This is a genomic window from Microbacterium sp. NPDC058269 (assembly GCF_042881445.1).
Lineage (GTDB): Bacteria > Actinomycetota > Actinomycetes > Actinomycetales > Microbacteriaceae > Microbacterium.
In genome coordinates this window covers 620196-733740 of sequence record NZ_JBHVXT010000002.1, presented here as the reverse complement: position 1 = coordinate 733740, position 113545 = coordinate 620196, and the positions used below count along the sequence as shown (strand labels likewise).

At 67.4% G+C, this 113545-nt stretch carries 111 protein-coding genes and 3 tRNA genes (1 of these 114 running past the window's edge); 38 read left to right on the top strand and 76 right to left on the bottom strand.

The window, feature by feature from the left end; all coding sequences use genetic code 11:
- The 10 genes in view from ACFVWL_RS11925 to csrA are tightly spaced (at most 49 nt apart) and all read left to right on the top strand, a layout consistent with a single transcriptional unit that may run on beyond the window.
- Positions 1-568 carry the 3' portion of a flagellar motor protein MotB gene (locus tag ACFVWL_RS11925; RefSeq protein ID WP_387182758.1) on the top strand. 242 nt of this gene lie to the left of the window's left edge, so only the last 568 of its 810 coding nucleotides appear in the window; the start codon falls outside the window, past its left edge; the stop codon is at positions 566-568.
- A 49-nt stretch (positions 569-617) separates the two neighbouring features.
- Entirely contained in the window at positions 618-1550 is a 933-nt protein-coding gene (locus ACFVWL_RS11920) for a flagellar motor switch protein FliM (protein ID WP_387182755.1), read from the top strand.
- On the top strand, positions 1547-2206 hold the full coding sequence (fliN, locus tag ACFVWL_RS11915) for a flagellar motor switch protein FliN (RefSeq protein WP_387182752.1): 660 nt from the start codon (positions 1547-1549) through the stop codon (positions 2204-2206). Before ACFVWL_RS11920 ends, fliN begins: the two co-directional genes overlap by 4 nt.
- 32 nt (positions 2207-2238) lie before the next feature.
- Positions 2239-2700 carry a FliO/MopB family protein gene (locus ACFVWL_RS11910; protein ID WP_387182749.1) on the top strand — a complete coding sequence of 154 codons (462 nt, stop codon included), beginning with the start codon at positions 2239-2241 and terminating at the stop codon, positions 2698-2700.
- Positions 2697-3512, top strand: a complete 816-nt coding sequence (gene fliP, locus ACFVWL_RS11905; RefSeq protein WP_387182746.1) for a flagellar type III secretion system pore protein FliP — start codon at positions 2697-2699, stop codon at positions 3510-3512. The genes ACFVWL_RS11910 and fliP overlap by 4 nt, the downstream gene beginning before the upstream one ends.
- Complete coding sequence (gene fliQ / locus ACFVWL_RS11900; RefSeq protein WP_017828226.1) at positions 3509-3781, top strand: flagellar biosynthesis protein FliQ; 273 nt, start codon at positions 3509-3511, stop codon at positions 3779-3781. The genes fliP and fliQ overlap by 4 nt, the downstream gene beginning before the upstream one ends.
- A gap of 4 nt (positions 3782-3785) precedes the next feature.
- A complete protein-coding gene (locus ACFVWL_RS11895; RefSeq protein WP_387182744.1) occupies positions 3786-4547 on the top strand; it encodes a flagellar biosynthetic protein FliR in 762 nt (253 codons plus the stop codon).
- The gene (locus ACFVWL_RS11890; RefSeq protein ID WP_387182741.1) at positions 4544-5635 is read left to right on the top strand and encodes a flagellar biosynthesis protein FlhB; all 1092 of its coding nucleotides are present in this window, start codon (positions 4544-4546) and stop codon (positions 5633-5635) included. The genes ACFVWL_RS11895 and ACFVWL_RS11890 overlap by 4 nt, the downstream gene beginning before the upstream one ends.
- Positions 5632-7695, top strand: a complete 2064-nt coding sequence (locus tag ACFVWL_RS11885; RefSeq protein ID WP_387182739.1) for a flagellar biosynthesis protein FlhA — start codon at positions 5632-5634, stop codon at positions 7693-7695. The genes ACFVWL_RS11890 and ACFVWL_RS11885 overlap by 4 nt, the downstream gene beginning before the upstream one ends.
- 4 nt (positions 7696-7699) lie before the next feature.
- On the top strand, positions 7700-7951 hold the full coding sequence (gene csrA / locus ACFVWL_RS11880; protein WP_387182737.1) for a carbon storage regulator CsrA: 252 nt from the start codon (positions 7700-7702) through the stop codon (positions 7949-7951).
- Between the two features lie 36 nt (positions 7952-7987).
- Here csrA and ACFVWL_RS11875 read toward each other — a convergent pair whose 3' ends face one another.
- From ACFVWL_RS11875 to coaA, 8 genes are all read right to left on the bottom strand, one after another.
- Entirely contained in the window at positions 7988-9124 is a 1137-nt protein-coding gene (locus tag ACFVWL_RS11875) for a hypothetical protein (RefSeq protein WP_387182734.1), read from the bottom strand.
- Complete coding sequence (locus ACFVWL_RS11870; protein WP_387182732.1) at positions 9121-10719, bottom strand: sensor histidine kinase; 1599 nt, start codon at positions 10717-10719, stop codon at positions 9121-9123. Before ACFVWL_RS11870 ends, ACFVWL_RS11875 begins: the two co-directional genes overlap by 4 nt.
- A gap of 212 nt (positions 10720-10931) precedes the next feature.
- Complete coding sequence (locus ACFVWL_RS11865) at positions 10932-11759, bottom strand: response regulator transcription factor (protein WP_387182729.1); 828 nt, start codon at positions 11757-11759, stop codon at positions 10932-10934.
- Entirely contained in the window at positions 11756-12238 is a 483-nt protein-coding gene (gene tsaE / locus ACFVWL_RS11860; RefSeq protein ID WP_387182726.1) for a tRNA (adenosine(37)-N6)-threonylcarbamoyltransferase complex ATPase subunit type 1 TsaE, read from the bottom strand. The genes ACFVWL_RS11865 and tsaE overlap by 4 nt, the downstream gene beginning before the upstream one ends.
- A complete protein-coding gene (gene alr, locus ACFVWL_RS11855) occupies positions 12235-13341 on the bottom strand; it encodes an alanine racemase (RefSeq protein ID WP_387182724.1) in 1107 nt (368 codons plus the stop codon). Before alr ends, tsaE begins: the two co-directional genes overlap by 4 nt.
- Positions 13338-13697, bottom strand: coding sequence for a holo-ACP synthase (locus ACFVWL_RS11850; protein ID WP_387182721.1), 360 nt, complete (start codon positions 13695-13697; stop codon positions 13338-13340). Before ACFVWL_RS11850 ends, alr begins: the two co-directional genes overlap by 4 nt.
- A gap of 94 nt (positions 13698-13791) precedes the next feature.
- Positions 13792-15639: a glutamine--fructose-6-phosphate transaminase (isomerizing) gene (gene glmS / locus ACFVWL_RS11845; protein WP_387182718.1), complete on the bottom strand. Its 1848-nt coding sequence runs from the start codon at positions 15637-15639 to the stop codon at positions 13792-13794.
- Positions 15640-15714: 75 nt separating this feature from the next.
- Entirely contained in the window at positions 15715-16668 is a 954-nt protein-coding gene (gene coaA, locus ACFVWL_RS11840) for a type I pantothenate kinase (RefSeq protein WP_267417525.1), read from the bottom strand.
- 36 nt (positions 16669-16704) lie between these two features.
- Here coaA and ACFVWL_RS11835 point away from each other — a divergent pair, with 36 nt between their 5' ends.
- Positions 16705-17649, top strand: coding sequence for a Ppx/GppA phosphatase family protein (locus ACFVWL_RS11835; protein ID WP_387182715.1), 945 nt, complete (start codon positions 16705-16707; stop codon positions 17647-17649).
- Positions 17650-17840: 191 nt separating this feature from the next.
- Positions 17841-18758 (top strand): helix-turn-helix domain-containing protein, encoded by a 918-nt coding sequence (locus tag ACFVWL_RS11830; RefSeq protein WP_387182712.1) that lies wholly within the window; start codon positions 17841-17843, stop codon positions 18756-18758.
- 34 nt (positions 18759-18792) lie between these two features.
- On the opposite strand, the gene glmM is transcribed toward ACFVWL_RS11830, so the two are convergent.
- The 9 genes from glmM to ACFVWL_RS11785 all read right to left on the bottom strand — a co-directional run bounded on the left by glmM (position 18793) and on the right by ACFVWL_RS11785 (position 26284).
- Positions 18793-20151 carry a phosphoglucosamine mutase gene (glmM, locus tag ACFVWL_RS11825; protein WP_387182709.1) on the bottom strand — a complete coding sequence of 453 codons (1359 nt, stop codon included), beginning with the start codon at positions 20149-20151 and terminating at the stop codon, positions 18793-18795.
- Between the two features lie 14 nt (positions 20152-20165).
- The gene (gene rpsI / locus ACFVWL_RS11820) at positions 20166-20651 is read right to left on the bottom strand and encodes a 30S ribosomal protein S9 (protein ID WP_017828210.1); all 486 of its coding nucleotides are present in this window, start codon (positions 20649-20651) and stop codon (positions 20166-20168) included.
- A gap of 27 nt (positions 20652-20678) precedes the next feature.
- Positions 20679-21125, bottom strand: a complete 447-nt coding sequence (gene rplM, locus ACFVWL_RS11815) for a 50S ribosomal protein L13 (protein WP_047520838.1) — start codon at positions 21123-21125, stop codon at positions 20679-20681.
- Between the two features lie 184 nt (positions 21126-21309).
- Positions 21310-21978, bottom strand: a complete 669-nt coding sequence (locus ACFVWL_RS11810; RefSeq protein WP_387182705.1) for an endonuclease/exonuclease/phosphatase family protein — start codon at positions 21976-21978, stop codon at positions 21310-21312.
- Between the two features lie 12 nt (positions 21979-21990).
- Positions 21991-22914, bottom strand: a complete 924-nt coding sequence (locus ACFVWL_RS11805; RefSeq protein WP_387182702.1) for a hypothetical protein — start codon at positions 22912-22914, stop codon at positions 21991-21993.
- A gap of 1 nt (position 22915) precedes the next feature.
- Positions 22916-23764 carry a tRNA pseudouridine(38-40) synthase TruA gene (truA, locus tag ACFVWL_RS11800; protein WP_387182701.1) on the bottom strand — a complete coding sequence of 283 codons (849 nt, stop codon included), beginning with the start codon at positions 23762-23764 and terminating at the stop codon, positions 22916-22918.
- 43 nt (positions 23765-23807) lie between these two features.
- On the bottom strand, positions 23808-24275 hold the full coding sequence (gene rraA / locus ACFVWL_RS11795; protein WP_387182698.1) for a ribonuclease E activity regulator RraA: 468 nt from the start codon (positions 24273-24275) through the stop codon (positions 23808-23810).
- Positions 24276-24277: 2 nt separating this feature from the next.
- Positions 24278-25819, bottom strand: a complete 1542-nt coding sequence (locus ACFVWL_RS11790) for an APC family permease (RefSeq protein WP_387182695.1) — start codon at positions 25817-25819, stop codon at positions 24278-24280.
- A 99-nt stretch (positions 25820-25918) separates the two neighbouring features.
- The gene (locus ACFVWL_RS11785; RefSeq protein ID WP_387182692.1) at positions 25919-26284 is read right to left on the bottom strand and encodes a winged helix-turn-helix transcriptional regulator; all 366 of its coding nucleotides are present in this window, start codon (positions 26282-26284) and stop codon (positions 25919-25921) included.
- A gap of 93 nt (positions 26285-26377) precedes the next feature.
- Here ACFVWL_RS11785 and ACFVWL_RS11780 point away from each other — a divergent pair, with 93 nt between their 5' ends.
- Positions 26378-27226: an SDR family oxidoreductase gene (locus tag ACFVWL_RS11780; RefSeq protein ID WP_387182689.1), complete on the top strand. Its 849-nt coding sequence runs from the start codon at positions 26378-26380 to the stop codon at positions 27224-27226.
- A 66-nt stretch (positions 27227-27292) separates the two neighbouring features.
- Here the strand turns inward: ACFVWL_RS11780 and ACFVWL_RS11775 are convergent, their stop codons facing one another.
- The 5 genes from ACFVWL_RS11775 to ACFVWL_RS11755 form a co-directional block, all read right to left on the bottom strand.
- The gene (locus ACFVWL_RS11775; RefSeq protein ID WP_387182687.1) at positions 27293-27676 is read right to left on the bottom strand and encodes a hypothetical protein; all 384 of its coding nucleotides are present in this window, start codon (positions 27674-27676) and stop codon (positions 27293-27295) included.
- Positions 27676-28296 (bottom strand): Asp23/Gls24 family envelope stress response protein, encoded by a 621-nt coding sequence (locus tag ACFVWL_RS11770; RefSeq protein ID WP_387182685.1) that lies wholly within the window; start codon positions 28294-28296, stop codon positions 27676-27678. The genes ACFVWL_RS11775 and ACFVWL_RS11770 overlap by 1 nt, the downstream gene beginning before the upstream one ends.
- On the bottom strand, positions 28293-28859 hold the full coding sequence (locus ACFVWL_RS11765) for an RNA polymerase sigma factor (protein WP_387182683.1): 567 nt from the start codon (positions 28857-28859) through the stop codon (positions 28293-28295). Before ACFVWL_RS11765 ends, ACFVWL_RS11770 begins: the two co-directional genes overlap by 4 nt.
- Before the next feature lie 122 nt (positions 28860-28981).
- Positions 28982-29155 carry a CsbD family protein gene (locus tag ACFVWL_RS11760; protein WP_028502239.1) on the bottom strand — a complete coding sequence of 58 codons (174 nt, stop codon included), beginning with the start codon at positions 29153-29155 and terminating at the stop codon, positions 28982-28984.
- Positions 29156-29213: 58 nt separating this feature from the next.
- On the bottom strand, positions 29214-29651 hold the full coding sequence (locus ACFVWL_RS11755) for an Asp23/Gls24 family envelope stress response protein (protein ID WP_387182679.1): 438 nt from the start codon (positions 29649-29651) through the stop codon (positions 29214-29216).
- 178 nt (positions 29652-29829) lie between these two features.
- On the opposite strand from ACFVWL_RS11755, the gene ACFVWL_RS11750 reads away from it, so the two are divergent.
- From ACFVWL_RS11750 to ACFVWL_RS11730, 5 genes are all read left to right on the top strand, one after another.
- Complete coding sequence (locus ACFVWL_RS11750; RefSeq protein WP_387182676.1) at positions 29830-30441, top strand: TetR/AcrR family transcriptional regulator; 612 nt, start codon at positions 29830-29832, stop codon at positions 30439-30441.
- Complete coding sequence (locus ACFVWL_RS11745) at positions 30442-32124, top strand: MDR family MFS transporter (protein ID WP_387182675.1); 1683 nt, start codon at positions 30442-30444, stop codon at positions 32122-32124. It abuts the gene before it with no gap.
- 107 nt (positions 32125-32231) lie between these two features.
- Complete coding sequence (locus tag ACFVWL_RS11740) at positions 32232-32531, top strand: hypothetical protein (RefSeq protein ID WP_387182672.1); 300 nt, start codon at positions 32232-32234, stop codon at positions 32529-32531.
- 105 nt (positions 32532-32636) lie between these two features.
- On the top strand, positions 32637-33464 hold the full coding sequence (locus ACFVWL_RS11735) for a CPBP family intramembrane glutamic endopeptidase (protein ID WP_387182669.1): 828 nt from the start codon (positions 32637-32639) through the stop codon (positions 33462-33464).
- Between the two features lie 178 nt (positions 33465-33642).
- Complete coding sequence (locus ACFVWL_RS11730) at positions 33643-34353, top strand: META domain-containing protein (protein ID WP_387182666.1); 711 nt, start codon at positions 33643-33645, stop codon at positions 34351-34353.
- 71 nt (positions 34354-34424) lie between these two features.
- Here ACFVWL_RS11730 and ACFVWL_RS11725 read toward each other — a convergent pair.
- From ACFVWL_RS11725 to ACFVWL_RS11675, 11 genes are all read right to left on the bottom strand, one after another.
- A tRNA-Met gene (locus ACFVWL_RS11725) sits at positions 34425-34498 on the bottom strand.
- A gap of 35 nt (positions 34499-34533) precedes the next feature.
- Positions 34534-34605, bottom strand: a tRNA-Thr gene (locus tag ACFVWL_RS11720).
- Positions 34606-34673: 68 nt separating this feature from the next.
- A complete protein-coding gene (locus ACFVWL_RS11715) occupies positions 34674-35951 on the bottom strand; it encodes a peptidoglycan DD-metalloendopeptidase family protein (RefSeq protein ID WP_387182663.1) in 1278 nt (425 codons plus the stop codon).
- Positions 35952-36072: 121 nt separating this feature from the next.
- Entirely contained in the window at positions 36073-36867 is a 795-nt protein-coding gene (locus tag ACFVWL_RS11710; protein ID WP_387182660.1) for an inositol monophosphatase family protein, read from the bottom strand.
- Positions 36864-37883: a hypothetical protein gene (locus ACFVWL_RS11705; protein ID WP_387182657.1), complete on the bottom strand. Its 1020-nt coding sequence runs from the start codon at positions 37881-37883 to the stop codon at positions 36864-36866. Before ACFVWL_RS11705 ends, ACFVWL_RS11710 begins: the two co-directional genes overlap by 4 nt.
- A gap of 118 nt (positions 37884-38001) precedes the next feature.
- Entirely contained in the window at positions 38002-38802 is an 801-nt protein-coding gene (locus tag ACFVWL_RS11700) for an enoyl-CoA hydratase/isomerase family protein (protein WP_387182654.1), read from the bottom strand.
- A 46-nt stretch (positions 38803-38848) separates the two neighbouring features.
- Entirely contained in the window at positions 38849-39340 is a 492-nt protein-coding gene (locus tag ACFVWL_RS11695) for an FBP domain-containing protein (protein WP_387182651.1), read from the bottom strand.
- A gap of 9 nt (positions 39341-39349) precedes the next feature.
- Complete coding sequence (locus ACFVWL_RS11690; RefSeq protein ID WP_387182649.1) at positions 39350-40246, bottom strand: bile acid:sodium symporter family protein; 897 nt, start codon at positions 40244-40246, stop codon at positions 39350-39352.
- Positions 40247-40324: 78 nt separating this feature from the next.
- Positions 40325-40954 (bottom strand): hypothetical protein, encoded by a 630-nt coding sequence (locus tag ACFVWL_RS11685; protein ID WP_387182647.1) that lies wholly within the window; start codon positions 40952-40954, stop codon positions 40325-40327.
- Positions 40955-41092: 138 nt separating this feature from the next.
- Positions 41093-41177: transfer RNA gene (locus ACFVWL_RS11680), tRNA-Tyr, on the bottom strand.
- An 86-nt stretch (positions 41178-41263) separates the two neighbouring features.
- The gene (locus ACFVWL_RS11675; protein WP_387182644.1) at positions 41264-42193 is read right to left on the bottom strand and encodes a PfkB family carbohydrate kinase; all 930 of its coding nucleotides are present in this window, start codon (positions 42191-42193) and stop codon (positions 41264-41266) included.
- 87 nt (positions 42194-42280) lie between these two features.
- Between ACFVWL_RS11675 and ACFVWL_RS11670 the strand changes: the two genes are divergently transcribed.
- Positions 42281-42871 (top strand): hypothetical protein, encoded by a 591-nt coding sequence (locus ACFVWL_RS11670; protein ID WP_387182642.1) that lies wholly within the window; start codon positions 42281-42283, stop codon positions 42869-42871.
- Positions 42872-43078: 207 nt separating this feature from the next.
- Here the strand turns inward: ACFVWL_RS11670 and rpoC are convergent, their stop codons facing one another.
- From rpoC to ACFVWL_RS11640, 6 genes are all read right to left on the bottom strand, one after another.
- Positions 43079-46954 (bottom strand): DNA-directed RNA polymerase subunit beta', encoded by a 3876-nt coding sequence (gene rpoC, locus ACFVWL_RS11665; protein WP_387182639.1) that lies wholly within the window; start codon positions 46952-46954, stop codon positions 43079-43081.
- Between the two features lie 80 nt (positions 46955-47034).
- Positions 47035-50538 carry a DNA-directed RNA polymerase subunit beta gene (locus ACFVWL_RS11660; protein ID WP_387182637.1) on the bottom strand — a complete coding sequence of 1168 codons (3504 nt, stop codon included), beginning with the start codon at positions 50536-50538 and terminating at the stop codon, positions 47035-47037.
- A gap of 243 nt (positions 50539-50781) precedes the next feature.
- Positions 50782-52488: an ABC transporter ATP-binding protein gene (locus ACFVWL_RS11655; RefSeq protein ID WP_387182634.1), complete on the bottom strand. Its 1707-nt coding sequence runs from the start codon at positions 52486-52488 to the stop codon at positions 50782-50784.
- Positions 52485-53450, bottom strand: a complete 966-nt coding sequence (locus ACFVWL_RS11650; RefSeq protein ID WP_387182632.1) for an ABC transporter permease — start codon at positions 53448-53450, stop codon at positions 52485-52487. Before ACFVWL_RS11650 ends, ACFVWL_RS11655 begins: the two co-directional genes overlap by 4 nt.
- A 34-nt stretch (positions 53451-53484) precedes the next feature.
- Complete coding sequence (locus tag ACFVWL_RS11645) at positions 53485-54489, bottom strand: ABC transporter permease (protein WP_017828176.1); 1005 nt, start codon at positions 54487-54489, stop codon at positions 53485-53487.
- Positions 54490-54576: 87 nt separating this feature from the next.
- Entirely contained in the window at positions 54577-56250 is a 1674-nt protein-coding gene (locus ACFVWL_RS11640; RefSeq protein ID WP_387182629.1) for an ABC transporter substrate-binding protein, read from the bottom strand.
- Between the two features lie 163 nt (positions 56251-56413).
- On the opposite strand from ACFVWL_RS11640, the gene ACFVWL_RS11635 reads away from it, so the two are divergent.
- Complete coding sequence (locus ACFVWL_RS11635; RefSeq protein ID WP_387182627.1) at positions 56414-57334, top strand: sugar kinase; 921 nt, start codon at positions 56414-56416, stop codon at positions 57332-57334.
- Positions 57335-57374: 40 nt separating this feature from the next.
- Here ACFVWL_RS11635 and ACFVWL_RS11630 read toward each other — a convergent pair whose 3' ends face one another.
- Genes ACFVWL_RS11630 through ACFVWL_RS11610 form a run of 5 tightly spaced genes read right to left on the bottom strand, consistent with a single transcriptional unit; the run spans position 57375 to position 62900 of the window.
- On the bottom strand, positions 57375-58241 hold the full coding sequence (locus ACFVWL_RS11630; protein ID WP_387182624.1) for a MurR/RpiR family transcriptional regulator: 867 nt from the start codon (positions 58239-58241) through the stop codon (positions 57375-57377).
- Positions 58242-58255: 14 nt separating this feature from the next.
- Positions 58256-59794: a glycoside hydrolase family 3 N-terminal domain-containing protein gene (locus tag ACFVWL_RS11625; RefSeq protein WP_387182621.1), complete on the bottom strand. Its 1539-nt coding sequence runs from the start codon at positions 59792-59794 to the stop codon at positions 58256-58258.
- A complete protein-coding gene (locus tag ACFVWL_RS11620) occupies positions 59791-60624 on the bottom strand; it encodes a carbohydrate ABC transporter permease (protein WP_017828171.1) in 834 nt (277 codons plus the stop codon). Before ACFVWL_RS11620 ends, ACFVWL_RS11625 begins: the two co-directional genes overlap by 4 nt.
- Positions 60621-61595 (bottom strand): carbohydrate ABC transporter permease, encoded by a 975-nt coding sequence (locus tag ACFVWL_RS11615; RefSeq protein ID WP_105671722.1) that lies wholly within the window; start codon positions 61593-61595, stop codon positions 60621-60623. Before ACFVWL_RS11615 ends, ACFVWL_RS11620 begins: the two co-directional genes overlap by 4 nt.
- A 15-nt stretch (positions 61596-61610) precedes the next feature.
- On the bottom strand, positions 61611-62900 hold the full coding sequence (locus ACFVWL_RS11610) for a sugar ABC transporter substrate-binding protein (protein ID WP_387182617.1): 1290 nt from the start codon (positions 62898-62900) through the stop codon (positions 61611-61613).
- 150 nt (positions 62901-63050) lie between these two features.
- Here ACFVWL_RS11610 and ACFVWL_RS11605 point away from each other — a divergent pair, with 150 nt between their 5' ends.
- The 4 genes from ACFVWL_RS11605 (at position 63051) to ACFVWL_RS11590 (ending at position 66451) form a co-directional block, all read left to right on the top strand.
- A complete protein-coding gene (locus ACFVWL_RS11605) occupies positions 63051-64337 on the top strand; it encodes an LCP family protein (protein ID WP_387182614.1) in 1287 nt (428 codons plus the stop codon).
- 30 nt (positions 64338-64367) lie between these two features.
- The gene (locus ACFVWL_RS11600) at positions 64368-65228 is read left to right on the top strand and encodes a spermidine synthase (RefSeq protein ID WP_387182612.1); all 861 of its coding nucleotides are present in this window, start codon (positions 64368-64370) and stop codon (positions 65226-65228) included.
- A gap of 160 nt (positions 65229-65388) precedes the next feature.
- A complete protein-coding gene (locus ACFVWL_RS11595) occupies positions 65389-65916 on the top strand; it encodes a hypothetical protein (RefSeq protein ID WP_387182609.1) in 528 nt (175 codons plus the stop codon).
- A gap of 46 nt (positions 65917-65962) precedes the next feature.
- Positions 65963-66451, top strand: coding sequence for a SprT-like domain-containing protein (locus ACFVWL_RS11590; protein ID WP_387182606.1), 489 nt, complete (start codon positions 65963-65965; stop codon positions 66449-66451).
- Positions 66452-66458: 7 nt separating this feature from the next.
- Here the strand turns inward: ACFVWL_RS11590 and ACFVWL_RS11585 are convergent, their stop codons facing one another.
- From ACFVWL_RS11585 to ACFVWL_RS11535, 11 genes are all read right to left on the bottom strand, one after another.
- Positions 66459-66872 carry a DUF3054 domain-containing protein gene (locus ACFVWL_RS11585; RefSeq protein ID WP_387182603.1) on the bottom strand — a complete coding sequence of 138 codons (414 nt, stop codon included), beginning with the start codon at positions 66870-66872 and terminating at the stop codon, positions 66459-66461.
- 136 nt (positions 66873-67008) lie between these two features.
- Positions 67009-67668 carry a 2-phosphosulfolactate phosphatase gene (locus tag ACFVWL_RS11580; protein ID WP_387182600.1) on the bottom strand — a complete coding sequence of 220 codons (660 nt, stop codon included), beginning with the start codon at positions 67666-67668 and terminating at the stop codon, positions 67009-67011.
- An 18-nt stretch (positions 67669-67686) separates the two neighbouring features.
- Positions 67687-69147 carry an FtsX-like permease family protein gene (locus tag ACFVWL_RS11575; RefSeq protein WP_387182597.1) on the bottom strand — a complete coding sequence of 487 codons (1461 nt, stop codon included), beginning with the start codon at positions 69145-69147 and terminating at the stop codon, positions 67687-67689.
- Positions 69144-69905, bottom strand: coding sequence for an ABC transporter ATP-binding protein (locus tag ACFVWL_RS11570; protein ID WP_387182594.1), 762 nt, complete (start codon positions 69903-69905; stop codon positions 69144-69146). Before ACFVWL_RS11570 ends, ACFVWL_RS11575 begins: the two co-directional genes overlap by 4 nt.
- Before the next feature lie 88 nt (positions 69906-69993).
- Positions 69994-70629, bottom strand: a complete 636-nt coding sequence (locus tag ACFVWL_RS11565; RefSeq protein ID WP_387182591.1) for a response regulator — start codon at positions 70627-70629, stop codon at positions 69994-69996.
- Positions 70626-71798 carry a sensor histidine kinase gene (locus ACFVWL_RS11560; protein ID WP_387182588.1) on the bottom strand — a complete coding sequence of 391 codons (1173 nt, stop codon included), beginning with the start codon at positions 71796-71798 and terminating at the stop codon, positions 70626-70628. Before ACFVWL_RS11560 ends, ACFVWL_RS11565 begins: the two co-directional genes overlap by 4 nt.
- Before the next feature lie 61 nt (positions 71799-71859).
- Positions 71860-72651 carry a class I SAM-dependent methyltransferase gene (locus ACFVWL_RS11555; RefSeq protein WP_387182585.1) on the bottom strand — a complete coding sequence of 264 codons (792 nt, stop codon included), beginning with the start codon at positions 72649-72651 and terminating at the stop codon, positions 71860-71862.
- Between the two features lie 26 nt (positions 72652-72677).
- A complete protein-coding gene (locus tag ACFVWL_RS11550) occupies positions 72678-73832 on the bottom strand; it encodes an AMP-binding protein (protein WP_387182583.1) in 1155 nt (384 codons plus the stop codon).
- 13 nt (positions 73833-73845) lie between these two features.
- A complete protein-coding gene (locus ACFVWL_RS11545; RefSeq protein ID WP_387182580.1) occupies positions 73846-74766 on the bottom strand; it encodes a 1,4-dihydroxy-2-naphthoyl-CoA synthase in 921 nt (306 codons plus the stop codon).
- Positions 74767-74850: 84 nt separating this feature from the next.
- Positions 74851-75846 (bottom strand): permease prefix domain 1-containing protein, encoded by a 996-nt coding sequence (locus tag ACFVWL_RS11540; RefSeq protein WP_387182578.1) that lies wholly within the window; start codon positions 75844-75846, stop codon positions 74851-74853.
- Position 75847: 1 nt separating this feature from the next.
- Positions 75848-76180 (bottom strand): PadR family transcriptional regulator, encoded by a 333-nt coding sequence (locus tag ACFVWL_RS11535; RefSeq protein WP_387182575.1) that lies wholly within the window; start codon positions 76178-76180, stop codon positions 75848-75850.
- Between the two features lie 94 nt (positions 76181-76274).
- On the opposite strand from ACFVWL_RS11535, the gene ACFVWL_RS11530 reads away from it, so the two are divergent.
- Positions 76275-77294 (top strand): GNAT family N-acetyltransferase, encoded by a 1020-nt coding sequence (locus tag ACFVWL_RS11530; RefSeq protein ID WP_387182572.1) that lies wholly within the window; start codon positions 76275-76277, stop codon positions 77292-77294.
- A gap of 40 nt (positions 77295-77334) precedes the next feature.
- Complete coding sequence (locus ACFVWL_RS11525; RefSeq protein WP_387182570.1) at positions 77335-78318, top strand: o-succinylbenzoate synthase; 984 nt, start codon at positions 77335-77337, stop codon at positions 78316-78318.
- A 32-nt stretch (positions 78319-78350) separates the two neighbouring features.
- On the opposite strand, the gene ACFVWL_RS11520 is transcribed toward ACFVWL_RS11525, so the two are convergent.
- The 3 genes from ACFVWL_RS11520 to ACFVWL_RS11510 form a co-directional block, all read right to left on the bottom strand.
- Entirely contained in the window at positions 78351-79601 is a 1251-nt protein-coding gene (locus tag ACFVWL_RS11520; RefSeq protein ID WP_387182568.1) for an MFS transporter, read from the bottom strand.
- Positions 79598-80290, bottom strand: coding sequence for a helix-turn-helix domain-containing protein (locus tag ACFVWL_RS11515; RefSeq protein ID WP_387182565.1), 693 nt, complete (start codon positions 80288-80290; stop codon positions 79598-79600). Before ACFVWL_RS11515 ends, ACFVWL_RS11520 begins: the two co-directional genes overlap by 4 nt.
- A gap of 114 nt (positions 80291-80404) precedes the next feature.
- A complete protein-coding gene (locus tag ACFVWL_RS11510; RefSeq protein WP_387182563.1) occupies positions 80405-81025 on the bottom strand; it encodes a helix-turn-helix domain-containing protein in 621 nt (206 codons plus the stop codon).
- 78 nt (positions 81026-81103) lie between these two features.
- Here ACFVWL_RS11510 and ACFVWL_RS11505 point away from each other — a divergent pair, with 78 nt between their 5' ends.
- Positions 81104-82546, top strand: coding sequence for an MFS transporter (locus tag ACFVWL_RS11505; RefSeq protein WP_387182560.1), 1443 nt, complete (start codon positions 81104-81106; stop codon positions 82544-82546).
- Here ACFVWL_RS11505 and ACFVWL_RS11500 read toward each other — a convergent pair.
- On the bottom strand, positions 82533-83156 hold the full coding sequence (locus tag ACFVWL_RS11500; protein WP_387182557.1) for a TetR/AcrR family transcriptional regulator: 624 nt from the start codon (positions 83154-83156) through the stop codon (positions 82533-82535). The two genes, ACFVWL_RS11505 and ACFVWL_RS11500, sit on opposite strands and share 14 nt — an antisense overlap.
- A 131-nt stretch (positions 83157-83287) precedes the next feature.
- Here ACFVWL_RS11500 and ACFVWL_RS11495 point away from each other — a divergent pair, with 131 nt between their 5' ends.
- From ACFVWL_RS11495 to ACFVWL_RS11485, 3 genes are all read left to right on the top strand, one after another.
- Positions 83288-86089, top strand: coding sequence for an efflux RND transporter permease subunit (locus ACFVWL_RS11495; RefSeq protein WP_387182556.1), 2802 nt, complete (start codon positions 83288-83290; stop codon positions 86087-86089).
- Positions 86086-88050, top strand: coding sequence for a YhgE/Pip family protein (locus tag ACFVWL_RS11490; protein ID WP_387182553.1), 1965 nt, complete (start codon positions 86086-86088; stop codon positions 88048-88050). The genes ACFVWL_RS11495 and ACFVWL_RS11490 overlap by 4 nt, the downstream gene beginning before the upstream one ends.
- 123 nt (positions 88051-88173) lie before the next feature.
- Positions 88174-88764: a 2'-5' RNA ligase family protein gene (locus ACFVWL_RS11485; protein ID WP_387182551.1), complete on the top strand. Its 591-nt coding sequence runs from the start codon at positions 88174-88176 to the stop codon at positions 88762-88764.
- Positions 88765-88891: 127 nt separating this feature from the next.
- On the opposite strand, the gene ccsB is transcribed toward ACFVWL_RS11485, so the two are convergent.
- From ccsB to ACFVWL_RS11440, 9 genes are all read right to left on the bottom strand, one after another.
- Positions 88892-89866 carry a c-type cytochrome biogenesis protein CcsB gene (gene ccsB, locus ACFVWL_RS11480; RefSeq protein WP_387182548.1) on the bottom strand — a complete coding sequence of 325 codons (975 nt, stop codon included), beginning with the start codon at positions 89864-89866 and terminating at the stop codon, positions 88892-88894.
- A gap of 4 nt (positions 89867-89870) precedes the next feature.
- Positions 89871-91685, bottom strand: coding sequence for a cytochrome c biogenesis protein ResB (locus tag ACFVWL_RS11475; RefSeq protein WP_387182546.1), 1815 nt, complete (start codon positions 91683-91685; stop codon positions 89871-89873).
- A 70-nt stretch (positions 91686-91755) separates the two neighbouring features.
- Positions 91756-92541 (bottom strand): cytochrome c biogenesis CcdA family protein, encoded by a 786-nt coding sequence (locus tag ACFVWL_RS11470; protein WP_387182544.1) that lies wholly within the window; start codon positions 92539-92541, stop codon positions 91756-91758.
- A gap of 16 nt (positions 92542-92557) precedes the next feature.
- The gene (locus tag ACFVWL_RS11465) at positions 92558-93208 is read right to left on the bottom strand and encodes a TlpA family protein disulfide reductase (RefSeq protein ID WP_387182541.1); all 651 of its coding nucleotides are present in this window, start codon (positions 93206-93208) and stop codon (positions 92558-92560) included.
- A gap of 63 nt (positions 93209-93271) precedes the next feature.
- Entirely contained in the window at positions 93272-93619 is a 348-nt protein-coding gene (locus ACFVWL_RS11460) for a MerR family transcriptional regulator (protein WP_387183612.1), read from the bottom strand.
- 240 nt (positions 93620-93859) lie between these two features.
- Positions 93860-94888, bottom strand: a complete 1029-nt coding sequence (locus ACFVWL_RS11455; RefSeq protein WP_387182539.1) for an RES family NAD+ phosphorylase — start codon at positions 94886-94888, stop codon at positions 93860-93862.
- Entirely contained in the window at positions 94881-95828 is a 948-nt protein-coding gene (locus ACFVWL_RS11450; protein ID WP_387182537.1) for a sce7725 family protein, read from the bottom strand. The genes ACFVWL_RS11455 and ACFVWL_RS11450 overlap by 8 nt, the downstream gene beginning before the upstream one ends.
- Before the next feature lie 3 nt (positions 95829-95831).
- Positions 95832-96719 (bottom strand): sce7726 family protein, encoded by an 888-nt coding sequence (locus ACFVWL_RS11445; protein WP_387182535.1) that lies wholly within the window; start codon positions 96717-96719, stop codon positions 95832-95834.
- A 201-nt stretch (positions 96720-96920) separates the two neighbouring features.
- Positions 96921-98498 carry a zinc-ribbon domain-containing protein gene (locus ACFVWL_RS11440; protein ID WP_387183609.1) on the bottom strand — a complete coding sequence of 526 codons (1578 nt, stop codon included), beginning with the start codon at positions 98496-98498 and terminating at the stop codon, positions 96921-96923.
- Between ACFVWL_RS11440 and ACFVWL_RS11435 the strand changes: the two genes are divergently transcribed.
- Positions 98478-99035, top strand: coding sequence for a hypothetical protein (locus tag ACFVWL_RS11435; RefSeq protein ID WP_387183646.1), 558 nt, complete (start codon positions 98478-98480; stop codon positions 99033-99035). The genes ACFVWL_RS11440 and ACFVWL_RS11435 overlap by 21 nt on opposite strands.
- A 178-nt stretch (positions 99036-99213) precedes the next feature.
- Here the strand turns inward: ACFVWL_RS11435 and ACFVWL_RS11430 are convergent, their stop codons facing one another.
- Genes ACFVWL_RS11430 through ACFVWL_RS11420 form a run of 3 tightly spaced genes read right to left on the bottom strand, consistent with a single transcriptional unit; the run spans position 99214 to position 103040 of the window.
- On the bottom strand, positions 99214-100275 hold the full coding sequence (locus ACFVWL_RS11430) for a TniB family NTP-binding protein (protein WP_387182532.1): 1062 nt from the start codon (positions 100273-100275) through the stop codon (positions 99214-99216).
- A gap of 34 nt (positions 100276-100309) precedes the next feature.
- On the bottom strand, positions 100310-102289 hold the full coding sequence (locus ACFVWL_RS11425) for a Mu transposase C-terminal domain-containing protein (RefSeq protein ID WP_387182530.1): 1980 nt from the start codon (positions 102287-102289) through the stop codon (positions 100310-100312).
- Between the two features lie 25 nt (positions 102290-102314).
- Positions 102315-103040, bottom strand: a complete 726-nt coding sequence (locus ACFVWL_RS11420) for a TnsA-like heteromeric transposase endonuclease subunit (RefSeq protein WP_387182527.1) — start codon at positions 103038-103040, stop codon at positions 102315-102317.
- 120 nt (positions 103041-103160) lie between these two features.
- On the opposite strand from ACFVWL_RS11420, the gene ACFVWL_RS11415 reads away from it, so the two are divergent.
- The 4 genes from ACFVWL_RS11415 (at position 103161) to ACFVWL_RS11400 (ending at position 106905) form a co-directional block, all read left to right on the top strand.
- Positions 103161-103511: a hypothetical protein gene (locus ACFVWL_RS11415; protein ID WP_387182525.1), complete on the top strand. Its 351-nt coding sequence runs from the start codon at positions 103161-103163 to the stop codon at positions 103509-103511.
- A gap of 264 nt (positions 103512-103775) precedes the next feature.
- Complete coding sequence (locus ACFVWL_RS11410) at positions 103776-104594, top strand: hypothetical protein (protein ID WP_387182522.1); 819 nt, start codon at positions 103776-103778, stop codon at positions 104592-104594.
- Between the two features lie 89 nt (positions 104595-104683).
- Positions 104684-105868, top strand: coding sequence for an AAA family ATPase (locus ACFVWL_RS11405; RefSeq protein ID WP_387182520.1), 1185 nt, complete (start codon positions 104684-104686; stop codon positions 105866-105868).
- A 761-nt stretch (positions 105869-106629) separates the two neighbouring features.
- On the top strand, positions 106630-106905 hold the full coding sequence (locus tag ACFVWL_RS11400; RefSeq protein WP_387182517.1) for a hypothetical protein: 276 nt from the start codon (positions 106630-106632) through the stop codon (positions 106903-106905).
- An 8-nt stretch (positions 106906-106913) separates the two neighbouring features.
- On the opposite strand, the gene ACFVWL_RS11395 is transcribed toward ACFVWL_RS11400, so the two are convergent.
- Positions 106914-107048 (bottom strand): hypothetical protein, encoded by a 135-nt coding sequence (locus tag ACFVWL_RS11395; RefSeq protein ID WP_387182514.1) that lies wholly within the window; start codon positions 107046-107048, stop codon positions 106914-106916.
- Between the two features lie 412 nt (positions 107049-107460).
- Here ACFVWL_RS11395 and ACFVWL_RS11390 point away from each other — a divergent pair, with 412 nt between their 5' ends.
- The 3 genes from ACFVWL_RS11390 to ACFVWL_RS11380 all read left to right on the top strand — a co-directional run bounded on the left by ACFVWL_RS11390 (position 107461) and on the right by ACFVWL_RS11380 (position 109726).
- The gene (locus tag ACFVWL_RS11390) at positions 107461-107853 is read left to right on the top strand and encodes a hypothetical protein (RefSeq protein ID WP_387182511.1); all 393 of its coding nucleotides are present in this window, start codon (positions 107461-107463) and stop codon (positions 107851-107853) included.
- 280 nt (positions 107854-108133) lie between these two features.
- Positions 108134-108805 carry a hypothetical protein gene (locus ACFVWL_RS11385; protein ID WP_387182509.1) on the top strand — a complete coding sequence of 224 codons (672 nt, stop codon included), beginning with the start codon at positions 108134-108136 and terminating at the stop codon, positions 108803-108805.
- A gap of 369 nt (positions 108806-109174) precedes the next feature.
- Positions 109175-109726 (top strand): hypothetical protein, encoded by a 552-nt coding sequence (locus tag ACFVWL_RS11380; RefSeq protein WP_387182505.1) that lies wholly within the window; start codon positions 109175-109177, stop codon positions 109724-109726.
- Between the two features lie 111 nt (positions 109727-109837).
- On the opposite strand, the gene ACFVWL_RS11375 is transcribed toward ACFVWL_RS11380, so the two are convergent.
- The 4 genes from ACFVWL_RS11375 to ACFVWL_RS11360 form a co-directional block, all read right to left on the bottom strand.
- Positions 109838-110413 (bottom strand): hypothetical protein, encoded by a 576-nt coding sequence (locus ACFVWL_RS11375; protein WP_387182502.1) that lies wholly within the window; start codon positions 110411-110413, stop codon positions 109838-109840.
- Positions 110414-110453: 40 nt separating this feature from the next.
- The gene (locus tag ACFVWL_RS11370) at positions 110454-112175 is read right to left on the bottom strand and encodes a DUF4209 domain-containing protein (protein ID WP_387182500.1); all 1722 of its coding nucleotides are present in this window, start codon (positions 112173-112175) and stop codon (positions 110454-110456) included.
- A 232-nt stretch (positions 112176-112407) separates the two neighbouring features.
- Positions 112408-112602 carry an antitoxin VbhA family protein gene (locus ACFVWL_RS11365; protein WP_387182497.1) on the bottom strand — a complete coding sequence of 65 codons (195 nt, stop codon included), beginning with the start codon at positions 112600-112602 and terminating at the stop codon, positions 112408-112410.
- Positions 112595-113410: a metallophosphoesterase gene (locus ACFVWL_RS11360; protein WP_387182495.1), complete on the bottom strand. Its 816-nt coding sequence runs from the start codon at positions 113408-113410 to the stop codon at positions 112595-112597. Before ACFVWL_RS11360 ends, ACFVWL_RS11365 begins: the two co-directional genes overlap by 8 nt.
- Positions 113411-113545 lie beyond the last annotated feature (135 nt).

Genomic DNA, 113545 nt, shown 5'->3' with positions numbered 1-113545 from the left:
GGTCGACGAGAAGGGCGAGGACTTCGCCGACATCGACCTCGCCGCCGCGCAGACCGAGTTCGACGAGCTGTCGGCTCTGCGTGAGCGCCTGCGTCAGGTGCTCGCCGAGAACGGGCTCGAAGCCGACGTCACCTTCACGATCGACGAGCGCGGCCTCACGATCGGCCTCGTGAGCGCCGAGACCTTCTTCGACACGAACAGCACGACCCTCAGCGCGAAAGCTCTCCTCGTCCTCGACGCGCTCGGCTCGGTGCTGGTCACCGCCACCAACGAGATCTCGGTCGAAGGTCACGCCGACGTCCGCGGATCGGTCGCACCGTACCCCACCAACTGGGAGCTGTCCGCCGGTCGCTCGACCCAGGTGCTGCGGCATCTCGTCGAGGCCTCGGGGCTTCCTCCGGCGCACCTGAAGTCGGTCGGCTTCGGCGACACTCGCCCGGTCGCAGCGGGTGACGCTCCCGAGGCGCTGGCCCAGAACAGACGGGTCGACATCGTCGTCCTCTCCGATGCGAACGAGGAGGTGCGCGCGCTCATCCCCCAGGCACAGGCGGGAAAGCCGTCCTCCTGACCCACCCCCTCACCTAACGCACGCCGATCACCGCCCGATAGTCCGGTTCGTGGTGATCGAGGACAGCGTGCGCTCCGAAGTGCGCGCAGGGACGGCGACGAAGACCGCCGAAGTCGAGGTGTACGACTTCGGCCGTTCGGCGACTCTCTCGCGTGAGCACACCCGCGCCCTGGAGCTGGCGTTCGAGACGTTCTCCCGCCAGTGGTCCGCGCAGCTCTCCGCCAAGATCCACGTGCGCGCCACCATCGCGGTCGAGCACGTCGGGATGATGACGTACGGCGAATACGCCCAGTCGCTGCCGACCACGACCACGATGATCGTGTGCGCGCTCCCCGACTCCGAAGAGCGCCTCATCGTGCAGCTGCCGACCTCGGCCGCGACCGCCTGGATCGTGCAGATGGTGGGCGGACGGGCATCCGCCGCCTCCGAGGACCGCACCTTCACTCCGATCGAGCAGGCCCTGATCCGCTCGCTCATCGTCGACGCGATCGACCACCTCACCGGAGCACTCGACGGTCTGCTCCCGACCGGGGTCTCGTTCAGCGGCATCCAGTACAGCTCGCAGTTCGCCCAGGTCGCGGCATCCGGCGAGCCCGTCATCGTCGCACGTTTCTCTATGCGCCTCGCCGGGCGCACCGTGCCGACGAGCGTGATGCTGCCGGCCTCCGTGCTCGCCGGCTTCACCGTGCGTCCCTCCGACGACGAGCGCTCCGCCGCCCCGGCCCTCATCCGCCGTCAGGTCGAGGTGGCACCGGTCGAGCTCGCCCTGCGACTCGCACCGCGGGCCGTGCTGCCGCGTGAGGTGCTGGATCTGTCCGTCGGCGACGTCATCGCGTTCCCGCATTCCGCCGATCGTCCGATGGTCCTCGCCGTCGGCGATCAGACCGTCGCCACGGCGGCCGTGGGCAGCGCAGGGGCACGGCTGGCCTGCGTCGTCACCACCACCATCCCCGATCCCGCTTTCGCCGAGGAGCCCGCGTGACCAGCACCACCACCTACGAGTCCGCCGTCGCCGCTGCCTTCGCCGCGTCGCTGCCGACCGCCTCTCCTCTCGTCGCGCGCCCCTCGCAGGTCTCCGGCGACACCGGCGACGCCCTGATCGTGCAGTTCGTCGGCGAGGCGAGCGCGCAGCTGGCCGTTCAGCTGTTCGAACCCGACACCCTGGTCGACGGCCTCGGGGGCACCCCGCTCGCCGATCGGCTGCGCGATGCACTCGAGACCTCGACAAGCGCACTGGGCTCCGGTGCTCTCGGGGAGGCGACGATCGGCGACGCCTCCGCGCTCTTCGCCGACCCGGCGGTGCAGCTGTTCGATCTGCAGGACGACGCCGACCACACGATCGGCCGCCTCGCCGTCGTCGTCACCCGTGCACCCGCCGGCGCGTCGCACTCCTCGCGCCGGCTGCACCGGATCGCGGGCGTCGAGATGGAGCTCACGGTCGAGATCGGACGCACCAGGATGGCGGTGCGCGACGTGCTCGATCTGGAACCCGGACGCATCGTCGAACTCGACCGCTCCGCCGGCGCTCCCGCCGACATCAAGCTCAACGGACGTATCATCGCGCACGGCGAGGTCGTCGTCGTCGACCAGGACTATGCGGTGCGCATCACCCGCATCCTCGAGAACGTCGAGGCCTGACCCTGGACGACCTCCTGCTCGGCCTCCGGGTCGTGCTCTCGCTCGCCGCAGTGCTCGGGGTGCTGTGGTACCTGCAGCGTCGTGTCGCGCGCACGCAGGCGCGTCGACGCGACAGCGAGGCGATCACGGTGCTCGGACGCCAGGGGGTCGGACCGAAGGCGCAGATCGTGGTGATCCAGACAGAGGATGCCCGGTATGTGCTCGGCGTCACCGAGCACGGTGTGAACGTCGTCGACCGCCTGCCGGTCAAGCCTCTGGATCAGCCCGACGAGACACGTCGTCCGACGTGGTCGGCGACCTCCGAGGCGGCGTCGGACGCCGAGGAGTTCGACCGCATCCTCGCGGCGACCGCCCTGACCGAATCGACGTCCGCCTCCCCCGCGACGGCGGCACCCCAGCGCCGGGTGCGGCACCGGAACGACCCGCTGCGCGGATCCATCCTCTCCCCCGAAACCTGGCGGCAGACCGCCGAGGCCATCCGGCGCACGCGATGAGCGTCCCCGGTGGGGTCGTCGACGGGCGAGCGCTGCGACGAATCGCGCTGATCCTCGCCGCTGCGCTCGCGCTGGTCGTCATCATCACCCTCCTCACGGGCACGGCCGCCCATGCACAGGTGACCCCGGACGACCCGGGCGAGGGCATCACGATCGACATCAACGGCGTCGACGGCGGCCCCTCCGGCTCGATCCTGACCCTGCTGGGCATCACGCTGCTCTCGGTCGCCCCGGCACTCCTTCTGATGATGTCGTCGTTCACGAAGATCTTCGTGGTGCTGGCGATGACGAGGAACGCCCTTTCGCTGCCGACCATCCCTCCGAACCAGGTGCTGGCCGGTCTGTCGCTCTTCCTGTCGCTGTTCATCATGTGGCCGGTGCTGACCGAGATCAACACGGTGGCGGTACAGCCCTACATCGACGGCACGCTCACCTTCACGCAGGCCATCGACGTCGGCCAGCTGCCGCTTCAGGAGTGGATGCTCCGCTTCACCCGCGAGGAGGACCTCGCCCTGATGACGCGCATGGCGGGTCAACCCAACCCCGAAGACCCCTCGAGTGTCCCGATGTACACACTCATCCCCGCGTTCATGATCTCCGAGCTGCGGGCTGCGTTCATCATCGGCTTCGTGATCTTCATCCCGTTCCTGGTGATCGACCTCGTCGTGGCCGCGGCGCTCATGTCGATGGGCATGATGATGCTCCCGCCCGTGATGATCTCCTTGCCGTTCAAGATCCTGCTGTTCATCCTCGTGGACGGGTGGGGGCTCATCATCCGGGCACTCCTGGAGAGTTACGGAGGGGTCGGATGAGTCCCGAGGCCGTCATCGACATCGGCACGCAAGGGCTGATCATCGCGGCGAAGCTGGCGGCGCCCGTGCTGGTCACCGCTCTCGTGGTGGGTTTCGCCATCTCCCTGCTGCAATCCATCACCCAGGTGCAGGAGGTGACGCTGTCGTTCGTGCCGAAGATCGTCGCGGTCGGCATCGCCCTGCTCATCGCCGGCAACTGGATGATCGCGGAGATGATCGCGTTCACGAACGAGATGTTCGCCCGCATCCCCTCGCTGCTGAGCGGATGACGGCGTGTACATCCCGATCGACTTCGCCTGGCTGGAGGCCACGATGCTCGCCGCCGTGCGCATCACCGCCTTCATCATGATCGCCCCGCCTTTCTCCTACGGGGCGATTCCGGCGCGGGTGAAGGCGATGCTCGCGATCGGACTCTCCCTCGCGGTGGGTTCCGCCGTCGCTCCCGGTTACGAGAACCTCGACACCGGTCCCTTCTTCGGAGCCCTGGTTCTGCAGCTGGTCACCGGCGCCCTGCTCGGCTTCCTGGTGCTGCTGTGCTTCTCGGCCCTGCAGGCCGCGGGCAGCCTGATCGACGTGTTCGGCGGTTTCCAGCTCGCGCAGGCGTTCGACCCGCACTCGCTCGTGAACGGCGCCCAGTTCACCCGGCTCTTCCACCTGACCGCGCTGACCCTGCTGTTCGCCTCGGGCGGGTATCAGCTGATCCTCGCCGGGCTCGCGCGCAGCTTCGACGCCGTGCCCGTCGACGGCATGTTCCAGGCGGCGGGCCCGGCCGAGCTCCTCGTCGACGGAGTCTCCCAGATGGTGCTCGCGGCCGTGCAGATCGCGGGACCGCTCGTGCTCGTGCTCTTCCTCGCCGACGTCGGACTGGGACTCATCACCCGAGTCGCCCCGGCTCTGAACGCGTTCGCGATGGGCTTCCCGGTGAAGATCCTGCTGACACTGCTGCTCGCCGGCGCGGTGTACGCCGTGCTCCCCGGCATCGTCGATTCCCTCGCCGCACAGGCCCTGCGCATGATGCAGGGGGTGCACGAGTGAGCGGTACGGACACCGGAGAACGCAGCGAGAAGGCGACAGACAAGCACCTCAGCGAAGCACGCAAGAAGGGGCGCCTGTCGCGCAGCCAGGACCTCACCGCGTGGCTGGGCATCGGCGCCGCCGCCGTCACCATGCCCGCCGCCATCGCCCTCGGGGCATCGGCCGGAACCGAGCAGATGCTCACGCTCACCTCCCTCGTCGATGCCCCGACGCCGGAGGCGGCACTCGCCGCCCTTGGTCGTGGCCTCGCCTCCGTGCTCCCGACGATCACCGTGATGCTGGCGGCGGTCGCGATCATCACCCTGATCGGCGCGGTCATCCAGGGCGGCGTGCATCTGAAACCGCTCACCGGACGCTTCGAGCAGTTCAACCTCGTCACCGGGATCCGACGGGTGTTCGGGATGCAGGCCCTCTGGGAGGGCGCCAAGGCCCTGATGAAGACCGCCGCCATCGGCATCGCCCTGTGGTTCGTGATCGCGAGCCTGATGCCCGTGCTGACCGCGAGCGGCGCGCACTCGATCTCCCGCCTGCTCGGCACCGCGAGCGAAGGCACCACCGCCCTGCTGCAGACCGCGATCGGGGTCGGCCTCGCCCTCGCCGCGATCGACATGTTCGTGGTGATGCGGCGCAACCGCAAGCACACGCGCATGACCAAGCGCGAGATCCGCGACGAGAGCAAGAGCTCCGAAGGCGACCCGCTCATCCGTCAGCAGCGACGCTCACGTCAGCTCGCCGTCAGCCGCAACCGCATGATCGCGGCCGTCGCCGGCTCGGACGTCGTCGTGGTCAACCCGACCCACATCGCGATCGCCCTGCGGTACGAGCCCGGCCGCGCCGCCCCCAAGGTCGTCGCGAAGGGCAGCGGTGTGATCGCCGAGCGCATCCGCGACGAGGCCGTGCGCGCCGGTGTCCCGCTGGTGCGCGAGATCACCCTCGCCCGGGCCCTGCACGCCGCCTGCGAGCTCGGCCAGGAGATCCCCGAAGACCTGTACAACGCCGTGGCACGCGTGCTCGTGTTCGTCGACTCGCTGCGACGACGCGGGGCCGCCCGTGGCATCCATTCCCTTCCCTACCGGAGGACCGCATGAGACAGCTGCTTCCCAAGCTCGGGGTGCCGATCGGCGTCGTGGGCATCATCATGCTCCTCGTCGTGCCGGTGCCGCCGTTCCTGCTCGACATCCTCATCATCCTGAACATCATGTTCGCGCTGGTGATCCTGCTCACGTCGATGTTCGTGAAGAAGCCGCTCGATTTCTCGGTGTTCCCATCGCTGCTGCTGGTGGCCACCCTGTTCCGGCTGGGACTGAACGTCGCCTCGACCCGCCTGGTGCTCGGCGAGGCGTATGCGGGGCAGGTGATCGAGGCGTTCGGAGCGATCGCCGTCGGCGGCTCTCTCATCATCGGCGCCGTGGTGTTCCTGATCCTCGTCGTCATCCAGTTCGTCGTGGTCACCAAGGGCGCCGAACGCGTCGCCGAGGTCGGGGCACGATTCACCCTCGACGCGATGCCCGGCAAGCAGATGGCGATCGACGCCGATCTCAACGCCGGACTCATCACCGACGCCGAGGCCCGCGAACGCCGGGCCGAAGTGGCCGCCGAGGCCGATTTCTACGGCGCGATGGACGGTGCGTCCAAGTTCGTGAAGGGCGACGCGATCGCCGGGCTCGTCATCATCATCATCAACATCGTCGGCGGCATCGCGATCGGCATCGTGCAGCACGGCATGACGATCGATGAATCCGTGAGCACGTACAGCCTCCTCACGATCGGCGACGGGCTCGTCACGCAGATCCCCGCCCTGCTGATGGCCGTCTCCACCGGCATGATCGTCACCCGCTCCACGGCGGAGGCGGAGATGGGCACCGCAGCATCGGCCCAGCTCGGTCAGTCCCGCAACGCGCTGATCATCGCCGGATGCGCCGCGATCATCATGTCGCTCATCCCGCACATGCCCATGCTGCCGTTCGTCGCGATCGGAGCCCTGCTTCTGCTCATCGCGCAGCGCATCAAAGCCACCCAGAAGCGCGAGGAGGCCGCCGCCGCCGCGCAGAGCCCCTCCACCCTCCCTGCCGACCAGCCGGAGGAGCTCATCGAGAAGATGCGCGTGCATCCGCTCGAGATCCTGCTCGCCCCCGACATCGTCGACCTCGTCACCGGAGGACCAGACGACCTGCTCGCGCGCGTCAAGGCCCTCCGCCGTCGGATCGCCCTCGACCTCGGCCTCATCGCTCCGCCGGTGCGCACCCGCGACAGCATCGAGCTGCCGCAGTCGACCTACGTCATCCGCATCGCCGGGGTCGAGACCGGCCGCGGTACGGCACCGATGGGATCGGTGCTCGCTCTCGGTCAGGGGCTGGACAGCCTTCCCGGCACGGCGACCCTGGACCCGGTCTTCGGGCTCGAGGGCAAGTGGATCCCCATGGAGATGCGTCACAGTGCGGAGTTCGCCGGCGCTACCGTGATCGACCGTGCGAGCGTCATCATCACGCATCTGTCCAGCGTCATCCACGCCCACGCCGCACGCCTGTTGAGCCGCGAGGACGTGCGCCAGCTCACCGACGCGCTCAAGCAGGCGTCCCCCGCCGCGGTCGAGGAGCTCACGCCCGCCCTGCTGTCCCTGGCCGAGGTGCAGCGTGTGCTGCAGGGACTCCTCGCAGAACGGGTGCCGATCAACGATCTCAGCCGCATCTACGAGGCGCTCGCACTGCGCGCCAGAGCCTCCACCGACCCCGAGGGCCTGATCGAGGCCGCACGAGCCGCTCTGGGCCCGGCGATCGCCGCCCGGTTCGCCGATGCCGGCACGCTGCGCGTGGTGATGATCAACCCGCTGCTCGAGCAGGCGATGCTCGAGAGCCTGCGTCCGGGCGACGAGGGCAGTCAGATCGTGTTCGACCCGCAGCGCATGGAGTCCGTGGTCGATTCCGTGAAGCAGGCCGTCTCCTCGGTGCGGGAGGGCGGCGAGCCGGTGCTGGTGTGCGCCCCGTCGCTGCGGCCCGCCGTGCGACGCCTCGTCTCGGCGCAGACGGATGGCCTGCCCGTGCTCTCGTATACCGAGGCGACCGCCGCTGCCCTCACGATCGAGACGGTCGGCGTGGTGCGCGACATCCCCGCGCCGTCGGTCGGCGTCGTCCCGGCAGCACTAGGCTGAACGAATGCTGGTTTTGACGAGGCGGATCGGTGAGAGCGTGCGCATCGACGGCGACATCGAGATCACGCTGCTCGAGATCAAAGGCGACAGCGTGCGGATCGGTGTGAAGGCGCCGCGCGAGACGCGCATCCAGCGGACCGAGATCATCGAAGCGGTCGTCGCCGAGAACGTGTCGGCCGCTGCCGAGACCGATGCCACGGCCGAAGAAGCGATCGCCGCCGCGCTCGCCCGTGGCCGCGAGTCCCGCCCCGCCTAGCCGCAGGCCCACCCGACCGGCATCCCACGCCCGGCATCAGACCGGCATCAGGTCCGTCGCCGTGGCGCGCTTCCACTGGTCACCGCCGGCAGCCCGCGCCCTGTCCGCCGCCCTGCCCGCCACGGCGACGAGCGCGTCGTAGTCGTAGCCCACGACGGACACGGTCGCCCAGCCGATACTGGCGGACGAGCGGATCCCGGTCACCGCGGTCTCTCTGTCGATGACCGAGATACGTGTGAGGATCGCCCGCAGGTGGTGACGAACCGACTCGTCGCTGCCGCGGATGACGACGATCGCGCGGCCGTCGGCGACCCGGTCGGCGTCTGCCGATGCCGGCAGTACCTCCTGGATGTCGTGGTGGAAGCGATCGACGATGAGCGCGAACGCAGAACCCGTCGACGCCTCTCGAAGGTCGGCGGGGTCGTCCAGGCGGATGTCGAGGATCGACCACGGCAGATCGTTCTGCTCCTCGGCCTTGCGGAGTCGGCGGCGAGCCCGCTCGGCGATGTCGTCGGCATCGTTCTTCTTCTGCTCGGACCGCACCATCAGCACGAGGGTGAACGCCGCGCAGGTGCTCACCACCACGGTTCCGACGGCGTTCATGCCGCGCAGTGCGCTCAGTTGGGCTTCGGTGCCCGCGCCGCCGGAGACGAGGGCAGACACGGCGCTCACGACCGCGACCACCACGAAGCCGCAGGACGCGAGCGCAAGCGGAAGCACGATGTCCCTGACGGCCGGCCTGTCGCGCAGCAGCTCGTATGCCACCATGCCCGCGAAGACGGCACTGCCGAGGAAGACGAGCTGGAACGCGGGCAGATACCCGTCGCTACCCGCCGTCACCATCAGGAGGATGGGCGCGATCAGGACGAAGACGGCGACCGGCCACCAGCGCGCCCTCCGCCCGAGGTGCATCCGCAGACCGATCCAGACCAGAGGCTCGAAGCACAGCAGCAACGCGGACGCCGCCCCGCGCAGCATCGGCTCCTCGGTCTGCTGGCCGGCGAGCCAGAGGTAGGCCCCGAGCATGCCCAACCCGAAGGCGGCTCCCCAGGTCACGGTCGCCCTGCTCGGGCGGGCCAGTGTGCCGAGTCCGATGACCATGACCGTGAGCACGGTGACGACGGCCACCATGCTCGTCGTGATGTCGACGTTGACGGGAACGAGCGGGTTCACGTCGGTTCCTCCTCCGGGGAACGCGGCGGAAAGCGGAGTGTCACACGGGTGCCGACCCCGAGCTCGCTGGAGACGTGGATGCTACCCTCGTGCGCCGCGACGATCTCGCGCACGATCCCCATGCCCAGCCCCGTTCCGCTGATGCCGGCGCGCACCGCACTCTCCGTGCGGAAATAGGGCTCGAAGATGCGCGACAGATCCTCCGGGGCCATCCCGAAGCCGTCGTCGACGATCGTGACCTCGGCCTGACCGGTGGCAGCCGTGTCGACGGCGACGTCGATGCGCCCGCCGGCAGGGGTGTACTTGGCGGCGTTGCTGAGGAGGTTGTCGAGCACCTGCCGCAGCCGGAAGGGGTCGCCGGAGATCACGAGGTTCGCTGCCCCGCCGATCCCGATCTCCTGTCTGTTGCCGGAGATGACCGGGGCGTACGAGGCAGCCGCCGCTTCGACGACCTCGCGCAGGTCGACAGGGGCGAACGGCTCCTGCGCGGCCCGGCTCGTCTGCTGCAGGATGCTCGCGACCAGGTCCTGCATGCGCTCGCCCGCGTGCGCGATGATGTCGAGTTGCGCCGGCACACGCCCGGGGAGGTCGTCGCGCTCTCGCAGCAGCTCGACGTGGCCGATGATCGCGGTGAGGGGGTTGCGCAGCTCATGCGAGACGACGGCGTTGAAGGTGCGCCGCTCCTCGTCTACCTCGAGCAGTGCCGTCACGTCGTCGATCACGACCAAGGTGATGTCCTCGCCCTCCCCCACGCTCGCCATCGTCTGGGTGCTCACCTCGAGGGCGCGCCACTGTCCCGTGCCGTCGAACAGCCACATCCTCTCGGCGTCCAACCGCTCGCCGGCGGCGGCCCTGGCGAGCGAGGTGCGCGACAGAGGAAGGGCCGTTCCGCGACGGGCGTCGTACTCGACGGAGGCCGAGGGCAGAGCGGCGCCGAAGCGATCGCGGCCGTAGAGCGCACGGTAGGCGTCGTTCATCTGGAGGATGCGACCACCCGTCGTGACCACCACGAGGGCGACGCTCAGCGCGTCGACGATCTGGGTGACGCGCCGCTGGTTCGCCTCGGCCCGCTCGGCGGCGCGATTGACCTGCTCGGACCGGCGCTGCAGCAGTCGACGCGCCGCCCGGGAGCGCTGCGCGCCGATGCGGACAGTCACCCCGAGGAAGCCCAGCGTGATCACGAGAGTGAGCAGCCGCAGCAGGATGTCGGCGGGCGTGCCGCTCTGATCGGCGAACAGCACGAGGGTGGCGCTGATGAAGGCGATGCCACCGAGCACCCATGGCATCGTGAAGTAGCTGGCCAGCCAGACGACGGGAAAGACCCAGAGGAAACCGAGCCGGAGGTCGGGAGCGTTGGTCGTGAGCCCCACCGCGAGCGCGTCCAGGAGCGGCACGACGGTCGCCGCGGTGCGCGGAAGGCGGTGCCACGGCACGGCCAGGGTGAGGAGCGTGGTGACGATGACCAGACCGGCACCGGCGACGACGAGAGGGTTCGCGAACGTCTCCGGTTTGAACGCGGTGATCATCACGACGATCGCCACGATGCTGCCGGTGAAGACGAGTTGCCAGCGCCAGATAGACACAGTGCGGACCATCAGCGCTCACCCTCCCCGTCGAACCTCAGCTTTGCCGCAAGATTACTCAAAGATCGGTGCAGCCCGCTCTTCAGGCGACCTCGCACCCCTAGCATTCTGAGTGGGGGCCGACACTGCGACTGGGGAACAACGCAGACGCTGGGGCCACGCGAGTGGGGATTCGCAGGCAGCCGGGACCGTGGCTGGGGAACCACGGTCCCGCCCCTCGGCTTTCACGGACCATCGGTCGGCGTGAGTCGATAGCCGACGCCGCGCACCGTCTCGATGTACCGCGGCTGCGTCGTGCTGTCGCCGAGCTTTCGTCGCAGGTTCGCGATGTGCGTTTCTATCGCCCGTTTGTCCGGCTCGCTCACGTAGTCGTTCGACCCCTCGGGGGCCCCGCGCAAGCCGCGGGCGAGATCGGCCTTGCCGCACACGCGGAGCCCGGCCTCGAGCAGCATCGCGAGCAGATCGAACTCGGTCGGGGTGAGGTCGATGCGCCGCTGTCCGATCAGGACCATCCGCGTGTCGAGGTCGAGGCTGAGATCCCGATGCACGCGGCCGCGCCAGGTCAGGACCGTCGCTCCATCCATCGCCTGCTCGGTGTCGCCCACCGGCCGCCCGGAGTCCGTGAGCCTGGCACCGGTGACACGGGGATCAGGGAGGCGGGGATCAGGAAGACGCGGACGACGCAGAAGCGCCTCGATGCGGGCGCGGAGCTCACGGGGACGGAACGGCTTCACCAAGTATTCGTCCGCGCCCGAGGTGAGCCCCAGAACCACGTCCGATTCGTCGGAGAGCGCCGAGAGCATGATGATGAAGGTGTCGCTGATCCGTCGGATGCGTCGAGCGACCTCGAACCCGTCGATGCCGGGGAGGTTGATGTCGAGGGTCGTGATCACCGGGTGGTGCTGTTCGACGGCCGCGAGCCCGTCCAAGCCGGATCCCGTGAGGATCGTCTCGAAGCCGGCGGCGAGGAACACCTCGTCCAGGAGGGAGCGCACGTCGGGGTCATCCTCGATGATCACGGCGACGAGGGCGCGACCGGGCGCCGAGGTCATACGATGCGCTCGCGCACGATCGTCACGATCCGCGGTGCGTCGGCATCGAGCTCGGACGGGTCCACATCCGACGATCCGACGGGCCGCTCCACCTCGATGTCCCACCACGAGTCCGCCAGTTCCTCCGCCATGCCCCGACCCCACTCGACCACGACCACGGAACGCTCCAGGTCGAGATCCAGGTCGTCGAGCTCCGCGGCCGAACCGAGCCGGTAAGCATCGACGTGCACGAGCGGCGCCCCGCCGACCAGCGAAGGATGCGTGCGGGCGATCACGAAGGTCGGGCTCTGCACGGGCCCACGCACGCCCAGCCCTTCGGCGAGTCCGCGGGTGAACGTGGTCTTCCCCGCTCCGAGAGGTCCGGTCAGGACGAGCAGGTCGCCGGCCTCCAGCTGCTCGCCGATACGCAGGCCCAGTTGCTCCATCTCCTCGGCGGTCGCGATCTCCCGCCGACCGAGGAACGCGGGATCCACGCTCACGAGGCGCTCCGGGGTACGCGGGGACCGATACGGGTGACGATCTCGTAGTTGATGGTGTCTGCGGCGACCGCCCAGTCCGCGGCGGACGGCACACCGAGGGTGGGGTCGCCGAACAGAACCACCTCGTCACCGATCGACACCGGGGTGTCCCCGACGTCGACGACGAACTGATCCATCGCGATCCGTCCGACGTTCACGAACCGGCGCCCGCCGATCGAGACCGGGAGCTTCCCCGAGGCGTTCCGCGGCACCCCGTCGGCGTATCCGAGAGGAACGAGGACCAGCGTCGTGTCGCGGTCCGTCCGGTGGTCGTAGCCGTAGGAGACCCCTGTCCCGGCCGGCACTCTTCGGACCGCGGCGATCGCCCCGCGCAGGGTCATCGCCGGTCGCAGACCGAGTTCGGCAGAGCTGCGGTCATCGAACGGCGAGAGGCCGAAGAGCCCCACGCCGATACGCACCGCGTCGAGGCGCATCTCGGGCAGGTCGATGGCCGCAGCGGTGGCGGCGATGTGCCGGATCTCAGGGTGGATACCGAAGGACGCCGCCGCCGCGACCCCCTCTTCGAACCTCGCGAGCGCGGCCCTGTCGTCTTCCACGGAGGTGTTGGAGAGGTGGCTGAACAGCCCGACGATGCGCAGGCGTCCGATGCGCTCGAGGCGCGCAGCCTCGGCGAGCACGCGCCCCCAGTCGTCCGGCGCGATGCCATTGCGTGACAGCCCGGTCTCGAACTTGAGGTGCACCCCGACCGGGCGATCGACGGCAGCCGCGGCACCGGCCGCCTCGAGCTGGTCGAACGACGAGATCCCGACCTCGATGTCCTGCGCCGCGGCGTGCTCGAACCGCTCCCCCGGTGCGTGCAGCCACGCCATGATCGGCGCGTGCACACCCTGCCTGCGCAGTTCGAGCGCTTCGGGGATCTCGGCGACGCCGATGCGGGTGGCACCGGCGGCGAGCGCCGCGACGGCAGCGGTCGCCGCACCGTGTCCGTAGGCGTTGGCCTTGACGATCGCGATCACCTCGACGCCGGTGAGGCGTCGGAAGTGCCGAACGTTGTCGGCGATCGCGTCGAGGTCGATGGTCGCTTCACGGAAGGGGACGGTCACAGCGGTGCTCCTTCGGCGACGACGAACGCTGCGGCGAGACCGGCGTCATGGGTGAGGGTCAGATGCAGGGTGAGGATGCCCCGCTCTTCGACGACGGCGGCCGTCGAGCCGGAGAGCACGAAGTGCGGGCGGCCCGAGGGCTCGGAGGCGATCTCGATCTCGCTCCAGTGCACACCGTCGGAACCGCCGAGCGCCTTGATCAGCGCCTCCTTGGCGGCGTAGCGAGCCGCGAGGGAAGGAAGGCGGAGGGTGCGCTCCGACGGAGCGAACAGTCGTTCGCGCAATCGTGGCGTGCGTTCCATCGTCCGCTCGAATCGCGGGATGTCCACGAGGTCGATGCCGGTGCCGATGATCACCCGTTCAGCCTATCGACCATGCTTCCGGTTGAGATCGCCCAAATGGCTCCGTTTCCGGTGGAAACGAAGCCATTCGGGGAGCGCGAAGTCGGCGTTACTCGACCGTGACGGACTTCGCGAGGTTGCGCGGCTGGTCGACGTCGAGCCCCTTCGCCGTCGCGAGGGCCATCGCGAAGATCTGCAGCGGCACGACCGCGAGCAGCGGCTCGAACATCGCTCCGGCGAGCGGGATGTGGATGACCTCGTCGGCGAACGGCAGCACGGCGGCGTCGCCCTCCTCGGCGATCACGATCACCCGGGCCCCGCGCGCGCGGATCTCCTGGATGTTCGAGACGACCTTGGAGTGCACGAGTGCCGAGTGGCGCGGCGACGGAACCAGCACGAACACCGGCTGGCCCGGCTCGATCAGCGCGATGGGGCCGTGCTTGAGCTCACCGGCGGCGAAGCCCTCGGCGTGGATGTAGGAGATCTCCTTGAGCTTGAGCGCACCCTCGAGCGCGATCGGGTAGCCGACGTGGCGACCCAGGAAGAGCACCGAGCGCGTGTCGGCCATCCAGCCGGCGAGCTGGGTGACGTGCTCCTGCTCGCTCTCGAGCACCTTGGCGATCTTCTCCGGGAGCGCGGCGAGCTCCGCGACGTCGACCGACGCGTCGGCGACCGCGCCACGCACACGGCCCATGTGCAGGCCGAGCAGCAGCAGAGCGGTGATCTGCGCCGAGAACGCCTTGGTCGAGGCCACGGCGACCTCGGGTCCGGCATGGGTGTAGACGACGGCATCCGACTCACGGGGGATCGTGGCGCCCTGCGTGTTGCAGACCGACAGCGTGCGTGCGCCGCGCTCGCGGGCGTACTTCACGGCCATCAGCGTGTCCATGGTCTCGCCGGACTGGCTGATCGAGACGACGAGGGTGTCGGCGCCGATCACCGGGTCGCGGTAGCGGAACTCGTGCGCGAGCTCGACGTCGACGGCCACGCGTGCCCACTGCTCGATCGCGTACTTGCCGACGAGCGCCGCATACGACGCGGTGCCGCAGGCGGTGATGATGACCCGGTTGATGCCCACGAAGAGCTCATCCAGTCCGTCGAGCTCGGGGATGACGACCTGACCGTCGTGGATGCGTCCCCGGATGGTGTTCGCGACGGCCTCGGGCTGCTCCGCGACCTCCTTGGCCATGAAGCTCGACCATCCGCCCTTCTCGGCGGCGGCGGCATCCCACGACACGTCGAACGGCTCGGGCTCGACGGGCGTGCCGGCGAAGTCCATGACGGTGACGGCGTCCGGGGTGATGGAGACGATCTGGTCCTGGCCGATCGCGAGCGCCTTGCGCGTGTGCTCGACGAATGCGGCGACGTCGGAGCCGAGGAAGTTCTCTCCCTCGCCGAGTCCGATCACGAGCGGGGAGTTGCGACGGGCGCCGACCACGAGTCCGGGGTGGTCCTGGTGCATCGCCAGCAGGGTGAACGCGCCCTCGAGACGGTTCACGATGCTGCGGAAGGCGAGCTGAAGGTCACCGCCGTTGCCGGCGTACTCCCGTCCGAGCAGGGCTGCGGCGACCTCGGTGTCGGTCTCGCTGCGGAACACGACGCCGTCGGCGAGGAGCTCGTCGCGCAGTGCGGCGAAGTTCTCGATGATGCCGTTGTGGATGACGGCGAGCTTGTCGTCGTCGGCGAGGTGCGGGTGCGCGTTGCCGTCGGTCGGTCCGCCGTGCGTCGCCCAACGGGTGTGCCCGATGCCGGTCGATCCGTCGGGGAGCGGCGCGTCGGCGAGCGAGTCGCGCAGCATGGCGAGCTTTCCCGCCTTCTTGCGCATGCCGAGCGAGCCGTCGCCATCGATGACGGCGACACCCGCGGAGTCGTATCCGCGGTACTCCAGGCGGGCGAGGCCTGCGAGAAGGATGTCCTGGCTGGGGCGCGGGCCCACGTATCCGACGATTCCACACATGCGATCAAGAGTAAGACGAGTTTTTTGCGAGTCGTCCGTACATTCCTACGGGCGCGCGGCAGTCCCTCCCCGCCGTCACAGTTTGCGCAGCAGCACCGTCTCGACGTCGTGGTCGGCGCCCTTGCGCAGCACCAGTCGTGCGCGGTGTCGCGTGGGCATCACGTTCTCGACGAGGTTGGGCATGTTGATCTCGTTCCAGTAGCCCAGGGCCGTGGTGATCGCCTCCTCGTCGGTGAGGTGCGCGAACACGTTGAAGTACGACGACGGGTTGCTGAACGCGGCTTGGCGGAGCGCGAGGAAGCGATCGACGTACCACTTCTCGATGTGCGAGGTGTCGGCGTCGACGAAGATCGAGAAGTCGAACAGATCGCTCACGGCGACGTCGTTCGGAGCCGGCGGGGGCTGCAGCACGTTCAATCCCTCGACGATGACGACGTCAGGGCGTCGCACCACGACGTTCGCGTCCGGCACGATGTCGTAGCGCATGTGGGAGTAGAACGGAGCGCGCACCTCGGTGGCGCCGCTCTTGACCTCGGTGAGGAACTCGATCAGCGCGCGACGGTCGTATGACTCGGGGAAGCCCTTACGGTCCATGATGCCGCGGCGCTCGAGCTCGGCGTTGGGGTACAGGAAGCCGTCCGTGGTGACCAGCTCCACCCGAGGCGTTCCCGGCCACCGGCTCATGAGCTCGCGCAGCAGACGGGCGATGGTCGACTTCCCCACCGCCACGGAACCGGCGACGCCCACGACGAACGGCGTCGTGGTGTCATCCTCCTGGAGGAACGACGAGGTGGCGGCACCCAGCCGCTTCGTCGAGGTGGCGTAGAGGCTGAGCAGGCGACTCAACGGCAGATACACCTCGCGCACCTCGGTGAGCGAGAGGCGGTCCCCGATACCGCGCAGCTCGACGACCTCGGTCTCGGTGAGCGGCTGGTCGAGCCCGGCGGCCAGCCGCGCCCATTCCGCGCGTCCGATCTCCCGATAGGGCGACAGCGGCAGCGTGGGGTCGGCGGTGGTCACGGAGTACATCGTATCGGCGTGGTCGGGGGCGAGTAGTCTCTTCCCGTGCGCCTGGGAGTCCTCGACATCGGATCCAACACCGTCCACATGCTGGCGGCCGACGTCCGCCCCGGTGGACGGCCGCTCGCGACGACGAGCGACAGGACGGTGCTGCGCCTCATGCGCTACCTCGCCCCCGACGGCTCGATCTCGGAGGAAGGCGTCGTGGCGCTCGAGGCCGCGGTCGTCCGGGCGCGGCGCGTAGCGGAGAGCGAGCGCGTCGACGCGCTGCTGGCCACGGCGACGAGCGCCGTGCGCGATGCGCGCAACGGGGCCGAGGTCATCGCCCGCGTCGAAGCGGCCCTCGGCCAGCCCCTGCAGGTGCTCGACGGCGAGACCGAGGCGGAGTTGACCTTCCTCGCGGTGCGACGCTGGTTCGGCTGGTCGGCCGGACAGATCCTGCTCCTCGACATCGGCGGCGGTTCGCTCGAGATCGCTGCGGGCGCGGAGGAGCTGCCCGACGCCGCGGCATCCGTCCCCCTCGGGGCCGGGCGCATGACCGTGCAGTTCCTGCCCAACGATCCTCCGGGTGAGGCCGATGTGGAGCGGCTGCGCGCCCATGCGGCAGCGACCCTGGCAGGCGTGCTCCCGCGGTTCGTCGCCCTCCCCAGACCCGACCACGTGGTCGGGTCGTCGAAGGCCATCCGCTCCCTGGCTCGGCTGGTCGGCTACCCGGTGCCGGGGTGGTCAGGAAGCGAACGGATGCTGCTCCCCCGCTCCTCGCTCGGGTCGTGGATCCCTCGCCTCGCACGCCTTCCCGCCTCCGCACGGCAGGAGCTGCCCGGCATCACGCCGGACCGGACGTTCCAGATCGTGGCCGCCGCCGTCTCGCTGCACTCGGCGATGACGGCTCTCGGGGTGGACGAGCTCGAGGTTTCTCCGTGGGCCCTGCGCGAGGGCGTGCTGCTGCGTTACATCGAACAGCTGAGCTGGAGCGACTCCCGACGCTGAGCGGCGGGTGACGCCGGACGAACAGGCACTGTTGCCGTCCCGGTCCGCGCCGGTATCCTCTGACGAAGCGAGCACTTTCCCGCCCGCGAGTAGGCAGGCGGGGAAGGCAGGAGCCCGGTGCGCACCGCACTCATCGTCGGTGCCACCCCATGGTCATCGGCGTCGGGGGGTGCTGAGTGAATCCAGGAGTTGTGAGGGCGATCGGCTCGGCAGACCTGGCCTCGCACGGCGTGCGCGCCGTCGACCGGGGCACGGCTCTCCGAGCGACGGAGCGGACGCCTGGACCCGTGATCCTGCTGTCGATGCGGGGGGAGGCGACCGAACTGGCGATCGATACCGTCGCCGCCCATCCCGACCACGCCGTCTTCGCCTTCGTCGAAACCGCCGGGCTCGCGGCGAAGGAGCGGAACGGTCCGTGGATGCCGATCGCGAGCGGGCTCGTCGTCGCCCCGCCGGGAATCGTGCACAGTGTGCGCTGCGCGGGCTCCTGGCACATCACCGCCGCATATGTTCCCCGCGCCGCGCTCGGATCATTCGTCGCCGCACTGCCGGACACGGTTCGGATCCTCGCGGAGCGGCGTCCCCTGGATCGGGCGATGCAGGCTTTCGTCGAGCAGGTCCTGGCCGTCGACGACGACGCCACCGCGATCGAACGATATGCGATGGAGCACCTGATCGTGGAGATGAGCGGGGCCATCCTGCTCGACCGCGTCGACACGGCATCCGGGCAGCGTTCCCCGCATGCCGCGCTGCGCGACCGGGCGGTGGCCGTGATCGCCCAGCAGTGCGGTGACCCGGCGCTGAATCCTACGCTGGTCGCCCGCGAGGTGCAGTCTTCCCTGCGCCAGCTCCAGTTGGTCTTCGCCGAAGCCGGGAACAGCGTGGCGGGCGAGATCCGGCACCGACGAGCGCGCCTTGCCAAGTCCCTCCTCACCGACAGCCGGTTCGATGTGCTGAGCATCGAGCAGATCTCGCAGCGGTCGGGTTTTCATTCGCCGATCAGCCTGCGTCGTGCACTCGAGGAGGACTACGGCACCACTCCCCGGGCACTGCGCGCCCACCGCGGCGTCGAGAAACGGCCCGACGAACGCGAAACGGCCGACCGCTGAGTTCAGCGGTCGGCCGTTTCGGAATCTGTTCGGGTCAGAGCGACAGGCGCTCCTGGACCACCTCTGCGAGGCGTCCGGCATAGGCGTGCACCGATTCCGCGTCGGCAGCCTCCACCATCACGCGCACGAGCGGCTCGGTGCCGGACTTGCGCAGCAGCACCCGTCCGGAATCGCCCAGCTCGGTCTCGATATCGCGCACGGCCTGCTGCACGACCTCGTCGTCGGAGACGCGATCCTTGTCGACGTCGCGCACGTTGATGAGAACCTGCGGGTAGACGGTCATCACCGAGGCGAGCTCGGCGATCGACTTGTTCTGCCGCGCCATCTCGGCCACCAGGTGGAGGCCGGTGAGGATGCCGTCACCCGTGGTGGCGTACTCGCTCATGATGACGTGACCGGACTGCTCGCCGCCGAGCGCATATCCGCCCTCGTTCATGTCCTCGAGCACGTAGCGGTCTCCGACAGCGGTCTGTCGGACGGTGATGCCGTGCTCGCGCATCGCGACGTGCAGACCGAGGTTGCTCATCACCGTCGCGACGAGCGTGTCATCGGTGAGGTGCCCGCGCTCCTTCATCGACAGCGCGAGGATGGCCATGATCTGATCGCCGTCGATGTGCTTGCCCTCGGCGTCCACGGCGAGACAGCGGTCGGCGTCACCGTCATGGGCGATTCCGATATCGGCTCCCAGACGCACGACCGCCTCCGCGAGGTTGTCGAGGTGGGTCGAGCCGACTCCGTCGTTGATGTTCCAGCCGTCGGGGTCGGCGCCGATGACGGTGACCTCCGCCCCGGCGTCACGGAACGTCTCCGGTGAGACACCGGATGCCGCTCCATGGGCGCAGTCGAGCACCACGTGGATGCCGTTCAGACGATTCGGGAGCGATCCGAGAAGGTGCACGACGTAGCGGTCCTCCGCGTCGGAGAACCGGTCGATGCGACCGACGCCGGCACCCGTCGGGCGCAGCTTGTCGCCGGCCATGGCCTCTTCGATGCGCAGCTCGACCACGTCGGGGAGCTTTCGACCCCCGCGTGCGAAGATCTTGATCCCGTTGTCGGGCGCGGCGTTGTGGGACGCCGAGATCATCACACCGAAATCGGCGTCACGGTCGGCGACGAGGAATGCGAGAGCGGGCGTCGGGATGACCCCCGCCTCGAGCACGTCGACTCCAGAGGAGGCGAGACCGGCGGCGACGGCCGCGGCGATGAAGTGTCCGGAGACCCTGGGGTCCCGGGCGACCACTGCGGTGAGTCGCTTGCCTTCGGCCTTGCGAGCCTCCGCAGTACGGCCCTGGCCCAGGACGACAGCAGTCGCCTGGGCCAGGGTGAGCGCCAGGTCGGCGGTGAGGATGCCATTGGCGAGCCCTCGCACACCGTCCGTGCCAAAGATCGGCATCGGAGCAGTTGACCTTAACGCTTCGAGTACTGAGGCGCCTTACGGGCCTTCTTGAGTCCAGCCTTCTTGCGCTCCTTGACGCGAGCGTCGCGCGAGAGGAAGCCGGCCTTCTTCAGGGTCGGACGGTTGTTCTCCTCGTCGATGCCGTTCAGCGAACGGGCGATGCCGAGGCGAAGCGCACCGGCCTGGCCCGAGGGGCCTCCGCCGGAGATGCGCGCGATGACGTCGTATGCACCGGCGAGGTTCAGCACGGTGAACGGGTCGTTGATCAGCTGCTGGTGCAGCTTGTTCGGGAAGTAGTCCTCGATCGTGCGGCCGTTGACCGTGATCGTGCCCGAGCCGGGGACGATGCGCACGCGGGCGATCGCCTGCTTGCGACGGCCGACAGCGGCACCCGGGACGCTGAGGACGGGGCGGGGAGCCGCCTCGACCACGTCGGTCTCGGGAGTCGACGTCGAGAAGTTCTGGGGGGTTTCGGTGGTGTCCTGGATGTCAGCCACGAGTATGTCCTTAAGTCTTTACGGCGCTTACTGGGCGACCTGGTCGAGGGTGTACGGCGTCGGCTGCTGCGCGGCGTGCGGGTGCTCGGCACCGACGTACACCTTGAGCTTGGACAGCTGCTGGCGGCCGATGCTGTTCTTGGGGAGCATGCCACGGATGGCCTTCTCGACAGCGCGGACCGGGTTCTTCTCGAGCAGCTCGGCGTAGGTGACCGACTTCAGGCCGCCCGGGTAACCGGAGTGGCGGTAAGCCAGCTTCTTCTGGAGCTTCTGACCGGTGAGCGCGACCTTCTCTGCGTTCACGATGATGACGAAGTCACCCGAGTCGATGTGGTTGGCGAAGGTCGGCTTGTGCTTGCCACGCAGGAGCGTAGCGGCGTGCGAAGCCAGACGGCCGAGAACGACGTCGGTGGCGTCGATGACGACCCAATCGCGCTGGACTTCGCCAGCCTTGGGGGTGTAAGTGCGCGTCACGATAGTGCTGCTTTCTTGTGTCGAACGGAGAAGTTCGTGAATCCCACTCCGGGGTGGTTCTTCCCGAGGGGGAGGAACACGCCAGTGGAGGGCTCACGTTCGGACGATGCCCCTTTTCCGCGAACGGGAAAGGCACCAAAGAGAAATCATACGCCACGCCGGACCGTATGCCCAAACCAGCACCTCAGTCGGGCGAGACCGTGACGAGGATCGGCCGGTGATCGCTCGCCCCCTGCGGCAGGGTAGTGATGCGCTCGATCTCGAACCCGGTCGAGGTGGCGAAGTCGTAGTGCCCCCGGAAGACGCGATAGCGCGTGTAGGTGTGATCGTCACTGAGCGACAGGGCGTACCCGTGGTCGCGCACGGCCTGACCGAGGTTCTCCTTGAAGATCGGGTAGTTGTAGTCTCCGACCATCAGCTGAGGCAGCCCCTCGCCGAGCGCCGCGAGCTCGGTGAGCGCCGCTCGGATCTGGTGGCGTCGCAGCGAGTTCAGCGCGGTGAGCGGCGCGGCATGGAACGAGGCGACGATGAAGTCCTGACCGTCGTCGATGTCGCGCAGCCGCGCGCCGAGCACGCGCTCGTGCGCCGGCTTCGCGATGCGGTCGTGCAGCGACTTCTTGAGGCCGAGCATGCGGATCGCCTGCAGGTGGAACGTGCTGGCGCGATAGAACAGCGCGAGCCCGAGACGATTGCCCTGCGTCGCATCGGCGAGGACGAGATCGCCGATCTGCGCCGGCAGCTCGGGCACGTCGCACTCCTGCAGACACAGGATGTCGGGGTCGTGCTCGCGCACCAGCGACGCGAGTTCGCCCGCGGCCCGGTGCTTCTGGAGGTTGTACGAGATGACCTTCATGACCGTTCCACGCTACTCGTCCCCGCTGTGCCCCGGCTCCGGATCGCCGTCGTACCCCCAGCGGATGCCGAGCACACCGGGGCCGAATCCATGGCGCGCGACGTGCACGGATCCGCCACGCACCGACCGCATCACGCACGCGTAGTCGTCTTCGGTCTCGACGTACTCCTCGCACCAGCTCGGCGGCGCGTCGGGAGGGAACCGCACCCAGATGAGCGTCTCGCGAGCGGGACGAGAGGTCGCGTGCCACGCCGACTGACGAGCCGGGTACCCGGGCGGGAACGACTCGGTGAACTCGATGAGCGTCGTGTCGCCGACCGTGATCGGCTCGTCGAGGGCGATGACGACGCCGGAGATGAGATGCCCGGGATGCAGGTATCCGCGATCCACGCGACCGCCGATGACGTCCGAGATCACGGACAGCACCTCGGTCTCCTCCGGGGCGACATCGATGAGCGGGAGCTCAGTGATCACGCCATGGGTGGCCTGGACGAGCGAGCGCATGACGATGCTCGCCACGGCGCCGTCCGCACCGACCTGCACCGTCAGTTGGGTGGACAGATCCCGCAGGCTCTCCTGGGGAGACGACCGCAGCGCGACCAGGGTCTCCTCGGTCTCCCGGTTCTCGCGCTCCTCGTCGAAGGGAAGCCTCGGAGGCGGGACCGCACCGAGCCGAGCGGACGGCCCGAGCAGGGCACTCAGATGACCGCGGCGCAGTCGGAGGCGGTCTTCGATGCCCTGGATGACCGCGAGGGACTGGGCGCCCTCGGGCTGCCGATCCCCCGAACGCCAGTAGCTGAGCGTGGCCATGGATACGACGTTGCCGTCGTCGGCGAGCTGCTGACGCAGGCGGGCGAGGGTGATACCGCGCTCGGAGACCGCCGCCCGCAGAGCCTCCGCGAACGCGTTCGGCCGGCCGCCGGTCGGCGCCGTCATCTCAGCCGCTCGCTCCGTCGCGACGGGCGCGGGTCTGCGTGGCGCGGGAGGAGAGCAACTCGTCTGCGGGGTAGCCGACCTCGGTGAGTATCAGCCCGCGAGCCGCCAGCACCTTGAATTCGCTGGTGCGGGCGAGCGCGTCGCGGAGCACCACGAGGTCGTCGACGTCGAGGCGCCCCTCGCCGACGGCCACGCAGGCGCCGACGAGTGCCCGCACCATGCTGTGGCAGAACGCGTCGGCCTTGACCTCGGCGACGAGCACGCCGTCGGCATCGCGCTCCCAGCGGTAGTCGAGCAGGGTGCGGATCGTGGTCGCCTCCTCGCGAGGCTTGCAGTACGCCGCGAAGTCGTGCAGTCCGATGAGCGTTCGCGCCGCGGCGTCCATCGCCCGTTCGTCGAGGCGCCCCCGGACGATGGTCGTGTCGTGGCGGCGGAGCGGGTCGTATCCCGACTGCCCGTCGGCGAGACGATAGCGGTAGCGCCGCCAGACGGCGGAGAATCGGGCGTCGAACCCCTCGGGGGCGATCGACGTCCGGGCGACCGTCACATCCGAATAGGCACCGAGCACACCCCGCATGCGTCCGGCGATGGTCTCGGCGGGCTCCAGCGGCGCGCGTCCCTGCCGGGCCTCGATGCGCGCCCACTGCTTCTCGTTGAGGTCGACGTGCGCGACCTGGCCGCTCGCATGCACACCGGCGTCGGTGCGGCCGGCGACCACGAACTGCACGTCGGAGCCGACGATGCGTGCGAGCGCCGCTTCCAGCGTGCCCTGCACCGTGCGGAGAGTCGGCTGCTTCGCCCACCCGCGGAAGTGGGTGCCGTCGTAGGCGATGTCGAGCCGGATGCGCACGCAGCAAGCCTAGGACAAGCGCCCCCGCGTCACCGGGCGACCCTCAGCGTTCGACCAGGATCCCGTCCTCATCGCTGTACAGGTGCGCACCGGGTCGGAACACCACTCCCCCGATCACGAGCGTGACATCGACCTCGCCGGCGCCGAGCTTCGCGCTCTTGCGCGGATTGGTGCCCAGCGCCTTGACCCCGAGGTCGAGGGCATCGATCGCGACGCGGTCGCGGATGGCGCCGTTGATCACGACGCCCGCCCAACCGTTCGCCACCGCCGATGCCGCGATCAGATCTCCCATGAGGGCCGTCTCCATCGAGCCCCCGCCGTCGACCACGAGCACGGCGCCCGCACCGGGTGTCGCCAGCACCGACTTCACGAGAGCGTTGTCCTCGAAGCAGCGGACGGTGCGGATCGGCCCGTCGAAGGCAGACCGTCCTCCGAACGAACGCAGCTGCAGCGAGAGCGACTGGATACCCTCTTCGAGCTCGTCGTAGAGATCGGCTGTGGCGACCGGCATCCTCAGATGCCTCCGTCGATCGAGCGGATCGTCACGGCGGGCTCGTCCGGCACCATCACCTGGGTCTCGCGGTTCAGGCTCTCTCCGCGGAAGAACCGCTTCGACCGCGGGAACAGGTACCAGACGAACATCAGCACCAGGCCGAACGCCAGCGAGCCGACACCGATCACGAACGTGCCGCCGATGCCGAACAGGACCGTGTATCCGTAGTCGACGTCCCACATGTCGATCGCCGACTGGATGAACGCCCATGCCAACATGAGTCCGCCCAGCAACGGGAACAGGCCCTTGAAGAAGAACTCGCGGGCAGAAGATGTCAGATCCTTGCGGAAGTACCAGACGCACGCGAAACCGGTGATGGCGTAGTAGAACGCGATCGCGAGCCCCAGCGACAGGATCGAGTCCTGCAGGATGTTGTCGCTGATCAGGGTCATGCCGACGTAGTAGACCGAGGCGACCACGCCCATGACGATGGTCGAGAACGACGGCGTCTTGTAGGTGGGGTGCACGTCCTTGAACCGGGCCGGCAGAGCGCGGTACACACCCATCGCGAGCGTGCCGCGGGCGGTGGGCAGGATCGTGGTCTGAGTCGACGAGATCGCCGAGATGATCACCGAGACCACCAGCACCCAGCCGAACGGGCCGAGCAGGCCGTCCTTGATCGCGAGGAAGAAGTCGTCGGCGTTCGCCTCATTGCCCAGGCCCGTGCCGTCCTCGCCGAGTCCGGCGTACATCATGGCGGCGATGGTCACGGCGACGTAGGTGAACAACAGGATGACGGTCGTCAGCAGCGCGGCGCGGCCCGGGATGCGCTTCGGGTCCTTGGTCTCCTCGTTCAGGGCGAGGCAGGTGTCCCAGCCCCAGTAGATGAACAGCGCGAGCAGGATGGCCTCGGTGAATCCCGACCAGTCGGTGAACGCGAACGGGTTCATCCACTCCCAGTCGAAGGGGGTGGGGTTGGGTGCGGTGCCGGCGAAGAACTGCCACAGCGCGGTCACGACGAAGATCGCGAGCGCCAGATACTGGATCCCCAGCAGGATGTTCTGGATGCGTTCGCCGATCTCGACCCCGCGCCAGCTGACCCACGTCATCGCCGCGATGAAGAGCACGGCCACGACGACGACCCGCCAGTCGTCGTTCTCGAGGTCCTGGCCGATCAACGACCAGAAGTAGACCGAGGCGATCTGTGCGAGGTTGGCCAGCACGACCATGCCGGCGACCGCGACACCCCAGCCACCCATCCAGCCCACCCACGGCCCGAACGCCTTGGTCCCCCAGGTGAAGGTGGTGCCGCAGTCGGGCACCGCGTTGTTGAGCTCGCGGTACGCGAAGGCGATCAGGAGCATCGGGACGAAGGCGATGATGAAGGCGATCGGCGCCTGCGCACCGACGGCGAGCACCACGAAGCCGAGCGTCGCGACGAGCGAGTACACGGGGGCCGTCGAGGCGAGACCGATGACGGTCGAGCCCCAGAGTCCCAGAGTTCCCGCAGCCAGACCCTTGCCGTCGGGTCGTTCCAGATGAATCGGCGTCGTTGCTGCCATGTCAGAACAGTAGAGCCACCACGGTTATCGCGTCAACGGGTTTCTTCCACCATCCGAATCCGAAGCCCAGAATGTGCCTTGACGACGGAATCCGTGGAATCAGGCCCTTTCGAGCATGCCGTCGGCGTGATCGGCCACCCACTCCATCAGGGGCAGCATCCGCTCCATCAGATCGCGCCCGAGCGGGGTCAGGCTGTACTCCACGTGCGGAGGGACTGTCGGAAGTGATTCCCGGTGCACCAACCCGTCGTCGGCGAGCGTGCGCAGGGTGGAGGCGAGCATCTTCTCGCTGATGCCGTCGACCTCCCGCCGCAGCGCGCCCCAGCGGTGGGTCCCATCGGACAGGCAGGAGAGCACGAGCACTCCCCACTTGCTCATGATGTGATCGAGGACGACGCGCGTGCCGCAGTTCTGATCGAAGACGAATGGAGTGGATTCCTTTATCTGCGCGAAACTAACCGTCATGTGGGTACCTTACTTCAAAGTGGGTACCCGCAGATCGGAATGCCGCAGACCCACCCGCGGGTTGTCGAAGATGTCACTTACGAAAGGACCCTCATGACCATCCTCGTCACCGGTGCGACCGGCAACCTCGGCCGCCTCATCATCGCCAGCCTGCTCGAGCGTGGCGCCGACCCGCAGTCCATCGTCGCCGGAGCCCGCGACACATCCAAGGCCGCCGATCTGGGCGTGCGCGTCGCACACCTCGACTACACCGACCACGCATCGGTCGCCGCTGCCGTAGAGGGCGTCGACACCGTCGTCCTGGTCTCCGGTTCCGAGGTCGGCCAGCGCATCGCTCAGCACCAGGCGGTCGTCGAGGCCGCCAAGGCCGCCGGCGTCTCCAAGTTCGTCTACACGAGCGCTCCGAAGGCCACGACGAGCGACCTGATCCTGGCGCCCGAGCACAAGGCCACGGAAGAGCTCATCGTCGCCGCGGGCCTGCCCGCCGTGATCCTCCGCAACAACTGGTACACCGAGAACTACGCTGCCGACCTCGCTCGCGCCGCCGAGACGGGCGTGCTCGCCGCAGGCACCGGCGAGGGGCGTGTCGCCTCGGCAAGCCGCAAGGACTTCGCCGACGCTGCGGCCGTGGTGGCACTCGAAGACGGCCACATCGGGGAGGTCTACGAGCTGGGCGGCGACGTCGCCTGGACATACTCCGACCTCGCTGCGGCCTTCGCGGAAGTGACGGGACGCGAGGTCTCCTACGTGCCGCTCGGCTTCGACGACCAGCTCGCCGCCCTGGGCGAGGCCGGCCTCGACGAGGGAACGGCCGGATTCGTCGCGGCCCTCGACGCCGGCATCAAGGACGGCGCGCTCGGCGACACCGACGGCACGCTGGCACGACTGATCGGTCGCCCGACGACCCCGCTCGTCGAGGGGCTGCGCGCCGTCTCGGCCTGACCCCTGCGGCAAAGACCGAGTGCCGCCATCCCCCCGGACGGCGGCACTCGGTGGTTCAATGCCGGCTCAGGACGCCGCGCTCGGCTGCGTGCGCTCGGCGGCCTCAACGTGCGCGGAGGCCTGAACGTGGGCGACGGTGAGGGTGATGCTCTCGCGCCGCACACCTCGCGCACCGAGCAGGGCGTCGACCGCCGCGTGCCCGGCATGAAGGATGTCCGCCGATCTCGCACCCGCGTCGACGCCGAGCGTCGCTTCCACCGCCACCCCGTCACCGGCGGCGGCCACCGAGACGATCGGCTCGTCGTCTTTGCGCACGCCGATGGCCTCGGCCCCCGCACGCAGCAGGTGGGAGATCAGCGACCCGGATCGATAGACGCTGCGGACGCCAGGAGTCGACCGCAGGGTCGCCTCGATCGCCGCGGCGAGCTCGCCACGCTCTTCCGCCTCCATCAGCTCTCCCCCGCCCACGACGACACCTCCCGGATGTCTCGGATCGCGATGTCGATCGCGACGACGTTCAACTCGGTGTGCGCGCGCAGACTGCGATCCACCTCGTCTCGCAGTTCAGCGGCGACCTTCGGGATCGACTGTCCGTGCAGCGCGCTCGCGTCGATCTCGACGCGGATCGGAGTCCCCGGCTGCGTCACGTCGCCGTCGAGTCGGCATCGCCCGATGAGGAGGCCGGGCACGGCGTTCTCCGCAGAACGGATGAGGCCACGCACCGCTCCCTCGGTGATCGCGAGATCCACCCGCGGATCCGGGGATTCGAAGGGGATGCGCCGTCCGGCGCGGGCATCCATCGCGATACCGCTGAGGATGCGATCGACCCAGTTCTCGTCGACCGGAGGTTCGGCGGCGGCTTCCGCGGCGATGAGCTCAGCACCGAGCCCCTGCAGCCGCGTCAACGCATCCAGCGCCATCTGACAGCCGGGCGACTCGTCGATCGAGCGATCGGCGGGCTGTCGTCCCGCATCGAGATAGTCGGTGAGCTCGTCGAGCGTGTGCCCGTCGAGATCGGTCGGTTCCAGGCCGAGCCGGCGGACGTCGTGAGTCTCTCTCTCATCGGTCATCGCCACTCCTCCATCCGTACGATCATGTATTTTCGGGCCCGCGCCAGCAGTCCGCGCGCGGTCGAGACGGGGATGTCGAGTTCCTCGGAGATCTCCTCGTAGGAGTACCCGCCGATCTCGCGCAACACCCAGCATTCGCGCTGCGCATCCGGCAGCTCACGAAGCGCGGCTCCGAGGGCCGCGACACCCGCACGGGCCTCGACGACCGCGGTCGGGGAGGCATGCAGCGGAGCAGGCCGGTCGATCGAGTCGATGTCCACCGCCGGTCGGGTCGCACGGATGCGATCCACCGCCTTCCGGCTGACGATCCGCATCAGCCAGCTCTTCACCTTGGCCGGATCGTCGAGTTCGCCGAACCGCTGCCACGCGGTGACGAACGACTCCTGCACGATGTCGTCCACGTCGGCCGATGCGTTCAGCATCCGCTGCGTGTACGCGCGCATCATGGGCGTGTACCTGCGCACGAGTACTGCGAAAGCCTCGACATCGCCGTCCATCGCGCGTCCGGCGACGATGCCGTCGTCGGCATGTTCCAGTGCTGTGCGAAAGCGTTCGTCTTCCATCTACCCCACCCCTCGATCCGATCCCCTGGGGGATTCGGAACAGATGCCCCGCCGGATCGGATCATTTCTCACGCACCTGTGAGAGATCGGGGAGAGGCCGCGCAGGCCTCTCCCCCGCCTCATCACTTCTTGAACGCATCCTTCACGTTCTCGGCGGCATCGCGGACGTTGCCCTTGGCCTGCTCCGCCTTGCCCTCGGCGACGAGCTTGTCGTCGTTGACGACCTTGCCGACGGTCTCCTTCGCCTTGCCGGCGACCTTCTCCGCTGCGGCCTTGATCTTGTCTTCAGCGCTCATGGCTTCTCCTTCTCCCTTACCGACCCCGAGTCTCGGGGCCGAGTCCTCGACGAGGTTCCTATGCGGTGGGGGCCTCGTCCGTGTCCTCGTCATCCGAGGGCACGTGCACGTCGTCGATGGTGACGTTCACTTCGACAGCTCCGACCCCGACCAGCTCGACCATGTCCCGATGGATGGCCGCGCGAACGTCGTCCGCAACCTTCTGCAGCGAGACCGGATACTCGGCGACGATCGTCACGTCGACCGTGATCTGTGCTTCACCGACCGCGACACTGATCCCCTGCGAGAGGTCGGTCGTGTTGAGCACATCCCGAATAGCGCCCACCATGCGCGCGGCGCCCCCGCCGAGCGCATGGACTCCGCTGACGTCACGTGCGGCGATACCGGCGATCTTCGCGACCACCGCATCCTCGATCGTGGTCGTCCCCACTGCAGCCCCCTGCACCGGGGAGACGACCTGGATCTCGGGCTGAGCGCCACCTGTCGTGTTCGTCATCGTGAGTTCCTTCTTCCGTGTACCGTCCGCGCTGCGGACGCAGGTCGCGGTCGGCGACGCCACCACTAGGACGTATGCCAGGCGACAGATGTCACAGATTGGTCGAAAGAAGTTTCAGAGCAGGCACAGCGAGCTGCTCTCAGTGCACTCCAAGGTTAAGAGTGCAATATTGCACTCCATGAGCGACAGTGCAGATTCTTTGCGTGAGCAGCGCAAGCGCGAGACGTCTCGCGCACTCACCGACACCGCCCGCCGCCTCACCACCGAACTGGGCTTCGCCGGGTTCACGATCGAGGAGTTGTGCAGTGAGGTCGGAGTGTCCCGGCGCACGTTCTTCAACTACTTCGAGAGCAAAGAGAACGCGGTCTTCGGGTTCGCAACGATCGATTCCCGCCAGGAGGCACTCGAAGAGGAGTTCGCCACCCAGCACGGAGACCTCCTCGACGACTTCATCCAGTTGACGATCCGCCGCTTCGATCTCTTCAACCCGGTCGAGGACGCTCCTGCCATGTTCGCGGTGATCGAGCAGGAGCCGCGACTGCTCAAGGCCGCCTTCGAGCAGCTCGCGAAGAACGAACGGCGCGACATGAGCCTGGTCGGCCGCCGCATCGAGGACGCACCGGATGCCGAGCTCCGGGCCGCCGTCATCGTGCACACCGTCGGCGCACTGGTCCGCCTGAGCATGGACCAGCTCCTGCACCACCAGTCCACCGAGCCGTTCGCCGACCTCATCACCCGACGCCTCGACCTCGCCCGCTCCCTCTACGCGCCGTCACAGAAAGACCACTGAATGTCCGCCACCGCCACGAAGGATGCGCCCTTCCTGCTCACGAAGCGCCGCATCTGGATCATCTTCAGCGCCCTCATCGCGGGCATGCTGCTCTCCAGCCTCGATCAGACCATCGTGTCCACCGCCATGCCGACCATCGTCGGACAACTCGGCGGCGTCGACCACCAGGTGTGGATCACCACCGCCTACCTGCTGGCGACCACCATCGTCATGCCGATCTACGGCAAGTTCGGCGACGTGCTGGGCAGACGCAACCTGTTCCTGGTCGCGATCGCACTGTTCACCCTGGCTTCGGTCGGCTGCGCGTTCGCCACCGACTTCTGGATGTTCGTCGTCTTCCGCGCCCTGCAGGGCCTCGGCGGCGGCGGGCTGATGATCCTGTCCCAGGCGATCATCGCCGATATCGTGCCGGCCAACGAGCGCGGCAAGTACATGGGACCGCTCGGCGCCGTCTTCGGGCTGTCGGCCGTCGCCGGCCCGCTCCTCGGCGGATACTTCGTCGACCACCTGACGTGGCAGTGGGCGTTCTACATCAACATCCCCGTCGGGATCGCCGCGTTCATCATCGCGCTGGTCGCGCTGAAGCTGCCGAGCAAGAAGGCCGAGAAGCCGATCGACATCTTCGGCGTCATCTTCCTCTCCATCGCCACCACCTGCCTGATCTTCTTCACCGACTTCGGCGGAGACAAGGAGTTCGGCTGGGACTCGCTCGCGACCTGGGCGTGGGGCGCCGGGCTGGTCGTCGCGGCGACAGCATTCGTGATCACGGAGTCGCGTGTGCAGGACCCGATCATCCCGCTGAGTCTGTTCCGCAACCCGATCTTCGTGAACGCCACCGCGATCGGGCTGGTGCTCGGAATCGGCATGTTCGCGGCGATCGGGTTCGTGCCGACGTTCCTGCAGATGTCGTCCGGCACGTCTGCGGCGGAATCCGGTCTGCTGATGATTCCGATGATGGTCGGCCTCATGGGCACGTCGATCTTCTCCGGTATCGCGATCTCGAAGACCGGCAGGTACAAGATCTATCCGATCCTCGGCACCATCATCACGGGCATCGCGATGGTCTCGATGACCACGCTGTCGGCGTCGACCCCGATCTGGCTGATCTGCGTGTTCCTGTTCGTGTTCGGCGCCGGGCTGGGCCTCATCATGCAGGTCGTCGTCCTGGTCGTGCAGAACGCGGTCCCGGCCGGCGAGATCGGCACCGCGACCAGCACGAACAACTACTTCCGCGAAGTCGGTGCGTCTCTGGGGACCGCGGTTTTCGGCACGATCTTCACGACACGGTTGACCGAGAACCTGCTCGGCGTCTTCGCGAGTGCCGGCGCCTCACCGGATGCCGCGTCCGAAGCCGCGTCGACGATCGATCCGTCGACGCTGAGCTCGCTGCCGGACGAGGTGCGCGAGGGGATCGTCACCGCGTACGCGGATGCTCTGGCGCCCGTGTTCTGGTATCTCGTGCCGTTCATCGTCCTCGCCTTCCTGCTCTCGCTGTTCCTCAAGCAGATCCCGCTGTCGGACCAGGCCGGACTCGTCGCGCGCGGCGAGGCCATCAGCGGCGACGAGGCGGAACGACTGGAGGCGGAACAGCGCGGCGTGGGACGCGCAGATGCCGTTCCGAGCGGGTCCCCGGCTGCGGAGCCCCGCCCGGCGGATACCGGCTCCACCCCCGTCGCGCGGTGAGACGTGCGGCCCCTGCCCCGCTTGGGGCAGGGGCCGCCGTCTGTCAAGGGGCTCCTCTTCCGGCCCCGGATCGGGCATTCTTCAGCGTGGGGACAGCTAGGAGAATGATGGAGCACGATCCTGATAGGCGGTTCACCCTGGTCGAGGTCAGTGCGACCGACTGGGCGATCCACGATCTGCAGTACCCGGAGAACGACCACCGCCGAGTGGTCTGCACGATCTTCGAGGATGCCCCGACCGAGGTGGAGGTGCTGTGGCGCCGCGATCTTCCACTCGCGTTGCGCTACTCCTCGCCCGACGACGTCCTCGAGGCCGTGCGGAGGTTCCAGGACAGCTCGCGCGCCACTCGCCCGATTCCGATCCCGCATCTTCCACCGGTGCGCGGTTCGAGGGGGCTCCGCCGATGACTCCCGCGACACTCCCCGGGTCTTCCGGATGGACGCCGCCCGCCGCTGTGCGCCAAACTGACGGATAGTCGGCCGCCCCCAACCGCCGGCGGTCTGGAGCTCCCCATGTCGACCCCCGCGGCCATGTCCCCCTGGAAGAGGTTCTGGGAGAAGGGCGGCTGGTGGCGCGCGCTCGTCCTCGCGGCCGTGTACTTCGTGCTCTACGACCTGCTTTCTCTCGCGTTCACTCCGCTCGCGCTCCAGCTCGACGACCCGACCAGTGCCGCCGCTGTCGTCGTGTACTACGTCCTGCCCCTCGTCGTCGGCGGGCTGCTCCTCGTCGGATTCATCGCGTCGGTCGGATGGTGGAGCGAGGTCTTCGGCCCGCAGCCGATCCGTGGTCGGGGATGGATGTGGATCGCGATCGTGGTCGTGCTGCTGTTCAACATCCTGCGCTTCGCGACGATCGACTACGGCGACGTCGGATTCGACGTCGTGGCCGGCTGGCTGCTCGCCGGACTCCTCATCGGGTTCGCCGAAGAGGTGCTCACTCGCGGACTCGTCGTGAACCTGGCCCGCAAGGCCGGATACCGCGAGATCGTGGTCGCGGTGATCTCCGCCGCCATCTTCGCCGGCCTCCACGCCGGAAACCTCCTGAACGGCCAGTCGCTGTTCGCGACCGCGTTCCAGCTCGTCTACACCTTCGCGTTCGGCATCCTCATGTACTTCGCGCTCCGCGTCACCGGGACGATCATCGCCCCGATCCTGCTGCACGCCAGCACCGATCCAAGCATCTTTCTGCAGACTGCACATCCGGCCGAGGGCGCCCTCACGGGGATGGCCGGCCTCGGGAACATCGCCGTCATCGTCACGGGCTTCGTCCTGATCTTCTTCATCCGCGGCCGCGTCGACAGCACGAAGACGCCCTTCGCCGAGGAGCGGGGCGAGGCCTGACCCACCACGCCTCGGTCTGCGCCTGTGCCGCGGGGGGCGATGAAAGCCCTCGACGAATCGGAACGGGCAGCAGCTGGAGCGCCAGATGGTCAAGCCCTGGGTCCCCGCTGTCCCGAACAGGCCCCGCCGGGGACGGCCGACGTCCCTGTCGTCCGTGGACGAATGTTAGATTCAGCGCATGCACGCAGAGAGCTCCCGGTTCGGCGCCTCGGACCAGGACCGATCAGGCCGGTGGGCGCTCGCGGTCAGCTTCTGGGTCCTCATTCCGCTGATCCTCGTCGTGACGTACTTCGCGCAGATCTTCGAGTCGTTCGGCGCCGTCGGCTGCGAAGGAGACTGCGACCTGGACATCAGTGTCGGTGCCCGAGCCGTGTACCCGTGGGCCGTCGGGGCCTCTCTCATCGCCGCGGTCGTCGCCGCCGTGGTGTTCCACCTTCGGGGGAAGCCCGCGCATTGGGCTCCGCTGATCGGCGTCATCCTCGTACTGCTGTCGGCGATCGTGACCAGCATCATGTTCCAGGTCGGCTTGGCGCCGATGCACGAACGCAACGACAGCATCGCGAACGGCGAGATCCCGGCCGAGACGACACCGCCGCTCCCCGACCCCGTCGGAGCGTGGGAGGCGAGCGTCGACGGCACCCCGTTCCTGTGGTTCTCCGCAGACGGGACCGTCACGGGCAACGACGGGTGCAACGATCTGAGCGGCCGGTGGACTCAGGACCCCGCGGGCAGGATAGAACTGGAAGCGCTCCTCCCCCAGACGACGAACACCTGCGACGGCGTCGACACGTGGCTGGGCCGAGGGCGCTCGGCCGACATCATCGATGGATACATGTTCGTCAACGGCGACATGGATTCGCCCATCGGCGGTCTGCAACCGGCGCGTTGACTCGATGCCGGTATGCGGTGACTCACGCTGACTGAAACAGAAAAACCCCGGCGAACCGGGGTCTTCATCTGTAGCAGGAGCGGGGCTTGAACCCGCGACCTCACGATTATGAGTCGTGCGCTCTAACCAGCTGAGCTACCCTGCCGCGAGGCATCCGTCCGCGTGAGAAGAATGCTTGCGAGCCCCGAGTCAGGATTGAACTGACGACCCCTTCCTTACCATGGAAGTGCTCTGCCACTGAGCTATCGGGGCGTGCTGCCCCTCGCGGGGCAACCGTACGAGAATACCATCACTGTGGCGTCCTCATGAAATCGAGCCGGTCAGTACGACGTCCGGCCCGCGTTCGCCTTGAGCCACGGCATCGGGTCGATGGTCGATCCGTTGACGATGAGCTCGAAGTGCAGGTGTGCGCCGTAGGAACGGCCCGTGTTGCCGGTCTTGCCGACGATGGTGCCGACCGTCACGGTGTCGCCGGCCTTGACGTTCAGCGAGCCGTACTGCATGTGCGAGTAGTGGCTCGTGATGACCTGGCCGTCGATGACGTGGTCGATGTAGACGGTGACGCCGTAGGCCCCGCCCTGCTCGGTCGCGATGCGGACAGTGCCGTCGGCGATGGCCTGGATCGGCGCACCGTTGCCGGGGACGAAGTCGATGCCTTCGTGCAGGCGCCCGCTGCGCATGCCGTACCCGTAGCTCATACCCACGCCGACGAGGAACGGCCACTGGATCGCGGCGTCGGGGTCGTTGGTGAAGATCTCCCCCGAGTAGTTGATGCCCTGTTCGGCAGCGACCTCGGCGAGCGAGACCGTGCTGAAGTCGTCAGCGCGCGTGAGCGTTTCACTCTCGACACCGGACGGGGCGACGAAAGCCTGGATCTCACCGTCAGATGCCCCCTTCGCCTCGGCAGCGGAGGACGAGACCAGTGACATCGATGCGGCGGAAGCGCCCTGCACGCCGGCAACGGCCTCGGCGGGGAGCGTCATCGACACGGCGAGGAGACCGGCGAGGCTCATCACGCCGACGGTCGCACCGAGCGTGACGGCCTTGCGGATGCTACGGGGGCGACGAGGCGCCACGTGCGCGGACGATACCGGCTCATCTGTCGGCTTCTGCTCCGCCTGCGACTGGTCGTCGACACGAACAGTACGCACCGAACCGGTCGCCCGGAAAGCGCGGGATGCACGCTCGAACGCGTCTGCGTCTGCGCCAGGCATGTCCTGCGGGGTGTCGCCAGCGGATCGCTCGACGGGCTCAGCAATCTCCGGCGCGACGGCGTCGTCGCGAATCCCTGCCGTCTCGACGAGCTCTTCGACCTTCTCCGCCGCAACGGGCGCGGCGGGAACATCAGCGATGATCGGCTCGGGGCTCGCGGCGATGAAAGGCTCGACCAGCGCTTCGGCGGCGAGTTCGTCGGGAGTCTGGCGCTGGCGGGCGGCACGTCGGGAAAGAGGAGCGACGGCAGCGAGGGCGATGGCGGTGGACTCTGCAGCAGAGATGGCTGCCGTCGTTCCCGCCGCGGGGGCCTCAGAGGCCGCTGTGCGGAGTCGGCTGGACCGGCGCGTGAGCGCAGAGGCAGCCTGGGAATTCTCGAAGGGCAAAGCGTTTCTCTCGGTCGTACGTCAAGCTCGGGGGGCGCAAACTTCCACTTTCGCCTTCGGGTGACGAAAGTAACGATCGCATAAACCCTAGCGTGATCAGTCTGGGAATGCCATGAATCGTTCAGGGTTTCTCGTCGAGGATCGCACATAGCCGGGCATGCACTTCCGATCCGCCCGCGATCAGCAGGGGACGCGGAGATTCGGTGTCGAGTCGCGACACGACACCGCCCGCTTCCTCGACCAGGAGGGCACCGGCCGCGAAGTCCCACGGACGAAGCCCTCGCTCGAAGTATCCGTCGAGGCGCCCTGCAGCGACGAAGGCGAGATCGAGCGCCGCAGCACCCATGCGCCGAAGGTCTCGAGCCATCGGCATCACTCGCGCGACAGTCGCGATGTCGCCCTCGTGGGTGGCGGGGTCATAGCCGAACCCCGTGGCGAGCAGCGCTCCCGCCGGCGTCTCGTCGGTCACGGCGAGACGGTTCCCGTTCGCCCAGGCACCATGACCGCGGGCCGCGGTGAACCTCTCGCCGAGCGCCGGCGCGTCGACAGCCCCGGCGAGCGCTTCCCAGGTCTCGGGATCGGGCTCGCCACGGACGGCGGCGATGCTCACGTTGTACGCCGGGATGCCGTACGCGTAGTTGACGGTGCCGTCGATCGGATCGACGACCCAGGTGATCCCGCTGCTGCCGACCTCGGCGCCGGTCTCCTCGCCGAGGAAACCGTCGTCGCCCCGCGCTGCGCGTATGCGTGAGCGGATGAGTGCTTCGACCTCTCGGTCGGCTTCGGTGACGATGTCGGCCAGCGACGATTTGGTGGCCGCCAGGCGGACCCCCTCCTGTCGACGTGTACGAGCGAGCTGCCCAGCCTCCTCCGCGATGTCTGTCGCGAGTTCGAGGAGTTCGAGTTCGAGCGTCACTGAGCAGGCTGCTGCGGCGCGGGCGGAGGCGGCGGGAAGGCCTGCGAAGGCTCCTGCGGAGGAGCCGTCGGCTGCACGGTCGGTGCCGGCGGCACCAGATGCTCTCCCTGAGCATCGGACGTCGGCGCGAAGGGCTGCGTGAACGGCGAAGCACCCGGCTGCGGCAGGGTGGACTGAGAGGGAGCTGGCTGCGGTGCGACGGGGAACATCGACGCAGGCGCCGGGGCGAGTGCCTGCTGTGGCTGAGCGATGGTCGGGTACCCGGTGTAGTAGGCGTTCCAGTCGGGAGACGCATCGGGCAGGGCCGGGAGCGGTGTGACGCCGTCTGCGTAGGTGGGCCAGGACGGCGCCGATGCCACAGCGCGGTCGGCGTGCGTCTTCTTCTTCGGCGCGAAGAGGGCGTTCAGCAGCGGGATCAGCGTCGTGCCGACCGCCACCAGGATCGTGAGCGCGACCACGATGCGCCAATACAGTTCGCCGTAGTGGAACGTGTCGGGGAAGGCGAGGAAGAACACGAGCATCCCGACCAGGCCGACGAGGAACGTGATCGTGACGATGTAGATCACGCGTGTGAACGTCGTGACGTATCGCTGAGCGGCCGGCGTGAACAGGCGCACGTGCAGCAGGGCGAGTTGGAGGATGCCCACGACGAGGAGCAGCTGGAAGAAGCGCTCCGCACCGAAGTAGAAGCCGTCGTCCGGCAGCCAGATCTTCACGGCGCCGACGAGGAGAGCGACGATCCAGCTCACCATGCTGGCGAGCTGGAGCCAGTCGGGGCGATTCGGCGCGAGTCCGGCTTCGAGGATCGCGATGCCAGCGAACGCCGCCAGCAGCAGGATCGTGAGGAAGGCTCGACCGATCAGCCCGTCTTGATCCCCGATGAGCACCCAGACGACGCACACGAGGGCCGCGGCGATGAGTGCCCCGATGGCGATCCACAGCGAGCCCCTGATGAGCAGCGACATGTTCTTCTTCTCACCCTGCGTCTGATGCGTGGTGATGTCCGGCTGGGACATGGCGATCCTCTCGTCGAGCGGCGATGCCTTCATCCTGCCACGCGCGCCGACGGTTGCCACGGCTGCCGCCCCTTTCGGGGGAAAGCTGTCGTCCCTCTCCGCGTCTGGGGAGGAGAGGTCAGCCGGCCTTCTTCGCCGATGCGGCGGCGAACGCTGCGACGCGGGCCTGCGCATCCGGGGTCTCCAGCGCCGCACCGATCGAACGCGCCTCCTCGCTCAGCTGTTCGACGAAGGAGCGCTCCGGCTGCGAACGCACCAGCCGCTTCGCCTGACCGTAGGCGTCGGCGGCCCCGGCCAGCCAGAAACGCGCGATCTCCTCGCCGCGAGCCCGCACGCTCTCGGCCTCCGAGACGGCATCCGCACCCTCGACGGCCTCGGCGACGAGCCCCCATTCCACGGCCTCAGTCGACGACAGCAGTCGGTCCTGCAGCACGAGCTGCAGAGCGCGGCGCTGACCGACGGCGCGGGCGAGCTGAGCGGAGACGGAGAGGTCCGGGGTCAGACCGATGTTCGCATAGAGGCTGCCGAGCTTCGACCGCGAACCGACGACGGCGTAGTCGCTGCACAGCAGGATGCCCAGGCCCCCACCCGCAGTCGTGCCGTGAGCCGCCGCGACGACGGGCACCGCAGACTCCGTGAGCGAGCGGATGCCGGCGTTGATCACCTCGGCCAGCGCGGTGATCTCGGCGCCGGAGGCACCCATCGTCGTCGCCATGTCGATCACGTCGCCACCGGCGCAGAACGCGGGGCCGGCGGCATCGATGAGGATCGCCTTCACGTCGGCCCTCGATGTCGCCTCGGCCGTCGCGTCCTTCCAGGCGTGCGCCAGGTCGGCGTTGAAGGCGTTGAGGCGAGCGGGACGGTTCAGCGTCAGCCGGGCCATTCCCTCTTCGACGGCGAACAGGATGGCATCACTCATGGCTTCTCCTTCGAGCGCAGGACGTGTAGGACCAGCGTAACCGCGATCAGACCCGCTCCCAGACCTGCGAGACGAAGCTCTCCATCCGCCGACGGGTGCCGTCGAGGCGGAAGTCGACCTGCCCCGGAGTGCGCACCTCGTTGGGCGCGAGCGGGTGGGCGAGGCGCACATTCTCGTGGCAGGAGAGGTCGGCGCACATGTAGGTGCCGAACGAATCGCCCCGCGTGCCCGCTTCACCAGCCCGCCGTGCGGTGAGGAGTGCGACCTGGTTGCCGGGCTGCATCGTATGGCAGATGTTGCACATGCCCGACCGCGCACGGCCGGGTTCCGCCGCACGCAGTACGATGCCGACGACGCCGTCGTCATGAGGGATCAGCACGTAACCTCGACGGCTCGCACCCGGATCCTGCCAGGCGAAGAAGTCGAGGTAGTCCCAGTCGACGAGCAGGAAGTCGTGCGGCATCTCCATGAGGCGCAGTTCGTCGGCATCCGCATTGACGAACGAGGCCCGGACTTCGGCTTCGGTGAGCGGTCGCATCGCTCCAGTCTAGGAACCCTCAGTGGACGACGGCGCAGGAGTCCCGACGTTCTCGGCAGTCCGGTCGCGGATCAGGAAGCCGAAGCCGAACGCGATGAAGAACATCAGCACGCCGTACACGGCCGCGGGAAGACTCAGCTCGACCGAGCCGAGCACCGACTGAGCGATGACGATCGCCAACGTGGCGTTGTGGATGCCGATCTCGAACGACGTCGCGATCGCCTGCCGCTTCCCCACCCGGAGCATCCGCGGCACGAGGAAGCCGATGGCGAGGCTGATCAGGCAGAACAGCACGGTGATGAGAGCGAGCTGCGTGAAGTTCGCGACCAGCAGGGTCCAGTTCGAGGCGACGGCGCCCGCGATCACGACGATCAGGATCACGACGGAGGCGATCCGCACCGGCTTGTCCATGCCGGCCGCGAATCTCGGCCAGAAGCGTCGCACGATCATGCCGAGCGCCACCGGCAGGAGCACGATCGCGAACACCTCGAGGGCTTTCGACCATTGCAGCCCCAGACGGTCGTCGAACGGCTGGAAGTAGGCGATCGCGAAGTTGGTGATCACCGGGAGCGTGATCACGGCGATGACCGAGTTGACGGCGGTGAGCGAGATGTTGAGCGCGATGTCGCCGCGGAACAGGTGGCTGTACAGGTTGGCGGTCGTGCCGCCGGGAGACGCGGCGAGCATCATCATGCCGACCGCGAGGATCGGCGGGAGCTGGAAGGCGAGCACGAGCCCGAAGCAGATCGCCGGCAGCAGGACGAGCTGGCAGAGGAGCGCGATGATCACCGCCTTCGGCTGCTTCAGCACCCTCGCGAAGTCGGCGAGGGTGAGGCTGAGGCCGAGGCCCAGCATGATGATGCCCAAGGCGACGGGCAGTCCGATGGTGGTCAACGCTGATCCCATGGGACTCAGTGTGGCGGACGGAGGGCCTCGGTGTCACGGCATCCGCGGGTATCGCCACCTTGCGCTGTCTCCGTCAGCTCATCGGGCCGGGATCATCGAGAAGACGGTCGCGAACACCTGACTCACGAAGACGGACGCCCAGACGCTCACGGCGATGACGGCGACGACCTGGATCGCGATCATCACGATGAGCGGTGCCGAACCTCGCCCACCCCGTCGCCGGACCACGACGTGGCGGCCGATCACGTAGACGAGCGAGGACAGGAACGCCCATGGCCAGGGGAAGGGGCGGATGACCCCTCGCGCAGCGAGGTCGCGCGCATCGAGGGCGGCGAACCACACGGAGAGCCCGTAGATCACCCAGCCCGACAGTGTGAGGACCAGGTACCACGGCGTGAGGAACGCGTTGAGCTCCGCCACGATGAACCGCTCCACGTCGAGCGACGAGGAGCTGCCCATCGGCACGAGAGCGAGAACATCGAGAAGTCGCTGCTGCGTCTCCGCAAGGTAGCCGAGAGCGGCGATCGTGCTCAGCACCGGGAGAAGCACGATCAGCCACACCCATACCGTGTTCGCACTCGTTCCGGCCGGGGCTGCAGGGGACTCCGACGGTCGCGTGGGGGCCGGAGCGTCCTCGCCCCAACGGGCGCCGTCCCACCAGCGTGTCGCGCCTTTGTCGTCGACGTACCATCCGGCGGGGGCGCTCATGGTCTGTTTCCGAGGTCGGTGCGGGCGTGGATCGTCTGGGACATGTGACCACCCTATTCACGGGGGCGACTGCGGAATGAAGAGAAGGCCCCCGCGGTGATCGCGTGGGCCTTCGGATTCCGCAGTACTCCGCGGAAGTGGTGGCGAGTGAGGGATTCGAACCCCCGAATGCTGAGCAGTCTGATTTACAGTCAGATCCCTTTGGCCGCTTGGGTAACTCGCCAGAGCGCACCCGTCCGACTTGGACAGCCAACCGGGGGCACGAAAGACAAGCATACCTGCCGGAGGCGAGTGCAAGAAATCGAAACGTCAGCTGCCGTTCACGCCGCGTCCCGCGTCCGGAAGCGACTCGGGAGTCCGCAGCAGACCGCCCTCTGCGCGACAGGTCGCGGCGGCGATATCCATGGCTCGCCGCAGCAGTGCACGCCACTCCCCCAGGTCAGACGGCGGCGCCGCGACCAGCCCCTCGGAGACGGCCGCGAGAGTCGCGTCCCCCGCGCCGACGGTGTCGATCACGGCGCCGGGCAGCTGAGTGATGGGCGCGGAGACGATGCCCGCATCCGCGTCGATCGTGGCGCCGTCGGCTCCTGCGGTCGCGAGGACGGCAGCAGCACCGAGGGCTCGCAGACGCACGCGCAGCGCGTCGAGGTCACCGTCGTAGAGGATCGCCGCGTCATCCGCTCCGACCTTGACGATGCTGGCCGAGGTCGCGAGCCGCTCGAACCCGCGGACGAACTCCTCACGGTCGCTGAGCATTCCGGTGCGCGGGTTGGGGTCGACCGCCACGCGGGCATCACCCAGGGCATCGACCAGGGCGTCGACCTCTGCCGGCGCGTCGAAGGGGAAGCAGCTGATCGCGACGAGGCCGGCATCGGCGATCGCCTCGCGTGCCTCGTCGGAGTATCGGATGCTGCGCTTCTGGGCGGCATCATTGAAGACGTACTGCGGTTCGCCGTTCGCCGCCCGCTGCACGATCGCCCGCGACGAGCCGAGCGGGGCATCGCTCGGGATCAGGCGCACTCCATGGTCGGACAGGTACTCGCGGATGTGGGCGCCGGCCTCGTCGTCTCCCACCATCGCGATCAGAGTCGTCGCCACACCCAGACGTCGCAGGCCGACGGCGACGTTGAGCGCTGCACCGCCGACCAACTCGCGCACCCCGGAGTCGTCGCGGATCTCATCGATCAGGGCATCGCCGATCACGACCACGGAACCGGCGGAAGAAGTCTGGTTGCTCACTCGCTGACACTATCGCGGCCCAGGAGAGCCCACGGCAACGCCGCGATCCTCTCCCACCCCTCTGTGGAAGAGCAGTACGGTATCGCCATGAGACCCCGACTCACCGGCGCTGCTGCGGCTGTCGTCCTCCTCCTCGCTCTGACGGCGTGCACCCCGCAGGCAGACGGCGGCGGAAGTGCTTCGCCGAGCCCCACGGAGAGCGACGCGGCCGGTGCAGAGGAGACCAGCACCCCATCGCCCAGCCCGACCCCGACCACCGCACCCGTCGCGCTCCCGACGGACTGCCGCGCGATCCTGTCGGAATCCGTCCTCGCCGAACTCGGAGACACCCCGCTCAACGATGCTGCCTTCGGGCCTTCCGGCGTCGGCACGGACGGCGCCCTCACCTGCAACTGGGCCGACCCGCGCGCGGACACCACCAGGCTCACCACGACGATCTCCCGAATGAGCCGCGGACCCGCACTCGACATGCTCAACGCCCTCGCGAACGACGAGGGCTTCTCCTGCTTCACCCCGGACGGCGGCACTCGCTGCGAGAAGACCTGGCCCAACGAGCAGTACCCCGTGACCGACGGCCGCACCCTGTTCTGGCGTGAGGACGTGCTGATCGACACGAGCTACTCGAACCTCGCCCCCGCCGGCTACACCTCGAGCATCGTCGAGCACATCTTCGACTGACCCCTCCCTCCTCCGCGCCACGGGATCCTCTGTCGACTGCACGACTTCTCGACGAGCGCACGGCTTGGCGACGCACGTATCCCGTGCGGTGGGCAGCTTCCCGTGCACTCGACGGGTGGGCGCGACGACACCCGGGCACGAAGAAGGCCCCAGGGCGAACCCTGGGGCCTTCTCAGTCACTCAGTACTCAGCGCTGCGGCTCTCGCCTCAGTTGTAAGTACCGGGGGTGATGTCGTCCGTCGAGAACGCGTCGAAGTCGACGTAGCCGAAGTCGCCGTCCGCGTACGCGCCGTCGGATGCGAAGATCCGGTTCGGGTAGCGCTCGCTCTTGGCTTCCTCGGTGGCCTCGACCGTGACGTCGCGGTACTTCGAGAGACCGGTTCCGGCGGGGATGAGCTTACCGATGATGACGTTCTCCTTGAGACCGACCAGCGGGTCGCGCTTACCCTGCATCGCAGCCTCGGTGAGCACGCGGGTCGTCTCCTGGAAGGAGGCGGCCGACAGCCACGACTCGGTCGCGAGCGACGCCTTCGTGATACCCATCAGCTCCGGACGGCCCGACGCGGGGCGCTTGCCCTCTGCCACGGCCTCGCGGTTGATCGACTGGTAGCGCTTGAGGTCGACCATCTCGCCCGGGAGCAGGGTCGTGTCGGCGTGATCGACGACCGTGACCTTGCGGAGCATCTGGCGGACGATGACCTCGATGTGCTTGTCGTGGATCGGCACACCCTGCGAGCGGTACACGCCCTGGACGCCGCCGACGAGGTAACGCTGCACCTCGCGAGCACCCATGACACGCATGATCTCCTTGGGGTCGAGCGTGCCCACCAGGATCGGCTGACCGACCGTGACGTGCTGCCCGTCCTCGACGAGAAGCGTCGCGCGCTTCAGCACCGGGTAGATGACGGGCTCGTCGCCGCTGTCGGGCGTGAGGATGACCTTCTTGCCCTTGTCGGTCTCGTCGATCGCGATGCGGCCATCGGCCTCGGCGATCGGCGACGCGCCCTTGGGGGTACGCGCCTCGAAGAGCTCCTGCACACGGGGAAGACCCTGCGTGATGTCATCCGCCGATGCCGAACCACCCGTGTGGAAGGTACGCATCGTCAGCTGGGTACCGGGCTCACCGATCGACTGGGCCGCGATGATGCCGACGGCCTCGCCGATGTCGACGGTCTTGCCGGTCGCGAGCGAGCGGCCGTAGCACTGCGCGCAGACACCGACGGCGGAGTCGCAGGTCAGGACCGAGCGCACCTTGATGCTCTCGACACCGAGTCCGACGAGCTTGTCGATCAGCACGTCACCCACGTCGTCGCCGGCCGAGGCGAGAACCTCGCCCTTGCTGTCGACCACGTCGGAGGCCAGCGTACGAGCGAACACCGAGTTCTCGACGTTCGCGTCGCGCACGAGCTCACCCTGCGAGTTCGGAGCGGCGATCGGGAGCTCGAGGCCCTTCGACGTGCCACAGTCCTCTTCGCGGATGATGACGTCCTGCGAGACATCCACCAGACGACGGGTCAGGTAACCCGAGTCGGCGGTACGCAGAGCGGTGTCGGCTAGACCCTTACGGGTACCGTGCGTCGCGATGAAGTACTCCGCAACCGACAGACCCTCGCGGTACGAGGAGATGATCGGACGCGGGATGATCTCACCCTTGGGGTTGTTCACCAGACCACGCATACCGGCGATGTTCCGGATCTGCAGCCAGTTACCACGAGCACCCGACGACACCATGCGGTTGATGGTGTTGTCTTCGGGGAAGTTCGCCTTCATGGCGGCCTGAACCTCGTCGGTTGCCTCGGTCCAGATCTTGATGAGCTCCTGGCGACGCTCCGAGTCGGTCGTCAGACCCTTCTCGTACTGCGACTGGACCTTCGCGGCCTGCTTCTCGTAGCCGGCGACGATCTCCGCCTTGTTCGGCGGGGTCAGGATGTCGCTCAGGGCGACGGTCACACCCGAGCGCGTGGCCCAGTAGAAGCCGGCGTCCTTGATGCGGTCCAGCGACGCAGCCGTCTCGACCTTGGGGTACTCCTCGGCCAGCTTGTTGACGATCTGCGACAGCTTGTTCTTGTCAGCCTGCTCGCGGACGAACGGGTAGCCCTTGGGCAGCGTGTCGTTGAAGATCGCCTGACCCAGCGAGGCGTCGACGAGACCGTGACGCTCGTAGCCCTCGGGAGCTTCGCCCTCGAGGAAGGTCAGACCCGGGATGCGGATGCGGATCTTCGCCTGCAGGTCGAGGGAGCCCTCGTCCTTGGCCAGGATCGCCTCGCCCACCGAACCGAATGCACGGCCCTCGCCGGCTGCGCCCGCCTTGACCGTGGTCAGGTGGTGCAGACCGATGATCATGTCCTGCGAAGGCAGGGTGACCGGACGGCCGTCCGACGGCTTCAGGATGTTGTTCGACGCGAGCATCAGCACGCGGGCCTCGGCCTGAGCCTCGACCGACAGCGGCAGGTGGACTGCCATCTGGTCACCGTCGAAGTCGGCGTTGAACGCCGCGCAGACGAGCGGGTGCAGCTGGATGGCCTTGCCCTCGACGAGCTGGGGCTCGAACGCCTGGATGCCCAGACGGTGCAGGGTGGGTGCACGGTTGAGCAGCACGGGACGCTCGCGGATGATCTCCTCGAGCACGTCCCAGACCTCGGGACGGGTGCGCTCGACGGCACGCTTGGCCGCCTTGATGTTCTGCGAGTGACCGAGGTCGATCAGACGCTTGATCACGAACGGCTTGAAGAGCTCCAGAGCCATCTGCTTGGGCAGACCACACTGGTGCAGCTTCAGCTGCGGTCCGACGATGATGACCGAACGACCCGAGTAGTCGACACGCTTGCCGAGCAGGTTCTGACGGAAGCGACCCTGCTTACCCTTCAGCATGTCGCTGAGGGACTTCAGAGCGCGGTTACCGGTACCGGTGACGGGACGACCACGGCGACCGTTGTCGAACAGTGCGTCGACGGCCTCCTGCAGCATGCGCTTCTCGTTGTTGACGATGATCTCGGGGGCACCGAGGTCGATCAGACGACGAAGACGGTTGTTGCGGTTGATCACACGGCGGTACAGGTCGTTCAGGTCGGAGGTGGCGAAGCGGCCACCGTCGAGCTGGACCATCGGGCGCAGCTCCGGCGGGATCACCGGGACGACGTCGAGGACCATCGCGGCCGGGCTCATGCCGGTCTCGAGGAACGAGCTGACGACCTTGAGGCGCTTGATCGCACGGATCTTGCGCTGGCCCTTGCCCTCGGAGATCTGCAGACGCAGGTTCTCCGCCTCGGCGACGAGGTCGAACGCCGCAAGGCGACGCTGGATCGACTCGGCGCCCATGTACGCCTCGAAGTACTGACCGAAGCGGTCCTGCAGCTCGTGGAAGACGTCGTCCTCCGGGCGGAGAGCACCGACCTCGAGGGTGCGGAAGTCTTCCCACACGCGCTCGAGCTTGGCGATCTGCTCGTCGGCACCCTTGCGGATGAGGGACATCTCCTTCTCGGCGGCGTCCTTCACCTTCTTCTTGGCGTCGGCCTTGGCGCCCTCCGCCTCGAGGGCGGCGAGCTCCTCCTCCAGCTTGGCCAGGCGCTCCGCGATCTTGGAATCGCGGCGGTCGCCGAGCGTCTTCAGCTCGAGACGGATGTTGTTCTCCTGCGTGCCCAGGTCGCGGTGACGAGCATCCTCGTCGACCGAGATGACCATGTAGGCGGCGAAGTAGATGACCTTCTCGAGGTCCTTCGGCGCCATGTCGAGCAGGTAGCCCAGACGCGAGGGCACGCCCTTGAAGTACCAGATGTGGGTCACGGGAGCGGCGAGCTCGATGTGCCCCATGCGCTCACGACGGACGGAGCTCTTGGTGACCTCCACGCCGCAGCGCTCGCAGACGATGCCCTTGAAGCGGACACGCTTGTACTTGCCGCAGGCGCACTCCCAGTCGCGGGACGGGCCGAAGATCTGCTCTCCGAAGAGACCATCCTTCTCCGGCTTCAGGGTGCGGTAGTTGATGGTTTCGGGCTTCTTGACCTCGCCGTAGGACCACGCGCGGATGTGGTCTGCGGTCGCCAGGCCGATGCGAAGCTCATCGAAAGTTGTGGACTCGAGCACTAGTTCTCCTGTGTCGGAAATTCTTTTTGAGAAGTCTGCTTCGGTGGGCCCGGAACATGTGTCCCGGGCCCTCCGAAGGATTAGATCTCGTCGATCGAGGCGGCCTCGAAGCGGCTGGAGATGTTGATACCGAGCTCTTCTGCGGCGCGGAACGCCTCATCGTCGGTGTCGCGGAGGTTCACCAGCGTGCCGTCGGCCGAGAGGACCTCGACGTTCAGGCAGAGCGACTGCATCTCCTTCATGAGCACCTTGAAGGACTCGGGGATGCCGGGCTCCTGGATGTTCTCGCCCTTGACGATCGCCTCGTACACCTTGACGCGGCCGAGGATGTCGTCGGACTTGATCGTGAGGAGCTCCTGGAGCGCGTATGCGGCGCCGTAGGCCTCGAGGGCCCACACCTCCATCTCACCGAAGCGCTGTCCACCGAACTGCGCCTTACCACCGAGCGGCTGCTGGGTGATCATCGAGTACGGACCCGTGGAACGTGCGTGGATCTTGTCGTCGACCAGGTGGTGCAGCTTCAGGATGTACATGTAGCCGACCGAGATCGGGGCCGGGAACGGCTCGCCGGAGCGGCCGTCGAACATCTGGGCCTTTCCGGTGGAGTCGATCAGACGGACACCGTCGCGGGTCGGGATGGTCGCGTCGAGGAGACCGGCGATCTCCTCCTCGCTCGCACCGTCGAACACCGGGGTGGCGACCTTCGTGCCGGGAGCCGCCTCGAAGGCCTGCTCCGGCAGACGGGTTGCCCACTCCGGGGTGCCCTCGACCTTCCAGCCCTGCTTCGCGATCCACCCGAGGTGGGTCTCGAGGACCTGGCCGAAGTTCATTCGACCCGGGATGCCGAGCGGGTTCAGGACGATGTCGACCGGGGTGCCGTCCGCCATGAACGGCATGTCCTCGATCGGGAGGATCTTCGCGATGACACCCTTGTTGCCGTGACGGCCGGCGAGCTTGTCGCCCTCGGTGATCTTGCGCTTCTGGGCGATGTAGACCACGACGCGGCGGTTGACGCCCGAGCCGAGCTCGTCGTCTCCGTCCTCGGCGTTGAACTCCTTGACCGCGATGATCGTGCCCTGCTCGCCGTGAGGCACCTTCAGGGACGTGTCGCGGACCTCGCGGCTCTTCTCGTTGAAGATCGCGCGGAGCAGGCGCTCCTCGGCCGACAGCTCGGTCTCACCCTTCGGCGTGACCTTGCCGACGAGGATGTCGCCGGGGCGGACCTCGGCACCGATGCGGATGATGCCGCGCTCGTCGAGGTCCTTCAGCAGCTCCGGGCTGACGTTGGGGAGGTCACGGGTGATCTCCTCCTTGCCGAGCTTGGTGTCGCGCGCATCGACCTCGTACTCCTCGATGTGGATCGAGGAGAGGGTGTCGTCCTTCACCAGGTCCTGGCTCAGGATGATCGCGTCCTCGAAGTTGTAGCCCTCCCACGTCATGAAGGCGACGAGGAGGTTCTTTCCGAGGGCAAGCTCGCCGTTCTCGGTGGCGGGGCCATCGGCGATGACCTCTCCGACCTCGACGCGCTCACCGGCGTTGACGACGACCTTCTGGTTGTACGACGTGCCCTGGTTGGAGCGGTCGAACTTGCGGAGGTGGTACTCCTGCGTCCCGCCCTCGTCGAGCATGACGACGACGCGGTCTGCGGAGACCTCGGAGACGACACCGGCCTTGTCGGCGGTGAGCACGTCACCGGCGTCGATGGCCGTGTAGCCCTCCATACCGGTTCCGACGAGCGGCGAGTCGCTGCGCAGCAGCGGCACAGCCTGACGCTGCATGTTGGCACCCATGAGGGCGCGCTGTGCGTCGTCGTGCTCGAGGAACGGCACGAGCGAGGTCGCGACCGACACCATCTGGCGCGGGGAGACGTCGATGTAGCCGATGTCCTCCGGCAGGAACATGTCGACCTCGCCGCTGCCGCCCTTGGGGCGGGCCAGGACGTGGCTCTCGACGAAGCGACCCTTGGCATCGAGCGGGGCGTTGGCCTGCGCGATGTTGAAGTCGACCTCTTCGGAAGCCGTCAGGTAGTCGATGTGCTCGGTGACGACGCCACCCTCGACTTTGCGGTACGGGGTCTCGATGAAACCGAACGAGTTGATGCGCGCGAAGGTCGCGAGAGCACCGATCAGACCGATGTTCGGGCCTTCCGGCGTCTCGATCGGGCACATGCGGCCGTAGTGCGAGGGGTGAACGTCACGGACCTCGACGCCGGCGCGGTCACGGGAGAGACCACCCGGGCCGAGCGCGGAGAGACGACGCTTGTTCGTCAGACCCGCGAGCGGGTTGTTCTGGTCCATGAACTGCGACAGCTGCGACGTTCCGAAGAACTCCTTGATCGCGGCGACGACGGGGCGCACGTTGATCAGGGTCTGCGGGGTGATCGCCTCGATGTCCTGCGTGGTCATGCGCTCGCGGACGACGCGCTCCATGCGGGACAGACCGGTGCGGACCTGGTTCTGGATCAGTTCGCCGACCGCGCGGATGCGACGGTTGCCGAAGTTGTCGATGTCGTCGGTCGCGAGACGGATCTCGGCCTTCTTGCCGCCGCGGATGCCCGTGAAGGTCTCCTCGGTGCCGGCGTGCAGACGCACGAGGTACTTGATCGTGGCCACGATGTCTTCGACGGTCAGCACCGAAGAGGTCAGCGGCTGGTCCAGGCCCAGCTTGTGGTTGATCTTGTAACGACCGACCTTGGCCAGGTCGTAGCGCTTCGGGTTGAAGTAGAAGTTGTCCAGCAGCGCGCGGGCGGCCTCAGCGGCAACCTGCTCGCCCGGACGGAGCTTGCGGTAGATGTCGCGGAGCGCATCTTCCTTCGTGACGATCGTGTCCTTCGCGAGCGTCTCCTCGATCGAGGTGTAGCCGGCGAACTCGGCGAGGATCTCCTCGCTGGTCATGCCCAGCGCCTTGAGGAAGACCGTGACCGACTGCTTGCGCTTGCGGTCGACGCGCACGCCGACCTGGTCGCGCTTGTCGATCTCGAACTCGAGCCATGCACCACGGCTCGGGATGACGCGCGCCGACACGATGTCCTTGTCGGACGTCTTGTCGGGGGTCTTGTCGAAGTAGACACCGGGCGAGCGCACGAGCTGCGACACGACGACGCGCTCGGAGCCGTTGATGATGAACGTGCCCTTGTCGGTCTGCAGCGGGAAGTCGCCCATGAAGACCGTCTGGGTCTTGATCTCACCCGTGAGGTGGTTCATGAACTCGGCCTCGACGTACAGCGGAGCGGCGTAGGTCTTGCCACGCTCCTTGCACTCCTCGATCGAGTACTTCTCCGGCTCGAGGTACGGGTTCGTGAACGACAGCTGCATCGTCTCGCCGAGGTCCTCGATCGGAGAGATCTCCTCGAAGATCTCGCCCAGACCGCTGTTCTCGTTGACGTCGGTGCGACCCTGCTTCTTGGCCTCGGCCACGCGCGCCTTCCAGGCGTCGTTGCCGACCAGCCAACCGAAGGACTCGGTCTGCAGGGCGAGAAGGTCAGGGACCGTCAGCGTGTCGGAGATCTTGGCGAACGAAAGACGGGAAGCTCCGCGTCCGTTCTTGGTGGTGGTGGATGTGGATGCGTTGCGAGCAGCAGCCAAGGGAATAACCTCCGTGAGCCCCGCAGGGCTTCTCGATTCCTTTGTCGTCAGGTGGAGTGTGCGCCCGGGAACTCAACAGATGCCGACCACCATATGAGGGCAGGGAGAAACGAGCGCAACTACTAACTATACGCACGATTGTGCGACATGGCAAGCGCAGTCCTTGACCAATCTGGGAAGCTGCGGTATGAGCGCCCGGTCGCCGGGCCGGATCATGTCCGGCCCGGCGATCTCAGGAGGCGATCAGGAGGCGATGCCCAGCTCGTTGCCGGGGATCGAGGCGAGCAGACGGCGCGTGTACGGGTCTCGGGGATTCGTGAAGATCTCCTCCGAGGTGGCCGCTTCGACGAGCTTGCCGTCCTTCATGACGCACACGTAGTCGCTGATCAGCCGCACCACCGCGAGGTCGTGCGAGATGAACAGGTAGCTCAGGCCGTACTCCCGCTGCAGGTCGCCGAGCAGCTTCAGGATCTGGTCCTGCACCAGCACGTCCAGCGCCGACACCGGCTCGTCGCACACGATCAGATCGGGCGACAGAGCGAGGGCACGGGCGATCGCGACACGCTGCCGCTGGCCGCCGGAGAGCTCGGACGGGTAGCGCCGCAGCATCGACTGCGGCAGGGCCACGTCGTCGAGCAGCTGCCGCACGCGCTTTCGCCGATCGGCGCCGCTCCCCCGCTTGTAGAACTCCAGCGGCTCGGCGATCAGGCGCTCGATCGTGAACATCGGGTTCAGGCTCGAATACGGATCCTGGAAGATCGGCTGCACCTGCTGCCGGAACTCCTTCGTCTCCGCCCTGCTCAGCGACGCGATGTCCTTGCCCTCGTAGCGGATCAGTCCGCTCGTCGGCTCGACGACCTTGAGCAGCATACGTGCCGTCGTCGTCTTGCCCGAGCCGGACTCCCCCACGATCGCCACGGTCTCACCGCGCGGGATGACCAACGACACGTCGTCGACCGCCACGAAATCCTCGCCTCGACCGCGCACCGGGTACACCTTGGTGAGGTTCTCCATCTCGACGATGTTGTCGGTCGGGGCCTCCTCCACGACGGCGTCGACCTCCGCCGCCCGCTCCTGCACCCGGAACGCCTCCGGCTGCAGGCGGGCCGCGGCCACCGACGGCGCCGCCTTCACGAGCGACTGCGTGTACGGATGCTGCGGGTCCTCCAGGATCTGGCGCGCATCGCCCTGCTCCACGACCTTGCCGCGGTGCATCACGATCACCCGCTCCGCCCGCTCGGCCGCGAGCCCCAGGTCGTGCGTGATGAGCAGCACGGCCGTTCCCAGCTCGCGCGTCATCTGTCCGATCTGGTCGAGGATCGTCTGCTGCACCGTGACGTCGAGGGCGCTGGTGGGCTCGTCGGCGATCAGCAGCCGCGGCTTGCAGGCCAGACCGATCGCGATGAGCGCGCGCTGGCGCATGCCGCCCGAGAACTCGTGCGGATACTGCTTCGCACGACGCGCCGGATCGGGCAGGCCGGCGGCGGTCAGCGCCTCGACCACCTTCGCCTGCACGTTCTGCCGCGTGGCGAGGCCGTGCGCGAGCAGCGTCTCCGCCACCTGTGTGCCGATCTTCGCCACCGGGTTCAGGTTCGACATCGGGTCCTGCGGCACGAGACCGATGTCACGACCGCGGATCGTGCGCAGCTCGTGCTCCGGCGCGCGCGAGATCTCCTTCCCGTCGAGGCGGATGCTGCCGGAGGCGATCTTGCCGCCACCGGCGAGCAGCCCGATGATGGCCATCGCGGTGGTGGACTTGCCCGAACCGGACTCCCCCACGATGGCGACGGTCTCGCCGGGGCGGATCTCGAGGTCGACGCCCTCGACCGCGTGCACGACGCCGTCCATGGTGGCGAAGTCCACGGCCAGCCCCTGGACCGACAGCAACGGCTCGGTCGACATCTGCTTCTCCTTCGCGGCGCTCACGGCACCGTCGTCCCGCGCGTTCATCGTGCCCTCGTCCGGGGGTCCATCGCCTCGCGCAGCGCCTCACCCAGCAGGGTGAAGCCGAGCGCCGTGACGGCGATGCAGATACCGGGGAGGAAGGCGAGCCAGGGTGCGATCGCGAGCTCGGCCTGTGCGTAGGTGAGCATGCGCCCCCACTCGGCCGTCTCCGGGCGTCCACCGCCGAGACCGAGGAACGACAGGGCCGCCGCATCGATGACCGCGGTGGCCAGCGTCAGCGTTCCCTGCACGATCACGGGCCCGATGGAGTTCGGCAGCACGTGCGACATGGTGATCTTGCCGCGACCGAGACCGAGGGTCTGCGCGGAGAGCACGTAGTCGCTCGAGCGCTGCTGCAGCATCGACGCACGCAGCAGTCGCGCGAAGATCGGCACCTGCGACGCCCCGATCGCGATCATGATCGCGAAGGGAGTCTGCCCGAGGATGGCGGCGATCGACACCGCCAGCAGCAGGTTCGGCACCGAGAGGATGATGTCGACGATGCGCATGATGAGCGTGTCGACCCATCCGCCGAACGTGCCGGCGAGCAGTCCGAGGATCATGCCGCCGACCAGGCCCATCGCGGTCGAGATGACACCGATCATGAGCGATGCCTGCGCACCCCAGATGAGCTTGGAGAGCACATCGCCGCCGAACCGATCGAGGCCCAGCGGGAACTGCGGCAGCTCCCCCGGTCCCGGGATGTAGGTCGGCGTGATGTACTTCGCACCGGGCAGCGCCGTCTCCGGGTACGGAGCGAGCAGGGGCGCGAGCGCGGCGACGAGCAGGAACGCCACGACGATCGCCGCGCCGATCCATGCGGTCGGATTACGGCGGAGGCGACGGAACACGTCCCGCCAGAATCCGCCGGAGCCGTTCTTCAGGTCGGCCTGGGCGATGGCGACGGTGTCGATGCTGCCGCCGCTCTCCGCTGAGGGGCCCTGGGCGGGCGGGAGCGCGATGGTCATGCGACCGCCTCCTTTCGGACGATGGGGAGGGACATCACTGCACCCTCACTCTCGGATCGATGAAGCTGTAGGAGACATCGACCGCCAGGTTGATCAGCGCGTACGCGATCGCGATGAAGATGATGAAGCCTTGGAGGACGGGGAAGTCCCTGGTGAAGATCGCCCTCGCCAGGAACGAGCCGATGCCCGGGAAGGCGAACACCGTCTCGGTCAGCACCGCCCCCGAGATCAGGAGCCCGGTCTGCAGACCGATCGTCGTGATGACGGGGAGCATGGCGTTGCGCAGGATGAAGCGGTTGCGCAGCGTCGGCGAGCCCACGCCCTTCGCCCGACCGGTGCGCACGTAGTCCGCGTTCTGCACCTCCAGGACACTGGCCCTGGTGATGCGGACGATGATCGCGAGCGGGATGGTGCCGAGCGCGAGCGCCGGGAGGATCAGGTGCAGGATCGCATCCCACGCGGCATCGAACTCGCCGGTGATGATGCCGTCCCACACGTAGAACCCGGTGGGATGGGTCGCGTCTATTCGCGGATTCTGTCGTCCGTCCGACGGCAGCCACCCCAGCTGCACGGCGAAGACGTACTTCAGGATGAAGGCGAGGAAGAACACCGGGATGGTGATGCCGATCAGGCTCAGCACCACCGAGGCGTGGTCGGTGAACTTGCCATGGCGGCGGGCGGCCCAGTATCCCAGCGGGATGCCGATACCGACGGCGAAGATGAGCGCCATGACACTCAGCTCCAAGGTCGCGGGGAACCGGCGGAGGAACTCCTCCGTCACCGGACGGTTGGTCTGGATCGAGGTGCCGAAGTCTCCCTGGAGGAGGCGTCCGATCCAGATGAAGTACTGCTCGATGAGGGGCTTGTCGAAGCCGTAGAGCTCGTTGACTCTCGCGACGGCTTCCGGCGTGGCCTTCTCGCCGAGCAGGGCGACCGCGGGGCCGCCGGGGAGGGCCCTGACCCAGGCGAACAGCAGGATGCTGAGCCCGAACAGGGTGGGGATGAGAAACAGCAGTCGCCTGCCGATGGTGCGCAGCACGAAGATCTCCGTCGATCAGAAGGTACGCCGTTCCCCCGGTCCCGCCGAATGCGCGGGACCGGGGTGCGGCGTATCAAGTGGTCAGGCCTACTTGGTGAGGACGATGTCCGTGAAGACCTCGTCGTTCACCGGGCTGGCGGGGTAGCTCTTCACGCGCGGGTCGAACGCCAGGGTCGGCGCCGGGTGCGCGAGAGGGACGCCCGGGATGAACTGGGCGACCATCTCGTTGATCTCCTCGTACAGCGCCGTCTGGTCCTCGAGCTTGGAGACGCCGCGCGCCTCGTTCAGCTTCTGGAACAGCTCGGGGTTGTCGAAGCCCCACTCGGAGCTCTGCTGGCCGAAGAAGACGCCGACGAAGTTGTCGGTGTCGTTGTAGTCACCGGTCCAGCCGAGCAGGTGGATGCCGTGATCCGAGGTGCCGGTGGTGCGGTCGAGGTACTCGACCCACTCCTCCGACACCGGGGTGGTCTCGACGCCGACCTCGGAGAGCTGCGACGACAGCACCGTGAAGATCTGCTCGGGGTCCGGCATGTAGGGACGCGAGACGTTGACCGGGTAGTTGAAGGTGAGCTTCAACGGGTTCGCCTCGGTGTAGCCCGCCTCGGCCAACAGCGACTTGGCCTTCTCGGGGTCGTAGTCGTAGGTCGTGACGTCGGGGTTGTAGCCGTTGACGACCTCGGGCACGAACTCGATCGCCTTCTGCGTGCCCTCGGGCAGCACCTGGCTGATCAGCGCGTCCTTGTCGACCGCGTACGACAGGGCCTCACGGACCTTCGGGTCCTGCAGCTCCGGGACCGTCTGGTTGAACGCCAGGTAGAGGATCGTGAACGGCGGGCGCGACACCATGGTGAAGCCGTCGTCCTCGAGCGCCTTGGTGTCGGCCGGTCCGACGAGGTCGTAGCCGTCGATCGAGCCGGACTCGAGCGCCTGGCGGCGAGCGGTCGGGTCGTCGATCGTGCGGAAGATGATCTCGTCGATCTGACCGGCTTCTCCCCAGTAGCCGTCATAGGCCTTGAGCGTGACCTGCTCGCCCGGCGCCCACTCGTCGAACGCGTAGGGGCCGGTTCCGACCGGGTGGCCCATCGCGTACTCGGACAGCTGCGGGGCCTCGGCCGAACCGCTGACCTCGTCTGCACCGAACTCCTGCATCGCCGAGGGGCTCTGCATCGCGAACGACGGGAGCGAGAGCGAGGCGACGAAACCGGCGAACGGCTTGTTCAGCTCGATCGTGACGGAGTTCTCACCGTCAGGGGTGCACGACTTGTACACGGCGTCGGCCGCGTTGGAGGCGTACCCCTTGAAGAGCTTGTTGTAGTAGTAGCCGAACGCCTCGGATGCGGCGAGGCCGGTCCAGTTGAACCAGCGGTCGAAGTTGACGCAGACGGCCTCGGCGTTGAACGGCGTGCCGTCCTGGAACGTGACGTCCTTCTTGAGTTCGAAGGTGTGGGACATGCCGTCCTCCGACGACTCCCATGACTCGGCGAGGAGCGGCGCCGGGTCGGCGGTGCCGGGTTCGGTGCCGACGAGACCCTCGAAGATCTGACGCGAGACGCGGAAGCTCTCGCCGTCCTGCGCGAAGGCGGGATCGAGGCTGGCCGGGTCCGAGGAGGCGGCGAAGACGAACGTCCCGTCGACGTCGCCCGAGCCTTCGGACCCTTCGTCGCCGCGCTCGCTGGCGACGCAGCCCGCGAGGGCGAGAGCGGCGATCGTGGCTCCGGTTACGGCGATGAGTCCTCGCCGACGCTTGACTGATTGGTGCATTGTGTGACCTTCCCTGTCGGGCGCTTCGTTGCGCGTCCCGAGGCTTCTTCGCCTCGGGGACGGTGATGACTCGACGGTACCCAGCAGATCCCCAGATGCCAAACGCATCCAGGTTGCAATCCGATATCGGCGCGACCGGCACCGATCCGGTAGTGTCCAGATCGTGCCCGACACCGCCCCGCTCGCCGTCTGCTTCGGCGAGGGCATGGTCGCCCTCGTCGCCGCCACCGCAGGACCCCTCGAGGACTGCCGAACCTTCCACCGCTCCCTGGCCGGCGCCGAGTGGAACACCGCGATCGCTCTGGCCTCGGCGGGCATCCGCACCTCGGTCCTCTCCCGCGTGGGCGACGACGGCTTCGGACGCTTCCTCACCGCCGAGCTGCGGGCCCACGGCGTCGACGAATCCGCGATCGAGGTCGACGTCGATGCGCCCACCGGCCTCTACGTGAAGGAGCTCTCGGCGCGAGACGACGGAGCGGTCGACGGCACCATGCACTACTACCGTGCCGGCTCCGCGGCCGCCGCCCTCTCGCCGCAGACCCTGAAGACGCCGGTGGCATCCGCTCTCCTCGCCGAGGCGGCGCTCGTGCACACCTCGGGGATCACGCCCGCGCTGTCGCGCTCAGCGCTCGCCGCGCAGGAAGCGCTGTTCGCGGAACGACGCACCGGCCGCATGCTCAGCTTCGACCTGAACTGGCGCCCTGCACTCTGGCGCGGACGGGAGATGGAAGGCCGGAGGATCGTCTCCGACTTCGCCGCCCGCGCCGACATCGTGTTCTGCACCCGGCCTGATGCCGAGGCCGTGTTCGGAACGAGTGATCCCGCGCGACTGCGCACGCTGTTCCCCGCGCCGCGATACCTGCTAGTCACCGATTCGACCGGAGCCGTGGCCTTCGACGGGGAAGAGACCTCCGAGAGCGACGCGATAGACGCCCCGGTGGTGGAGACCATCGGGGCAGGAGACGCCTTCGCCGCCGGATTCCTCGCCGGGGTCCTCACCGGCCTGTCACTCACGGGAAGTCTCGCCCGAGGCCACCGCATCGCCACACGCGCCCTGGTCAGCACCCGCGACCACGTCGACTGAGGCACCCGGAAAGCTCGTCCGGCACGAGGACGTCGGACCGTCAGGTGCGACGGCGTGCGGGCACTGCGTCATGGGTCCGCTGCAGCGAGACGGCGACGGGCTCACCGCGGTGCTGCACGACACGGACGAACAACACGTCGACGAGGGCGAGCTGAGCGATGCGGCTCGACATCGCGGCCATCCGGAACGGGGATTCGTGGGCGTGCGTGAGCAGCACGACATCCGCCGCCAGGGCCAGCGGCGAGTCCGGCGCACTGGTGACCGCCACGGCGAGGGCGCCGGCATCGCGCGCCACTTCGAGCGCACGCAGGGTCTCCGTGGTCTCGCCGCCGTGGGAGAACGCGATCGCCACATCGTCCGCGGTCCGCAGCGAGGCCGTCGTCACCGCGAGATGCGGATCCGCCGAGTGCGACACCGAGCAGCCGATGCGGGACAGCTTCAACTGCAGATCCTGCGCGGTCAGGGACGACGCCGCCTGCCCGAAGAGGTCGATGTGCCGCGCATCGACCAGCGCACGGGCCACCCGGTCGAGGGCGACGGCGTCGAGGGCGAGCGCGGTCTTCTCGATGGCGTCGATCTCCTGCGCGGCGAGCTTGGCCGCGATGGCCACCGGACCGTCGTCGGGGTCGATCGCCGTGGTGTCCAGGCCGAAGCGCGCCTGCTGCGCCTGTTCCAGGGTGACCGCCCGGGCGACCGCGACCCGGAGCTCGCGGTAGCCGCTGTATCCGAGCGCCTGGGCGTAGCGGGCGACCGTCGAGAGCGAGGTGCGGCACAGCTGGGCGAGATCGTTGATCGCCAGGTCGACGACGAGCGTCGGGTCCCCCAGGATGGTCTCCGCGACCCGCGCCTCGGCAGCGCTCACCTTGGGGAGCGAGCGTCGCACCCGAGCGAGAACGTCATCGTCCATGGAGGGATCCTGTCTCAGCCGGCGCTGGTCATCCTCTGCTGCACCGAGAAGCGCCCCAGGAGAGCGTCACGCGCCGTCTGCGCACCGAGCCTACTGGCTGCAGCGACCTCCACGGTCGGCAGCGGCAGCGGGTCCGCCGTGGGAAGCCCCACGTTGACGACCACGGCACGGGGATCCCGCAGGGCAGCACGTTCGACGAGCGCGCGCTGAGCGGCATCCGTGTCGGGCCGGTCGATCAGGAGCACGGTCGTCGCCGACGCTGTCACCGCCGCTGCCGAGACCTCGTCGAGCACCCGGTCCTGTTCGGAGACAGGAGCGGATGCCACGTCGAGGCGCACACGCAGACCATCGCCCGCGAGGGCGCTCGCGACGTACGAACCGGCGCTGTCGACGGCGAGTGTCGACCGGCGGCGCGCATCGATGACGGCGAGCTCCGATGCCACCTCGGGGGTGCCTCCGGAGATCGTCATCACGCGGCGCAGGATCTCCGCCGCATCGAAAACCGCCGCATCGAACTCGTCGGACTCCTGCTGGTGCTCGGCGGCGGCGGCACGGAGCTTGGACGCGAGGGCAGCGACCCTCGCCGCGGCCTCCTCGACGCGCGATCGCGAGAGCGAACCGTCACGCAGAGCGGCGACGATTCCGTCACGGGCAGCCCGGAAGTCCTGCTCGTCCTGATCGGGAAGAGCAGCATCGCCGGGATTCGTCGGGTTGCCGATGCAGAGGAGGTCTGCCCCGGCAGCGAGGGCCAGGGCGGCTCCCCCGCCGAGTCCGACCGTCTCGCGGATGGCGGCCATGTCGAGTGCGTCGGTGATGATGACACCGTCGTAGCCCCAGTCGCGCAGCATGCCGAGCACACGCGGGTTGAGGGTCGCCGGCTGCTCACCCCATGCCGGAACCACGATGTGCGCGGTCATCACGGCATCCACACCGGCATCGACCGCGGCACGGAAGGGCTCCAGGTGCACCCGCTCGAACTCCTCGAGGTCGAGCGTGATCTCGGGAAGCGAGTGATGCGAGTCCATGTGGGTGTCGCCGTGGCCGGGGAAATGCTTGACGCACGCGGCGACCGCCCCGTCCTGGATTCCGTCGATCGTGGCGACCACATGCCGCGACACGAGCGCCTCGTCGTCGCCGAACGCACGAACGCCGATGACCGGGTTGCGGGGGTCGGTGTTGACGTCGGCCACCGGGCCCAGCACCACGTTGGCGCCGACCGCGCGCACCCGACGAGCCAGCTCCGCCCCGGTCTTCTCGGACGCGACGAGGTCGTCGAGCAGACCGAGCTGGGCGGCGCCCGGAACCGTCGAGCCCGTGGCGGACTCGAGACGGGTGACGCTGCCGCCCTCCTCGTCGATGCCGATCAACGCGTCGGGGTTCGCGTCGAGGATTTCGGCGCTCAGGGCCGGAAGCCCCTCGCCGACGTTCTGCCCGAAGTACACGACTCCGGCCAGTCCGTCACGCAGCTCGTCGCGCAGCCAGCCGGGCGCTTCGGTGCCGAAGAAGCCCGGCCACAGCACGCCGTTCGCGAGGCGTTCGAGGTCGTCGGTCATCCCTTCACCGCTCCCGCCACCATGCCCGAGGCGAGCTTGCGCTGCACCAGCACGAAGAAGATCATGACCGGGACGGTGATGATGGTCGATGCGGCCATGATGCTGCCCCAGTCGTTGGAGTGCAGACCGAAGAACGACTTCAGACCGATCGAGACCGTGTACTGGTCGGTCTGGGCACCCAGGATCGTCATCGCGAAGATGAACTCGTTCCACGCGGTGATGAAGCTGAAGATGCTGGTCGCGACGAGGCCGGGCATGACCAGCGGCAGCAGCACCGAGCGGAACATGCGCCACCAGCTCGCGCCGTCGATGTACGCGGCCTCTTCGAGCTCGACCGGGACGGCGGCCACGAAGCCGCGCAGCATCCAGATGCCGAAGGCGAGCGACAGCGCGACGTAGACGACCATCAGGCCGAGGATGCTGTTGAGCAGGCCCAAGCTCTTGACCTGCAGGAACAGCGGGATGACGAGCGCCTCGAGCGGCACCATCTGCACGATCAGGATCATCATCAGGATCGTGGTGCGGAACTTGAACTTGAACCGTGCGACCGCGACGGCGGCGAGCAGGCACACGAGGGCACTCACGAGAACGGTGACCAGCGCCACGATCGCCGAGTTGCGCAGGTACGTGCCGAATCCGCCGTCGGTGAGCACGAACGCGAAGTTGTCCCAGGTGAACTCCTGCGGCAGGAGCGACTGCCCGCCGCTGGAGGCCTTGCCGTCGAAGGCGCTGGAGACCATCCAGTAGACGGGGAACAGCGTGAAGATCAGGACCGCGGCGACCGCGATTCCGATTCCGATGCGGGAGCGGAGCCTCGGACGCGGGTTCACAGCTCGTCCTCCTTCATGAGGGAGCGGATGTAGACGATCGTGATGCCGATCAGCACCAGCGTGAGCAGCACGGCGAGGGCCGCACCGAAGCCGTAGCGGTTCTGGCCGAAGGACTCCACGTACGACCAGACGCCGAGGTTGAGCACCTGACGGTTGCCACCCCCACCGCCGGGCATCAGGTACACCTGCGCGAAGACCTTGAAGTCCCAGATGGTCGACAGGATGATCACGACCGAGAAGACGGGCTTGAGCGTCGGGAAGATGATCTTCCAGAATCGACGCCAGGCGCCGGCGCCGTCGAGGGCTGCAGCCTCGAGCATCTCCTTCGAGACGCCGAGCAGGCCGGCGAGCACCGTGATGGCGACGAACGGGAAGCCGTGGTGCACCACGTTCAGGAGCACGATGGCGTAGAACGACCACTGGTTCGTGAACCAGTTGACCGGGTCGTCCATGAGACCGAGGTCACGCAGCACGGCGTTGAAGATGCCGCGGTCGGCATCGAAGATGAAGGTCCAGACGTACGTGCCGGTCACGGCGGGCATCGCCCACGCGACCATGATGCAGCTGGAGACGATGACGCGCCAGGTGGTTCCCAGGCGCGCGAGCAGCAGCGCCACGAGCGTGCCGACGGCGACCGTGACGAACACGGCCACGGCCGCGAAGCCGACCGTGTTGGGCAGCACCACCGTCCAGAGAGTCGGGTTGGTGAGCGCCTCGACGTAGTTGTCGAGACCGATCCAGTTGTTCTCCCCGGTGTTGATCTCGCGCAGACCGTAGTCCTGCAGCGAGTAGATGAACACCTGGATGAGCGGCCAGAGCATGAGCACCGCGAGGATGGCCAGCCCGGGCGCGAGAAGGAGCCAGGGGCGGGCTGCGACGACCGAGAGACCGCGTCGCTTCCGGCCGCCGGCCACGGAGGCGGAGGTGGACTCCGCCTTCGTGGCCGGCAGTGGCGCTTGCACCATCGACATGGAAGGAATGCTTCCTTACTTCTGGTTGAGCAGTTCGGTCATCTCGGCGGCGGCGTCCTTCGTCGCGGTCGCGACGTCCTTCTGCCCGCTGAGGATGGCCTGGATCATGGAGTTGGTCGTCTTCTTCGCCTGCACGGCGCCGAAGTTCGGGGTGACCGGGACGGATGCCCCGCCGTCGACCATCTGCTCGGCGAACGGTGCGACCAGCGGGTCGGTCGAGCCCAGGGCCTCTTCCATCGCGGACTGGACGCCCGGGAAGTAGCCGGTCTCGTTCGACCACTGCTCGGCGAACTCACCGGTGCTCATGAGCTTGACGAACTCCCACGCCAGGTCGGCGTTCTTAGTCGTGTTGAAGACCGAGAGGTGCGATCCGCCGAGCACGGACGGAGCGATGCCGCCGTCTTCACCGGGGATCACGGCTGCGCCGATCTTGCCCTCGAGGTCGGGGTTGGCCTCGATGAGCGACTTCGGCGTCCACGATCCCGAGAGCATCATGGCGACGTTGCCCTGCGTGAACGCGTCACGCAGGTCGGTCTCCTTCCAGGTGGTGGCACCGGCGGAGGAGAAGCCGTGCTCGGTGGCAAGGCCCGTGTAGAACTCGATGCCCGCCTGCGACTCCTTGCTGTCGAGCTCGCTGGTCCAGGTCTTGCCGTCCTTCGTGGCGATCTCGCCGCCGGCGCCCCAGACCCAGGGGTAGACCTGGAACTCGGCGTCACCGGGGACCGGGAACGGCAGCATGTCGGGCTTGGCGGCCTTGATGGCGTCACCTGCGGCGACGATGTCGTCCCACGTCTTCGGAGCCTCGAGTCCGAGCTCCTCGAACACGTCGGCACGGTAGACGAGCGAGCGGACGCCGGCGTACCAGGGCATGCCGTACAGCTCGCCGTCGTAGGTGCCGGCGACCTCGAGGCCCTCGACGAGGTCGTCGCGGAGGCCCTTCTCGGCGTCGACGTACTCATCGAGCGGCTCGAGCGCGCCGGCGTCGGCGAACTCCGCAGTCCAGGTGGTGCCGGTCTCGGCGATGTCGGGGGTCGTGCCACCGGCGATGGAGGTCACGAAGCGGTCGTGGGCGTCCGCCCACTGGATCTCCTCGATCTTGACCGTCGCGCCGGTCTCCTTCTCGAAGGCGTCGGACACCTTGTCGTAGAAGGCGGAGGCGTCGGGGTTGGTGCCCTTCATGATCCAGACGGTGAGCTCCTGGCCCTTGCCATCGGTGGAGCCGGTGTCGCTGCCGCCGGCACAGCCGGCGAGGGCGAGCGTGGCCACGGCGCCGAGCGCCACGGCCGAGAGAATGCGCTTGTGCATTGCGGGGATCTCCTCTTTGAAAAGTCCTGGCAAGCATCGGGTACTCACCGGGGGTTAGGAAAAAGTATCCACGACTAACTAATTACCTGCAAGTTCCTCTCACAATCGTCATGCGGCCGTAACATCAGCTTCTCCGGGTAGGCTCCCCGGATGGTTCGCCGCACCCCTGACAAGGACCGTTCGACGGTCGCCCGCCACGCGACGCTCCCCTCCCCCGGGCCGGCCAGAGGATTCCTGAAGATCGCCGGAATCACGCTGGGCGTCGTGCTGGTCGCCGCGATCGCCGTCGCCGCCTTCGTCGTGACCGACTACTTCAACCGCTTCAACGAGGGCGCCGTCACGCTCGAGGGTGCACCTGAGGTCGAGCCGCCCTCGATCAGCGCCTACCCCGGCGAATTCAGCATGCTCATCATCGGTACCGATGAGTGCGGTGAGGTGTCGACCGGGCTCCTCGCCGCGCGCTGCTCGGAGGCAGACGGCGGGATCCTCAACGATGTGAACCTGCTGGTGCACGTGTCGGCGGAACCGCGCAACGTCACGGTCGTCTCCCTTCCGCGTGACCTCATGATCCCGACGCCCGAGTGCACCAGAGAAGACGGATCGGTCGCCTCGGAGACGAGCAAGACCCAGATCAACTCGATCTATCAGAACGCCGGGATGTCGTGCGTGGCGAAGAGCGTCACCGAGCTCACCGGCATCGAGATCCCCTTCGCCGCGAAGATCGACTTCGACGGGGTGATGGAGGTGACCGACGCCATCGGCGGGGTCGAGGTGTGCATCGGCGGCGAAGGCATCCGCGACGAGCACACCTCGATCGACTGGGAGCCGGGCCTGCGCACCGTCTCCGGCTACGAGGCGCTGCAGTTCATCCGCACCCGGCACGGCGTGGGTGACGAGAGCGACATGGCGCGCGTGTCGAACCAGCAGCAGTACATGTCGCGGCTGGTGAAGAAGATCATGAGCGACGAGGTGCTCTCCGACCCGGGGAAGGTGCTCGGGCTCGCCGACACGATCGTCGACAACATCGACCCGAGCGACGAACTGGGCAACCCCATCCGCCTGGCGCAGCTGGCACTGTCGATCAAGGACGTGCCGTTCTCCGAGTTCGTGTTCCTCCAGTACCCCGTGTTCACCGACCCCGACGACACGAACCGCGTCATCCCGAACCGTGACGCCGCGGCCAGCATCTGGGACGCGTTGAAGGCGGGTCAGCCCGTGCAGCTCACCGGCGACGTCAGCAACAACGGCGGCGTCGAGCTCGTGGAGCCCGCACCCGGCACCGACGCCGAGACTCCGGCGACGGATGCTCCCGCCACCGACGCCCCGTCCACGGACGCTCCGGCAACGGACGCTCCGGCGCCGCGCGCGACGCTCGACTCCGCCATCTCGGGACAGACGGCGGAGCAGGAGACCTGCGCCAACGGCAAGCAGCGCTGAGCCGGGCCGCCAGAGCGTAGGCTCGTGCCCATGGGCCGGACGAGATCGCGCGACACCGAGCACCCCCAGGCCCGACTCGATCACGGCGGCGTCGCCAGCATCGTGCCATCGGAGTTCACGAGCGGCTTCGAGCTCGTCGTCGACGGCACCCCGCAGTCGCATGTCGACCTCGACGACCCCACGCACCTGCACTTCGAATACATCGTGCGCATGGGCGCGGTGATCGATCAGCTCGCTCCCGGCCCGCTGACCGCCGTGCATCTCGGTGCCGGCGCGCTGACGATCCCCCGCTACCTCGACGCGACGCGACCCGGCTCCCGGCAGCAGGTCATCGAACTCGAGGCCCCGCTCGCCCAGCTGGTGCGGGAACACCTTCCTCTGCCGAAGGGGGCGGCGATCCGGATCAGGATCGGCGATGCCCGCGAGGGCGTCGCGAAGCTCCCGAGCGCGCTGCGGGCGAGTTGCGACCTCGTCGTCTCCGACGTGTACTCCGGTGCGCAGACGCCCGCCCACCTCACGAGCGTCGAGTTCTACCGTGAGCTCGCAGAGCTGCTGGCCCCGGGTGGCGTGCTCCTCGTCAACGTCGCCGACGGCCCCGGCCTCGCGTTCGCCCGCCGTCAGGCTGCGACGATCGCGGACGTGCTCCCCGAGATCGGCATCCTCGCCGACACCCAGGTACTCAAAGGCCGACGGTTCGGGAACCTCGTGGTCGCGGCGTCGGCCACCCCGCTGCCGACGGAATGGCTGCCGCGCATCCTGGCTGCAGGCCCCCACCCGGCGAAGATCGCACAGGGAGCAGAGGTCGACGCCTTCATCCAGGGAGCACGGATCGTCACGGATTCCGACGCCGTGGCCTCCCCGCGGCCGGACGCTTCGCTCTTCCTGCGTTAAGCCGAAAACAGGTCCCTCGAGGCACAGGATCCGGGGAGGCGGCGACCGACGCACAGGAGCCACGGCGTGTCGGGGACGGGATGTGGCGACCAGGGCGCGCCGCCCCGAAGACCCCGCGCCCGGAAGGCAGACTGGTGGGGGACGCTGCGGAAGGAGAGCAATGAGTTTCATCCGGGGATACGACCAGGAGACCCTCCGCGAAAAGGTCGATCTCGATGAGTGCGAGACACGTCTCGCGGAGATCGATTCGCAGCGCAGTCTGCCCGCTCTGCTGGAGCGCGTGTGGCTGCTGAAGGTGCTCGACCGCCTCGACGAGGCGCTCGCGCTGGCTGACGAGACGGTGCGCCAGGCGCGCATGGCGGGCACTCGCAAGGACGTTCTGCGCGCCCGCGTGCTGCACGCGACGATCCTGCAGTATCGGGGTGCGCACGCCGCTGCCGAGCAGGAGCTCTCGACCTGCGCGACCGAGGCGGAGGGGCAGCGTTGGCTGTCGATCGCCGCTTTCGCGTATCAGCACCACGGCAAGAACGCCTACGACGCCGGCGACTACGAGACGGCCAGGGAGAGCTTCAAGCAGTCCCTGTTCCTGCGGCGCGAGTCGGGCGCGGAGGACAGCGAGCTCGAGACCGCGCTCCTGGCGATCGAGGCCGTCGAACGGCGCCGTCCGCCTCAGCTCATCGCGGGCTGAGCCCTGGAGCCGCCGCGATGTCGGTGGCATGGCTTAGCCTGATCGCATGGCGGAACTTGACCGTGTGCGCGTCTGGGGCGAAGCACTGATCACACTGCATCTCGACGACAGCTGGTCTTTCGGCTTCGACAATGCCAAGCGTCGGGCCGGCCAATGCGACTACACGAAGAAGCGCATCACCGTGTCGCGCTATCTCGCCGCGCGCTTCGAAGACGACGACATCCACCAGGTGCTGCTGCACGAGGTCGCGCACGCTCTCGCCGGTCACGCGGCCGCGCACGGCCCGGCGTGGAAGCGGGTCGCACAAGACCTCGGCTACGTCGGCGGCACCACCCATCACGGCGAGACGGCGGTGGAGCTCGCGCCCTGGGTGGGCAGCTGCCCCGCCGGACACGTCACGTACCGGCATCGTCGCCCCACGAGGCCCACCTCGTGCGCCCGCTGCTCGCGTACGTTCGACTCCCGTCATCTCTTCGCCTGGACCCGACGCGAGATTTCGACCAACGTGCGCCTCGCCGCGCAGATGCCCCGCTGACCGCGACTCAGTCGTTCGAATCGTCGAGGCTCTCCGCCTCGGTTCCCTCAAGCGCGTCGACGGAATGGCGCCGACGCCGCAGGAGCGCCGCGACCGCCCTCCAGCCGACCAGGAAGACGCCGAGCACGAGCGTCGCCACGATGATGAACGGGGCCTCCGCCGTGTCGCCGCTGAGCACGCGGATGAGCATGCCACCCGCGACCGTCACGATCCAGACCACAGCGCCCCACGGCAGAGACCAGGGGCGGCGCGGCCGACCGGGGAGCAACCCGGCGAGAAGATGCCCGACGAGCAGGGCGATCAGGAAGGGCCATGCCGTGAGCAGGAACCCGGCGGGGTTCTCGTCATGAGACGCGCGACCGATCGCGGCGAAGATCAGCACGAGCACGACGTCGACGATGACAGCGGGAAGGTACCTCATGTCACGACCCTACGTGCCTGTAGCGCCAGCAGCGCCTGCCCCGCGGCATCCGGCGGATATCTCCCAGCCGGGAGGGCGCCTTCCGCCGAGCATCCGCCCATCGGCGAGGAATCCTCCCGAGTGACGGGCGCGGGTATCAGTCGAAGCGGGTGAACGACCCGTCGCGCAGCACCGGGACGACATCGACCGCATCGAGCACCGCAGCATCGGCCACCGATGTCGGCACCAGGCCGGATGCTTCGATGCGGGCGGTCGAGGCGACGCCGCCGGCGAGTTCACGACCGGAGCCACTCGCGCCGATCATGTGCCGCACCGCACCGCGGAGGGCGTGGAAGCCCTCGGCGGCCACTGCGGCGTCGGGAGCCGTGTGATCGATTCCCCGAGCCGAGAGCGCCCCCACGATCGCCCCGGCTCCGAGCTGGTCCTCGACCGCGAACCGCAGCGTCCCCGCCTCGTCGAGCTCACCCGCCGCGATCACCGCGACCGAGGTACGCGCCTGCCGCCGCTCCTGGATGGTCTGCACCGCCCGTGCGACGGCCGCCGCGTTGCGGATGCCGCCCACGAGCACGGTGGAGTCGGATGACGCGGCCGCGGCGACGGCCGCACCGTTCCGCGACCATCCCTCCGCGTCCGCCAACCCGACCACAGCGCCGGATGCCGTGGCGTCGATGACCGTGGAGGAGAACCGCAGCACATCGACGACCACGACCACGTCAACGGAGGCGAGACGGGAGAGACCCGCAGTGCCCCAGTCGAGGCGGACCTGGTACGTGGACTGATCGAACGGCGACGGCATTCGACCAGCCTAGAGGCGTCAGTCCGCCGCGAGCGCCTCGACCGGAGCCACCCTGGTCGCCAGTCGCGTGGGCGTCGCCGCCGCCACCAGCGTGAGCACCGCGGTCGCGACGATGATGATCGCGACGGGGATCCAGGGGATCTGGGGTGCCACGAGCCCGGCCGGGGTGAAGTCCGGCAGCGTCGGCACCGAGCCGAGCAGCGACTGCGCGGCGATCCAGCCGTATACGACGCCCAGCACGAGACCCGTCAACGTCGCAGCCACCGTGATGTGCGTGGCCTCGAGCAGTACCATCTTCCGCACCTGACGGTTGGACAGGCCGATCGAGCGCAGCAGTCCCAGTTCGCGACGGCGCTGCACGACGCTGATCGTGAGCAGGTTCACGAGGCCGACGGCGGCGATCACGGCCGAGACAGCCACCAGCACCATCATCACCGCCGCGAAGGCGTCCATCGGGGCGAAGAACTCCTCCGGGACCTCCCCGGTGACCTGGCTCATCATCAGACGCTTGGCCGACTCGAGCGCGACAGCGAACATCGTCACCAGGGTCACGCCCATCACCACGCCGATCGCCATCCGCGATGAGCGTTCCGGGTAGCGATGCGCATTCTCGGCGGCGAGACGCGCGGTCGCGCTCGAACCGAACATCCGCCCCACCAGGCGCAGCACCGGCGGCATGAAGAGCACGGATCCGAGGGCGAGACCCGTGAACGAGAGCACGCCTCCGAAGAAGGCGACGATGACACCGAGCGGTGTCATGAGTCCGACCAGCACGCCCCCGACGAGCAGCACGGCACCGGCGATCAGCAGCACCCAGGCGCCGATGTGCCGCCCCGCCTTGCCGGAGACCTCGTCGTGGGTGCGCTCGACCGAGCCGCCGAGTGCCTGCAGCGGGGTCACCGCCAGTACACGCCGGGAACCCGCCCATGCCGCTGCCCACGTCGTCAGGGCGACGCCGACCGCCGGCAGTGCCACGAACGGCTGCGCGAGCGAGAAGTCGGAAGGGGCGTTGTCGATCAGCTGCGCGCCGATCTGCACCCCGATCACCGACAGCAGGAGGCCGGCGAGCATGCCGACCGCGGCGCCGAGGAGCCCGACGACGAGCCCCTGCTTGCCGACCTCGGCCCGCTGCGAGCGCGCGGTCGCCCCGATCAGACGCATGAGGGCGATCTGGCGGGTGCGTCCGGCGATGATCGTCGAGAAGGTGTTCGCCGTGACGATGGCGGCGACGTACATCGCGACGACTGTCAGCAGCACCGACAGCAGCGCGACGACGAACGCGAGGGTCTCACTGTCTCCGATGAAGGGATCGGCCTGCAGAACCGCGCCGATGTACGCGGTGATCTCGACGAGGAGCACGCCGAACGCCGCCGAGAGGGCAGCGACCAGGATGCTCGCCCCCATGCCCCGGTCACGCAACCAGGCCAGACGAGGGCCGGTCGAGCGAGTCTCGGGCACGACCGTGGCGACGGCGCTCATGCCGCCACCTCCGCGGCGAGCATGTAGGCCGAGATCTCTTCGGCGGTCTGGCGCGGGTGGTCGGCGACGATGCGGCCGTCGCCGAGGTAGAGCACGCGGTCGGCATGGCTCGCGGCGATCGCGTCGTGCGTGACCATGGCGATCGACTGGCCATGCTCGCGGCTCGCTGTCGCGAGCAGTCGCAGCACCTCGCGTCCGGTCTTCGAATCGAGGTTCCCCGTGGGCTCATCGGCGAACACCAGATCCGGCGCGGTGGCGAGAGCACGGGCGATCGCCACGCGCTGCTGCTGCCCGCCGGACAGCTGGTGCGGGCGGTGGGAGAGACGCGAACCGAGTCCGAGCGTCTCGATCAGTCCGTCGATGCGCGCGCGCTCGATCGCGCTCGCCCGACGACCGTCGAGCTCGAAGGGGAGCATGATGTTGCCGAGCGTATCGAGCGTCGGCACGAGGTTGAAGGCCTGGAAGATGAAGCCGACCCGTCGACGCCGAAGGATCGTGAGGTCGAGGTCGCCGAGACCCGTGATCTCGGTGTCGCCGATCCAGGCGCGTCCGTCGGTCGGGCTGTCGAGACCCGCCATGATGTGCATGAGGGTGGACTTGCCGGAACCGGATGGCCCCATGATCGCGGTGAACTGCCCGCGGCGGATGCCGACGCTGACGTCGTCGAGCGCGCGCACGGTGCTCTCGCCCGAGCCGTAGGTCTTCTTCAGATGCTGGACGCGGGCCGCGAGCCCGAGGTCGGTGGTCGTGATCTCCATGCTTCCGACGCTATTTCCGCGGCTGCCTGCAGGTCATCGCCCGTGGGGCTCATCCACGTACATCGCGAGGATGATGTGCGAGACGGGTTCAGGCGAGGCCGTGCTCGAAGGCGAAGACCACCAGCTGTACGCGATCGCGCAGCGCGAGTTTGCTGAGGATGCGGCTGATGTGGGTCTTCACGGTCGCCTCGCTCAGGTACTCCCTGCCGGCGATCTCGGCGTTCGAGAGCCCCCGGGCGGCGAGCGCGAAGATCTCCCGCTCCCGGTCGGTGAGGTCGGCGTACTGCGGCGGCACGGGCTTGGGGGCCTCAGCGAAGTGCTCGAACAGGTCGCGCGTCGCCGAGGCGGCGATCACGCTCGAGCCCGAGTGCACCGTGCGGATCGCCGCGAGCAGGAACTCCGGGTCGGCGTCCTTGAGCAGGAAGCCGCTCGCGCCCTGGCGGATGGCCCGCGCCGCCGCCTCATCGAGGTCGAACGTCGTGAGCATGACGATGCGCGGTGGTTCCGGGCGTGCCAGGATCTCGGCGGTCGCGGTGAGCCCGTCCATGATGGGCATCCGGATGTCCATCATCACCACATCAGGACGGGTGGAGCGGACGACGTCGATCGCCTCCTTGCCGTTGCCGGCCTCGCCGACCACCTCGAGGTCGGGCTGGGACGCGATGAGCATCCGGATGCCGGCGCGGAAGAGCGCCTGGTCGTCGACGAGCACGACTCTGATCATTCGGAGACTCCGATCGGGAGCGTGGCGTGGACGACGAACTGTGCCCCTCGGCGCTCGGCTTGCAGACTACCGCCGACGAGCTGCGCACGCTCGCGCATGCCCATGACCCCGTGCCCACCGGGGGCGGCGGGCCCGTCGTGGCCGACCGTGTTCCGCACATCGACGTCGACACGATCCGGCAGCCAGGCGAGGTGCACGTCGACGGCGCCGTCGCCGTGGCGGATCGCGTTCGTGAGTGCCTCCTGGAGGATGCGGTACACCGCGAGCTGGATGGCGGCGGGCGGCTCGCCCGGCGGCATCGGGTCGACCGTCACCCGCGGCTCGATGCCGGCCTGCCGCACCTGCGCGAAGAGCGCCTCGAGGTCGGCGAGCGTGGGCTGCGGGCCGTCTCCCTGTCGATGCCGCAGCTGCGTGAGCAGCATCCGCACGTCGCTCAATGCCCCACGTGCGGTCTGGGCGATGGTTCCGAGCGCCTCGGTCGCGAGCTCGGGCTTCACCGACGCGGCGTAGCGGGCGCCGTCTGCCTGCGCGATCACGACGGCCAGGGAGTGCGCGACCACGTCGTGCATGTCGCGCGCGATGCGCACCCGCTCCTGCTCCTCCGCGGCGAGCGACTCCGCCTCCAGCTGGGCCGACCGGGTGCGACGAGCGCGCAGCACCACGCGCCACAGCAGCCCGCACACCCACGCGAACCCGAGCGCCAAGACGGAGAGGACGAGGAGCAGCGTGCCCATGCTGACCTTGGCCCACCCGGACTCCGTGCCGAAGGCCACGCCGTTCACGATGACCATGAAGACGGCGGCGACGAGCCCGCCGAACAGCGCGGACCCGAACCCCCACCAGAGCACGCGGCGGGTGCCCCAGGCGGAGGTGGCGTAGAGCACGAGCAGGATGGCGAGGTCGACGGGCAGGGGGCCGAACCCGGCCATCATCTGCAGCACGGCTCCGGCCCATGCCGCGGCGAGCGCCCATCCCGGCGCGAGCCGACCGATGGCGACGCCACCGCACATCAGCACGCTCGCGAAGACCACGAGCGCGATCGAGACGCCCCCGATCGGCGTGTCTGTGGTGCCGTAGAAGACGATCGACACGGGCGCCAGGACGAGGAAGAGCAGCGCCGCCCCGACGATGTCGAGGATCAGCGCGGTGCGGGACAGCGGGCGGATCACTCCCCCACGCTACGCGAGGGCCCCGGCGCCGGCATCCGTCGCGGGATGTATCCCCACAGCGTCAGGCGCGGGCGATGATCTCGCCGTGCGGCACCAGGTACCAGCCGTCACCGTCGTCGGCCCAGCGCTTCCAGGCATCGCTGATCTCCTGCAGGTCGGCCGGCGTCGCCATGTCGCTGTCGACGAGTTGCCGCGCGAGCGCCGACTCGAGGATGCGGTCGGCCCACATCCCGCCCCACCAGGCACGCTCGGCGGGAGAGGCATAGCACCACGTCGATGCGGTCGCCGTGATATCGGTGAAACCCGCGGAACGCGCCCACGCCAGCAGCCGGCGCCCCGCATCCGGCTCCCCTCCGTTGGCCTGCGCCGCTGCACGGTACAGCGCGAGCCAGCGATCGAGCTCGGGCACTACCGGGAACCAGACGAAGCCCGCGTAGTCGGCGTCGCGCGCGGCGACGATCCCCCCGGGAACCGTGACACGGCGCATTTCGCGCAGCGCCTGCACCGGGTCGCCGACGTGCTGGAGCACCTGGTGCGCGTGCACGACGTCGAAGGAGTCATCGGGGAAGCTCAGTGCATGGACGTCCTCGACCGAGAACGCGAGATTCGCGAGACCGCGGTCGGCCGCGAGACCTCGCGAGAGCGACAGTGCGTTCTCGTCGATCTCCGTGGCCGTGACGTGCGCGACGACGCCGGCGAAGTCGACCGTGATACTGCCGGGGCCCGCCCCCACATCGAGGAGACGGGTGGCGGCGGTGAGGTGCGGGCGAAGGTACTCGGCTGAGTTCGCGATGTCGCGCACGTTGTGCGAGCGGAGGACGGATTCGTGGTGTCCATGCGTGTAGGAGGCCATGCGGTTCAGTCTGGCAGAGCGTGTACTCAGTGCAGTTCGGCGACCATGCGGCGGATGGCCTCACGGTCGGGCTTGCCCGAGGAGAGCACCTCGATCTCATCCACCATGATCAGCCGCACCGGCCGCGCGTGCTTGCCGAGCTCTTCCTCGACCGCATCGCGGGCGTGCACGAGCTGCTCGGACTCGCTGCGCCGGAGCGCTTCGCCCCGAGCCGCGACGATCACGGACGCCTCACCCCAGCGCTCGTCCTCCACGCCGACCACGACGGCCTCGTGCAGCCCTGCGATCCGGCGGACGATCCGTTCCACCCGGTCGAGCGAGATGTTGATCCCGCCCGACACGATCACGTTGTCGGCGCGGCCGTGCACCCGGACGACGCCGTCTTCGACGAGACCGAGGTCACCCGTGCGGTACCAGCGGATGCCGTGCTCGTCTCGGACGAACGTGCGCGCGGTCAGCGACGCGTCACCCAGATAGCCCTCCGCCAGCATGGGCCCCGCGATGCGCAGCTCGCCGTCGACCGTGCGCACCCCGACCGTGTCGAGCGGAACCCCGTCGTAGACGCATCCGCCGCTGGTCTCGGTCGAGCCGTAGGTGCGCACCAGACGCACCCCGAGGTCTGCCGCCCGCTCACGCAGCGGCTCGGGAAGCGACTGGCCGCCCACCAGGATCGCCCGATACGCCCTCAGCGCCGCCCGCACGGCGGTGTCGTCCGAGGCATCGAGCAGCGTCGCGACCTGGGCCGGCACGAGGGAGGTGTAGAGGGCGGGGATCCCCGCGTTCGACGAGGGCCGCAACATCTCAAGGGTCGCCTCCGCGAAGGAGTCCGGTGCGAAGCGGCCCTCGATCCGCGCCGGCTCGGTGCCCGCGAGGATCGAGCGCACCAGCACCTGGAGCCCCGCGACGTAGCCGGCGGGCAGCGCGAGCAGCCAGCGTCCGCTGCCGATCCTGGCTGCCGTGGCCTCGGCACTCGCCCGCAGGGCTTCCCCGCTCAGAGCGACCCGCTTCGGGATGCCGCTCGATCCCGAGGTCGCGATCACGGCGGCGAGGCCGTCCGCCACGTTCTCCGGGGCGCCGGCCACCATCCCGAGTCCCAGTGCGGGACCACCGTCGAGCGCACGCTGCAGGGCTTCCCGCAGCAGAACCGGATCTTCGGCGTCCGTGGGGATCAGGGCGGTCATGCGCGTCTCCGACTCAGTAGTGCCAGGGGAAGGACGACCAGTCGGGGTTGCGCTTCTCGAGGAACGAGTCGCGGCCCTCGACGGCCTCATCGGTGCCGTACGCGAGGCGGGTGGCCTCACCCGCGAACACCTGCTGGCCGACCAGCCCGTCGTCGACCGCGTTGAAGGCAAACTTCAGCATGCGGATCGCGGTCGGCGATTTGGTCAGCACCGTGCGGGCCATCTTCAGAGCCTCGCGCTCGAGCTCGGCGTGCGGCACGACGCGGTTCACGGCCCCCATCTCGTAGGCGCGCTGCGCAGAGTACTCCTCGGCGAGGAAGAACACCTCGCGGGCGAACTTCTGCCCGGTCTGGCGAGCCATGTATGCCGAACCGTACCCGGCGTCGAAGCTGCCCACGTCGGCATCGGTCTGCTTGAACCGCGCCTCTTCCGCCGAGGCGATCGTGAGGTCGCACACCACGTGCAGGGAGTGTCCGCCGCCGGCAGCCCACCCCGGGACGACCGCGATGACGACCTTGGGCATGAAGCGGATGAGTCGTTGCACCTCGAGGATGTGCAGGCGACCGACCGCCGCACGGCTCGCACCGTCGACGATCGCCGTCTCCGCGTCGGAGTACTTGTACCCGTCACGACCGCGGATGCGCTGGTCGCCACCGGAGCAGAACGCCCAGCCGCCGTCCTTCGGACTCGGCCCGTTGCCGGTGAGCAGCACCGCACCGATGTGGGAATCCTGCCGGGCGATGTCGAGCGCACGGTAGAGCTCGTCCACGGTGTGCGGACGGAAGGCATTGCGCACCTCCGGCCGGTGGAACGCGATGCGCGCGACCCCTCCGTCCCGCGAGACGTGCGCGGTGATGTCCGTGTAGTCCTCAGCCCCGGGCGCGAGCACCCATTCGGCCGGGTCGAAGAGGTCGGAGACGAATGCCGTGGTCACGGTGTCCAGCCTATTCCTCGCAGTCCCCCGGCGACGGAGGAAGCGCCGCCCCGACGGGGACGGTGCTTCCTCGACCTCTCGCGGTCAGGCGCGACGTGCACGCGCGGTCTTGATCCAGCCGTCGACGATGTCCCAGCCGACACCGATCGCGAAGCCGAATCCCAGCAGCACGGCGAGGATGCGGAAGAGCCCGCCCTCGTCGGCGGATTCCGCTTGCCCCGCGGCGAATCCCTCGCCGCCTGCGGCTGCGATCCGCGCGAGGAAGTCCGGGTTCACGAGCTGGTTCGCGAGCAGCAGAGCGACGACCCAGGCAAGAAACGCCAGCGCGAGGATCGTGTTCGCCACAGCCAGGCCCGTCGTCCATCGCCTGGTGCGATAGAGCACGACGGCGAACGCGGCCTCCGCGGCGATCAGCAGGAACAGGATGCCGATCCCCCAGGGCCACAGCTGGGGATCGACGATCGGCACGACGGTTCCGTCCACGACGACGAACCCCCGGAATCGGTCCCAGAAGAGGGCGCCGACGGAGATCCCGAGGAAGACGAGCGATGCGATCAGCTCATTCCGTCCCGCACCGTTCTCGGTCGGCTCGGGAAGCTGGTCGACGTCCCACTTCTCGATCGCCGTCGTGCTGTTCGTGCGCTCGAGGATGACGAAGACGAGCGTGGTCCAGAAGCAGATGTGGAGGATCGCGCCGCCGGCCGCCAGGATCGACGTCGAGATGATCTCGCCCACGGGCGCCGCGGAGATCGTCTGTCCCAGCGCGACAGCCCCGAGGACGCATACCGGCACGATCGTGAGCAGCAGCTTGAGCAACCGCCACCAGGTCAGATAGAAGCGCGGGCCGATCAGGTACAACGGGCGATCCGCGTACCCGGCGGCCAGGACTCCGGGGTCGCCGAGCTCGGTGAGGACGGCACGCTCCGCGGCTTCCGGCTCCTCTCCCTGCTCGACCCGCGCCTCGATCGCATCGGCGATGGAGGCTTCGAGCTCGGCGCGGACATCGTCCTGGGCATCCGCGTGAAGGCCGCGGATCGTGGCGCCGATGTAGCGCTCGGTGAGTGTGGCGGTGGTGGTCATGTCAGTTCTCCTCGGAAGTGAGGGATGCGATCGCGGTGGTGAGCGACCGCCATTCGTCGGTGAGGGTGTCGGCGAGGCGGATGCCGGAGTCCGAGGTGCGGTAGAACTTGCGCGGCCTCGCTTCTTCGGTGTTCCACTCGCTCGTGAGGTACTCCTGCTTCTCCAACCGGCGCAGCAGCGGGTACAGGGTGTTCGCGTCGGTCGCGAAGCCGCGCTGTTCGAGCTGTTCGAGCAGCGAGTAGCCATAGCCCGGCGAGCGCAGCAGCTGCAGACAGGCGAGCACCACGGTGCCGCGCCGCAGTTCCTGCAGGTGCGTGTCGAGCGTCTCGTTCATGTCGATCACATTACTGTGCGTCACACACCATTGTCAATCACACATTTATGCGCGATCCAAGGAGTGGGCGAAGAGCGGGAAGTACCGTGGAGACATGACGCTCGAGATCACGCGCATCGACCCCTTCGACGCCGCCGCGGTGGACGCCTGGTGGAATGCGTACGCTGCCGCCGAGCGGGCCGACCGCGGAGATGACATTCCGGTGTGGTCCCGCGAGGAGACGCGCAGTGCGATGCAGCAGCAGTCGCAGGCTCTCGAACGACTGCCCCTCCTGCTGCGTGACGGCGGCACGGTCGTCGGCGCGGCGGGCCTCGCACTCCCCCTCAAGGACAACACCCACGTCGCGCAGCTCGCCATCCACGTGCCGCCCGCACATCGACGGCGCGGGGTCGGCAGCGCCGCGCTGGCCCTCCTCGAGGCGGAAGCCACGAAGGTCGGACGCACGATCGCTCAGGGCGACACCTCGTGGCGGTACGAGCTCGGATCCGACGGCACGGGCTCACCCGGTCGCGAGTTCGCCCGCCGTCACGGGTATGCGTTGGCGCTCGGCGATGTGCAGAACCGCCTCGTGCTCCCGGTCGACCCTGCGATGCTCGACCGGATCGATGCCGACATCGCCACAGCGATCCGGGGCTACACGATCCGGAGCTGGGTCGGTCCGGTGCCGGATGACGTCGTCGAAGGCTGGGCCATCCTCGAGGCCTCGGTCGACACCGAGGCCCCCAGCGGCGACTTGGACATCGAACCGGCGAAACCCGACGTCGACAGCATCCGCGAGCAGGAGGAGCTCCTCGCCCGGCAGAACCGCACCTCGTTCGGCTCCGTGGCGCTGACGGCAGACGGCGAAGCTGCCGCGTACACCCAGCTCGTGGTGTCCGGCGACGACGGCAACGCGTACCAGTGGGGAACGCTCGTGCGCGCCGCCGACCGTGGTCACCGCCTCGGCACAGCCGTGAAGATCGCCAACCTCCGCATGCTGCAGCACGGCGCTCCGCAGGCACGAGCCGTCTACACCTACAACGCGGAATCGAACACGCACATGCTCGCCGTGAACACGCTGCTCGGGTTCGCCCCGACCGAGCGGATGGGCGAGCTGCAGAAACACCTGGCCTGACCTGCGGCGGTCGGAGGCCCCACGGGGACAGAATGGGCACATGATCCCGCCGCTCGCAGACCTGCTCGACTCGGCCAGGGTCGTCTCCCTTCCGATGCACAGCCGCTTCCGCGGCGTCGATGTGCGGGAGGCTCTTCTCTTCGAGGGACCCGAGGGGTGGGCGGAGTTCTCCCCGTTCGTGGAGTACGAGGATGCGGAGGCGGCGACGTGGCTCGCTGCCGCGATCGACTTCGCCTGGCACGAACAGCCGACACCGCTGCGTGACCGGATCGGCGTGAACGCCACGGTTCCGGCGATCGAGGCGGCACGCGTGCCCGAGCTGCTGGCGCGATTCCCCGGATGCCGCACGGCCAAGGTCAAGGTCGCCGAGCCGGGGCAGACACTCGCCGACGACGTAGCTCGGGTCCGCGCCGTACGCGACGTGATGGGACCGGAGGGACGCATCCGCGTCGACGCGAACGGCGCATGGAACGTCGACGAGGCCGAGCATGCGGTGCACGCTCTCGGCGATTGCGACCTCGAGTACGTGGAGCAGCCGTGCGCGACGGTGCCGGAGTTGGCGGATCTCCGCAGGCGCGTGAAGTACATGGGCATCCCGGTCGCCGCCGACGAGAGTGTGCGCAAGTCCTCCGACCCGCTCGCAGTGGCACGCGCCGGCGCTGCAGACCTGCTCGTGATCAAGGCGCAGCCTCTCGGCGGCATCACGCATGCCCTGCAGATCGTCACCGCCGCGGGGCTCCCCGTCGTGGTGTCGAGCGCCTTGGACACCGCGATCGGCCTATCCCAGGGCGCCGCGCTCGCTGCTGCGCTCCCGACGCTGGACTACGACTGCGGCCTCGGCACGGCTTCGCTGTTCCTCGACGACGTGGCCGATCTGCGCCCGGTCGACGGGTCGATCCCGGTCGGCCGCGTGATGCCGGACGCCGAGGCGCTGAGCCGTCTCGCCGCCTCGGACGAGCGCCGCGAATGGTGGTTCGCCCGCCTCGCCCGCTGCCACTACGAGCTGTCGACCGCGGCGCACTGAGGCCGGTCACGCCATCCGGTCACGCCACCCGGTCACGCCTCTGTCGTGAGCGCGGCGACCTGCCGGAACCGCGGATGCACCCACACGAACAACGTGACCAACGCCATGATCACGGCGCCGATGATGATCGGCAGTGCCGGCCACACCCCGTAGAGGCTGGTGCCGAGAGTCGGCGCGACCACGAACGTGAGCCCGGTGGTGGCGCCGATGAGACCGGCGAGTCCGCCCTGCTCGTCGCGACGGACCAGGAGAGTGGGACCGGCGGTGTACCCCGGCATCGCGGTGCCGAGGCCCAGTCCGATGATCAGGATCGCGGCGAAGAGCGCCACGGCACCGAGATCGACGATGAGCAGACCGAAGCCGACGAGGGCGGTGAGCCCGCCGACGCGGAGCAGGGTCGGCGGTGTCCAACCGCTCCTCGGGACGATCACGGCCTGAGCCGTAACCATGCCCACGCCCGCGGCGAGCAGTGCCCCTCCGGTGACCAGACCGGTCTGCGCGGCAGCCAGGTGCAGACGGTCCTGCACGATGAACCCCGTGATGACCTGGATGAAACCCAGCGCGGTGAACATCCCGAACCCGGCGACCAGGAACGGCCAGACACGGGTGTCGAAAGGGCGCACCCTGGCGGGCTTCTCGATCAGCTCGATGCGCGTCTCCCTGCGCAGTAGGAACGCCACGACGCCGAGCCCCGCCAACAGCAGGAACGGGACCACGATCAGCGGCGTGAGGAGTCCGAACGCCGAGAGCACGCCGCCGACCACGGACCCCGCGATCATCGCGATCCCCTGTACGGCACCGACTCCGGCCATCCCCTTCACCCTGGCCTTCTCGTCAGGAGTCACATCGGCGATGTAGGCCTGCGCGGTCGGCGGAACGGCGGCGAGCGCCGCCCCGAAGCCGATCCCGCGCAGCAGGACGAAGAGGAGGAAGAGCACGGTTCCGCTGATCATGCCGTTCATGCCCCAGAAGGCCGTGACGGCGAAAAGCGCCATGGTCACGACGGCGAGAGTGAAAGCGAAGACCAGAACCGGCTTGCGTCCCCACGACTGCGAACGTCGCCCCCAGAACTGGCTCGTCAGCACGATCATCACCGCCGCGACGCTGATCGTGACGCCGATCTGCCACTCCGCGAGTCCGACCTCGCGGGAGAGCGGCGCGATGATCGGATTCAGTGTCATCTGCGCGAGGTAGGCGAGGAACACCGCCCCCAGCAGCAGAGGCACCTGCGAGCTCGGTGCGGTCTGGGCCGTGGGGACGGATGCGGTGTCGGGGCTGGTCATCGGAGGGTTCCTGTCGCTCTGGTCGTCTGATCGTCGTCGTGGATCCGCTCGGCGTCGGCATCATCGCCTGCCAGCTCCTGCGCTATCCCCGCGAGGACGATGCGCAGCTTTCCGTGGAACCAGTCGAAGGGGTCGGCCGTGATGGCGAGGATCATCTCGTCGTGCACCTGGGCCGCCACACTGTCCGCGCGCGCTGCGGACGGTGTCCGCCACTGCTTCTCGAGAACCTCGCGCACTCTTCCGTCCTGAGCGACCATGGGGGCGTCCAGGATCTCGACGCCGCGTCTGCTGTCGGCGGTGAGGTCGAACACGAGGTCGACGGCGAGCACGGCGGCTCGGGCGGTGAACCCGCGCTCGACGAGAGCGGCACCCACACGATCTGCAAGCAGCACGATCGACCAGGGCACCACACCTCTGGTCAGCTCCAGCACCGCTCCCGGGTGCTGCTCCCACACGCGCCAGGCGGCGACCGCCCAGCGTTCGAGCAGCGGACGCCACTCCCCCTCGAGACCAGGCCATTCCGCGGTGCGCAGCGCACGGTCGAGGCCGAGACGCACCAGTTCGTCGCGATTGCTCGCGTGCCGGTAGAGCGTCGCCTGCCCGACTCCGAGCCTCTCCGCGACGGACGCGAAGGTCAGATCGTGGAAGCCCACCGCGATCACAGCGGTCGCGATCGCATCGGCGTCCACCGCCGGCGGTCGCCCGGGCCGCTTTCGAGGCGCAGGCCGCCCGCCAGGAGAAGTTAGGGTCACCTCACCAGGTTATGAGAGTCAACTCTCGAAATCAAGGCTCGCCGTCACCCCTCACTCGGGAGGCGCTCCGAGCGCCTCCGCGAGATGGCGCGTCGCGAGGTCGGCGCTGCGCGCGCCGTGGTCACCGTCCGTGCCGAAGATCGTGAGGATCTCGGCGTCGTGCTTCCCGTCGGCGCCGAACCAATGCGGCGTCCGCGTGTCGAACTCCGCGACCTCGCCCGCCTCGAGCGCCACATCGCGGTCACCCACGATGAGCCGGATGCGGCCGGTGAGCACGTACATCCACGACGACCCCTCGTGCGATGTCAGCGTGGGCTCCGAGGCATCGCGAGGGATGATGATCTTCCACGCATGCCTCTCGCCCGGCTGGCGGGTGAGCGCCACCACGGTGCGCCCGTTGACACGCCGCGGGCGCAGGCGCACCCTCGGGTCGCCGGTCTCCGGCGCGCCGACGAGGTCGTCGAGCGACACTCGGTACATGCGCGCGAGCGGCAGGAGGAGCTCCAGGCTCGGCCGTCGCTGCCCCGTCTCCAGGCGCGAGAGCGTGCTCTTGGAGATGCCGGTGACGGAGGCGACCTCGGCGAGCGTCGCCCCTCGCCGTGCGCGCAGCGCCTGCAGCCGAGGACCGATCCGCTCCAGCGTCGCATCGACGATCGCCTCGTTCTCATCCATGACCTCATGACATCACAGAGATCCCGGTTTCAGCAACGTGAGTTGCCATTCGAGTGCGATGAGTTCGAAGCTGAAGGCATGACGCAGTCCCGCACCACTTCTCCCCTCCGATCAGGAACAGCCGGGCTCGCCCTCAGCGTGCTGGTCGCCTCCCTCGGGACCAGCGCCGCGAACGTGGCGCTTCCGACGATCGCCCGAGAGCTGGGCGGCACGTTCGCACAGACGCAGTGGGTGGCGCTCGCCTACTTGCTGACGATGACGGCGACGAGTCTCACGGTCGGGCATCTGGGAGATCTGATCGGGCGGCGACGCGTTCTCTGGATGGGCATCGCCGTCTTCACCGGCGCCGCCGCGCTGTCCGCCCTCGCGCCGACTCTGTGGATGCTGATCGGCGCCCGCGCCCTGCAGGGTGTCGGCGCGGCCGTGATGATGGCGCTCCCCCTGGCCCGCGCTCGCGACATGGTGCCGCCGGAACACCTCGGACGGGTCATGGGCCTGCTCGGGACGACAGCCGCGGTGGGAACGGCCTCCGGACCCGCCCTCGGCGGCCTCCTGATCACGGTGGCCGGGTGGCCGGCGATCTTCGCGGCCATGGTGCCGCTCGGCGCGCTCGCCGCGATCATGACCGGAACGGCCGATGGCGATGCGCCCACTGCACGTGCGGATCGACGCGGATTCGACCTCGGGGGCGTGCTTCTGCTCACGGCGGCGGTCGGCCTCTACACGCTCGGCGTGACCATGCCCAGCGCCGACGAGTCGTGGCCGACGCCGGCACTCCTCGGCGGCGCGGTCGCGGCTGCCGCCCTGTTCATCCTCCGGGAGGCCCGCGCTTCCCACGCACTGCTTCCCCCGGCACTGCTCCGCAACCGCGATGTCTCGATCGGGGCCATCCTCAACCTGATCGTCGGCACGGTCATGATGAGCACTCTCGTGGTCGGCCCGTTCTTCCTCGCCGGAGCACTGCACCTCCCACCGGCAGCGATCGGTGCGACCATGGCGGCCGGTCCGCTCGCCTCGATCTGCACGGGGGTCATCGCCGGACGCACGGTCGACCGGTTCGGCCCTCGACTCATGACCACCTCGGGGCTCTCCGCCATGGTCATCGGAGCTCTCGCGCTCGCGCTGCTTCCCGCCTGGTGGGGGCTGCCCGGATACATCGCCGGTACCGTCCTGCTCGCGCCCGGGTACCAGCTGTTCCTCGCCGCGAACAACACCGGCGTCCTGAGCGCGACGCCGGCCGAGCGTCGTGGCGTGACCTCAGGACTGCTCGGCCTCTCCCGCAACCTCGGACTCATCACCGGTGCCTCCGTGCTCGCTGCGCTCTTCTCCGCGGCATCCGGCGCAACGGAGATCGCAGCGGCTTCTCCGGGGGCGCTCACCGATGCGCTGCGGGTGACGTTCCTGGTGACGGCAGCGCTCCTGGTCGCCGCCGTCGTGCTCTCTCTCGCGACGAGACGTCACGGATCGAAGGCACGGGGACCGAAGCCACGCGGTGAGACGGCGCCGACTACGGCTCGATGAGCAGCTGCACCAGACGGCCGAGTTCTTCGCCGCCGGAGTGCCGCAGCTGCGCGTCGTCCTGGCCGGCCATCGCCCCTCGCACGGTCATACCCTCCCAGATGATCATGAGCATGCGCGCCGCGGTCTCCGCTGGCAGGCGTAGACGCAGCAACCCGGCGGTGACGATGTCATCGACGATCTGGGCGATGCTCGAGACCATCTCGCGCTCCTGTGCGAGGTATGCCTCGCCGAACCTCGCATCACGCAGGGCACGGATGCGGATCTCGCTGAGCAGCATGACGCCGAGACGGTCGTCTCCGCCGAGTTCCATGATCTGCTGAACGAGGTCGATCGGATCGCACCCCTCGACCAGAGCACCGGCGGCCGTCAGTTCCTCGACGCGGGTGCGCACCGCGTTCACGCGCACCTCGGAGACGCTGGCGGCGAGCATGAGGAACAGCTCGTCCTTGGACTCGAAGTTCGAGTAGAACGCGCCGCGGGTGAAACCGGCTCGCTCGCAGACGGCCTCGACCGACGCTCCATCGAGCCCGACCTCGGCGAAGACCTGCGCCGCCGCCTCGAGCAGACGGGCGCGCGTGTTCTCACGACTGCGGGTTGCGGGTGTCGACATCGAAACCTCCTGACCCTTCACTCTCGCATGATTCACACCCCGCACACAGGCTTGGCCGGGCGGGTCACCTTACGATACATCTATGTATTGGATACACCTGTGTATCCACCCCGCACCCCTCGGAGGAACGCGTGTCCACTCTCCTGTCCTCGCTCGGACGCTGGTCCTTCCGGCACCCGTGGCGAGTCCTCGTGTCCTGGCTGCTCGCACTCGGCATCGCCGGCGCCGGTGCACTCGTGCTCGGAGCGGGGACCGACAACACCTTCTCCATCCCCGGCACCGAATCGCAGGCCGGACTCGAGCAGCTCTCCCGCTCGTTCCCGCAGGTGAGCGGCACGAACGCGCAGTTCATCGTGGTCGCCGCCGACGGCGACAAGATCACGGATGACTCCTACCGCGAGCACATCGAGGATGCGGTCGGCGACCTGGACGACCTCGACGGCGTGCTCGCCGCCACCTCTCCCTACGACGAGATGGTCAAGGGCATGATCAACGACGACGACACCGCCGCCATCGTGCGCGTGCAGTTCGACGGCGAGTCCACCGATGTCTCGGACACGACGAAGGATGCGCTGCGGTCGGTCGTGAGCGACCTCGACTCCGAGCTCCCCTCGGGCGCTCAGACCTCGCTCGGCGGTGACCTCTTCGCGATCTCGATCCCCGGCGTCACCCTCACCGAGGCAGTCGGGCTTCTGATCGCGCTCCTCGTGCTCATCGTCACGTTCCGCTCGTTCGTCGTGGCGGGGCTCCCCCTGCTCACCGCGATCCTCGGCGTCGGCATCTCGATGGCCGGCATCTTCACCGCGACCGCGTTCGCCACCGTCTCCTCCACCACGCCGCTACTGGCGCTCATGCTCGGGCTCGCCGTCGGCATCGATTACGCGCTGTTCATCATGGCGCGACATCAGGACCAGGTGCGTGACGGCGTGGATCCGGAGGAATCCGCCTCGCGCGCTGTCGGCACAGCCGGATCCGCCGTCGTGTTCGCCGGCGTCACGGTGCTCATCGCACTGATCGGCCTCGGCTTCGCCGGCATCCCGTTCCTGACGACCATGGGCATCGCCGCCTCCGCCGCGGTCGCCGTCGCCGTCGCGATCGCCATCACCCTCACTCCAGCTCTGCTCGGCTTCATGAAGGGCAGAGTCGTCGGCCGCCCGAAGAAGGTCAAGGCGTCGAGGGCGAGGAAGAGCGCGGCATCCGATGCGTCGGATGAGCCGAAGCCCGTCACCGCCCCGGCGAAGGGCAGCGCCCGGTGGGTCGGCGGCGTCATGAAGCACCCGGTGCTGGTGTCACTCGCGGTCGTCCTCGGACTCGGAATCGTGGCCGTGCCCGCGCTGAGCCTCGACCTCGCCCTGCCGAACGCCGGCGTGCTCCCGAAGGACTCCGAGGCCCGGCAGAACTACGATCTCGTCGGCGACCAGTTCGGACCCGGATTCAACGGTCCGCTGATCCTCACCGGCACGATCGTCACCTCCACCGATCCGCTCACCCTGATGGAAGATCTCGGCGACGCGGTCGCGAAGGTCCCCGGTGTCAAGGAGGTCGCCCTCGCGACGCCGAACGAGACCGCCGATACCGGCATCGTGCAGATCATCCCCGAGACCGCACCGGACGACCCGGCGACCGCCGACCTCGTGCGCGAGCTGCGCAGCCACCACGACGAATGGCTCGACGAGTTCGGTATCGACCTCAAGGTCACCGGCTTCACGGCCGTCGGCATCGACATCTCCGACCAGCTCGGCAACGCACTGCTGCCGTTCGGCATCTTCGTGATCGGCCTCTCGCTGATCCTGCTGACCATCGTGTTCCGCTCGCTCTGGGTACCGATCACGGCCGCCGTCGGGTATCTGCTGTCGATCGTCGCCGCCTTCGGCGTGGTCGGCGCGGTGTTCGAGTGGGGCTGGTTCGCCGACCTGCTGCACGTCGCCAAGGTCGGGCCGATCATCAGCTTCATGCCGATCATCCTGATGGGCGTGCTGTTCGGCCTCGCCATGGACTACCAGGTGTTCCTCGTCTCCCGCATGCGCGAGGACTTCGTGCACGACAAGGATGCGACGAGCCCGAACCGTGCCACCCGGCGGGCTGCTGCGCTCCGCGCCGTCCGCAGCGGCTTCACCGGCTCGGCGAAGGTCGTCACGGCGGCTGGGCTCATCATGTTCGCAGTGTTCGTCGCATTCGTCCCCGAAGGTGATTCGTCGCTCAAGCCGATCGCGCTCGGCCTCGCCGCCGGTATCGCGTTCGACGCCTTCCTGGTGCGTATGACGCTGATCCCCGCGCTCATGGCGATCCTGGGCGAGCGGGCCTGGGAGCTCCCGCGCTGGCTGGAGAAGATCCTCCCCCGCGTCGACGTCGAGGGCGAAGCCGTCGAGCGCGAACGGCACCTGGCCGCCTGGCCGGGAGACGGTTCGATCGTCGCGGCCGACGACCTCGAGATCAGCGCCGACGCACCGCTGGTCGAGGGGCTGTCGATGCGGATCCCCGAGGGCGGTGCCGTCATCGCGACAGGTGGCGACCTGCGCGCCCGTCGGGCTCTGGCCCTCACCGTCGCCGGGCGCCTGACCCCGACGGACGGGCGCCTCCGCGTCGCGGGGCATCTGCTCCCTGGCCGCGCCGCCTGGGTGCGCTCACACGTCGGCTGCGTGCTGGTCGACGACGCGGATGCCGCACTCGGCGATCTCGCCGAAGCACTCCGCGGGAAGTCGCAGATCGTCGTGATCGACGGGATCGACCGCCTGACGGGTGGCCAGCGCGACCAGGCGACGGCGATGCTGCGCGATGCCGCGGCCTCCCGCACGCTCGCGGTCTTCGCCACCGCCTCCGATGCCGACTCGGCGCGGACCACCCTCGCCGAGGCCGGATGGCCCGACGCACAGACTCTCGACGCGCGTGCTCCTCGCCGGAGCGCCGCAGAATCCACCGAGGTGACCGCATGACCCTCCCCATCGAGCGCGCGCGCTCCCGCAAGCCCATCACGTGGCTGACCATCCTCGGCGTGCTGCTGCTGCCGGCGGCGGTCGGCGGCATCCTGGTCGCGGCGCTGCAGAACCCGACGGAGCGGCTGGACTCCATGACTGCGGCCATCGTCAACCTCGATGAGCCCGTGACCATCGACGGCCAGATGACCCCGCTCGGACGTCAGCTCGCCTCCGGCCTCGTGGAGGGATCGGACGACCTCGACTCGAACCTCACGTGGGTGATCTCGAACAAGGACGATGCCGCCGACGGGCTCGCCGACGGCTCCTACCAGGCCGTCATCACGATCCCCGAAGAGTTCTCCGCCGCAGCCACCTCGGCCGGCACCGCGATCTCCGACGGCGGCGGCAAGGCCGAGCAGGCCACCATCACCGTGACCACTCCGGAGGACGGACTCGTCGCCGACGACCTCATCACGGGTCAGATCGCGGACGTCGCCGCCTCGACCATGGGCACGATGCTCTCCGAGGCGACGACCGAGAACATCCTGGTCGGTTTCACCACGATCGGTGACCAGATCGGTGATGCAGCGGACGGCGCGCTCAAGCTCGCGAACGGGGCGCGTGATGCCGCGACCGGAGCCGCCGCGATCCCTGACGGCGCCACGAAGCTGGCATCCGGTGCGGGCGAGCTCGGGACGGGTGCGTCGTCGCTCGCATCGGGCCTCGACACGATCGCGGGCAAGACCCGCGAGGCTGCCGCGGGTGCGGCGCAGATCGGATCCGGGCTGACGGCCGGTGCGGCGAAGCTCGGCGAGAACGTTGGTGGCCTGAAAGACGCCATGGGCGCAGTTCAGACCGGTACTACCTCGGCGCAGGACGCAGCCACCCGGTCGAAGGCACTCGCGGGAAGCCTCGGTGCACTGGCCGCATCCTGCGATCCTGACGTCTCTGGCCCGGAGTTCTGCAAGAGCGTCGCCGATGCCTTTACGGCCTCGCAGACACTCGCCGTCTCCGCCGGAACGGCCTCCGGCTACCTCACGGGCGCTGCCCCCGGGGTCGCCGCGATCCCTGGAACGCTCGACACCCTGGTGTCCAGCATGACTCAGGCAGGAGCAGGCGCCACCCAGCTCTCGGGCGGCCTCACCCAGCTCGCCGACCAGGGCATCGGCGCGTCTGCCACGGGCGCCCGCGGCCTCGCCTCCGGTGCGACCCAGCTGTCCGACGGGGCGACCGCTCTCGCCGACGGGACCACCGAACTCGCAACGGGGCTCGACACCCTGGCAACCGGCACGGGTGACCTCGCGGGCGGGCTGCGCACGGCATCCGATTCGCTTCCCTCGTTCAGTGACACCGAGTCGAAGTCGCTCGCCTCGGTGATCGCCGACCCGGTGTCGTCGAACTCGTCGATGAACACGATCTTCGGCCCGACCGCCATCCCGCTGCTCGCCGCAGTGGTGCTCTGGTTCGGCGGACTCGCGACGTTCGTGGTGATGCGCGCCCACACCGCCCGCACCCTCACCTCTCGGCGGTCGTCGGCGACTCTGACGTTGTCGGCTTTCGCTCCCGCGGCACTGATCGGCGCGGGTCAGGGACTGCTGGTGTCGCTGATCGTGCAGATCGTGGCGAGCTACGACGCCGGCACCTGGTGGGCGTTCGCGGGTACGGCCGTACTGGCCGGTGTGGTGTTCGCCGCAGTGAACCAGGCCCTCGTCGCCCTGTTCGGCGGCGTCGGACGCTGGATCTCCGCCCTCGTCGGAGTGCTCACCGTCGCGACCGGGCTGATCTCGACCGTGCCGGACTGGCTCGCCGGCATCGGGGAAGCCCTTCCGACGGCTCCGGCCTTCGCGGGCTTGATCACCGCCAGTGGCTCGGCGGTCGCGGCCCTGGTCGTCTGGGGCGTGCTGTCGCTCGTGGCCACGACCCTCGCGGTGACGCTGCGACGCACGACCTCGGCCAAGGCGGTGCTCGCCACGGCCTGACCCCCTCCCTGCCAAAACGGAGACCATCCGTGCCCGGCCCGGCGCGTCGACACATGACGCGCCGGGCCGTTCGCGTGTCAGCCTCTGTTTTGGCGCACACACGACGCGTCCTAGGCTCCTGACATGCACCGACCGTTCATGGACACCCCCGACCAACTCGCGAGCCTGGAGGGACAGCAGTACCTCGTGCTCCGGCCCACCGGTGCGGTCGCCGAGGTCTATCGGGAGGCCCAGGAGGCCGCGCTCGCACGCCTCGACTCTCCGGCGCGGCATCCGCACACCGGGCACATCACTCTCCGGGGGTTCTACGAGCCGGAACGTCGAGAAGATCTCGCTGCACTGATCCGTGTGTGGGCTGCGCAGCAGCGTCCGATCGAAGCGATCGCCGAAGCCGTGGACGAGTTCCCCACTCCCTGGCAGATCCTGATCGTGCGCCTCGCCCGCAGCGCGTCGCTCGTCTCGGCGTACGCATCTCTGACCACGGCGCTGGACGGCACGGGCTTCCGCCGCCTCGGCGAACTCCCGCTGGAGGACTGGACCTTCCACCTGTCGGTGCTCTACGGAAAGAGTCTCGACCTGGAGGAGTGGTCTCGATTCGCGGAGGCGGAGCTGCGCGCATTCGAGCCGGCGTCCACCGAGACGATCACCGAAGCCGAGCTGGTCTGGTACGAAGACGGCATCGAGCAGGCCGAGGTCCTGCCTCTCGGCGGCTGACCCTCGGCCCCGCCTCCGCCCCCTGCATCGACCAAAACGGAGACCTCCCGCACCTCGCCCTGCGTGTCTTGTTCAGACGCGCCGGGACGAAGCCGGGAGGTCTCCGTTTTCGCAGCCGGAAGCAGACTCAGCTCAGGCCGGAGTAGGCATGCAGGCCCTTGAAGAAGACGTTCACGATCGTGAAGTTGAAGATCACGGCCGAGAATCCGACGATCGCCAGCCACGCCGAGGGGTTGCCACGCCAGCCGCGCGTCGCACGAGCGTGGATGTATCCGGCGTAGATCACCCAGATCACGAAGGTCCAGGTCTCCTTGACGTCGAAGCCCCAGAAGCGGCTCCAGGCGTAGTACGCCCAGATGGACCCGGCGATGAGCGTGAAGGTCCAGAGGATGAACCCGATGATCGTGAACATGTACGCCAGGCTCTCCAGGCGCACCGCGTTGGGGAAGGTGCGGAGGAAGCCGGGCCCGGTCTTCGTCGCTCCCTCGCCGAGGAGACGCTCGCGGCGCGACTGCATGAGCTGGATCACCGAGAGGGCGAACGCCAGCGCGAAGAACGCGGTCGCGAGGGACGCCACGAACACGTGGATGACGAGCCACACGCTCTTGAGCGGGTCCATCAGCGGCGAGACGTCGACATAGAAGTTCGTCGCTCCGAGGCCGAGCAGCACGACGACGAGGCCGGTGATGAAAGTCCCGAGGAATCGCAGGTCGATGCGGGTGAGCACGACGAGGTACACCGCGATGATGAGCAGCGTGCCCATCATCGCGAACTCGTAGAGGTTCGCCCACGGCACGCGTCCCGCCGCGATGCCACGAGTGATCGCGGCAGCGAGGTGGAAGAGGAACCCGAGCACGGTCAGCGAGGTGCCGATCCGGGCCATCACGAATCGCTGCGGAGCGGCACCGGCACCGGGGGCGCCGGTGGATGCCGTGATGCTTCCGCCACCGGCTCCGACGAGCACCGACTCGCGCGCGTTCTGCGCGTCGGCGGTCGCCTGCGAGCGCCGCGCGAGATCGAAGGCGTAGGCCACGAAGGCTGCCGCATAGATCGCGATCGCGGTCCAGAGCAGGACCGGCGAGATCACGTTGAGCTCGAGCATGGTGTCAGTCTACTTTCGGGGTGTCGGTTGCCGGGGCTTCCGGCTCGGCGGACTCGTCCGCGGTGTGATCAGTCGCGGTGTCGTCAGTCGCGGTGTCGTCGACGGTGGCGCGCGCCGTCGTTCCGCCGGCGGCGTCGAGCAGTCTGGCGTGCCCGGCGACGAGGTCTTCCACGGCGGCGGCGAGAGTCGGGTCTTCGCCGCGGGCGAGCGCGGCGTACTCGAGTGCGACCTCACCGTCGTGTGCCGTGGCCTTGACCCACACACGTCGACGCGGAACGAACAGTGCGATCATCAGACCGCCGAGGGCCAGCAATGCGAAGCCGAGCACCCAGACACCGGACTCGTCGCGGTGGATCTGCAGCGAGGCGAAGCGCTTCACCGACTGGGAGGCATCCGTCGCGCCCGCCGGGGACTCGTCCTCGAAGGTCACCGATCCGAGGCCGTTCGGCAGCTGCGCGGTCTGCCCCGGCGCCAGCTCGATCGACTCGACGTCGGTGGTGCGGCCCGTGAGCTTGGTCATCCCCGTGGTGTCGAGCACGTAGACGGAACGCGGCACCCCCTCGTTGATCCCGAGGTCGCCGGTGTACACGTCGAGCGTGAGTGTCGGGTTCGTGAGGTCGCCGTACGCGGAGAAGAACGCCCCGCTCTCGAGAACGCCGGTCGTCGGGTAGAAGAAGCCGACCAGTCCGACCTGCTCGGCGAGTCCGTCCGGCACCTTGAGCACACCGAGGGAGGTCATGTTGTTGTCCTGCGGGAGGAACGGCGTGCTGTTGGTGAACACGACGTTGCCCGCGGGATCACGCACGGTCACGGTCGGCGCGTAACCGTTGCCGAGCAGGAACACGTCGTCGTCGGCGACCCCGAGCGGCTCGTTGACCTTGACGGAGCCCGTGCGCTCCTCGCCGCTCTGCTGAACCGTGACGTTGGCCGAGAAGTCGCCTGCCTGCCCGGAACCGGGCTCACCGAACGGCTGGTACGTCACGTCGAACGAGTCGAGGCGCATCGAGTACGGAGAGAACGCGTCGTCGCCCACGAACCGGCCGCGGTTCATCGAGTCGTAGTCGAGGAGCGTGTTGGCGAAGGTCTCGCCCTCCACCAGCACACGCTGCCCGGTGTACGAGAACCCGCCGCCGATGCCGACCGTGACCAGCACGCCCACGAGAGCGATGTGGAAGAGGAGGTTGCCGGTCTCGCGCCAGTAGCCGCGCTCCGCCGACACGGAGAACGTGCGTCCGCGGTCGTAGCGCTCCACCCGGTAGCCGAGGGCCTTGAGCTGTTTCGTCGCGACGTCGATCGAGGCGGCGGCCTCCGCTTCCGCGTCACCGGTCTTGGTGCCCGAGTCGGCGGACGGATCGCGGGTGACCGCACGGTAGTCCTCGAGTCGCTGCAGTCGAGCGGGGGTGCGCGGGGGGCGCGCGCGCAGCGCCTTGGCGTGGTGCTTGATGCGCGGGATCACGCACCCGACGAGCGAGGCGAACAGCAGCAGATAGATCGCCGAGAACCACGGCGACAGGTACACGTCGAACAGCTTCAGGCCGTCGAGCACCGGGAAGAGGTCGGGGTTGTCGCGCTCCCACTGCGTGACGCCGTTGGGGTCAGCCATCCGCTGCGGGAAGATCGAGCCGGGAATGGCGGCGATCGCGAGCACGAGCAGCAGGATCAGTGCGGTGCGCATCGAGGTCAGCTGACGCCAGCCCCAGCGCAGCCAGCCGACGAAGCCGAGCCGCGGCTGGGTGATCGAGTCGTCGCCGTCGACGTGGTCAGACGGGCGGAGCGGATCGCTGGAGTCGCTGTTCGCGGCACCCTTGTTCTTGGTCATGGCCTTCTCAGTGCGGGGGTTCTTCTCAGGACGGGGGTTCTGTGCGGAGGGTTCGGTCTTCTCGGAGCGGTCAGAGCGGGAGGATGACACTGCCCATCACCGCCGTCAAGCGCGACATGATCTCTGTCCAGAGCCCGGTGACCATCAGGATGCCGAGGGCGATGAGCAGGATTCCACCGATGACGTTGACGACGCGGATGTGACGGCGGAGGAAGCCGATCGCCTTCGTCGCCCACCCGAAGCCGAGGGCGACGAGCAGGAACGGTATGCCGAGACCGAGCGAGTAGGCGAGCCCGAGGAAGCCCGCACGCACGGGGTCGCCGGCGTTGAAGGACAGCGCGAAGATCGCCGTGAGCGTCGGGCCCAGGCACGGCGCCCACCCGATGCCGAGCGCGATGCCCAGCAGCGGGGCGCCGATGATGCCGGCTTTCGAGTCCACATGGAAGCGGAGCTCGCGCTGCGCGAACCCGAATAGGCCGAGGAACACCAGGCCCATCACGATGATGACGACGCCCAGGATGCGCGTGATGAGTTCGCCCCATTGCAGGAGGAAAACGCTGGCCACACCGCCCAGGGCCGTGATGGAGACGAAGACCAGGCTGAAGCCGAGGATGAACAGCAGCACGCCCAGCACGAGTCGGCCGCGTGTCGCGGTCTCGGTGGTCTGGGTCGTCGTCTGGCTCTGTGCTCCGGCAGCAGCGGTCGGCCGAGGCGCGACGGCACCGCCGAGGAAGCCGAGGTAGCCGGGAACGAGCGGCAGCACGCACGGGGAAAGGAACGAGACGAGTCCCGCGAGCATCGCTACCGGGATCGCGATCCAGAGGGCCCCGGAGCCGATGATCGCTTCGGGATTCATGAAGTGCCCTGGCCGCTCACGAGTCCTCCGCCAACGCGTCCTTGACGAGCGTGGAGAGGATCGACTTCCCGTCGATCGGGCCGATGATGCGCGCGGCGACGCGGCCCTGCTTGTCGATCACGAGCGTGGTCGGCGTCGCGGCGATCGGCGTCTCCGTCGCGAAGGCGAGCTTGGCCTGGGCGGTGTCGACGTCGATCAGGCTCGGGTAGGTGATGCCGTATTCGTTGGCGAACGCAACGGCGGTATCCGCCTGATCACGGGTGTTGATGCCGATGAATGCGACGTCCTGATCGCTGAAGTCCTGCCAGACGCCTTCCAGATCGGCGGCCTCGAGACGGCACGGCGCGCAGCCGGCGTACCAGAAGTTGATCACGGCGACCTGTCCGGCGATGTCCTTGCTGTCGAACTCCTCGCCCGTCTCGGTCACCCCGCTGAAGACGACGGGTTCGCCGCGCTCGGAGACCGGGATCTCGACGATCGCCCCGTCGGCGGCGACATAACCGGTGTTCTCGCCGTTCAGGAACGATTCGCTGACCGGATCGGGAGCGCAGGCGCTCAGACCGATGGCGAGCACCGCAGCGAGCGCGGCACCGACCGCACGACGCGAACGCCGGGTGCGGGAGGAGCGGCCGCTGCGGATCGGACGGAGCGTCGAATCGCTTGGCACGACTCCGAGTTTACGCAGAGCTTCCTATGCGCGAGCCGGAAACGAGGCCTCCTCCGACGAGCCTCAGAAGCGCGCCAGGATGTCGTCCACGCCCGCCCGGAACCGGGGGCAGGTGGCGATGTCGTGGGCCCGGCAGCCCATCGCGTGCTCGGTCATCTCTCGGGATCGGCGCATCTCCTCCATGCGTCGATCGAGATCGTCCAGGTGCTGCTGCAACACCTGGTGCCGCCCGGCGCTCCCGTCGTCGAGCAGCACGGCTATCTGTTCGAGCGTCATCCCCGCGGCCTTGCTGCGTTGGATCACGGCGATGCGTACGACCTCGTCCTCTCCATAGCGCCTCCGCCCCGCGGGGTCCCGGGGAGGAGTGAGCAGCCCCACCGACTCCCAATGCCGCAGCACGTTCGTCGGCAGCTCGTGTCAATCGTCGTACACGGCGCACCAGTTATCCCGTAGATGACCCGCGAGATTACGCGGAACGCTCTGAGCTACGCGAAAATTTCTCGTCATCACAACTGATCTGTTCTGGCAGTGCCGCTGCAAACGTCCCTCAGTCCCCCGCCAGATGCGTTCTAACTGGACAGACCACACCGACGAGTGGGCCGCCGCTTCGTACCGGCTGAAGGATCCGGACGGCACCCCGACTCGCGAGCGTCACGCTTGTGCGAGGACGTGTACCTCAACCTTCGAGACGTCATACTGGCTCACGCTTTTGCCGGTCGCTTGGTCTGGATGGAAGAGCGCCAAGTTAGTACCGTCGCTGACAGAGCTGCGATACACAACGCCGTCGAATCCGCAGCTTTTGATGAACTCACATAGATGCTGGCTCGGGACGTATTCGAATGGAGCGCCTTGTGGAAGCACCGGACGTGTGAGTTCTTCTCCAAGCCGTTCGAGGAGTGGCAGATCCGCGTGCATCTGGCCGACCTCGTCGTCGTTGAGTTCAAAAGGTGAGATTCGCGCGCGCGGAGCGCGAAGATCGACTGCTTTCATGCTCGGGATCTCGAACTCGGCGACGCAAGCGACCTCTCCGGTGTGCGGCCGCACTTCCGACACCGCGGTGGTCGGACTAGACCCGAGGTACAGGTATGGGATTCCGGCCGGATTGGCTCGTCCATGTCCCGCCTTCTTGGAAGGCGGAGCGCCCATCTTGTCGAGCGTGAACGGATCGTCGCTCACGATCCGAGCCCGATGCCAGCTCGGGCTCAGCTCCGTCGGGTCGACAATGAGGTAGTCGAGCAGGGCTTGAAGTCGGTCATAGTCGATCTTCTGATTCAGGAACCACCGATTGCCGTGCATCATTTCGTGACGAAGATCGTCCCAGTGCGCCAGGCTCGTCGCCTGGTACTTGTCCGAAGCCGAATGCGGCTTCCTCACAATCTCGCCATCGTCGAGGATGTCAGCCAGAAGCTCCTTGGCTGCTGGATCCTCGCCCATCACTGGTCCGGTAAACAGACCCCAATCGTGCCGCAGCAACGCAGGCAGCGAATCACCGTCTGAGTCGGACTCGTAAATCGCAAGCAGGTTCTCGAACGACTCCCGGAGGAGCGGGGGCTGGACCAGTGTGGCGCCTTCAACGTGACAGTATCCGCACTCCCCCACGCTAGGGCTGAGCTTGTCGGCGATGAAGTTGCGCAGGAAATCGTCGCTGAAGCACTCAGCGCAGCAGAGGCGCTCAGGCATCCGCGTTGCGGTGATAGTCCGCGAGCGTCTCGATGTGATGCCTGATGGACAGCTTCTTGATGTATCCCAGCCCGGGGAAGTGACCGGCGTCGTGAAGGCGACGGAACTCCTCAACAGCTGACGTCTCCACGAGCTTCGACTCAGGGGCGTCGAGCTTAGCAATGAGCTTTGCCAGAGCCTCGGCGAACTTGTTCGCCGGATCTGTGGGGGTGTCGTTCGAGTCCGACTTGAAGTGGTAGACAAACATCGCATCGTCGTTATCGGGGTCGATATAGGTCAGGTGGATGGCCACCGCGTACGCAGGACCGCCTCCTTCGCTGAAGCGATCTCCTACGGTCAGGAAGTCACCGTAACCATCCATGTCGAGATCGGTGTAGGTGATGTGCAGATCGGAGAACGCATCCACGGGCTCGTAGTCCGCGTTCTTCTGCTGCTCGAATCCATCTCGAACCAGTACCCGCGTCCCGGCGGCGAAGTGTCTCCGATACAGCATGCTTGCTTGATCTTCGATGAACACGTTCGTCACGGCGATGTCGTTGTCACGAAGGTACTCAGCGAGGTCTCGGGGCGCTGTGAACCCCGCATGTACAAGAGTCTGGGCGTGATCCGCGTGTCTTGAGATGAGAGCCTTCGCCGTCTCCAGACTCGTGCCGTTAACGAGCAGGATGCCGGCCGAGATGGCGCTGTCATCTTTATAGTTCGCGTCGAGAAACGCGCTAATGGTCGCGCCGTCGGCTTTGTGGTCACCATGTCGAGGGTTGATGATGACGATGGCCTCTCCGCCCGCGTCGCTGATTGCTTGCAGCGCCCGCTCAAGCCCGTTGAGAGATTCTCGTACTGGCTCGATGATGGGCACGAAGGAAGCCTCGGCCATCACGTCCGCACTCTCACGCAGAGCGAGTAGTTCGAACTGCTTTCCGCGGAAGTACGGGTAGTACATGAGCTATCTCCAAGCGAGTGCGGCACCTATGGGCAAGCGTGTCGCGTCGCGGAGCCTGCGCTCGGACGCGTCATTCATCTTCAGCGTAAGCATGGCAGCACGCAGGGACATTGGGAGGGATTTGATGTACTCCTCGGCCGAACTCCGGGAGCGAGACTGCTTGAGTGTGCTCACCATTCGGTCGTGGGCGCGGGCCGGATCTAGCTCGACGAACAGATCCCTCAGCGCTGCGCGCATCTGCGTGTTGGGAACCCGTGGTGGCTCGACGTTGAGGTCCCGGAGGATCGCGCACGCCTCGTCGACGCGAACGAAGTCGAGAATGGCGAGAGGGTCCGTGCGGGAGGCGTCTCCCGCTGCGGACCGCTCCGTTCTGAGCGTAAATCGGTCAGTGAGGACGAGTACGCCCACCTCTTCCGGCACTTGTCGCAGCACCTGGGTGACGTGCGAGGGGCTGGTCACGACGTTCACAGCCGCAAAGACCTGCGCATATGCGGTGACCTGCGTACGCAACCGGATCAAAGAGTCGCGCTCGGACTTGATCTCGTATGCAGTCGATGTGCCGTTGAAGACGACGACGTCGGCCTTCGACATACCAACTCGCGCTTCACCGAGCATGGACGCTGTGCGCAGGTTGTGCTGACCGAGCAGTATCTTCTGCGTGATTGCTGACCGGTACACGTACTCGTCGCGGTTGCCTAGCCTGCGGAGGATCTTGAAGGCCTGGTCGAAGGCATCGCCAACTGTCGAACTCGAGTGCAGCGTTCGAGCAATGCCGGACTGTTCCAGAAGCCGAGAGAGCAACCCTGACTGGCCCGTCTGTCCAAGTTCACGGATGACAGTAGAGGAGAACATCCGCGTGGATGCAGCGAGCTCGGTCTTCGCCGCGTTCATCGCCTCACCCCCTGTCGACCGCCGATCTGCGCGGTCGAGCCGCGCACCGAGTCTATCCGAGGGGGCTGGCCGCGGGTTGAGATGGCGCGGGCGGGGCGCAGAAGAGATCGGTCCTTCCGCGCCCCGCTCTTGGCCGGTGGCCGCGCATTCATCTGAGAACAGTTCATGACCGTGATGTGCGCGGCCCGGCATCAATAGTTGTCAGTCCGCGTCGGCATGACAGTCTCTGCACCCGCCTCGCGCGATTCGCGTTCTCGGGCCTTCGTGGCTCTGGTGCCCCTGCGCGCATCGCCACCACCTGGGCTTCTGCGAGGTCGCCTGCACGTCGGCAGGAGTGGTGCTCCCGTTGGCTGAGTGATCCCAGTCCGTCGCGACACGCGGATGCGTGGAGGCGAGATCGTTGACTCCGGGCACGCGCACCCTCATGCACGCCGGGCAGCGGTGCCCGCGAATCCGAACATTCCCCGACGCGAGCCACTCATGGCCGTGGTCAGCGCATCGCCACCAGATCCGCTTCGCGGTTCCTGCGACAACCTTCTCGGGTGCCAGCGTGCCGTTTCTCGTTGGGTGCCACTCTTTCGCCAGCTCAGGATGGGTGGTGGACATGTCGTTGTCACCAGCCACCACTCGGCGGTTGGAGCAGATCTGGCACCCGCCGCGGCCCATCGAGCGGAGCTTCGGAGACGTACGCCATCGGTGTTGTCGAGAACAACACCACCAGACATACGGAGTGGCCGCCGCATGGATGTTGTCTGCGGTGATACCACCGTTCAGGTCTGCGTCAAGCTCGTCCGCCAACTGAGGGTGAGTGTCTCTCATACTGGTTCCCGCAGGGACACTCCTGCCATCGCACCGTTGACATCCGGGCTGCCTCACCTGCCGATTCACGACTTGAGCCCACTCGTGGCCCCGAGGACATCGAAACCAGACGCGCCTGCCCGTCCCTGAAAGGGTTCTCTCCAGATGCACTGAGGTGTTCTTGGTGGGGTGCCATAGAGCCGCGACGTGGGGATGTGTCGCGGCCAGGTTGTTGGACGCATCGACCTTCTTGCGTGAGCAGTACGGGCAGCCGCCCCCGATGCGGCTGCGGACAACTGGCGCCATCAGGTAGTCGTGGCCCATCTGGGCGCACCTCCACCAGCGTTTGGTTGCGGACCCGGCAACGACGTCGTCTACTGCTAGACGCCCATTCTTCGTTGGGTGCCACTCTGTCGCCAACTCGGGGTGAGTAACGGAGAGCGCGTTGGACTCTGGGTCGACGAGGTGATTGGCGCAGTAACCGCATCCCACTCCTTTCGAGCGGGCCGCCGGAGTTTGCGCATATGAATGCCCCTTCGAGCACAGCCAAACTACGCGCCGAGCGGATCCCGACAGGAGTTCCTCAGGGTGAAGCCCCTTGTTGAGAACCGGGTGCCATTCAGAGATGAGCTGCGGATGAGTGTCTGCGAGCGTGTTGAACCCCCGAAGTGGCGCACGGCGCGCGCAGTAGCGGCATCCGTCAGACCGACGAGCATCGACGAGCGACTTCCTGTTCGCCGTGAAGCGATGACCGAGGAAGCACAGATATTCGTTGGGCTGATTGCTTGTCCATGCCAGGTCGAACCGTGTTCGGGGCAGATCGGAGCTCACGAACTGTACGAGGTGTCGGTGACGACCTCGCGGGTAGAACGACGTGCGCAGCTGCGCGAGGTCGTCGTTGTAATCGACGTGCTCGGCGGCGCTCTCCCCCGCGAAGCAATGCGGCCTCGATGATTCGTCATGCCCGATGTTTCGGACCATCAACCACACAGCATCCGTCAACACGATGCACGATGCGGCGCCGACGATCTCTTCAATGGAGGTGGACAGTCGCTGATACCGCGCCGCCGCTACGACACTTCGGTCCTTCACCTTGTGCAGTGCGTGAGGAGCGAGAACACGCTGCGCGATCCGCACGGCGACGATGAAGCGCTCGGACGGGTCCGCGGGGCGATCCCTCTCAGCCTGGACCCACGCGTCGACAGCTCCAAGGATCTCAGCGAAGCGGTGAGCGTCGATGACACCGGCCCTCCGGAGCCTGCGGTACAGGCGGTCAGCTGCCAGCACTTCGGACCCGACCTGAAACTGCTCATCAGGGCTCCCACCGGGCCCCACCCAACGTCGGTGTCTCGGACACACCCGGGGGCCGTCGTGGTTCATCTGCCGCGCTGGGGCACCGTTCGCGCATCGGGTGCAACCGAAGCGCTGGTCGAGGCCGGTGACACATTGTCCGCATCTGCTGTCGTCCTCGTGCGCCGGAAGGGCAGCGCGCTGCGCGGCGAAGTGACCGCTGCGTAGCGCGCCGAGTTCTTCCAGGAGCTGTTCGAGAGTCAGATGCGAGCCGGCTTCGTGCGCAACGCGCAGCCCTGACCTCCAACGCCGCTCGGGAATTGAGTTTGCGGCCGCGAGGCGCTGTCCGAAGCTCTCCACGGTTTCGAACGGTACGGGCCGTACTCGCACTGGCAGCGAACGAAGCTCAGGCAGCACGACGTGCCTTCTTCGGCGGGTTGACCATCATGTCGTAGAGCCGCTCTGTCGCAAGATCGAGCTTGATGGTCTCGAGGTGGGAGACGGTGATGATCTGGTCAGCGGGGGCAGCTTCGACCAGTTCAAGAGCAGCAACTGTCAGCAACCGAGAGAGCGCTCCGATAGACCCACTGGTCCGACGCCAGAGGTACTCGGCATGCGGGTCGAGCGTCCCGGTGGGGTGGCTGAACAGACCGAACTGCGTCTCGAAGGCACGGACGAGTGCTTTCCAGTCCCTCCGTCCGGCGTAAGTGCGGAAGTGCATACGCTCGAGCGACACCATCGTCGACCTCGACGCGAACTGCGCTCCGATGTCATCGTGCGAGAAGATCCTGTCGAGGTTGAACCCGACGTACAACGGCACGGCTTTCAGAGAGTTCATCAGGTTCTTGATGGCCTGGGCTGACTCGAACGTTCCGTTGCTCACGCGTGCGAGGTTCTGCATCTCATCGATGACAACGAGTGACGTGTGCGCGCGCTGCAACTGCTTGGTAACAAGCTGCGTCCTCTCCTCCAGCGTCATCTTCTCGATGAAGGGGACTTCCAGGAATCGGAGGAAGCGTCCCATGACTCCACGCGCCGTGGATCCTGGCGGCACCTCGATGTACACGACGGGGATGTGTTCATCGCGTTTCCAGTTCGGGTAGCGGAGTGCGTGACGGCGGAATGCTCCCGCCATGGCGTGGAGGGCTGCGGTGGTCTTGCCGGTTCCTGGGCGGCCGTTGACGACCACGCCGGCCCTGCCGACATCTCGCCGGGCGAAGATCTCCGCGCGCCGCACCTCCTTATCGAGCTCGTCGAGAGATGGCGTTTTTATGACGATGCCCGCGGCGATGCGGTCCGTGCGCTGCAAAGTGAAGCGTGCCCGACGTTCGGCGCTCCACCCGTGGTACGTGGCGACGGTCACGTTCTCTGCGACGGCCGGCTTGTGGTTCTCCAGCAGGGGCTGCAGCGTGCTCCGGGTATCGAGGTGGCCGCCGACCTTCTCGGCCTGGTTCTGGGAGGTAGACATGGGTTTCCTTTTCTTGGTCTCGAGGGTCTTGGTTTCAGGCGACGTCGAACTCGTAGCCGTCATCGTCTGCTTCGGCGTCGCGTGCGGCCTGGCGTTCGAGCCTGCGAGCTGCGCGCTGCTGCGCCTGACGAACGCGTCGCTGGTCCTCGCGTTCTGCCCGACGGCGCGCCTCCGACTCCGCCAGCACGTCTGTGCGGAGACGAAGGACCAGATCATCCGCCTGTTCGTCATCGAAAGTGATGCTCGCCTTCGAGAAGTCCGCAGTCCGCTGCATGAGCTCGCTGTTCATCGGACGCCACATGCCGGGAAGCGCTGTCCACCCACAGGTGATCCAGGCGCCGTCCTTTCCTCGCACCCACACCTGGTTGCGGTCGGTGGGGTCGAAGTGAACATCGACCTGCATGGGTGTGCCGTCGCCGCCTTTCTGTCGTCGGTAGGGGAAGAGATGAGGACTGTCGTAGGTGCGGCTGTTGAAGCTGATGCCATCGGTTTGAACTACTCGACGTTGGGAGGGCATCAGCGCGATGAAGTCGTCCTCTTGGAGGGCGACCGTGAAGTGCCCGGTGATCTCGATGGACGCCATGAACATTGAGTTCGGTGTGTGAAGAAGCGTCGGGTCGTCGAGGTCACGAAGACCTGCGTGCTCCCGGTTCTGCCAGACGATGGCCGTCCAACGGTCGAACAAGTCGTCGACTTCATGCAGCTGCAGGACCTTGTCCTTGGCAGCCTTCGCGCCGCGCATGGCGATACTCCCGCCGACGTAGCCTGGGAGGAACTGAGCGAACTTGCTGTTGATGGTGCCGAAGTTCCGCTCGACGTGGGCCTTGCTGGTCGGGCTCTGCGGCGGCGACTCAGTGAGACTGATGCCGTACCGTTCACAGGCAGCCCGGAAGACGAGCGAACGATAGTCCTGACCGTTGTCAATGAGGATGCGTCGAGGGAAGATGTAGGGCCGGTGAGCGTCGAAAGCCGCTCGTTGTTCTTCGGAGAGGTGCTTCGCCCATGGCATCTCGTCTAGTCCCAGAGACGCATACGCGTCGTTCCAGGAGCGCGTCCTTCGAGGCACGAGTGCGTTCGCCAGAAGCAGGGCGTGGTCGTAGCCGGTGGGAGGTCCGACGGTGAACGCGTGGGAAAGGATGCTGCGTGTCTTTCGGTCGAGAAGGACAGTCAGGTAGGGCCGCGCGATCTTTCCGTCTGGCATCTGGACGAATGCATCGAAGACCGTGGTGTCGACCTGGCACTCGTCGCCGGGCGCGCCGGCTCCTCTGGGGCGGAATGTCCGCTTGGGCACGAGAGCGTCGGTCTCCCGCCTGGCTGCCGCTCGCGTCGGATCCTGGTCGCCAGCGAGACGCTTCACCATGCGGATGACCGTCGAGAGGGATGGCGGCTGAGGGCGCTCGTCCGCCTGCGGATACCTCTCGTAGAGCACTCTCTTCAGGTCCGCTCGGATGCTCGTGTACGTGATGCTCGAACGGCCCTTGTACCCGTCAAGAAGCTCGACGACGATCTCTTCGATTCCCTCGTCGATTCGGGAGAGCGGTGCATCCGGCTTGACACTGCGCCGGTCGCTCAGGCCGGCGACGCCGATCTCGCGGTACCGGCGAAGACGTCGTTTGAGCGTTGCCTCCGACATCTTCAGGCCGACCTCTTCGAGCTCTTTCAGCTTGCGCGCCATCCGTCTCGTGATGGGCACGGACTCGTCGTACTCGGCGCGACGTCCCTCCCCCGCTACAGGTGTGCCATCGAGGATCTCCTGCAGGTGAGGTGCGAGACGGATTGCGTCCTCGTTGAGTGCGCCCAGTGTCCGGGTGAGCGGCTCGGGCCGTGCCTCCTCGCGCTTCAGCGAGGTTCCTGGTGCGAGCTGTCGCGCGAGTTCGAGATGGTGGATGAGTTCTTCGTCACAGGTGCGCTCGTTCCGGATCAGGAAGCATCCTTTGCCGTAGGAGACAATGCGGAATGGGCCGCGCTCGAGCTGAGCGATCTGTCCGAGGATGATGATGGGCGGTTTGGGCATGGCGTGTGCTCTTTCTCTGCGATGGTCACGCGACGGTGACGAGTGAGTGGTCGGTGAAAGGTCGTTCGAGGTCGATGTGGAGCTCTCGTCGCCACATCAGATGCGTGAGGGCGGGCAGCAGTTCTCCGGGCTTGTCCGTGGCGAGCGCGAGTCGTAGATCGCCGAAGAGGGGCGTGCGAGTCGCAGTCCTGAGAATGCGCTGCTTCACGCTCGAGGTCGGCGCGAACATCGGGTGTCGGTAGCGTGCGAGCATCTCGAGGTTCCAGAACGTGATGTCCGGCATCTGATCCCGAACTTCGTAACCCCATCCGAGGACGTCGCACATCCGCTGAGTCGCCGCGAAGACTCGCACGTCTCGTGCAGTCATGAGCCCCTCGGGGTGGATATCGTGCAGGCTCCGCTCACCATGGTCTGCCGTGGCGAGGTAGTCCGGGATGTGCGTGGTGCCGTCCGCGAACGTGATGATGAACGGCTGTTCCCGCACGGCCCGCACCGGACGCTCGTGGTCGAGCATCATCAGCCAGGAGTACTCGGCCATTGATTCGTGCCAGACGAGCTTTCCCAGTGCCTCGAACCAGTAGCGGCCTTGGAAGCTCAGTTGCCCCTTGTACTTCGGGGCTTCGCGAGCGCGCTTGCTCGGTGTCGCGTCCTTAAGGCGCTGCACGTTGTTCGCTCGGGTCGTCTGCAGTCCGTTCTTGTCCCACCACGAGATGCGAGACGTGTCTGCGCCAGTGGTCGTCGTTTGGATCATGTCTTCTCCTGTCGGCTCACGTTCGATGACACTAACGGGCGTACGCGCCGTTTTCGGTATTTCGCTTGAAGTTGGGAGCATGCGCCGTACCTGTCTACGGGCGGCACTACTCTGTTAGACGTGTCCAATCCCCGTTACATGCCGAGATCCTTCGTGATTCCTCCGCGCGATTTTGGCCGCCGCAAACCCACCGATTGGCGCGAGCCGGATAGCTCGTGGACTCCACTGGAGATTGCCCAGCTGGAGGCGTCGCAGCTGCAGCACCAGATCGCGTACGGGATCGTGGAGGAGTACCTTCCACACTCGGAGTTCCGCACCATCACTGGCCTCGCAGCGCACTTGGAGATGCCCTACGACCGCCTTCAACGCATGTTGAACGGGCGCATAGTCATGGCGCTCGAGGACATAAGTCGCCTGCGCAAGCTGATTGGCACCCCCCTTGATGAGTGGATGCGGAGCGCAGACATGTAGACGCCGGGAACCTAGCTCGTCCCCAACCCGCTCAGCGCATCGCCCAGGCTCACTCAAGCCCAGAAAGTTCCGTACACATCGGCGTGTCATACGCGGAATATAATACGCATCTGCTACACGCACAAGCCTCACTCGATTGCGCGACCACGCCCGTCAGGTGAGCGCGCGTCGACGAAGTCATGGCTGCGGGGCGGCGACCGCCGTGTCCAGCTGTCGGTGCAGCTGAATGCCGTCGGCTTCGACCAGCCGCGGTAGCGTGCACCTATGGCCCGTTTCTATGTCGAAGGGGCGCGCGCTGACGCGAACGACCTTCGTGTGTGGGATCGCATCGAGCGAGAGTTCGTGGACGATCCAGATGAACGACGCGCCGCTCGAGTGCTGTACCAACTCACGGGGCACCACCCATTCCTGTGGGACACGAGCGGACGTCAGCGCGCAGTGGACATCTACCTGCGTTCACCATCGGGTGACGTGACCGTCGTCGAGGTCTCCTCCACCTTTGACCCTGTCCTAAGACGAGACACAGACAACGCCTTCCGTTTGAGGCGGGAGATTGCCGCGGTCTACGCCGGTACCGCATCCTGGGTTCTTCACTTTCACAAAGCCTGGGATGTACCTCCCACGAAGCAGCGCCGCCGCCTGGCGCAACAGATCAACGGAGAGCTCAAGGAGCGTGAGGCAACACATAAGTCCGGCTACCTCCGCGCCGCGCCCTTGATCTACGCGTGGGCTGACACCCACGGAGCTCCCGGCGTCGAGATCGGCGGATGGGATTCACGAGTCGGACAGGCGCGCGGTCGCGTGAGTGACCACTTCACTGAGTACTTCCACACTGAGCCGCTAACGCGCAAGAGGCGCAAGCTCGCCGAAGGGTCGAGCGCCCTCGGAGCCTCCTCGCGACACCTGTATCTGTTCACAACGCCCACTGGCACGCGCGCACGCCTCGGCTCCGCGCACCTCTGGGACCTCACCGACGGGAGCTTCGCACTTCCAGCGGATGTCGACTGCCTATGGCTTGACAGCCTCAATACGACGGTTCGCCGATTCTCGGCGGCGGACGGCTGGACTACGTTCTCGCTCTGACGAGCCGAGCTGCCGAAATTCTGGTGCCGTGATTCGCATTCGCTGACTTCACCAGCCCCACTGTCCCACCCTGCCCGTACGCTGAGGCCATGCACCCTGAACTCAACCCGTTCACGCCGGGATCGGGACGAACTCCGCCATTGCTCGCGGGCCGAGCCGAAGTGGTCGACGCATTCGACCTCTTGGTGGCACGGTCACGCGGACGAAACCGCGGAGCGAGCATCGTGCTGCACGGCTATCGCGGTGTCGGAAAGACCGTTCTGCTCAACGCCATGAGAGAGCAAGCCGAACGCGCGGGCTGGCTCTGCATCGATGTCGAAGCGCAGACCTCGGATGCCGGACCTGCGGCCATCCGTCAGCGCCTTGGACGCAAGCTCCACGAGGCCGCCGAGAAATTCAAGAACGGCAAGAGCTACACAGAAGCAGTCAAGCGCGCGCTCGGCACCCTGACCGGCTTCTCGCTGTCCCTGGGTGTCATCTCCATCGAGACTGCCCGTGAGCCTTCCACCGGGCGAGCGTCGTCCGGGGTGCTTGAAGTTGACCTTGAAGAACTCATCGAAGACTTTGCGGACGCGCTGCGTGAGTCCCACTCAGCCGTCGGAGTGTTCATCGACGAGATGCAAGACGTCGATGACGAACTGCTCTCCGCACTTATCACCGTGCAGAACCGCGCGGGGCAGAAGGACATTCCTTTCTACGTGGTTGGCGCTGGCCTGCCGACGCTCCCTGGACGCCTTGCCGGCGCGCGAAGCTACGCCGAGCGGCTCTTCGACTACCGTCACATCGGAGCATTGGACGCAGAGGCCTCACGCGCCGCGATACGTAACCCGCTCAGCACCCACGGTCTAACAATCGACGACGACGCTCTCGACCTTCTGACCAGCGCCGCGAAGGGGTATCCGTACTTCTTGCAGCTTTTCGCGCAGGAGTCGTGGGACCTAACCCCGACACGGACGATTGACCTGACGGTCGCACGCCAAGCTCTCGAGAAGGCTCAAAGACAACTCGACCAAGGGTACTTCCGCTCCAGCTGGGATCGCGCAGATGCTGCGGAGCGTGCAGTACTTCGCGCGATGGCTGCGACTGGCGACGACGACGAGTACCCGGTCGATGGCCTCCTTGGCGAATCAGGCCTGGAGCCCGCGCAGTTCAGCGCCGCTTGCGATTCGCTGGAGAGGAAGAGCGTGATCCTTCGATCAGGACCTGGTCGAATCGCGTTCACCACGCCTGGGCTGACCGGGCACGTGCGCCGTCGCGCTGCGGAGAATGTGTAGATTCTGCTTTTGCCTTCGAATCTGGCTGGGACGCTATGCTTGACCCACCTTCGCGCGAGGTGTCACGGAATCGTGCGAGATCCCAATGGGTGAGGCAGATGACCCTTAACGCTCCGTAGCTACGCGGGCTGAAGGGTTTGACGTGGCGTAGCAGGCGGGGAGCAAGCCGGTTCTGAACGGTAGCTCCCCGCCTTTTAAACGCCGCGCCCACCCCAACGTCTCGCTTTCGCGACTCCATCCTCACCCTGAGCCCGGCATTCCACACCCGGCGCAGCACCGACGGCCGCCCCTCCCTTGCGGCTGGTCATGTCGTGCGAATGCGTGAGAAAACCCTGAGGTGGAGAGCGGCGCGTCCACCTCTGACCATGCCTCGAAGAACGTCCCTCCCGATCTCAAAGCCGGGTCCTGGGTTCGCGAGACTCGTGCCGACGAGCTCCGCGCCGAGGCCTCCGGCATGCGTGTCGCGTGGCGCTCGTGACTGACGCGATGCCTGCCGCCAGGCTCGGCGACGGCGAGTATCAGCACGGTGGACTTGACGTTGACGTGCGTTCAGGGAACCCCACCTTGAAAGGGACGGACACTCTGGCGGGAGCCACGCTCACCCTCGACCGCGCTGTCCAGGTTGTCACCGCGGCAGGGGTAGACAAGAAGGACGCCGTTGCCGTGGCAAGCACAGTTCCCGAGGGCATACTCGGCGAAGGGTCTGACCCACGCAGGCGCGTGCCTTCCGCCTCGCACGCTGTCGAGGTAACCTTCTCGCCATGGCCGAACATCAGCAGCGCACCCGGCTCATCGCTGAGGATGATGCGGGGAATGACTACGAGTACCTCGAGACGTACGTTCCGTTCGACGGTGAGACGTACCATGAGTGGATTGTGGAGGAACTTCCCGAGCAGCGCTTCCGGCTTTGGCGCATTGACGGGTTCCCCGCCTCCGGCAGAGTCAGTTACCGTCGCCGGGAGGAATGTGACGCGGCTGAACTGGAGAGAGCGGGATACGCCGATGAGCCACGAGTGAGGCGTCCCGTGAAACACTGATGACGGCGTCAGTCGTAGCTTCGGTGCACGTGCCAGCCGTCTTCGGCGCGGAAGACGTCGAACACCAGCGACTGGCCGTCTTCGTCGGTGCCTTGGAAGCGCCATCCGTAGAGTCCCGCCTGCTGCTCGAGGGGGCGCTCCACACCGAGTGTCGTAGTCGAGTCGGTGTATCGGTGACCCTCCACCGGCATCCGGCGAAGATCATCCTCGTTGGAACATCGTCGACCATCCATATGGTCGCAGGAGGATGAACGGTCGCGGGTCTCATGCTTCGAGGATAGAACATAGCTTCGAATCTTGCTAGACTGTTTACGGCCGGAGAATGGGCGCCGGCTTGGGTTCGAGCAAGCGACTGGCGACGTACTACGACATGCGCTCTATGGAGCAATGCGGTGCAACATGCCGCCGAGGAGGGCACAGAACTCGGGAATTACTCCCGCTATACCGACTAGGCGACAGGCCCTGCGCACTGAGTAGTCTTCGAGTATGGCGCGGAGCGAGGGCGCAGCGCATCGAGGTGCCGGCGCTCCGTCAGATCCGAGAGGCGGCGGGCCGATGACCGAAACCGAGGAAGCGAATCCGTGGGCGAAGATCGTCGGCCCCTGTTACACGGTCGGCTCTCTCGCTCGTGCCCTCGGTTGGACGGAGTCGGACGTGAAGGAGGCTGCCGATTCGCTCGACGTGCTCGAGCTCGAGACCGATGACGGCGTCATGCTCTACCCTGCGTTCCAGGTCCACGAGGGGCAGTTGGTCGAGGGACTCGGTGCCACCCTCCGAGTGCTGAGCAAGGGCACTCGGGGGCGATGGACGTGGGCGCAATGGTTGAACACCCGAGTCAACGACGACACCGGCGAGGAGGCGCCCAGCGCAATCGAACAACTGCTGGCCGGGCAACTCGATGAGGTGCTCCGCGACGCTCGTCACACCGCGTGGGCCTGGAGCGTCTGACTCAAGCGGACTCTCGACCGGCGTGAAGGCGTGGCGGCGGTTTGGACCTGCCCGTGGCGAGCACGTTGCACGACCTAAGAGCGCCAGCGCGAACCGCCTCAAGGCGAGCTGAGACATTCTGGACTCGACTGAGCTAGTCGGCGCGTCGGGTGGCAGCCGGCGCAGAGACTTCATACTCATCGTTCCCGCCGATGAGATCACAGGCAACGCGTCTTGGACGACTATCGCCGCGCAGCGAAGCATGAAGGGGTATCTACTCGTTGCCCTAGAGGAGACTCCGATGGCGAAGATTTTGCTGGTCCTGTACCCCGACCCCACCGGCGGCTACCCGCCGCGCTATGCCCGAGACAGCATCCCGGTCATCGAGCGCTACCCGAACGGGCAGACGCTCCCCTCCCCGAAAGGTCTCGACTTCACCCCGGGTGAGCTCGTGGGCTCTGTCTCCGGGGAGCTGGGCCTGCGCCGCTTCCTCGAAGATGCCGGGCACACTCTCGTCGTGACCAGCGACAAGGAAGGCCCTGACTCGGTCTTCGAGCGTGAACTTCCCGACGCGGACGTTGTCATCTCTCAGCCGTTCTGGCCGGCATATCTCACGCCGGAGCGCATCAAGAAGGCACCCAACCTGAAGCTGGCTATCACCGCCGGTATCGGCAGCGACCACGTCGATCGCCGTCGAAGCCGGGATGAGGTTCCTTCGCCTGTCGTCGTGAACTTCTTCAACCCGCGCCGCGTCCAACTCGCCGGGATGCTCTCAGCCAGCGCGCCGTTCGTTGCCGCCGTTCGCGCCGAGCTCTTCCAGAAGTGCATGCCTCTGACCGCCCAGGACCTGGAGATCAGCGCTGTCGACGACCCCGAGACGGTCGGCGCTCGCGGCGCAGTGAAGCTGCTCCTGAACGAAGTGCTCGCCCCGGCACGCATCGACCGCATCGCGTCCATCGAGGCTCCGAACTGAACGCCCAACGCGCTTGCTCGGCCTGCAGCCGGGCGCTCAGTAGCGCCAACTGCGCCCGCTGAGTCGGGGGATCAACAGCCAGGCGCGAGAGGACGCACCAACCCCTCGCGATGCCGCAGACCAGGTCAGCGCCACCGACTACGTCCGCTAGATCGCAGGCCTTTCGGTGGCCAGTGCCGGCGACACAGACGGCCCGCAGCCTAGCAGTGCAACGCATCAGCCTGGACCCCAAAGTCATCTCCAACCATTGGTGGCCCCTCGAATCAAAGGACTAGACACGAGTGCCGGTCTCTCGGACGCGCAAGGTGGTCGCAGCCCCCACCCATCGCCGACTTCGCTGTACAGTCAGACCGATTGGGGATGGCGAACATGGGGACAACAGCGAACTTTCAAGTACTGAGAAGCGCGGTCATCGCGGCGTCAGACGCAGACACCTGGAAGAAGGCGCTTCTCGAGTGGGACGTGACCTCGGTGGAGGAGCATCCGACCAGCGATGGGGTGTGCGTGTGCGGTCAGATCGGGCTGCTGTGGATGTACACCATCACCAATGAGGTCAACGGGGCGGAGCTCTACCCGATTGGCAGCTCGTGCGTGGAGCACTTCGGTCGCACCGACCTCAACCGTCGCGTCGATGTACTCCACAAGCTCGCCTTTGTGCAGGCCGCAGCGAACGCCGGCAAGACCGTGGAGATGACGACCGAGTTCTTCTCACGTGCAGCGTTGAAGTTCCTCCTCGAGGAAGGCGCGTTCACCCCCGACAGCTACAACCATGGGGACGGGGCGAATGACTATGAGTTCCTGCTCAAGATGTTCGGCAAGCGCGACAAGACCACCATCACCTCGAAGCAGCGGTACAAGATCCGCAAGTTGGTCTCGGACAAGATCATCCCGTTCATCCTGGCTGACCCTCGCGTGGTCTAAGGCGTGCTCCGAACGTGCCGATCTCCTCGAACGCCACGGCCTCCCCGCGTGAGCATCCCGAAGACGCAGTCAGCTCGATTCCCGCGGCCGTTTTCCTCGGATCGGCGTCCCCTACCGCAGGAAGAGCGAACCCACGACGCCGGCGGCAATCGAAGCGACGGCGCCTACAACCGGGGTCGCCCATCTCGCTAGGCTTGCCACCCGCTCCATCTTCTCGAGTGCTTCAGGACTGAGCTCCGAGGCTTGTTCGTGGCGGGGGGTAAAAGCCTCCTCTAGTTCAGCCCCGAACGGATCGCCTCGTTCCCGGCGCCGCCGCAGGAACTGTTCGACGAGCCGGGCTATTCCCTCGGCGCTGACCGCAGCACCGCCCGTGGCCTGTGAACGCTCTTCCCGCACGATGCTGCTTAGGCGTCGCCTCTCAAGGGATTGAACGAGCAAACGGGTGACCCACCAGATGATTCCAATAACAAGCACCATGGCGATGCCGATGAGGATCGGGATCCCGACGGATGCATCCAGCTGCCCCGCGAGCATCAAGTAGATCAGCGATGGAACACCGAGGAGGCTCAGCGCGAGCGCACCGGCGATGGTCCGGGTTGCAACTTCGCGCCAGAACTTCTCGTCCCGCGCCCATTCCGCTGGCCAGTCAATCGCGCGCGAGGACCGTGGCGGGGGCGTGTCAGTCATCTCGTCAGAATATCCACACGCGGCCGCAGCGCTAACGCGGCTATTCGCTGTCGCTGTCTCGGCTCCAGAATGGCACGGTCACGAGTCGTAGCATCAGCCACCACGAGTACAGCCCCACGACCGAACCACGCATTGAGTCCACGACGAGACCGTGTGCAACATTGTGTCGAAGGTTCGCGCCGAAACGTCCGGCGAAGACAGAGCGCAGTTCGTAGATGAGGTCCGCGCCGAATACTTCGGCGGCTTCGGGCTTCTCGAGCAACGCCGGCAGGGCAACCTCATCGTCAATGCCGTCGCGGTCGAGATGGGTGGTGAGAACCCCGGCGCCTTTCAGGTGGTGCCGCACTAGGGCTTCCATCCGAGGGACAAGGATATGCACGGCAGCATCGAGATCCATATTCCACCCGGCAAACAATCCCGAGGCAAACAGTTGCTCCTGCCCGGAGGGAACGATGGCAGAATCGAACGCCAACTGCACGAAGTCGCTCTTGCTCAACGAGTGCTCTGCACGGGCAACACGCAACGCTGGGAGAATCTGACCCAGAACAGCGATGCTACGTCGAGTGTGAGCAAGCTCACCCATCTGTCGTTCGACAGCTTCCTCAGCCGTGGCCTTATCCGCGACGCGCCCATCATGCGTGAGGCTGGTGGTGGGAAGCATCAGCATGAGGGTGCTATCGAGAATCTGTTCAGCAAGTTCGCGTTCGGCGGCCTCGGTCGTCAGGCTGGCGACTTGCGCGAGACGGAGCAGTGCCTCACCTGCGCCCACGCCGGTCACAATACGGCGGGCAGCTTCCGCATACTCGCCGAGTGGCAATTCTGTAGACGTGAACTCCGTCATCTCGTCGACGGCCTCTTCGCCGAGTTCGGCGATTCGAGAGCGAAGCTCGGAGATACGAGTTTCGACGTTTAGACGCTCCCGATGCTTCCGCGGGATTGAGCGCAAGACCTGGACTGCCGATTCGAGAAAAGAGGCCGCGACAAACGCGCTGCGGGCCGGCGCCTCGAGTCGCGCATCAGCCTCGGCGACCCACAGCTCCGCGACATCCGCTGTGAGGTCCTGCTTCGAGTCATCGCCCTCCTCCCACAGCAGCAACTCTCGAATCAGATTGCGTTCGAGGCCGTATTCCCTCGCGGCGGCCGCATCTCGCCGCGCGATGTTGATGTTGGCCGCCACAGCATCGCGGTCATCGGATGATGGCCGGGCCACTCTGAGCAGCTCGCAGAGGGCGAGAAGTTCCCCCGGCGACGATGCACCCGCGTCGAGCGAGGTGCGCGCGACATCGCGCACACGCGCTATCCGTTCTCCTTCGTCGGAGCCCTGGAATCGCGTTGACAGCTCCAACGCTCTGTGGAGGAGGTCATCCGCCTTATGCCAGTCGACGCTGGATGCAAGCTCCAGGTACGCGTCAATGGCGAGATGCACATGCTCGATGCGCTCTTTCCCCTTGGTGAACTCCCACAGAACGTCATGCACCCGTGCAGTCACCGCGACGTTGGCGGTCTTCACAGATCGGAGGAGCGTGATGTCGTCGCGAGTGATCTGAGCCGTCGTGAAAGTAGCGGTACCTGCGAACTCGCCGAGCGGCTGAAACCTCGCCCGGTCGCCCCCATTCCGGATGAGCATCATCGACGTCACCTTCGCCAGGATGCCGAACTCCGGCGCAGCGTCAGCGCGTTCACGGAATCGGCTGAAGAGTTCGTAGTAGTCGGCCGAGTCTCCGGCGACCGAATCGACCGAGTTCGAGTTGTCGTCTGCCATGCGACCACACTATTGGCTGGCGAAGCACCACCGACGGTGAGGCATCTCGCCCTGAGAGTGCTGCCAACGCACCGGCACGGCGGGGGGATGCAGGCGTCTACCTCCGCTTCGCTCAACGCCTTGTCGAGGCGGCCGGCTCGAGGGGCATCGATGCCTCGGAACGAATCGACGACGCGAAACGCGGTGCTTAGCCCCAGCGCTTACGCCCACCGGTTGGGGGCTTCTCCGCGGGTCATCCACCCTTGGTGTGCCGACGGATCACGTCCTGGATGAGCTCATCGAGGGTGCGCCGACCTTCGATGTAGTGCCACCCGTCGCGAATCGCGTCCGGAGATGGTTGCAATCCGTCGAGGTGGCAGGAGTGGAACGCCTCGAGGACACCGTTGAGCCGTTGCTCTCGCGTACGAATGCGCCCACCATCACTCACCAGGAAAGGCCGCTGCCCTCATCTGCTGGACTGTAGGGACTTCCAGTCGCAACGTGCTCAGATCAAGGAATGCGAGGCTGCCCTGCATCGTGTCCCGTCCGAAGCTCGCGACGCGACGCCCATCCTTCGTCGCCCCGCCGCCGGCGACGTGCATGTGGCCGTGCATCAAGAGCTCAGGTCGGACCGCGTCCCAGACCTTTGCCACCCGCGCCCGTGACTCCTTGGACTCCGCCAGCGTCTCATCTGGAAACCCCATCGGGTTCGTGCGCAGCACTTCCCGCACCGCACGCACCGGCGTGCGAGCCGGTGACTCATGGGTCAGCATCAGGTCCGCCGGCCCACCGTTGACAGCCATCGCGACATGGTCATCTGTGATGGCCTCGTCCGGCCACCACCCAGCGCCGCTTATGCGCCAGAGCCGGTCAACGGATGCGGCGCCTCCAAGCGAGATGACCGAGCGTCCACCGATGGTCAGTCTGGCGGGGCGCGGGAGCAGCCAGGTCGTTGCGGAAACGCGCACCGCCGCTCCTGGCTGTCGCTCGAGCAAGGGCGTGATCTCGGACCAGGGCTCGTGGTTGCCCAATGTGACGTAGATCTGGGTGATGCTAGTGCCGGCGAAGACCTCATCTGTGACCGCCGGGTCCATCCACCAGTCTCCGAGCTGCAGAATCGTTGTGACATCGGGCGCGAGCGCGGGCAAGACCTTCGCGAGCGTTCTGAGCCAGCCGATGTTGCCGTGCCAGTCTCCGCACACCGCGACGCGCTGGTCATCCAGCACTATTCGATCTGTGTGCTCGAACGCTTCCATGGCCACGCCTCCGTCGGTCGTCGCTGAAGCATAGCAAGTTCGCGGAGTAAATTCCGTAACTCTGGGCAGATCGACGCATCGTCACGTTCGGCGTGATCCCTCGAGGTGGGAGCACTCTCACCTGTCGTTAGGGTG

Coding starts and splice junctions, on each gene's coding strand:
- fliP (WP_387182746.1), top strand. CDS start 2,697: ATGAGCGTCCCCGGTGGGGTCGTCGACGGGCGAGCGCTGCGACGAATC.
- fliQ (WP_017828226.1), top strand. CDS start 3,509: ATGAGTCCCGAGGCCGTCATCGACATCGGCACGCAAGGGCTGATCATC.
- ACFVWL_RS11885 (WP_387182739.1), top strand. CDS start 5,632: ATGAGACAGCTGCTTCCCAAGCTCGGGGTGCCGATCGGCGTCGTGGGC.
- csrA (WP_387182737.1), top strand. CDS start 7,700: ATGCTGGTTTTGACGAGGCGGATCGGTGAGAGCGTGCGCATCGACGGC.
- ACFVWL_RS11870 (WP_387182732.1), bottom strand. CDS start 10,719: ATGGTCCGCACTGTGTCTATCTGGCGCTGGCAACTCGTCTTCACCGGC.
- ACFVWL_RS11865 (WP_387182729.1), bottom strand. CDS start 11,759: ATGACCTCGGCGCCCGGTCGCGCCCTCGTCGCCGTGATCATCGAGGAT.
- glmS (WP_387182718.1), bottom strand. CDS start 15,639: ATGTGTGGAATCGTCGGATACGTGGGCCCGCGCCCCAGCCAGGACATC.
- coaA (WP_267417525.1), bottom strand. CDS start 16,668: ATGTACTCCGTGACCACCGCCGACCCCACGCTGCCGCTGTCGCCCTAT.
- glmM (WP_387182709.1), bottom strand. CDS start 20,151: ATGCCGATCTTTGGCACGGACGGTGTGCGAGGGCTCGCCAATGGCATC.
- ACFVWL_RS11810 (WP_387182705.1), bottom strand. CDS start 21,978: ATGAAGGTCATCTCGTACAACCTCCAGAAGCACCGGGCCGCGGGCGAA.
- ACFVWL_RS11805 (WP_387182702.1), bottom strand. CDS start 22,914: ATGACGGCGCCGACCGGCGGCCGGCCGAACGCGTTCGCGGAGGCTCTG.
- rraA (WP_387182698.1), bottom strand. CDS start 24,275: ATGCCGGTCGCCACAGCCGATCTCTACGACGAGCTCGAAGAGGGTATC.
- ACFVWL_RS11790 (WP_387182695.1), bottom strand. CDS start 25,819: ATGGCAGCAACGACGCCGATTCATCTGGAACGACCCGACGGCAAGGGT.
- ACFVWL_RS11785 (WP_387182692.1), bottom strand. CDS start 26,284: ATGACGGTTAGTTTCGCGCAGATAAAGGAATCCACTCCATTCGTCTTC.
- ACFVWL_RS11780 (WP_387182689.1), top strand. CDS start 26,378: ATGACCATCCTCGTCACCGGTGCGACCGGCAACCTCGGCCGCCTCATC.
- ACFVWL_RS11775 (WP_387182687.1), bottom strand. CDS start 27,676: ATGGAGGCGGAAGAGCGTGGCGAGCTCGCCGCGGCGATCGAGGCGACC.
- ACFVWL_RS11770 (WP_387182685.1), bottom strand. CDS start 28,296: ATGACCGATGAGAGAGAGACTCACGACGTCCGCCGGCTCGGCCTGGAA.
- ACFVWL_RS11765 (WP_387182683.1), bottom strand. CDS start 28,859: ATGGAAGACGAACGCTTTCGCACAGCACTGGAACATGCCGACGACGGC.
- ACFVWL_RS11760 (WP_028502239.1), bottom strand. CDS start 29,155: ATGAGCGCTGAAGACAAGATCAAGGCCGCAGCGGAGAAGGTCGCCGGC.
- ACFVWL_RS11755 (WP_387182679.1), bottom strand. CDS start 29,651: ATGACGAACACGACAGGTGGCGCTCAGCCCGAGATCCAGGTCGTCTCC.
- ACFVWL_RS11750 (WP_387182676.1), top strand. CDS start 29,830: ATGAGCGACAGTGCAGATTCTTTGCGTGAGCAGCGCAAGCGCGAGACG.
- ACFVWL_RS11745 (WP_387182675.1), top strand. CDS start 30,442: ATGTCCGCCACCGCCACGAAGGATGCGCCCTTCCTGCTCACGAAGCGC.
- ACFVWL_RS11740 (WP_387182672.1), top strand. CDS start 32,232: ATGGAGCACGATCCTGATAGGCGGTTCACCCTGGTCGAGGTCAGTGCG.
- ACFVWL_RS11735 (WP_387182669.1), top strand. CDS start 32,637: ATGTCGACCCCCGCGGCCATGTCCCCCTGGAAGAGGTTCTGGGAGAAG.
- ACFVWL_RS11730 (WP_387182666.1), top strand. CDS start 33,643: ATGCACGCAGAGAGCTCCCGGTTCGGCGCCTCGGACCAGGACCGATCA.
- ACFVWL_RS11705 (WP_387182657.1), bottom strand. CDS start 37,883: ATGTCCCAGCCGGACATCACCACGCATCAGACGCAGGGTGAGAAGAAG.
- ACFVWL_RS11700 (WP_387182654.1), bottom strand. CDS start 38,802: ATGAGTGATGCCATCCTGTTCGCCGTCGAAGAGGGAATGGCCCGGCTG.
- ACFVWL_RS11695 (WP_387182651.1), bottom strand. CDS start 39,340: ATGCGACCGCTCACCGAAGCCGAAGTCCGGGCCTCGTTCGTCAATGCG.
- ACFVWL_RS11690 (WP_387182649.1), bottom strand. CDS start 40,246: ATGGGATCAGCGTTGACCACCATCGGACTGCCCGTCGCCTTGGGCATC.
- ACFVWL_RS11685 (WP_387182647.1), bottom strand. CDS start 40,954: ATGAGCGCCCCCGCCGGATGGTACGTCGACGACAAAGGCGCGACACGC.
- ACFVWL_RS11670 (WP_387182642.1), top strand. CDS start 42,281: ATGAGACCCCGACTCACCGGCGCTGCTGCGGCTGTCGTCCTCCTCCTC.
- ACFVWL_RS11655 (WP_387182634.1), bottom strand. CDS start 52,488: ATGAACGCGCGGGACGACGGTGCCGTGAGCGCCGCGAAGGAGAAGCAG.
- ACFVWL_RS11650 (WP_387182632.1), bottom strand. CDS start 53,450: ATGACCATCGCGCTCCCGCCCGCCCAGGGCCCCTCAGCGGAGAGCGGC.
- ACFVWL_RS11640 (WP_387182629.1), bottom strand. CDS start 56,250: ATGCACCAATCAGTCAAGCGTCGGCGAGGACTCATCGCCGTAACCGGA.
- ACFVWL_RS11630 (WP_387182624.1), bottom strand. CDS start 58,241: ATGGACGATGACGTTCTCGCTCGGGTGCGACGCTCGCTCCCCAAGGTG.
- ACFVWL_RS11625 (WP_387182621.1), bottom strand. CDS start 59,794: ATGACCGACGACCTCGAACGCCTCGCGAACGGCGTGCTGTGGCCGGGC.
- ACFVWL_RS11615 (WP_105671722.1), bottom strand. CDS start 61,595: ATGTCGATGGTGCAAGCGCCACTGCCGGCCACGAAGGCGGAGTCCACC.
- ACFVWL_RS11610 (WP_387182617.1), bottom strand. CDS start 62,900: ATGCACAAGCGCATTCTCTCGGCCGTGGCGCTCGGCGCCGTGGCCACG.
- ACFVWL_RS11605 (WP_387182614.1), top strand. CDS start 63,051: ATGGTTCGCCGCACCCCTGACAAGGACCGTTCGACGGTCGCCCGCCAC.
- ACFVWL_RS11600 (WP_387182612.1), top strand. CDS start 64,368: ATGGGCCGGACGAGATCGCGCGACACCGAGCACCCCCAGGCCCGACTC.
- ACFVWL_RS11595 (WP_387182609.1), top strand. CDS start 65,389: ATGAGTTTCATCCGGGGATACGACCAGGAGACCCTCCGCGAAAAGGTC.
- ACFVWL_RS11590 (WP_387182606.1), top strand. CDS start 65,963: ATGGCGGAACTTGACCGTGTGCGCGTCTGGGGCGAAGCACTGATCACA.
- ACFVWL_RS11585 (WP_387182603.1), bottom strand. CDS start 66,872: ATGAGGTACCTTCCCGCTGTCATCGTCGACGTCGTGCTCGTGCTGATC.
- ACFVWL_RS11580 (WP_387182600.1), bottom strand. CDS start 67,668: ATGCCGTCGCCGTTCGATCAGTCCACGTACCAGGTCCGCCTCGACTGG.
- ACFVWL_RS11575 (WP_387182597.1), bottom strand. CDS start 69,147: ATGAGCGCCGTCGCCACGGTCGTGCCCGAGACTCGCTCGACCGGCCCT.
- ACFVWL_RS11570 (WP_387182594.1), bottom strand. CDS start 69,905: ATGGAGATCACGACCACCGACCTCGGGCTCGCGGCCCGCGTCCAGCAT.
- ACFVWL_RS11565 (WP_387182591.1), bottom strand. CDS start 70,629: ATGATCAGAGTCGTGCTCGTCGACGACCAGGCGCTCTTCCGCGCCGGC.
- ACFVWL_RS11555 (WP_387182585.1), bottom strand. CDS start 72,651: ATGGCCTCCTACACGCATGGACACCACGAATCCGTCCTCCGCTCGCAC.
- ACFVWL_RS11550 (WP_387182583.1), bottom strand. CDS start 73,832: ATGACCGCCCTGATCCCCACGGACGCCGAAGATCCGGTTCTGCTGCGG.
- ACFVWL_RS11540 (WP_387182578.1), bottom strand. CDS start 75,846: ATGACCACCACCGCCACACTCACCGAGCGCTACATCGGCGCCACGATC.
- ACFVWL_RS11535 (WP_387182575.1), bottom strand. CDS start 76,180: ATGAACGAGACGCTCGACACGCACCTGCAGGAACTGCGGCGCGGCACC.
- ACFVWL_RS11530 (WP_387182572.1), top strand. CDS start 76,275: ATGACGCTCGAGATCACGCGCATCGACCCCTTCGACGCCGCCGCGGTG.
- ACFVWL_RS11525 (WP_387182570.1), top strand. CDS start 77,335: ATGATCCCGCCGCTCGCAGACCTGCTCGACTCGGCCAGGGTCGTCTCC.
- ACFVWL_RS11520 (WP_387182568.1), bottom strand. CDS start 79,601: ATGACCAGCCCCGACACCGCATCCGTCCCCACGGCCCAGACCGCACCG.
- ACFVWL_RS11510 (WP_387182563.1), bottom strand. CDS start 81,025: ATGGATGAGAACGAGGCGATCGTCGATGCGACGCTGGAGCGGATCGGT.
- ACFVWL_RS11505 (WP_387182560.1), top strand. CDS start 81,104: ATGACGCAGTCCCGCACCACTTCTCCCCTCCGATCAGGAACAGCCGGG.
- ACFVWL_RS11500 (WP_387182557.1), bottom strand. CDS start 83,156: ATGTCGACACCCGCAACCCGCAGTCGTGAGAACACGCGCGCCCGTCTG.
- ACFVWL_RS11490 (WP_387182553.1), top strand. CDS start 86,086: ATGACCCTCCCCATCGAGCGCGCGCGCTCCCGCAAGCCCATCACGTGG.
- ACFVWL_RS11485 (WP_387182551.1), top strand. CDS start 88,174: ATGCACCGACCGTTCATGGACACCCCCGACCAACTCGCGAGCCTGGAG.
- ccsB (WP_387182548.1), bottom strand. CDS start 89,866: ATGCTCGAGCTCAACGTGATCTCGCCGGTCCTGCTCTGGACCGCGATC.
- ACFVWL_RS11475 (WP_387182546.1), bottom strand. CDS start 91,685: ATGACCAAGAACAAGGGTGCCGCGAACAGCGACTCCAGCGATCCGCTC.
- ACFVWL_RS11470 (WP_387182544.1), bottom strand. CDS start 92,541: ATGAATCCCGAAGCGATCATCGGCTCCGGGGCCCTCTGGATCGCGATC.
- ACFVWL_RS11455 (WP_387182539.1), bottom strand. CDS start 94,888: ATGCCTGAGCGCCTCTGCTGCGCTGAGTGCTTCAGCGACGATTTCCTG.
- ACFVWL_RS11450 (WP_387182537.1), bottom strand. CDS start 95,828: ATGTACTACCCGTACTTCCGCGGAAAGCAGTTCGAACTACTCGCTCTG.
- ACFVWL_RS11445 (WP_387182535.1), bottom strand. CDS start 96,719: ATGAACGCGGCGAAGACCGAGCTCGCTGCATCCACGCGGATGTTCTCC.
- ACFVWL_RS11435 (WP_387183646.1), top strand. CDS start 98,478: ATGCCCGATGTTTCGGACCATCAACCACACAGCATCCGTCAACACGAT.
- ACFVWL_RS11440 (WP_387183609.1), bottom strand. CDS start 98,498: ATGGTCCGAAACATCGGGCATGACGAATCATCGAGGCCGCATTGCTTC.
- ACFVWL_RS11430 (WP_387182532.1), bottom strand. CDS start 100,275: ATGTCTACCTCCCAGAACCAGGCCGAGAAGGTCGGCGGCCACCTCGAT.
- ACFVWL_RS11425 (WP_387182530.1), bottom strand. CDS start 102,289: ATGCCCAAACCGCCCATCATCATCCTCGGACAGATCGCTCAGCTCGAG.
- ACFVWL_RS11420 (WP_387182527.1), bottom strand. CDS start 103,040: ATGATCCAAACGACGACCACTGGCGCAGACACGTCTCGCATCTCGTGG.
- ACFVWL_RS11410 (WP_387182522.1), top strand. CDS start 103,776: ATGGCCCGTTTCTATGTCGAAGGGGCGCGCGCTGACGCGAACGACCTT.
- ACFVWL_RS11405 (WP_387182520.1), top strand. CDS start 104,684: ATGCACCCTGAACTCAACCCGTTCACGCCGGGATCGGGACGAACTCCG.
- ACFVWL_RS11400 (WP_387182517.1), top strand. CDS start 106,630: ATGGCCGAACATCAGCAGCGCACCCGGCTCATCGCTGAGGATGATGCG.
- ACFVWL_RS11390 (WP_387182511.1), top strand. CDS start 107,461: ATGACCGAAACCGAGGAAGCGAATCCGTGGGCGAAGATCGTCGGCCCC.
- ACFVWL_RS11385 (WP_387182509.1), top strand. CDS start 108,134: ATGGCGAAGATTTTGCTGGTCCTGTACCCCGACCCCACCGGCGGCTAC.
- ACFVWL_RS11380 (WP_387182505.1), top strand. CDS start 109,175: ATGGGGACAACAGCGAACTTTCAAGTACTGAGAAGCGCGGTCATCGCG.
- ACFVWL_RS11375 (WP_387182502.1), bottom strand. CDS start 110,413: ATGACTGACACGCCCCCGCCACGGTCCTCGCGCGCGATTGACTGGCCA.
- ACFVWL_RS11370 (WP_387182500.1), bottom strand. CDS start 112,175: ATGGCAGACGACAACTCGAACTCGGTCGATTCGGTCGCCGGAGACTCG.
- ACFVWL_RS11360 (WP_387182495.1), bottom strand. CDS start 113,410: ATGGAAGCGTTCGAGCACACAGATCGAATAGTGCTGGATGACCAGCGC.